Below are 115343 nucleotides of genomic sequence, written 5' to 3'. Positions count from 1 at the left end.
TGACGGCGACGAACGGGCCGTTGCGACGCTTGCCGTAATCGTGCAGCGCGCGCGCCACCAGCTCCTTGCCGGTGCCGGACTCGCCCGAGATCATCACGGTGAGGTCGGTCTGCATCAGCCGCGCCAGCACGCGGTAGATTTCCTGCATCGCTGGCGAGCGGCCGACCAGCGGGATCGAGTCGAATTCGTTCTCGTCGTTCTGGTTGCTGGAGCGCTCCTTCGGCTCGGCCAGCGCGCGACCGACGATCGCGATCAGCTCCTTGAGGTCGAACGGCTTCGGCAGATATTCGTAGGCGCCCTTCTCCGACGCGCGGATCGCGGTCATGAAGGTGTTCTGCGCGCTCATCACGATGACCGGCAGGTTCGGCCGCATCTTCTTGATCCGCGGCAGCAGATCGAAGGCGTTCTCGTCCGGCATCACCACGTCGGTGATCACCAGGTCGCCCTCGCCCTGGCTGACCCAGCGCCACAGCGTCGCGGCATTGCCGGTCAGCCGCACTTCGTATCCGGCGCGCGACAGCGCCTGGTTGAGCACCGTGCGGATGGCGGTGTCGTCATCGGCGACAAGAATACTACCTGCGGGCATTGCTCGTCCTCATCTTGCATTCTGTGAGGCAGGGGATGACGCCGGCACGTCCTCGCCGTTGCTCTGATTGTAGTTCTTCGCCGTGTTGTACATTGGCAGCAGCACGCGAAACGTGGTCTTGCGCGGCTGCGATTCGCATTCGATGATTCCGCCGTGGTCGCCGACGATCTTGGCGACCAGCGCGAGGCCGAGACCCGAGCCGGACGCCTTGGTGGTGACGAACGGATCGAACAGGTTCGGCATCAGGTCCTCCGGCACGCCGGGACCGTTGTCCTTGACGCAGAATTCCAGCGGCAGCGACACCCGGGTCTTCTTGCCGGGCACCGACAGCCGCACGCCGGGACGGAACGCGGTGGTGAGCTGGATCTCGGCGTCGCTGCCGAGATCGACCACGGCTTCGGCGGCGTTCTTCACCAGATTGAGAAACACCTGAATCAGCTGATCCTGATTGGCCAGCACCGGCGGCAGCGACGGGTCGTAGTCCTCGACGAACTTGATGTTGCGCGCGAAGCCCGACTGCGCCAGCCGCTTCACATGATCGAGCACCGAATGGATGTTGACCGGGCCGCGCGCCACCGGGCGATCGTCCCCGAACACTTCCATGCGGTCGACCAGCGTGACGATGCGGTCGGCCTCGTCGCAGATCAGCCGCGTCAGCATCCGGTCTTCGGACGACGCCTGCTGTTCGAGCAGCTGCGCCGCGCCGCGGATGCCGGACAGCGGGTTCTTGATCTCGTGCGCCAGCATCGCCGCCAGCGCGATGACCGAACGCGCGGCGCTGCGGTGGGTGAGCTGGCGGTCCATCTTGTCGGCGATGGTGCGCTCCTGCAGCATCACCACGATGTGGCCGGGACGTTCGTTCAGCGGCGCGACGTGCAGATCGACCTGCCGGTCGGCGCCGATCCGCGGCGTGCCGAGATCGACCTTGTATTCGTTGACCGGCGAATTGCCGCTACGGACCTGTTCGATCAGCGCCAGCAGCGGACTGCCGAACGGCACCAGTTCGGTCAGCGATTGCCGCCGGAGCAACTGCGTCGAAATCTCGAAGAATGATTCCGCCGCCATGTTGGCGTCGATGATCTTGCCGTCCGGGCCGACCAGCAGCACGGGATTCGGCAACGCGTTGAGGATCGCATCGCTTTCGGTCGGCTTGGCGTGGCGCGGTTCGAAGACGGCGTTCATGCGGCGGCTCTCCAGGCGAAATCGTCATAGGCGTCAGTGAGCGCATGATGCACACGGGCCGGGTTTTCTTCGGTGAGGATCGTCGTCCGCCAGTGCTTCAGCGTCGCCGGCGGCGCGCCGCTGGCGGCGGCAGCGACGTCGAGCGACCAGCCGAGATGTTTTCGCGCATGGCGCAGTCCGATGCGCTCGCCATACAGGCCGAGCACGCCGTCATACAGCGCGCGCAGATAATCGAGCTGATCGGCGAGCGACGGCATCGCCTCGGCGATCCCGGTCTGCAGGCGGCGGCCGATCTGGCCGGGCAACCAGGGCTGCCCCTGGGCGCCGCGGCCGATCATCACCGCGTCGGCGCCGGACTGATCGAGCGCTTCGACCGCGTCGCGATACGAAGTGATATCGCCATTGACGACGAGCGGGATGTTGACCGCGTCGCGGACGGCGCGGACCGCGCGCCAGTCGGCCTCGCCCTTGTAGAACTGATTGCGGGTGCGGCCGTGCACGGTCACCAGCTGCACCCCGGCAGCCTCGGCCCGCCGCGCCAGCTCTGCCGCGTTGTGCGAGCGCTCATCCCAGCCCAGCCGCATCTTCAGCGTCACCGGGACACGCACCGCGCTGATCGTCGCTTCGATCAGCGTCAGCGCGTGATCGAGATCACGCATCAACGCCGATCCCGACTGACCACCGGTCACGTGCCGCGCCGGACAGCCCATGTTGATATCGATGACGTCGGCGCCACCGGCTTCGGCGATCCGCGCGCCTTCCGCCATCCAGTGCGGTTCGCAGCCGGCGAGCTGAACCACATGCGGCCCGTCGTCGATCGCGTCGCAACGGCGGACGGACATTGCGCGGCCCTGCACAAGATCTTCGCTCGCGGTCATCTCGGACACGACCAGTCCGGCGCCGAGAGCTGCGACCTGTTGGCGAAAAGGCGCATCGGTGATGCCGGACATCGGCGCCAGCAGCACCCGATTGGCCACCGCAATATTGCCAATTCTCAAAGGCGGCGAACCTGTTACTGTAGATCGGGTCAAAAGCTGCTCATTCTGTCGCCAGCGCGTCATTGCGACCGGTCTAGCTCAATGTTTGAGCATCATAGATCATTGCCTACAGTTTAGCCAGTTATACCAGACATGCAAGTGCGTTGCAGCAATTCTCCCATCTGACAGACCGCGGAAACATGCTGATTCGACGCTCAGGCATGCTAAGGGCTCTCCCCGCCCGCCCCGATTGCCTGTTCCCTCAAGAAACTGACCCCGATAGCGATGCCGAATTTTCCCCGTACCGCCGCCATCATCGTCGCCGCCGGGCGCGGCCTCCGCGCCGGCGCAGGCGGCCCTAAACAATACCGCACGCTGGCCGGACGGCCCGTTATTGCGAGGGCCTTGCAGCCGTTCTGTGCGCACCCGGAGGTATTCGCGGTCCAGCCGGTGACCAATCCGGACGACACGGCGATCTTCAACGAAGCGGTCAGCGGCCTCGACTTTCGACCCGCCGTCGGCGGCGGCGCGACCCGACAGGCTTCGGTCCGCGCCGGGCTGGAGGCGCTGGTGGAGCTCGCGCCCGACATCGTGCTGATCCACGACGCGGCGCGTCCCTTTGTCACGCCCGATCTGATCTCGCGTGCGATCGTCGCGGCCGGCCAGACCGGCGCGGCGCTGCCGGTGATCGCGGTCAACGACACCGTCAAGCAGATCAACGGCGACGGCTGCGTCGTGGCGACGCCGGACCGCGCGCAGCTGCGGATCGCGCAGACCCCGCAGGCGTTCCGCTTCGACGTGATCCTCGACGCGCACCGCCGTGCGGCGCGCGACGGCCGCGACGACTTCACCGACGACGCCGCGATCGCCGAATGGGCGGGATTGACGGTGTCCACTTTCGAGGGCGATGCTGCCAACATGAAACTGACCACGCCGGAAGACTTCTCGCGCGAAGAGAGCCGCCTCACCGCGGCGCTCGGCGACATCCGCACCGGCACCGGCTACGACGTCCATGCCTTCGGCGACGGCGACCACGTCTGGCTGTGCGGGCTCAAGGTGCCGCATAATCGCGGCTTCCTGGCGCATTCCGACGGCGACGTCGGGCTGCACGCGCTGGTCGACGCCATCCTCGGCGCGCTGGCCGACGGCGACATCGGCTCGCACTTCCCGCCGACCGATCCGCAATGGAAGGGCGCAGCCTCCGACAAATTCCTGAAATACGCGGTGGAGCGAGTCGCCGCGCGCGGCGGCCGCATCGCCAATCTCGAAGTGACGATGATCTGCGAGCGGCCGAAGATCGGCCCGCTGCGCGACCCGATGCGTCAACGCATCGCCGAGATCACCGGACTGCCGGTGTCGCGCATCGCGGTGAAGGCGACGACGAGCGAAAGACTCGGCTTCACCGGGCGCGAGGAAGGCATCGCCGCAACCGCGTCCGCCACCATCCGGCTCCCCTGGGGCGCCGACGGCCTGGCCGGCTGAGATGAGCGGCAACGACGCCCGCTCCGGTTCCCGTGCCTTGGCCCGCTCGTTGCTCGATCTCTGCCGCTCGCGCAAGCTCACCATCGCCACCGCCGAATCCTGCACCGGCGGCCTGGTCGCCGGCGCCCTGACCGACATCCCCGGCTCGTCCGACGTGATCGACCGTGGCTTCGTGACCTATTCGAACGCCGCCAAGCACGCGATGCTCGGCGTCGAGACCGCGACGCTCAACACTTTCGGCGCGGTCAGCAAGGAGACCGCGCTGGCGATGGCGGTCGGCGCGCTGGAACACGCCGACGTCGATCTCGCGGTGTCGATCACCGGCATCGCCGGCCCCGGCGGCGCCGTGCCCGGCAAGCCGGTCGGCCTGGTGCATTTTGCCGTCGCCGCGCGCGACGGAAGGATCATGCACCGCGAACAGCGCTTCGGCGCGATCGGCCGCAGCAACGTGCGCCAGCGCTCGGTGGTCGAAGCGCTGCGGATGCTGATCGAGGTCGCGCGCGGACCGAAGCCGGCGGCAAAGGCCAAGCGTGCCCCCGCGACAGACGTCCACAAGCGCGTCGCCCGCACCCCCCGCCGCGCCGCCGCCAGCAAGCGCGTGCCGCCGAAGCGGCCGGTGAAGCCGAAGAAGCCCTGACCGCTCGGTCTTTCGCCGTCATGGCCGGGCTTGTCCCGGCCATCCACGTCTTTGTTCGATTCCACACGCTGTAAACGTGGATGCCCGGCACAAGGCCGGGCATGACGGGTTGATAGGCAATTAGCTACACCACCGTCATTGCGAGGAGCACCCGGATCGGCGCTTTGCGCCGTCCGGGCACAGGCTCCGCGACGAAGCAATCCAGCGCCGAGCACGCGGCTGGATTGTGTCGCCTTCGGCTCGCAATGACGGAGAGGAACTAACTACGCCCGCGACAGCTTCGGGGCGCCGCCATAGACCTGATCTGCGCGGCTTTCGAACGCGGCGGCGAAGCGGTGGAAGGCGGTGTCGAACATCGCGCCCATCAGCGTCGCCAGAATCCGGCTCTTGAATTCGTAGGCGATGAAGAAGCCGACTTCGCAGGCGCGTTCGGTCTTGGCCACGAAGGTCCAGCGGTTTTCCAGATTGCTGAACGGGCCCTGCAGATATTCGACGAGAATCTTGAGATTGGCGCGGTCGAGCGTGACGCGGCTGGTGAAGGTTTCCTGCACCAGTTTGAACGACACCGTCATGTCGGCGATGATCACTTCGGTGCCGTCGTCCTGCGGCATGCGCTGCCGGATCTTCAGCGCCTTGCACAGCGGCACGAATTGCGGATAGCGCTCGACGTCGGCGACCAGATCGAACATCTGCTCGGCACTGTGCGGCACGCGGCGTTTGCTGGAAAATTGCGGCATCGTTGCGAACCCGGCGTCTCGAACTCAGCGCGACAGCGCCGCGCGCGCCGCCCGCAGTTTGGCGAAATCGTCGCCGGCGTGGTGCGACGAACGCGTCATCGGGCTCGCCGACACCATCAGAAAGCCCTTGGCGTAAGCCGTCTTGGCGTAGCCGCCGAACTCGTCCGGCGTGACGTAGCGCATCACCGCGTGGTGCTTGCGGGTCGGCTGCAGATACTGGCCGATGGTGAGGAAATCGACCTCGGCCGAGCGCAGGTCGTCCATCACCTGCAGCACCTCGTGGCGCTCCTCGCCGAGCCCGACCATGATGCCGGACTTGGTGAACAGCGTGGGGTCGAGTTCCTTCACGCGCTGCAGCAGCCGGATCGAATGGAAGTAGCGCGCGCCCGGCCGCACCGACAGATAGCGCGACGGCACGGTTTCGAGATTGTGGTTGAACACGTCCGGCCTGGCGGCGACCACGACTTCCAGCGCGCCGTCCTTGCGCAAAAAGTCCGGCGTGAGAATCTCGATCGTGGTGGTCGGGCACGCCTCGCGCACCGCGCGGATGGTGGCGGCGAAATGCGCGGCGCCGCCGTCGGCGAGATCGTCGCGATCGACCGAGGTGATCACCAGATGTTCGAGCCCGAGCTTGCGGGTGGCTTCAGCCACATAGGCCGGCTCGTTCGGATCGAGCGCGCCGGGCATCCCGGTCTTGACGTTGCAGAACGCGCAGGCCCGGGTGCAGGTGTCCCCCATGATCATGAAGGTGGCGTGCTTCTTGTCCCAGCACTCGCCGATATTCGGGCAGCCGGCCTCCTCGCACACCGTGACGAGGCCGTTTTCCTTGACGATGGAACGGGTCTCGCCATAGCCGCGGGTGGTCGGCGCGCGGACGCGGATCCAGTCCGGCTTCTTCGGCGACAGCGCATCCGGCCGCGCCGCCTTCTCCGGATGCCGGGGGCGGACGGGGGTGGGTGACACCGTATCGACGAGGACGACCATGGGCTGCCTGAAGGTGAGCGAGAACCCTACCTAATCCGACCGCCCCCGTCCCGCAACCCGGGCTGCTTGCGGGCGCTTATCCCTTGGAATAATGCTCGATTTCTCGGCATTCCCGGCGGCGCGTGGCGCTGCCGCCCTCGCGAGATCTCGCCCCCATGGTCCCTTCCCGCATTCCCGCTCCGGCGCCCGGCGCGCTCGGCCCGTTGCTCGGCCGGCGCTTCTTCGCGCGCAGCGTGCATGAGGTGGCGCCGGAGCTGATCGGCGCCACGCTGTTGTTCGACGGCGTCGGCGGCGTGATCGTCGAGGTCGAGGCCTATCACCACACCGACCCCGCGGCGCATTCCTATGGCGGCCAGACTGCACGCAACGCCGTGATGTTCGGCCCGCCGGGCATCGCCTATGTCTATCGCTCCTACGGCATTCATTGGTGCGTCAATGTCGTCTGCGAGGCGGAAGGCTCGGCCAGCGCGGTGCTGATCCGCGCGCTGGCGCCGACGCATGGGGTGGATGCGATGCGCGCCCGTCGCGGCCTCGACGACGAGCGCATGCTCTGCTCGGGCCCCGGCAAGCTGACCCAGGCGTTGGGGATCACCATTGCGCATAACGGATTGCCGCTGGATGCGCCGCCATTTGCGATCCATCGGCGGAGCGCCAACCCCGAAATCGTCGCCGGTCCGCGCATCGGGATCAGCAAAGCGGCGGATTATCCGTGGCGGTTTGGGCTGCAAGGCTCGCGGTTCCTGAGCAAGCCGTTCCCAATCTGACGCATTGCACTGAACTACCCGCCCAGGTCATCGCCCGGCTCGACCGGGCGACCAAGTATCCCAGAGCGCTTCAACTGAACAGCAACGCTCTGCAATACTGGGCCCTCCGCTTTCGCGGAGGGTGACGGCCCTGCAAGCTGCGACGGCGACGGACTCACGCGGCGCGCGGCAATGACGCGCTCAGCTCGCGTTCTTGATCCGCAGCAGCGCTTCGAGGATCTTCATCTTTCGCGCGAGCGCAGCCTCGCGCTTTTCCTTCTCTTCCTCGACGACCTCTTCGGCGGCGTTGGCGACGAATTTCTCGTTGGCCAGCTTGGCTTCGGCGCGCTTGATATCGGCTTCGGCCTTGCCGAGCTCCTTGTCGAGGCGGGCCTGTTCGGCGGCGAAGTCGATCAGCCCCTTCAGCGGCAATGCGGCGACGTCGCCGCGCACCAGCAGTTGCACCGCGCCCTGCGGCGCGGCGTCGGCGAACGAGATTTCACCCCCCCGCGCCAGCCGCTTGATCACGTCGCTCCAGCGCTGGGCGCGGCCGCGCGTGTCGGCGGTGGCGCCGACCAGCACCAGCGGCGTCAGCGTCGCCGGCGTGATGTTCATCTCGGCGCGCACCGAACGCATCGCGGTGACGAGATCGACCACCCAGCCGATCTCGGCCTCGGCGGCATCGTCGGTGAAGTCCGGCACGGCGGTCGGAATGTTGAGCAGTGCGGCTCCGACCATCGGATCGCTCGCCGCAGAGGCGCTCATCACCGCGAGCTGCTCGTCGCTGATCCCGGCCTTGCGCGACCACGGGGCCAGCACCAGCAGGTTGTCGCGCGACGCGGTCACCGCCCACAGCTCCTCGGTGATGAACGGCATGAACGGATGCAGCAGCTTGAGAATCTCGTCGCGCGCCCACGCCACCATTGCGCGGGTTTCGGCCTTGGCCGGACTCTCCTCGCCCATCAGTACGGGCTTGGCGAGCTCGAGATACCAGTCGCAATACACGTTCCAGACGAAGCGATAGGCCGCACCCGCGGCATCATTGAAGCGATAGGATTCGATCGCCTCGGTCACCTCGCGCGTCGCGCGCACCGTCTCGTGCGCGATCCAGCGGTTCAGCGTCTGCTTCGCGGCCCTGTAGTCGAAGCCGGCAGGCGCGGCGCAGCCGTTCATCTCGGCGAAGCGGCAGGCGTTCCACAGCTTGGTCGCGAAGTTGCGATAACCTTCGACGCGGCTCGACGCCAGCTTGATGTCGCGGCCCTGCGCCGCCATCGCCGCCAGCGTGAAACGCAGCGCGTCGGCGCCGTATTGCTCGATCAGGTTCAGGGGATCGATGACGTTGCCCTTCGACTTCGACATTTTGGCGCCCTTCTCGTCGCGGACGAGGGCGTGGATGTAGACCGTCGGGAACGGCACGTCGTTCTTGAAATGCAGGCCCATCATCATCATCCGGGCGACCCAGAAGAAGATGATGTCGAAGCCGGTGACCAGCACGTTGGTCGGGTAGTAGCGATCGAGCTCGGGCGTTTCGTCGGGCCAGCCCAGCGTCGAGAACGGCCACAGCGCCGACGAGAACCAGGTGTCGAGCACGTCTTCGTCGCGGGTGATGAAGCCCTCGCGCTTGAGCGGATCTTCCGCCATGTCGTGCGCCTGTTCCGGCGTCAGCACTTCCTGCTCGACGTAATAGCCGAGCGCGTTGCCGACCGCCTCTTCCTCGGTCTCGGCGACGAACACCTTGCCGTCCGGGCCGTACCAGGCCGGGATCTGATGGCCCCACCACAGCTGGCGCGAGATGCACCAGGGCTGGATGTTCTCCATCCACTCGTAATAGGTCTTCTCCCAGTTCTTCGGCACGAAGGTCGTGGCGCCGGAGCGCACCGCGGCGATCGCCGGCTGCGCCATGGTCTTGGCGTCGACGTACCACTGATCGGTCAGGAACGGCTCGATCACCACGCCCGATCGGTCGCCATGCGGCACCATGTGGACGTTCGGCTCGATCTTCTCCAGGAAGCCGAAATCATCCAGCCGCTGCACGATGATTTTTCGCGCGGCGAAGCGGTCGGTGCCGTCGATTTCCTCGGCGAAGTCGCGCGCGCCTTCCGGCAGGCCCTCGAGATAGGCGCTGTTGTCGGCGACCGAAATCCGGCCCTCGATATCGAGCACGTTGATCTGCGGCAGATGGTGACGGCGGCCGACCTCGAAATCGTTGAAGTCGTGCGCCGGCGTGATCTTCACCGCGCCGGAGCCCTTTTCCGGATCGGAATATTCGTCGGCGACGATCGGAATCCGCCGGCCGACCAGCGGCAGGATGACGTGCTTGCCGATCAGATCGACGTAGCGCTCATCGTCCGGGTTCACCGCAACGGCGGTGTCGCCGAGCATGGTCTCCGGCCGCGTGGTCGCGACGACGATGTAGCTCGATGGATTCTCGGGATCGAAGGGGACGCCTTCGAGCGGATAGCGCAAATGCCAGAGATGGCCCTTGACCTCGATCTGCTGAACTTCGAGATCGGAGATCGCGGTCAGCAGCTTCGGGTCCCAGTTGACCAGCCGCTTGTCCTTGTAGATCAGGCCCTGGCGGTGCAGCTCGACGAACACCTTGACGACCGCGCGCGACAGCCCCTCGTCCATGGTGAAGCGCTCGCGCGACCAGTCGCAGGACGCGCCCAGCCGCTTGAGCTGATTGACGATGACGCCGCCGCTCTCGGCCTTCCACTGCCAGACCCGCTCCAGAAATTTGGCGCGGCCCATCTCGCGGCGGCCCGGCTCCTGCCGCTCCATCAGCTGCCGCTCGACCACCATCTGGGTGGCGATGCCGGCGTGGTCGGTGCCGGGCTGCCATAGCACGTCGCGGCCGCGCATCCGCTCGAACCGGCACAGAATGTCCTGCAGCGTGTTGTTGAGCGCGTGGCCCATATGCAGCGAGCCGGTGACGTTCGGCGGCGGGATCACGATCGAGTAAGGCTCGGCGTCGCGGCGGTCGGCGCGGCCGGCCTTGAACGCCTCGGCGTCTTCCCAGGCGCGCGCGATGCGGCCTTCGATCTCGGCGGGCTGGTAGGTTTTCTCGATCATGGCCATGCAATCAAAAAAGGCGCGTTGCCGGGCGGCGACGCGCGCATCCGTTCGACGGCTAGAAACCTTCCAGCGCGCCGCGAGTCAACGCCGCAAGTGGAGGTCGCAAGTGGAGAATGAGGAGCCGGGCTCCGATCCGGCGTCCGCCGGCCGCGCCCGGGGCCGCGGCCCGACCTAGCGGCCGCGCGACACCCGCTCGATTTCCTGGCGCACGATCCGCTCGACCAGGGTCGGCAGATTGTCGTCGAGCCACGACTTCAGCATCGGCCGGAGCATCTCCTTGACGAGATCCTCGAGGGTGCGCGCGTTGTTGCTCAGCACCGTGTTGGCGAGCGAGTTGAAAGCCGATTCCACTGCCGAGACCGTAGCGCGCGACATGATCGGCGCCTGCGGCGGCTCCTCGGACCAGGATGATGGCGACGGCTGATAGGCGGGCTCCGCCATCGCCGGCTTCGGCTCCGGGGCAGCCGGCCTGGGCGCCGCTGCCTCGGCGAATTCCAGATCGTCTTCGACCGGCTTCCGATACGACGCATGCGGCAGCGGGGTCGGCGTCGGTGGCGGCGCAGGCTCGGTCTCGGGCTCCGGCAGCGCCATTTCGTCGGTCAGTTCGAGCACGTCGCCATCGGGCTGCGGCGGCCGCACCTCTTCCTCGGTGGTCGAGGCATCGAGCCCCGCCAGCAGCGCATCGATGTCGTCCTGGTTGTTGCTGGCCTCGGCCGCTGCGGGCGGCGGTGCCGGCGCCAGCGTCGGCTTGGGCGGCGCAGCGGGTTTGGGGGCTGCGGCCTGCGGGGCCGGGCTCGGGGCTGGCGGAGGTGGGGTCATGGCCGCAGGCTTGCTCGGCATGGGAACCGGTTTCGGCGGCTCCGGCTTCGGGGCGGCGGCGACCGGCGGTTTGGCCACGTTCGCGGGCTTGGCTTCATCATCCGCGATGATACGACGGATCGACGCCAGAATCTCCTCCATGGAAGGCTCTTGGGCCCTTGCAGGCTGCGTCATCTCCGACTCCACATCATCACGCCCTTGTCGGCGTTGTACACCAAAGCTCTGCAGGATGGCCCGGTTCCGGATCGGCGCGCCCGACTTTCATCGACGAACGCCTGACTTGTCCCCAGCTCAAGTGCCGCGCGATCTACCGCGGGCACGTCGCACATCGCGACGCGGAGCACCGCAGCGCGCGCGTCCGTCAGCGAGACGAATCGCACCGATCACACGGACCACGCTACGGCACGCCACGAATTGATTGCAAGCAAACGGAGGCCAAGCGCGCTGATACGGCGCCTGCCGGCGATCGGATCAGCGACCGTCGGGCGTGCGGACGCCGATCCAGGAATCGCGGACCTGTTGATAGTGGACGCTCGGATCATAGACGTCGGTCTTCAGGCCGAGCACCTGCGGCGTCAGGCGACCGATCGCGCTCAGCACCGAGTAGGACGCCACCACACGATCATGCTGCGCCGTCACCAGCGACACCCGCGCATTGACCAGCGCCTGCTGCGCGTTGAGGACGTCGAGCGTGGTGCGCTGCCCGGCCCGCGCCTCTTCGCGCACGCCGTTGAGCGCGATTTCGGACGCCTTGACCTGGGACTGTGCCGAGGCGACCTGGGCCCGGCCCGCCAGCAGCTGGCCCCATGCCTGCACGATGGTGGCACGGGTCTGGTCGCGCACCTGCTCGAGGTTGAGGCGCTGCTGCGCAAGCGATTCCTTCGATTGCCGGATCAACGAATATTCGGCGCCGCCCTGATAGATCGGCACCGAGACCTGGGCCAAAGCCGACGCGGTGAACTGACGCGGCGTCGTGATCGACTGCTCGTAACCCTGCTGGGCGTTGGCCTGCAGGGTCACGGTCGGGAACAGCGCGCCCTCGTTGATCTTGACGTTGAGGAAGCTGACGTCGATGCCGAACATTGCGGCGGTGACGTTCGGATTCTGGGTGAGACCGAGTTCGACCGCCTGCGCCAGCGAGGCCGGCAGGAAGCGATCGACCGGCGAGCCGGGCGCGAGTCCGGACGGCTCGCTACCGATGATGCGACGGTAATTCGCCCGGGTGGTGGTGAGATTGGATTCGGCGGTGAGCAACTGGGTGTTGCCTGCAGCGAGTTGCGCCTGCGACTGCGCCACGTCGGTGCGCGTCACTTCGCCGACATTGAAGCGGTCGTTGGTCTGCTTCAGAGTCTGGTCGAGCACGCGAACGTTGGACTTCTGCACCTCGACGGTCGCCGCGTCGCGCAGGTAGTCCATGTAGATGGTCGCGGCCGACAGCAGCACCGATTGCTCCAGAACGCGCAGGCCCTCGCGCGCCGACGACACCTGGCTCTCGGCGGCCCGGGTCCTGTTGGCGGTCTGGTTGCCGTTGAACAGCGTCTGCGTGACCGTCGCCCCGATCGAGCGCGGATAGTTGCCGCCGCTCAGGTGGAACCTGTTGCCGGCGACGATCGAATTGACGTCGGTGTATTGATAGCCGCCGCTCGCGGTGATCGAGACCTTCGGGCGATAGCCCGACAACGCCTGCGGCACCGATTCGTCAGTCGATCGCACCGAAGCGCGCTGCGCGTTGAGCTGGGGGTTGTTCTGATAGGCGCGTATCAGCGCGGCCTCGATCGTCTCCGCCAGGACGGGAGCCGGCCCCAGACACGCCAGAATGATGCCGACACTCACGAGGCCGGAAAATCGCTTCACCCCAACCATCCCTGGCAATCCAATCTTGCAGTTCATTTCCCGCCCGGCCAGCAACCTGAGCATCACGCACAGCGCAGCGGCCCGCGCAAATTCCACCACACACTAAGGCACCGAACGAAGCGAAGGAACCCCCGCGGCTTGCCGCAGAATGAAACTTCTGAATTGGGGCATCCGGGCCACACTTCTGATTCGCAACGGGAAATCGCCCGATCGCGCTAGAACGTAAAGGCCGGAACCCGACGCAGGCCGGGCAGCACCGGAACCGAGGTGTCGAACAGCACGCGGGAGCCGAAATCGCAATGCGATCGGGTGATAACGGTAGCCCGCTGCGGCCGACTGGTCGCGAACACGCCGACCAGACGGCCGTTCAGCCGGAGCTGGTCGTAGAGTTTGGTCGGCTCGATCTCGGTGGCGCCGTTGAGGATGATGGCGTCGAACGGCGCCTCAGCCGGAGCTCCCTCGCCGCAGGGCGCGACGCGGACCGTCACATTGCCGAGACCGAGTGCGGCGAGCGTCGTCCTCGCCCGCTCCGCCATCGCCTCGTCATCGACCGTGGTGACGACCCGATCGGTCAGCTTGGCGACCAGCGCCGCGACGTAGCCGGTGGCGCCGCCGACGACCAGGACATTGTCGTCATGGCCGATCTCGGCCGACTGCAGCAGCCGCGCCGTCACCGTCGGATTGAGCAGCACATGGCGGAAGTCGCCGCCGGTTCCGTCGAGGTCGATGTCCTGGTCGAGATAGGCCAGACACTTCTGATCTTCCGGGACGAACACCTCACGCGGAACCAACCGCATCGCATCGATGATTCGCCAGTCCGTCACGCTGTGCGGCCGGACCTGACCGTCGATCATGTTCAAGCGCGCGCGTGCGAAATCCGACATCGGTGTTCCCTGCAGAAGTGAAGCCGAGCCATCCATGATGCAACGCGTTCGAAAACGCAACAATCCACAAACGCCGGAAAAAGCTTGGCTGACGCCCCTTTTCATCGCCCCCGCAGACACCAGATCAAGGGTCGAGCCGACCCGATCGGCAGCGGCGTCATTCCGTCGTCACGACATGTGGATTTCCGCTTTCCATTGCCGGACGGCTTTGTTATACGCTGCCCCGCGAAGTTCGCTTCGTCTCGTTCCCTGGTAGCTCAGTGGTAGAGCAACCGGCTGTTAACCGGTTGGTCGCTGGTTCGAATCCGGCCCGGGGAGCCAAACTGTATTCTCAGCAAAATTCCGCCCTTTTGAGCCGCCTTGCGCGGCAACGGCGACGGCTGTTTCCAAAATCAGGTCAAAGGGTTGTCTGAGGGTCGCGTTGAGCTGCCCATCCTTCCAGACCGAGTTCGATATTACGAAATTGAGAAGCCGACGCTTCTCCGGAGCGGTTTGCCTGGCGAACAGCTTCCCGGCGCTTTGGGCGATGGCCAGGAGTTGGACGCCCTCTTGCAGGTATGACTGGTCGGCCGACTGGTGCCAGCCGATTTCCCGGAGGCAGCGGTCCTGTTCCGAGCGCCATTCAGCAGACATGCGCTCGAAGAAGGCGCTGTCGATTTTTCCGTCCAGCTTGTCGACATAGATTCCGTGGATCCGGTGCTGGAGCCGATCGTATTCGGTCTGGAGGCGAGTAATGGCTGCGTCGTGCTCGCGCCGCTCGTCGGCGTGGCTCTCCAGGAGAGCGGAACTCAGCCAGTCGACCACAAGCTGTCCGAAGTCGAGTTGGGTCAGGAGAGCGGAGAACCGCTCTGACAATACCTCCTCCCGCACATAGGGTTCGGGGCATTTCCCCTTCCAGCCACTGCAGTGATAGTAGACGTACCGCCCCTTCTTGATCTCGGCGGTCATAGCGCACCCGCAATGCCCGCAGGTGATCAGGCCCACGAACGCAAATTCGGGCTTACCGCTCTTTGGCTTCTTAGCGTTGCGGCCATCCAGGACGCCCTGGACGCGCTCCCAAAGCTCCCGCGGAACCAGAGGCTGATGCCGCCCTTTGTAAAGGTGGCCCCTCCATTCGAACTCGCCCATGTAAATGCGATTGCGAAGAATGGCATGGATGCTGCTCTGCGGAAGCGCCTTTCCCGCCCGCTCATGACATAGGCCCGCTCTTTGCGCCTGCTTCGCCAATTCCTTTACCGAGAGCGTGCCTGTCGCATACCACCCAAAAAGATGGGTGATCGCACCGGCCCTCTTTGGATCAGGAACGATGATCTTCTTGCCGTCCGGACCAGTCGTGTTGAGATAACCGAGCGGCGCCCTGGTGGGCCAGATGCCCTGCTCTGCCTTTTCCTGTTGCCCCTTGCGCGTTTCCTCGGAGAGATTGTCGATGTAGTTCTTCGCCATCAGCACCTTGATGCCGTGAACGAACTTCTCCGACGACTTGGAATCCCGCGATAGGACGACGCCTTCCTTGACAAGGTGAATCTCGATGTCGAGCTCATCAAGGGTCACCCAGTCTTTCAGATTTCGGTAGAGGCGGTCGGTTTTTTCGACGAGCACGATGCGGATACTCTCGTGCCGCTTCAGGAAGCGCACCATCTCCTCAAAATTCAGGCGGCCCGATTGCTTTGCCGTTTCAACATCGACGAATTCGCGTTCAACGGCGATGCCGTTCTGTACCGCGTAGGCCTGCAAGAGTTTTTGCTGGGCAGGAATGGAGAAGCCTTCTTTCTCCTGTTCCTTTGATGATACGCGCGCGTAGGAGAGCGCTTTCTTCGCGACTGGAAGCACGTTACCGGAGATCGGTTTTCTGCTGGCCATAGTTGTGCTCCCCGTTCAAAAGCCGGGTCGAATCATAGGAAATACGTGCACCGGGGGGAAGCAAATTCAGGGTTGATCGTCACCATCCGAAACGCGGGGAAATCGTGACGCCCGCGTTCTGACCGGAGACGCAGTCCCGTCTTGCGGTAATGCCCTCTCGGCTTTCTCCCACTCGGCCAACACCGCAAAGAAGCCGGAGACATTGTGAATGATCTCGCGCGCGTCTTCCCGACTGAGGGGACGACCGGAATATGGCTGCCAAAACGCGATTGTCTTATCGAGAAACGGTGTCGGGACGGCACTGATACCGGCGTGAACCGGGTAGCGGAGCGCATCAGAGGGTAGCGCGCCTGCTACCTTCCTCCTGCGCCGTTTGCCGCACCTCGAAGCCATGTTATCCCTCGGTTGTCTTGCGAACCAAAACCTGGTCCGGACATCACAACGGATAGGGACGCCCTGCTTCAATCGAATGCTTTGTTGAAAACAACTTTCATCCAGGCGAAGCATGTCCCGACCTCTTTGATTGTCAGACACGCCCTGTAAGATTGGGAGCTGGTTCGGGAGAGCTCGTTTACAGCCGGATCAGATGCGGAATTCGGGTAGATGGCGAAGAGAACCGCTCAGGTAAGTGCAAGCCGGCCGGAGAAGCAGATATCCGGCGACCGATTGTTCACCGAACAAGTCCTGACGCTATACAGTGAGCTTGTCACCAGCCGCGACCGTCTCGCTCCCTTGCCTCCCGCAACAAGTCGCGACCTGACACTCGGTCAGATGGCCCTGCACGAAGTTGTCTGGTTGTTTATGACGCCGCCCAAGGGCGCGGCCACGACGTTACAGCTTCCTGATCGGCTCAAGGATCAGCTCGGGGAGTTGGCCCAGTCGAGATCGCTCGATCTGTACGCGACAGTCATCGCGCTGGTTGCCGTCAAACTCGCTCGCGAGCGTGCCGGATTGAATTGGGCCGACGATCTCGACAACTTCAACGATCTGCTGGACACACTAACCTTCGATCATCGGAGACCCAAGCGCGCCGTGATTGACACCTTGCGCAAGCTGAAGACCGAGATTGATGCGCGTATTGCTTTCGTGGTCGCGGAGCGGGCGAAAGGCTTCACGTTTCCGTCGAGCGTCGAACTCTATTCTGATCGCAAGAATAAAAGAGAGACGCCCGACCAGTTCTTCCGCCGTGTTTACGCGAAACATGTCGCGCAGGGTATGACGCAGGCCGATTTGCGGAAGGCAGATCCGGCCTTCTACAATGTGTTTCACGTCTGGTGTTCCCGGAATCGACGTCGCACCGAGAGTTTTCTGCCAGCGACACGTCCGCGGCGCATTTAACCGGGCAGCTTGCCATCCTTTCGTCGGGTCCTTCGATCCAGGGAGCGGGCAAGCCGCACCGATACCTGTCTCCGCCGCGACCTGGCTTTGCGAGACACCTCCCGGGTCGATTGTCTCCTCTCGCTTCGTTCGTCGCGTGCAATCGCCTTAAGCGCTGCGGAACGCTCCTGCTTCAAGGCTGCGAGGATGTCCGCCAGTTGGTCGCGAGGTGCATTCTCGAACGCCTCGGCAATTCGTGCCGCGAAGCTGGCAACAACGATCGCACAGATTGACCGGTAATGAACGACTGCTTCAGGAGACATTCCCCTTCTGGTCACCATTGGTTCGTCGGAAAGCGACAGATCGACGACTTCCCGGCTCACCGGACGTAATCCGACTTCGCGCGCCGCTCTTGCGTAGGTCATACGAATAGTTTTCCGCTTCCTGTCGCGATGAACTGTCTTCCGGACCTCCGATACGGAGGGCAATTCGCTGAGCTCTACTCCCGCCAAGGACGCCCGAACCGTCCTGGCGTCGGCAACTTCAATTCGCCGTGTTAACGAATGCACCTCTCCGGCCCTATCGATCACGACAAACACGCGGCGATCCCCCCGAGCGAGAATATAACCGGCATCGGCAAGCCTCTTGCGGAATCCCGCGCCATCTGGTGACGCCAGCCAAAGAGCCGAGATTTCTTTGCTGACTTGTTGCGACGGCACCCCCGAGCGCTCCGCCTGTTGCAGCTCATAATCCTTGATGCTCCGACGCCGGCGCGTGTGCTGTGACCGCGATCCTTGCAAATGGCGGTGCCCGAACAACTCCTCCAGCTCGCGCGCCGCCTGCTCATGCCGGCGATAGTTCCAGGCGTCCGAAATCGTACAATGCTTCTCCACATCGACCCGCGACCAGACGACGTGCACGTGGTCGCGCCCGTTTTTCCGATGAAGCACGATCATTCGCGGCTGTTCACGAAACCCCAGCTTGCTCTCCAGAAGGTCGGCGGCAATGCGCACCTGTTCATCCGTCAGCGGCGCGTTTTTCTCCGGACTGATCGAGGCATGATAGAGAGGTCGCCTGCTGGCTACTGCCTTGCCAAGCGCTTCCATCTCGGCAAGTCCCGAGGCGACCTCATCCGAAACCGTTCCACGGCATTCAAACAGTCGCACCGTCTCATTCTGGTCAGTTCGAAGGAGATGTTTAGCCAACTGCTGCGAACGCCCTCTTGCTCGTCCCTTGATGATCATCGGTCGAGCGCTTTCTTGCCTAGCGCCTCAAGCAACAACGTCCGGCACGGTTTGAGATCGTTGATAACGCGAAGCAGATCGCGCTCAAGGAACGGCGTCAGCATACCGCGGCGCTCGGGGTCGCGCGCTGCCCTGGCCACCGCCGTCAGATCGCTGGCAAGCTTGCCGAGCTCGGAGAGGACCCTGGCCAGCAACGTCATCTCCACCGTCGGCCGCTGCATGGCAGGAAGAGGCTGCGAATCCGTGAGGACGCAGCGAACGTAGTCAGACAGGCTGATGGCGGAATTGTTGGCAGCTGCGTCGAGCCTGTTCCGTTCCTCGGTCGAGAGACGGATCGTGATACGAGACCGGCGAGTGAGCCCCTCAACTCGGTTCATAGTCAGCCCTTCATGCCAAAAAGTGCAGCAGGCGGCCTACGGGGGATGCAACGGGGCGGAGCCCCTTGCCAAGCGTGCTGTCATCCGGCGAACGGCTGACGGCGCATGGCTTGCCTGCTCTCAAACTCAACGCAGCTTCATTTTACCGATCTGGCTGCGTGTGTGTGAGCACGTTCGCTTTTTAAAGAGTGAAAGTTGATCAGCGGTCGATCTCAAGTCCTTGCTCGTGATCGCGCTCGCGCTGCTGCTCCATCGTCTCGCGCATGGCACGCCCCATGTCCGACATTCGCGATTCCCAAATCTCAGCCTTCGAGTCCGTAGTTTCACGTCGAGCTTCCTTATTCACACGCTCGACAGCCCTATCCGTCATGTGTTCGCGGACGAGCCTGGCATCCGCTGGATCAGCGTCATCCGTTGTCTGACCATTGCTCATGCGCTCGTAGAGCAGCTCCGCACGTTCGTTTGCCTTATGCACCCATGAGATGGCAGACCACTGCTGAGCGACCATTCCGCCTCGATGCGTCCAGTCGGCATCTTCGGCATTTGCAGGGAGTTCGCGGGCACGGTTGCGAGCGATGCGCTCTTCATTTTCGTCGAACCGGGTCCGCCCTTGATCGATCGCGGGATAATTGATGGTGACGGTCGTCGGCTCCCCGGAAATGATCCGGGTGACTTCCTTCTGGTTGCTCTCAAACTCGTAATTTTTGCGGCCCAGCTCCATCGCCGCGGCGCCGACATGGATTTGAGGTTCGCGGTCGATGCCCTGCTCTTCCAGGCTGCGGCGGTCGACCGAGATGTCCAGTCCGGCGCGCTCAAGGGCAATATTGACCTCTTGCTCCCAGCCCTCCCGGAGGCGCCCCGTGCTGCCCTTCTCCGTCGTGAGCATCACGCGTTTGTCGGTATCAGGGTCTCTATCCCGGAAGATGATGTGAGCGTGAGGATTGTCGGCATCCCCGGGCCCGTCATGAATGGCGGCGACCCAGGAGGCTCGCCCCTCGGTCATCCGGTCGCAGAAATCGTGAAGCAGCTTGGCGTTGTCTTCGTGCGAGAGCTCGATCGGTAGGGCGACGATGACCTTGTCGATGACCCGGGCATTCTTACGATCGCCCTGCTCCTGTTCATCGAGCCAGGCCATCAACTCCTGGCGCTCGGTTGGCATCCGCTCGCCTGTCAGTTGGGTGCAGGCCTCGGGCCGAGAAATGTACCGGGCGTAAAAGCTGGCGGCCCTCGGCGGGTGTTTGCTCCGGCCGATGAAGCTGTGGTTGAGGCTGAAAATCGCCATTGACCCCTGGCCCCTACGCCTGAAAAATCAGCGCCCCTCTTCAAACCCATAAGTGCGCCTAAACGAATTCCGCTCCCGTAATGAGCTTAGCACAGTTTGCTGGATGTGCCGTGCTGCTGATGCCCCTGTTCTGCCCTTGTCGTCCTTTCCCTCCCTTGCCGCCTTCGTTGTTGTTGCCGTTGCGCCTCCCGCCCTTGCGTCCTCGGTTACCTTGCAGATGTCCGACGCGAACAGCCCCCGTCCTTGCGAACGAGGGCTGCTGATCGCCGATGCTTTGCCACTGCGGCACCGTCAGCCGGTATCGGCTGGCTCTTCTGGGCTGGCGCGATCGGTGACGGTGATCGAGCCGGTGACGGCGACGAACAGCGGCTGCACCCAGAGCTTCTGCCCCCGTCCTTTGGTGAGGGCGATACAGGCGGAGGGTTCGCCATTGACCCGGCAGGGGACGAGGGCAAACGGTGCATCGGTGAACGCGGAGCGGATCAGTTCTCCGAACGAGGCGACGATCCAGGGATCGAAAACCTCCTCCTCCTCCGATGCCTCGTCCTCCTCCTCCGGTGGGGCTTCCTGCTCGTCCGGGGCTTCGTGGGTGGCTTCCTCGATATCCTTGCAGAGAGGCTGGTAGCTGCGCTGGACCCTGCGGCGGGTCACGTCCACGGCGTTGGTGCGCATGTCCTCGCGGATGGTGCGGGCGTTTGTCATTGAGGGCCTCCTTTAAGCGACGATGCCTTGATCGCGGGCCGCCCGATCGGCGTAGGCCGAGAGGGTTTTGTCCGCCTTGAAATACAGATCGCGTTCGATGCGAAGGCCGCCGGGTCCGCGAGCGGCTTCCATTTCGGAGAGGCGGACGTTGCCGAGTTCGGCAAAGCCGAGGCCGAGGTCACAAAGGCCGAAGGCAATGTCCGGGTCTTCAGGGTCAAGTTCGGTCAAAAGCCACGTTGCCCCGCCCCACGGGCAGAAGAGTTTGACCACGGGCATGAAGTCCGTTTCGGGTTTGCCTTCGGCGCGCTGGCTTGCGTTGAACTGTCCGTTGTTGCGCAAACGGACCTGCTGTTCTTGGGTCAAGAGTTTCATTTGACAGTCTCCTAATTGGTCAGGGGTTCAGCGCAGCACTTCGCTGCGCCTGAACCCCTGGCGTCGCCGAGACCGGGGGTAGCAAGTGCAAGGAGGCTCCGGACGCGGCCCGCCGAGGCTCCGCACGAGGGGCCCCGCCACCCCTTTTGGGTGGCGGGGATACGTGTGGATGCGGCGGGACGTGTCTGGATGCCTTGCGCGCGCGAGGGGCAGCGCCCCTTAGCACTGACCGCGCGTCTGCGCGGGTATATCCGGGCAAGGGATCGTTACCCGAAGGGCCGAGACGGAGGCGTAGCGTTAGCGAAGCCGGAGACTCGGTGCCGCGTAGCCAAAGGCGTAGCGGCATAGAGCCCGGTCTGGCGCAGCTTTTGCGGAGCCGGATGCCTCCCACCGAATTTGTTTCAGATCCCTGCACGTTTGCTGATCGTCTGGCATACTCCTGCGGCTGGTACGTAGGGGGTGGGGCTATGGGAGTGCATGGGACTGCGCGCTTTGCGTTCCGCCAGGAGCTGGAAGCGGCGGAGCTACTGTCGCCGTGGCAGCCGGGTTCGGTACCCGAGGGCCTGCTGGTCGGCTGGTGGTACGAAAACGAGTATGAATTCGCACCGATTACCTACAAGGGTGACCTGCACCAGCTGATCGTGGGCGGTATCGGTGGCGGTAAGTTCACGACTTGTATCGCGCCGCTGTTGCTGGGCAGCGGGCTTGAGGATCAGGCCGTGGTGGTCGTCGATCCCAAGGGCGAGATTGCCAAACTCGCCGGGCCGTTCTTCCAGCGGCCCTTCGCCGACGGGCCGTCCGTGTATCTGCTCGACCCATGGGATATTTGTGACACCGGGCGCACTGCGGTGCTGACGTTTCTCGATCAGCTGACGGCGGACAATCCGAACTGCACGGACGATGCGCGGGCGATGGCCGATGCGATGATCATTCCATCCGGGGCGGAAGACAGCCACTGGGAGAACACGGCGCGGAACTTCCTGACCGGCCTTTTGCTCTATCTGGCGCTGGACCCGGCGGAGGAAGGCAAGCGGGACCTGGTACGCCTGCGCGAGCTGGTGACGCAGCCGTGGGCGATGCCGAAAGCCTATGTTGGCAAGGCAAAGGAGAACCTCTCCACCCTGCTCTACAGCTATATGGAAAACGACCTGGGCGGCGGCGTGATCCGGCGCAGCTTCACGAGCATGCTGAACCGCGAGGACAAGGAGCGCTCCGGGATCATCAGCATTCTGGAGCGTGAGACGGCGTGGATCGACAGTCCCAGCATGGCCCGCACTTTGCGCGGAACCAGTCTGGATTTGGGGGCGGCGGCGCGGGGCGGCGGCAAATATTTCATTGTGATACCGCCGGACTATGTGATGACGCACCGGGCATGGCTCCGTTTGTGCGTCACGGCCTTTGCGCGTGCTTTCAAGCGGGTAAAGGCATCCGCCGACCGCCCGCTTCACAAGCGCTGGCGGCACATCATCATTGATGAGTTTCCGAGCCTCGGCCAGATGCGCATGTTGCTGACCGAAGTGGCCATCGCGCGCGGTTACGAGGTCAAGTATCATCTGACGGTGCAGGATTTCCCGCAGCTCCGCGCGGTCTATGGCGAGGGCTGGGAAAGCTTCATCAACAATTCATTTCAGCGGGTGTTCGCGGTGAACGACCAGTTCACGGCCGAATACATCTCGAAGATGCTTGGCACCGCTACGGTGGAAAGCCACGGGCGGAGTATTGGAGAGTCGAAAAGTCAGGGCACCAGCCACGGCGTCTCACGCGGCTTCAATGCCAAGAGCATCGGCGGCGACGGCAATCCGTACCCGAGCAACATGACGCAGGGCTACTCCGACAGCCAGTCGGAGACCACGTCGCAGACATGGAGTGAGTCCATCAGCGAGGTGGCGCGGCCCTTGCGGACGCCGGACGAGGTGCGGCGTCTGCCCGCATCCGAGCAATTCATGATCTTTCGGGCGATGCACGGGGTGCAAAGCTGGCGTCCGCCCTATTGGGAGGTGTTTCCGAGCCTGCCGGATTTCAGCTTGAAGGAGGTGCTGGGGACGGTGGGGCGCGCGCCTTCGGACGCCGGTGAGCGACGGCGCTTTGAGCGCTGGCGGCCCGCGCGACTGCTGATGGCGCCCAAATTGTTGCCGCCACCTGCCCCAGAGCCCGCTTTATTGCCGCCGCCCGCGCCCGTGGTGGCGGCGGCAGCACCCGCGCCCGGCATGTCGCAGCGAACGAAGCTGGTGTTGCTCGCGGTGTTTTTGTTGTTTATGGGCTGGTGGCTATGGCCAGGCGGACCGTCGACCGAGCGGCCTTCGCCGCCGCCTGTCACGACAGCGCCGCCACCGGCACCGGTTGTGAAAGATGCGCGCTTCACGGTTCTGGACAGTTTTGTCCGCAAGTTGAAAGTCCAGCGGCGGATCGATCTGCCGGGCTCGGGCGATATGCGGGTGGCGCTGGTTCAATCCGATAATCAGCCGATGGTGGTGCTCTATGCGCCGTCGGCCCCTCGGAAGATTTCGGTGGTGGACAATCGGGATGGCGCGGAGCTTTCGTTCAGCCAGCAATTCAGCTCGGCGCGGGTGAAGTCGTATTTTGGATTCACACCGGAGAAGGACGACCCGCAGGCTTACATCATTGACAGCACCACGTTTGCGCCTTGGGGCTACGCGCCGGACCGATTGCGCGTGTCGTTCGCTTCCGGAGCGCCGTACGAGGTTGATCTTCGCGGCAACCCCGATGTGACCGCGTTGTGGACCTCATCCTATCCGCAACATCGGCCCGGTCAGATTGTGCCTCGCCTAGCAGGCCCATGTGATCCGGTCGCGATGGCCAAAGTGGGCGTGAAATGCGGAAAGAATTAAGCGCGATGTCCTTTTTCGGAAAAGAACGCGCACTTCGTTGCTTCATCCCAGCTTATCTAACGCAGCATCGAGCGTCGACTGGTTCACCTTCAGGATCATGTCTCGGATAGGCCGTTTGTCATCAGCCGTGATCGGCGCAGTCGACCTGTAACCCGAAATCGCGGTAACCGTGTTATCAACAAGCCGCGCTATCACCTCCTTGTTCTTTGATTTGATTTCTTCCTGCGAGACGTACATCACGTTCTCTTTTACAAAATTCGAAAGAGTACGAACTTCATTATCTAACGCTTTCAAAAATACAATTCTACACGCAGCAGGATCACGTGAAGACGGGATCGAAACGTCACTGAGCATCAATCCCCACCGCAGCTGAGAGTATTTCGTGCCGCTTGTAGAAATTAGGCGGAAGTTCATCACCCTGAGTCTCTCAGGCGAAACGCTGCTTGCACCGAAAAACCAAAGGATATTGTCCACTCCGGTGACGAGACCCTCAAATTTCGCAATCGCAGTTCCTTCGCGAAGGTACCAGTGCTCAAATCGAACATCGTTCTTTCTACGAAAGATCCTGATCACCTCCTGCGCAATGGGCTTCGACTCTGATTCCGAAAGACGAATTCGATAAGTTCGGTAAGTGCCGACAAGTCTATCGGCATTAGCTCTTACTAATTCTCGTCCAGCATCGCCAAGATCAATGACAACCCGCCCTTTTGATGATGAGTAGATCTTATCAGGGGAGCTACTTACGGCGCGAGAAACAAGTGCCTCACGGAGAAAGGCCTCGATCTGTCGGAACACCTTCTTTTGGTCGTTCGTGAGCGCGTCATACCCGATCACCTCGTGAAGGTAGCCCTGGATGAAGAGAAATGCGGGATGACGAGTCGGGAGGCTATTCTTCTCGAACCAAAAGCGAATCGTCTGCGGAGAAATTGGAGGCTGTTCAAGCCCAGCCAGGTAAGAAATTAGGGATGCTTGAAAATCTTTCGCCCTCATCTCAAAGGGTTCGGAATATCGGACAAAGCATAGCTTTTTCAATAGGTTCGACTTCCTGATTACCGCCCCATCCATTGAAGTCCACGACCTATTCTCAAGTTCCACGTAAGTTGTTAACTTACGCCTAACTTGCAGTTGATTTTCTGTCAAGAACACCTTTCTATAAGCGTCGTGGAGTGCCTACCAATGAGAACTTCCGGAAGCATTTTGTCATGGGACGACTTCCACGAGATTAGCTCGTCCCAAGGGCTGTCAAAGACAGATTTTGAAGCTCGGCGTACCCAAGACGGACCGGTGCAGCAACCGGCGCGGCCGACCGATAGTAAAGAGCCACGTCGCGACCTTCGCTCTCCAAAGAACGACAAATAAGTCCTGCGTCCGAGGAGCTATCTGGCGTGTTTCGACCTTTGGTTGAATAGCGCAACGCAGCATTTTAATGACAGCTTGCAGCTAGTTTGGGGATTAGCTCCCCTAACCGTCATGGCTGCGGGTATTACCAAATGAGCGAAGTGCAAGCCGGGTCCGACCAACGCAGTGGGCCCAAGAGAAGTCACTGTAGGTTATTACTCCACATCATTTGGTATTTGATTGCAGTAATAACGATTTTCTTGCTTGTGGAGCGCGGCTGGTTTTCGCTTCGAGCGCCTTTGAAGCCCGACGAATGGGGCTCGGCTGCAGTTATTGTCTATTTGATTTCGCTGTACACTCTATTCCTCTCAGAGGGAGTGAACCACAGCGCTACTCAACTTCATAAGACAGACCGCGATGGCATCTATGAGACTATTCGCCGGGACAAGAACTATTCACAGAAACGGACGGAAAGCCTTATCAGATTTTTGACTTTCACTCTGGATCGCTTCGAATCATTTCTCATTGGTCGCCAGATAATAAGCTTAAGCGCTGTCGCGCTTCTTGCAATCGCGATTGAGCGATCACCGAAAGTGCATGACGAACTGATCTATTCTGAAGCGTCTAAGGTCGCTGCATGGGGGTTCACCTTCGCTTCCGACCTACTACCCGCTTCGCTGAAGAGTACCGTTGACTCAGCCCACATCCATACTAGTAGCTTCTTCTCTTCACTATTCGGCGGAGAGTTCTTTTCAACATTTCTACTTTCCGCTCTCTTTCCATGTTGGATTTCCCAAATCTTTCCTGGGCTACTGGCAACTAAAGGAAGCGTTCGGTTTTTCACATTCCCCGGTGCCAAACCGTGCGCAAGCGCCGCCGTTTTGATAGGACAACTAGGGGCCGGACTACCCGGTCAATTCTTTTATAATAACCTCGTACGCCTCAAGCTACTTGGGTTCGACAACGATGAGCACATTGGAATCGGGGACGCCTCGACTTATTCACATCTAAGAACCGCATTAGGTGAATGCATCACTTCTCGTAAGGTCATTCTCAAGATTGCCGATACCGGCGTCACAGTTGCTGACACATTTGTCCTCGAACGTCTGGCTCCGCCAAGCAGTCGAATATGCCCAACCCTTCGTGTTGCGCTTCCACACTGCGCAGCAAATGAAATCAAGGTCCACGATTCCCACCTTGTGCAGCCTGACGGCATCAAAGCAAAGGTCTCGACACGAGCCGCACAAGTCATCGTAGCAGACTATTCCATCACTCCGGTTTCTCCAAAACAAGCTGCTGAACTACTAATTCTTGCCAAATGCACGCTCGAAAATGCAATACCACGTGACTTAACCGACAGTGAAACACTCGAAGTTACGTTTAACTATCACTGTCCTCCTTTTTCCACAGACGACTCCGTCATCGACCTCTTCTGCATCGATGTTACCAAGGCTACACGACTGATAGAAATTATCCTCGAATTTGACGATGGTCTCTTTTGCGAGGAACCCACCGTCGCCATGAGAGGTATCGATGAATTAATGTTACAGCGGCTGAATTCCGACTACGAGACTGAACGAACCGCGATTGAACGCATCGGCGCCAACCAAAGAAGAATAACCATTAAGTATCCGCCCATGGGGACTCGCTATGTCCTATCTATCAATGTGGTCCCATGCGAACGAACAGACCTAACCGCCTCGAATGTGACTTTGTGAATTGAGAGTGGCCACCCGCTCACAATGGATTTACACGACCTAACTTTTGGCCCGCTAACAGCTTAGTGCGGCGCGTGAAAGCCGTATTGGGCGGGGGCACGCCGGAGAATGACGACCCGCAGGCTTACATCATTGACAGCAACACGTTCGCGCCTTGGGGCCGCGCGCCGGACCGAGTGCGCGTGTCGTTCGCTTCCGGAGCGCCGTACGAAGTTGATCCTGGCAGCAACCCCGACGTGCTTGCGCTTTGGACCTCTTCCTTCCCCTTGTACGACCCCGGCGCGATCGTGCCACGCGTACCCGGTCCTTGTGACCCGGCGGTGATGGCCAAGGCAGGTGTGAAATGCCCAAAGCTATAACGTCGCACATGCCCGATCCGAAGGGGGAACTAGCGGGTGCAATACCTTGTCCCTAACGCCGGAAAACGCAGGCCTTGACGCACAGGACGAACCTTCGGATGCTCATAGGTAAAGCGAGTCTTAGGCGCGCAACGGCACCGGTGATCTGACGTCATCCATTTTGAAGTGGTTGCGATTCAGCCACTTCCGTCATCTTCGATTTTTGCAGGTAACGAGTGTCTACCCACGCAATTTCCACCTTCGGCTCAGGACGCCAGCTTTGGACTCTTCCTGCAGATGAGATCGCCCGTCAGGCCGTCGCATCCTTCCGCGGATACGTCTATCAGATTCACCAAACCGCGTCGGCCTGGATTGCCCTTCCCGAAAATCACGAACTCCATATCGAGGTCGCCGAGGATTTTTCAGAAATCCTGAGATCGCCTGAGCGCCACGAAGAGATCCTACAGGCGACCCAAGTTAAGGACACACGCGAATCTGGGGCCGTCACCCTCAATTCATCCGACGTTCTTGATGCGATCAAGCATCTTTTCGCATTGCAGGAAGCCAATCCGGGCCGAACCGTCAGGCTCACATTCTTAACGACGTCTCCCATCGGCAGTGAACGAAAGAACCCTTTGCCGAGCGGACGCGCTGGTATCACCACTTGGCAACAAATCAATTCCAACGACGACATCGACGAATTGCGTGCCGCTTTAGTCAAGCGCATCACCGATGCCCCACTTCTCACGTTCCTAAATACCAGTTCAAGCGATCAGCTTCGCTCCAGGCTTCTTGATCAACTGACTTTTGCATGTGGCGCGGGCGATTGGAAAACGGTCGAAAGCGCGAACCGGGCTGCTCTTGTCGCAATCCGGGATGAAGTGAAGGCAAGCCTCGAACTGGCAGAGCGTGCTTACGACGTTGTATTCGCTGAAGTATGTCGCACTCTCATAGAGAGCCCCACTCGGATGCTCGGTCGGAAGAGCTTCCTGGAATGTTTCGAGAAAGCAACGAGCATTCCTATTCCGTCCCAAACAATGATCAATTTATTGCCTCTGATCCCGTCTCCGCGCAGCGGCGAGGTCGTCGATGAAAACCGTCTTCGGGAATTTGCGAGGGCGCTTCTGGAGGTGAACACTCCGCCATCTATTTCTGCTCTGTTCCTCGACGTGCCAACCGCCTCAAAAACTGCGCTGGCAACTCTCACCAAAACAGATCGGACATTGGCTAAGCCGAAATCGACGGCACCCGGAGGGGCTCCCATGACGATCGCGGCGCTGGCCCCCGGAATGTCGGGCCAACACTTGTTTGTGGGGCCGCCCGGATCGGGAAAGTCGCATTCGCTTTGGCATGCAGCTGCAGAGATGCTCAATACCTCTACGCGCATCCCCCTGCTATTGGCGATTGGAAGTTTCGCCTCCTGGCAGGACGTCGTCGACTCTCTCTCGCAGATTGGGAACGGGATTGATGTAAACCAGGTTCTTCGCCACGAGAAGGTCTGCCTGTTTGTCGACGGTTGGTCCGAGTTTGGAGAGACGCGCCGAGTTGAAGAGCGAGCGGCGGCGGTGCGCACCCTTCGCGGGATTCCCATCCTTGCGACAGGCAGGCAAGTGAATGCTTCTGATACGCTCTTTGAGACCTGGACACTCGATCCGCTCCCTGCAGCGCTTGTCATCCGAACAATCCGGGATGCATTTGCAACGCTTCCGCCGCCTGACCCCGCCTTCATTGACCTTCTGCGCTCTCCGCTAATCCTCTCGCTTTACATCCTTCTCGGCGGGTCTTCGGTCGCAACGCCAGGTGCATTGCTGGAGCAACTGCACCGTCATCTGATGCGCGATGCGGACAAGACCTTCACCGAGATTTTGGCTGGCGCCGTGGCATCGATGACGTTGTCCGGGAGCCGATCTTATGCCCGCCTTCTCCATGAGCTGGGAAGCCGGGCGGGCAAAGCAGGACTCCGCGACCCGACAAGGCATCTAGAACGGCTGGGAACAATCACGGAGCGCGGCGGAAATGTTCTGCCAATTCACGAGCTGTATTGGAGCTGGCTCGCCGGGCTCGGATTTCTTGCTGAAGGCAGGCTCAACGAGACAATACTGCGGCTTGATACCCGTGAGAGCTATGAACTGGCTTTCGCATCTGGTGCCATCCCCTCTGTGGACGCAGCCAACGCCTCAATGGAGACGGACGTCGTGCTTGCTGGCTGCTTTGAATCGCACCAGGGAGTACAGAGCGCGGCCCGTCCGTTTGATCGATACCTGGAAGCTCTATTCAACAACGAACATCTGTCCATACGGTATCGCGCCGCCCTTGCCGGTTTGCAATCTGGCAAGCCGCGTTATCTGGCACGATCTTTGTCGATCTTGAGCGAAGTTTTCGGTTGCGCCTTCTTCGCACCGGAGATGCTCACGGTATTTCATCCTGCCGCGCTATTTGCTCACCGTGCGATCATCTCAGACTGGCTCGGGTCTCCGGGCTCCGAACATTTCATCGACGCCGTCGCAAGGCGCGGCGGGCGGGAGTGGCTACCCTGGCTTCAGCAGGTCATGGTGTCTGGCAAACTCCAGCCACACTCGGCAGTCGCGGCGGCGCTTGCATGCGGTGGCGACATTCCAGATTGGGCTGCTGCTCACCTTGAGGGACTTATCCGCACCGCACCATGGAAGCTTCAGCCAACGGCCGACCGCGGCGTCAATATCTCAGTCGCGACGTGGCTCGCTCAATTTTATGGCGAAATCGTTGACAACTGGCTCACACCGAACCGAAGCGGGTGGATAAACGTAAACCGCGTACTCGTCAGTTGCGGCAACGACGCCGTCTTCGATCATTTGCTCACGCGATTTGGCACCTTCTCACCCAAAGCGCAGGAGCTTCTCGGCTTTGCGGTAGTCAACCGCGGCGAACCGTGGGTCGGGAGGTTTCAGAAGGCGGCATTCCAAGCACCTAAACTAAACCAACATCATGAATTGGCCGAGCAATTCTCGGCTGACATTGACGATGCCACGGCGCGTCACTGGATTCAGCTTGGATACGACGAGCTAGGATGGCGGGTCCTTGTTAAGAGGCACGGCAACGCCATTATTCCTGAACTTCTTCAGGCCCTGCCCCAATCTTTCGAGAACATGCACCATATCCCCGCGTTGGTTGCGATGACATATCTCGACGATCCGCCGGAGTCTCTGGCGAACGAGATCTGGTCTCGCATCCGTGGCGATATGCAACCAAAGGCAATGCAAGACGCGCTGGAATCAATCGCCCGAGTCAATCCAACCGGTGTGCCGTCAATCGTGAAGTTCTTCTTGGATCAGAACGGCGCTTTACCGAGCTATCATGTTTCCCAGATTGTTCGGCTCTACAGCGAATGGCAGAAGCGGACCTTCATTCAACTTAGCGTCCACACTCCGAATGGTGACCTTCCGTTTTCCGATTTTGCGCTGCTGTCAAACCTGGTTGGCCCTCGAGATAAGGACTTCTTGTCTCATGGCTTCCGGTATGCGCCTGACCTCGCAGTTCAACTCGTATCGGCAACTCCGTCAATGGACAATCATACTGCGATCAAACTCTTAGGCGACCTCACGCCTCTTGAACGGTATGAACCTGCTTTGTTCGCACGAATGATCTCTAATGAGCCGCTCGCGAAGATGATTCCGGCTCTGTTTTCTGATGTCTTCGACATGATGCCAGCCGCCGACATGCATAGGCTTGTGACCTCACCTTATCTGGTCCTTGACGAACTCCTCTGGAGGATAAGCAGGGCCAGCAATCCGCTGCATAAGGCAATTCACGTTAGTTTGCTGAACCAGGTCATTAGCGCGCCTCCCAACTTGCATCATTATCGATACATCGGAGAACTTTTGCGCGGCTATTCCCGTGACGAGGTCCGGGACATTTTGCGTCCCATTATTGATGAATTGCAGGACTCGGCACTGTGGTTGATCCGCCAAATCGAGATTGCAAGACAGGAACGCCTAGTCAATGAGACAGGCCAACTCCTTGAGTGGTAGCAAATAAGGGGCCGATGAAATTCATGTCACGCCTCGGAGCGGGGCTCCGAGGGGACACCGGCAGAAGCAATCCGCGGAGTGATTTAAGGTCCTGTGGGGCTCTTACCCCGAGCAGGCCGTTTGCTGCGCCGGGACTTGGCCGGTTGGCCGCTGCCAGCAGACGGCGCATCAGCAAGCGGCGCACCGTCTGTGATCATCTCCAGGACCATTTCCGGGCTGGTCAGCAACAGCTTGCTCTGATCGTTGCCATCGAGGTCACGCCAGCGTAGCCGGGAACAAAAAGGCTTTGACGGACGGAAGCCATCGGCGGGCGTGAACAATTCGACACCAAAGCGGATGGCGGGATTGATTGCGGTCTGATCCTCAGGGAGGAGCAGAAAGCGATTGGCGACGGCGAAGTCGGTGACGCTGTCCTCGATCAGGATGCTGTCGCGATTGAGCAGGACAACGCGGGCCTGAAAGCTGCGGCTGGTCTGGATCGGCGACGGATCGGTGGCAACGTAAGGCTCAACGAAAGCCAGCTGGTTGCGTGGGATCAGTCGTTTTCCGATGGTGAACGTGTCGGTCATGGTCTCTCCTTTGTTGGAAGTGTCCATGCCAGCACAACGCAAGTGCGGCCCCGCGCACAAGACAGGCCGCTTGTTCAAACAAATTATGGCGCTTCTAGATCGTTGCTGACTCAAAAACGTCGCGTTCATGATTGACGTTTCGACCAACGCTCGTACGTGGCGTTGTGAGGCCGGTCATGCGGCGATGGCGGAAAAGGCCCATTCGGTCTGCTGAACTGTTGCTTGAAGTGATGCGCGCAAGCATGCCTTGCGCGGTCTTTATGTATGACGACATTGAAAATGACGGATTTTACGTCGCAGCTGTCGATCTCGATAACGACATCTGCCAGCCGTCCCGGTTCATCAGGGCTGTAAAATCGTGGACCAAGGCCGGGCAATTGCTGGACACAGCCTTTAGCGCATGGCTGGATGAAGACGCAGCGACCTTCTATTTCTTGCCGGTCCGCATCGGCCCCTCCACCAATATGTGGGTCTTGGCCGACGCGCCCTACGCGCTGGGGATAGTTGAGGCCGGGTTCTATAAAGATGAGCCATTCTTCCTCGAGGACGAGGACGCGTGAGTCGCGTCAGCGCGACGTTGTCGATCAAACTGCCGATTCGGCCCGAGGGCATCTTTCGCGGTATTGAGGCTTGATCAGCAGGAGTTTGCCTTTGAGGTCCCGGACGATGTGCGCCGTTATGACGTTGCGCACGAACTGGTCCGGCGTGAGATTGAGCTGCAGATCGCCGGACAGGCCAAGGAAGCTGCGATAGCCGGTTTCGCTGAAGAAGGGCTTATCCCGATCGACGGCACGGGCCGAAAAGCCCGGCCACGAACAAACCGACGCGCAAATCCCGAACAGGCCTTCGAGTTCGATCAGCACGCGCATGTCCAGCACGCAGATTTCAAAGCACCCCGCCTGCCCCCAAAGCGGCACGGTGCCATCGCTCGCCCGCGTTTCCCGGTCGAGCACGCAGCCGGGCGCATCGGGACCTGCCAGAATGCCGGGCTCGAAGCGGTTCAGCTTGGTGGCCAGCAAATCCGCCTCGGCGCGAAGCGCCATGGCGGTGGCCGCATCAGCGGCGAGCATCGCCGCATGATGCTTGGCAATGAGGCCGTGCAGGTACGGCACGGCCTCGTCCATGGTGCTGGGCAGATGCGCGGTTTCACGGTCTTGGCGCTGGAAATCATTTTGGCGCACGGCCTCGGCGAGCAGATCGCCGAAGCCCAGTTGATCGTTGCGGGAGGTCATGCGGCCTCCGCTTGCGCTTGCTGCGGCTGGAGGCCATGCAGGAAATCGGCGGCACGCTGGGCGTGGGCGGCGGCGGTGAAGATGGCTCGCCGGTCGTTCTTCAGGACGGTGAGCCAGTGCGCCAGATAACTGGCGTGGTCCTCGCGAGGCTGGGGCGTAAGTTCAAGACCGGCGCAAAGGAAGGCGGCCCCGAGTTCGGCGACCAGTTCTTCCATGGCGTAGCCTTCATCACCCCAGCGTTTGCGCCCGAATTCGCGGGCGAGGCGTGAGGGGTGTTTGGTCCAGTGCGTGCATTCGTGGGCAAGGGTCGCGTAGTAGGATTCTGCGCTTTCGAATGCGTCGATGCACGGCATGTGGATATGATCGTGCCGTTCGATATAGCAAGCGTTGCTGCCGCCATGGACGATCTCGGCGCGGGTTGCAGCGAAGAATGCATCGGCACGGGCAATGCGCGGCAAGGGCTCCAACCGTAGCGCAGGCCGGTCGTAATAAAGATCGGGCAAGCCGTCGATCTGTTCGACGTTGAAAACGGTGTAGCCCTTGAGGAAGTGGATTTCGGTGGGGGTCTCCTCGCCGCTGGCGGCGTCGGTCTCGGTGCGGGTGATGGTGTCGGCGTAGACGGTCAGGCTTCCTTTCTCACCCTTGCGGACGCAGCCGCCGAGTTCGAGGGCTTGCTTGAAGGTCATCCAGCGCGGCGCGTTGTAGCCTTTGGCGACGCCTTGCATCCACAGCGCGATGATGTTGACGCCGCGATAAGCGGTGCCGTTATGGCGCAACGGAAGCGAGACACGGCCCCCGAGGTGGGCGGCGCTCCATGGCTTCATCCATGGGCGCACGCCCTGCTCCAGTTGCTCGACGATCTGGTCGGTGATGTTCTGATAGAGGTCCTTGCGCATGGGGCCCTCCATCAAGCGACGATTGCGCCTGCCCGATACGCTTCTTCGGCGTATTCGGTCAGGGTCTTGGTGGCGGTGAAATGAATGTCCCGTTCGATGGTGAGGCCGCCGGGGCCGCGCACGCCTTCAATTTCCGAAAGGCGAACATTGCCGAGTTCGGGGCAGCCGAAACCGAGATCACAGAGGCCGAAGGCGAGGTCCGGGTCATCGGGGTCCAGTTCAGTGAGGAGCCATGTGGCTCCGGTCCATGGGCAGAAGATTTTCACGACGGGTATGAAGTCTTCGGTCTTGCCGTCGACGCCGATATGGGCGGCATTGACGCGCCCGTTGTTGAGTAACTGTTCGGTCTGGGTATTGGTTAGAAGTTTCATGTTCATCTCCTTTGGGCTTGGGTGCAGCTGCTGCTGCACCCCTGCCCTTCGGCGAGAACGGGGGTAGCAAGTGCAAGGAGGCTCCGCGCAGGCGACGCCGAGGGTCCGCACGAGGGGCCCCGCACTTCTTCATAAAATCAAAATGTGCGGGGATGCGTGCGGAGGCGGCGGCGCCTGCGTGGATGCCTTGCGCGCGCGAGGGGCGGCGCCCCTTAGCCCTTCAACAAACAAGGTGCATGGCCTAAGCCATGCACAACATCGCGCGAGGGATTGAAGCCCGAAGGGCCGAGACCCCGGCCTCTTTGCCGGGGGCTCGGTTCACGAAAGCCCGGCCCGTTCTTTTGCGGGCGCGCCCGAACTGCAGACAGGCGTGTTGCGAGAACCAGCGCGAGACGAAACCTTTATAGAATCATCTTCGGACACACCGCACGCGGTAGCCGCTGTACTTATTGGTGCCGCCATTGAACCCATCGCTAAACCGCTGGCGCCATGCGTTTGCTGTACTGCTCTCGGACGAGGACCAATACCAGCTCCCGCTGTCGAAGTTCCCGATTGCTGTTTTGGCGTTGGAAAGCACGGTCAATTCATCGCGGGCGGGCAGATACCAGTCAATCCTGCCATTTGAATTAAGCCCCTCACAGGCAACCGCCGCCTCATAGGGGCTCTCGGCGTTGCTCAGGCCCGCGAGATTTGCGCTGTTTGATTTTCCTGTTGCCGGATTTGTATAGCCCGTCACTATCGCCGCAGGGCTCGTGCCGTTGTTCCAGCGGTAAGTGTCCGCAACGCCCGCATTGTCAACGCAGGCGCTGCCGTTCCAGTCGTAGCCGACATCACAGTGCGTGGTGTAGAGCGGCACCGTCCCATCCGGCGAGAAGCCCGCGAACACGGTGCCGTCGGGGCACTCCTGTCCGACCTGAATGCCCGGCTTGCACGTTGTGCAAGTCGAGCAGCTATCCTTAAAAGGGCCCCACGCTGACCCATTGCAGAATTCGTAATAGTTGCTGGCGCTCCACCTGATGCGACCCTTGGTGGTCCCGTCACAGGTGCTGGCATCCGCGCCGAATTTCGCGGGGCCATTCACGTCGAGCTTTGCGCTGGGCGCGGTCGAACCGATGCCGACATTTCCCGAGGAAATGATCCGTGCTGCTTCGTTGCCATTAGTCGTGAAGGCTATGTAGCTCGTTCCGTTATCGCCAGTGATCTTGTTGTTGCCGCCCCACTGCAACCCATGCCCGGCTGAAGGCTGAAACGCGACTGCATAGAAGATATCAGAACTGCGAACGGCACCAGTTACATCTAAGGCGTAAACGGCGTTTGGTGCCGTCGTCCCGATCCCGACATTCCCGCCGTTGTAATAAATCGTGCTGCCCGTGCCATTCAGCCATTGCGAAGACCCGCCAGCCGCGGGCGTTGCCCATGTTCCATCGCCGCGCCAGAAGGTTGAGGTGGAGGCGTTGGTGCCGCTGTCGAGATGCGACACCGCAAGGTTGCCGGTGGCCGTTGAGAGATCGATGATGCCCCTCGAACCGGCAATAATCCACTTTGTGCCGTTGCAGAACTGCACGACTCTCGTCGTTTTGTTGTAGATTATCTGGCCTTCGGGATAGACCGGATCGGTGCAATCGGCGGCGTGTGCATCCGATGCCAGAAGCGCAATTCCTAGCGCTGCCGCCCCCAGGAGCCCTAAGGCGCGCGCAGTCACTCCTTCACTCCATCTGCTTTGTTCGCCTTATAGGGAGGCACGCGAAGGGCCTCTTGCCCATCCGCGTTTCGCACGATCGGCATAACGGCGTCGAGTTGCTTCACGGCGTGCAGAAGACACGCGAGCGCTTGCGTCTGTGCGCTGGCCTCTTTCGAGGCCAACGCCTTTTCAGCTTTCGCGATTGCTTCCTTGGCCGTCGCACCGCACGAACTGGCTGACTCTGCAAAGGCGAATGGACTAATCAGGACAGCTATTGCGAAGGCGCCAATTCCAGCTATCACGTTGAGACTACGCACGGTCACGCCCACCTCCCTTGGTGACTGGGAGTTCGAAAATCGTACACAGACGATTGCAGAGGCCTTTAGCCGTGAGGCTTGGACATACGCCACTGCCTCCCAGCCATAGAGGTCGGAGGCAGCGTTGATATCGGCAACGCAAAGTACCGCTACAGGTTTCGACACCCCAAAGACGACTTATTGCCGCCTTCACCGCAGATATTGATTATTTTCCTATTGCGGGTCAAATGATTTGTGGAAGCGCTTTGCGACACCGGGGGCTCGGTTTAAGAAAGCCCGGCCCGTTCTTTTACGGGCGCGCCCTCGCCCTTCGCATTTGACGGGAGACTTTTCGCTCATCGCGACCCATTGCCGACCACAAACCGCCATCAAGCGGCACAATGCTTTGGGCAGATTGCAATAGTCCGCAGGGGCGGCAAATGAGATTGCGACCAGAACTTGATCCCGACGTGGATGGCGAGGCTCCAACTGACGATCGGGTGACGCCCTACGATCAGCTTCATCTGATCACCTACCTGCGGCTGCTCGATGCCGAGGCCGAAGGTGCTGACTGGCGCGAAGTTGCAAGGATCGTCCTGCATCTTGACCCGGACCGCTATCCCGCCGCCTCACGACGCAGCTTTGAAAGTCACCTGGCCCGCGCACGGTGGATGACGTCGGTCGGCTATCGGCATCTGTTGCGACCGTGACCGTACCGGCATGCAATCGTATGCAGATGCAGTTGATCGTTTCATGATCGATGCATTCATGCAGTTAGCTGAAACAACAACTTATGACGATACAGACCAGAAACGTTTTTTCTAAAAGCGGTTTCACTTGCGTGAGGGCATGTCATTGCGCTGAGGTTGACGAAGATCAAACCCACGACCACGGAAGCCCTCCGGTCCGTTCCGTCGGCAATCACCCCCCTTCAAAACCGCATAAGCAGCGGGGAAAGGCATGTGATGGTCGAGCACGAAACAATCACCGGAAACGCGCCGTCTGGCGCGGCGACCGAGAAATTCCCACCGGCCGGGCGGGCATGTCAATTCGGGCAGCCTGAGCAAGTGCGTCTTGAGGGCGCCGCAGCCACTTGTGCGCGTCAGAGCGCCCGGCCGGACGAAACTCCCCCTGCACCGTCCACCAGACAAGGCGACGGCAGCAGCGAACAGTTCGATCATTCTGCTCCCGATGTCGCTGATCCCGTCGGAAAGCCCCGCGCGCCCGACACGCTCAGCCGAAATGGGGCGATGGCCTTGGCGAAACGATTGGAGAAATTCTGGCACGATAAGGGCTATCCCACGGCGCGCTTCTGGGCGGAGCCGATTGCAGAACGTTTCGAGAAGGTTGGCACTTATGAGATTCACCGCGTCGTCTGCAATCTGGTGAATGGAATGCCGCCACGCTACCGCGATGATCCGCCACGCCGTCGCTAATCAACTTCGGGCCTCTGCTACCACTCCAAACCGACGAAACAGAATTTCTTAATCTGTTCACGGTTTCGACTCTTTACGGAAGATTCCAGAGCCCTGTAGGATTCATTCGGCAGGACGTGCCGCGTCCTACGCAGATTTTTCGAAATACCAATTTGTTTCAGATGGATGGGGGGCGATATGCCGGGCCTCATACGAACAACTGCGCCTGAAAACCGGAGAGCGGCGGCGCTGTTCGCCGCCTCGACGTCGGAATTGGGAGCGGCGTTGCCGCCGCCTCCCCTTGATATCGAAGCGATATTTCCGGCGGAGGTCATGCGGCGGCTGCGGCACCGCTGGAGCGGGGCAAAGGCCACCGACGCGGAATGGAGCCATGCACCACAGCTTTTCACTGAAGACGACCGGTTCAATCTCTCGCCATCATTCCGCTATGCATTGGCAAAGCTGCTCAATGACGGCGAGGACGTGCTGTGCCCGGCGGAGCCGGAGCGGCATCATGACTATGCCTTGTTATTATCGGCGTTCGGCTCATGTCTCGGCCCGGTGATTCACGGCTATGTCGGCGAATTGGCCGAGCCGCCCCACCCGCTTGTGGTGCTGCTGACCCGTGACTGGTGGGTGATGGATCTGGCGCGCAAGGAATATGTGATCGGGCCCCTTCGATCTTACCAAATGCTTGGCCCAAGCGGGGCGGCGCTGTCGCTCATGCGCCCTGTGCGCGCAGCCCCGTCACGTCCGGCAAACCTGCCCGCGCCGGTCGGCCGCTATATCAGCATGCAGGAATTGCACGATCTGGCAGGAGGGCCGCGTCAGCGGCAGGAGCCATGATGTCAGCTCTATCACGACGAACCGTCTTAACCGGCCTTGGCGCGGCCGCGCTGTCCACGGCGCTGCCCGCAACTCCCATGGCATCCTACAGACCATTCCGCCCTTCGATCGAAGGCTTGCTTGGCGCGAAGCGAATGGTCGCGCTGCGTGAGATGTTCAGGGCGCAAGACGACAGGATCATCAACTCGATCAATGAGACCGCATTGCTGGACGACCACAACCGCTTCCGCGTGTCACAGGATTTTCGGGACAAGTGGGTGCAGTTTGTGCTGCATGACACGCCATTCGAGCAGCTTGTGGATTTTGACGACCTGATCGAGGCATCCGACGGCCAACGCTATGTTCAAGCCAAGGTCGAGGAAAGCCTTATCATGGTCTTTCATCGGTTTGAGATGATCGATCCCGAATTTGAAGACAGCGTCCCGGAACCCTACCCATGGCGGATTTGCTGGTGGCGCGGTGACGACTGGAAAAAGGCCGGTTGGCATGATCCATCGGACGACCGGTACTGGCTTCGCTCCCCGACGCTCTACAGCTTCAAACTGGCCTATTGGGGCCAGTATTTGAACGCATGAGCATCTCCCGGCGAAAGGTCCTGGCGGGTCTCGGCGGCATAGCGGCGACCGCCGCCCTGCCCCATGCTCCCGCAATCGCAACCGAACTGGCGATGCCGACGCTGGAAGAGGCCTTCGGCGAGCCGCGCATGGAATGGCTCAACGGGCTGTTTCGGGCGCGCTATCTTCCGCTGATCAGCGACGTGGTCGAGGAGGCGATATTTGATCGACCGGGGCATTTCCGGGCGTCGGCTGAATTCCGGGCTGGCATGACGCGGTTTCTCTGCGACGGCAGGCCCGTTCAGATCTTCATCGAAATCGAGCCTCCAAGTCTTACGCTCCATGCCCTTCCGCGAGCAGCATTGGAGGCGTTGTTCTGATCGGCACAAGAACCGCCGCGCACACGAGCGCCAGAATTGCCAACATGGACCAAGGCCGCCTCACGGCCTTCTCCTGCTGCCGATCGCCCCGCCGATTTCCCTGAATGCTATATTTTCACGCGAGGATTTCAGCCATTCGCAGCCGAAAAGAGCCTCATCGAAGGACTAATTCAAACCTAACCGAAAGATGACGAAAAGGTCGATGGTTGCATCTATCGCTAGTTCAATTAAGTGGGCAGAATGTTTTTAGATTCGTCATGCGCTGCTGGCTGTTATGCAGGACCTTCGGGTGGGGAGACGGGCAAATTGAACGTCGTAACGAAACTCAACTATCCCGAATGGACCGACTACCAGAAGAAGAACGGGCTTGATCCGTTGGGGATGCAGAATAGCAGTGTCAATCTATATCAGACGCTGCTTCCTGGCATAGGCAACGTGACGCTGCGGGTCCGGTACTATGGTCTGTATGCCTGGCTGAGTTGGATTTACGCCAGACGGATCGGCGATACCGATCCGAAGAGCTGGCAGCAATTTATTCGCCGCACCGAAGCGCTTTATGCGCTGATTGCCCAGCGCCGCGGCGAGAATGGCGGCATAGCAGGCACGGACTGGGCCAGAGACACGCTGCGAGACCTCACGGGCAAAACGATTGACTTCTCGGCTGCCGCCGAAATCAAACGGCCAAACTATTTCGCCGTGAAATGGGGAGCCTACGGCCTCGCATACGCGAGCCAACTCTTCCAGATCGGCATCCTTGACGACTCGCCGGAACACCAGATTGCGGTGCCCAGCGCCGCCATGGGTGAAAAGCTGGCCAAAGCTTTTGAGAACGAACTCGGCGAGCTGTCCGGACCATTCCTGGGTGTGATCAAGCGGGCCAAGGTTTCGTTGAACGAGCTTGACCGGTTTGCAAAGCTTGCCCCTTCCGAAATCCGAAAGACCGCCCCCGAACGACGGCTGTATGAAGACATTCTGTTTGCGCGGGCTCGTTCAGAGAATGCTGACGACACCTCACGCCGTTTAAGCCTGCTCCTGATCCTCAAAATTGCCGACCAATTAAAACGAAGCCCTGACGCGGATGATGTCCGATGGATGCTTTACGCGGGCAAGGGTCAGGACGGGTCCGCTTTCGATCCCGGCACAAGCGAATTGGAGGCGCAGGCAAAACGCTGGCGCGTCTATCACGCCAACGATCTCTGTCATGTTGCTCTCGAATGCCTACTCAAATTTCTGCTGGATCAACTCGGCCACGAGCCACGCGGGATCGATCCATCAGCGCTGATTGCTCGCTGCGGGAAGGCGATTGCCGACGCTCAAAAGCGTCTCCCGTCCTCATGGAACGACTTTGTCAGCGGACTGACGTTGGCTGACAATCCGAACGATCCGAGCGTAGAGGAGAGTGAGTTCTCAATAGCACGCAAGATCATGGCCGTGCGGAGCGATAAGGCCTATTGCTCGGCAGAGGTGGCGGGGCAAGCGCTTGTACTTCTGGGCATTCTTCATAAGCGCTTTCGTGAGAGCGAGGAAGACATCACCAATGAGCTGCGCGGTCTCGACCCGTCAGCATTTCATTCGTTGCTTACGGAGGGGCGATGGCTCGACCGGCACGGCGACACGCCATTTGTCGAGGCCATATCGCGTATTCTTGACGAGCGCGTCTTGCACCGGCACCTGTGGGTGGCGCTCCGCAAATTTCAGCGTGGGGACTACACATTCCTGATCGAGACCGACGACGGTTTGATCCGTATGCGGGGCAAGGACGGGCCCGTTTACACGAATCCGCGGCTCGGCCCCGCAATCCGGTTTCTTCACGACATCCATCTTATCAGCGACAATGGGCTCACGGCTCGGGGCGCGGAGGTTCTGAGAAAGTGATGAGGCTGTACGAGCGATTTGGGGAGCGCGGCTACCACACCAGCATTATCACGACGTTCGGGATCGACTTCGACGTTTACGAGAACGTGGTGCTGCATCGCCTCCGGGGCGCTGGCTGCCACAACAACATTCTTCTCTGCGACGGCGCTCTTCTCGCGCAAAGCCTCGCAAGCCTCGTAACATTGCCGCGCTCCGCTGGACGGCTCTACACAGCAAACGGCACCAGGGCTGCGGGGGTTTTCCATCCCAAGCTGGTCATTCAGCTTGGTCGCGACGGCGGACGTATGATTGTCAGTTCTGCCAACATGACTGCCACCGGGCTGGCCGGAAACGTGGAGCTGGCCGGAGAATTCGTGTGCGGAATAGAGGATTCTGGCGAACAGCGTCTGATTGCTCAGGCATGGTCCTATGTGATGCGCCACTGTGACAGGACGGGACAGGCTCTGGACGCTCAGCTTTCATGGGCGGAAGCCCGAACAGCCTGGCTCCGCCGCGCCCAAAAGGCGAGCGGTCCCGTTGCGCTTACGGATGAAACGGCAGCGGCACTTTTCACTACGGGCGAACCGACCGGCATCGCTGAGCGCTTTCTTGCCCAGATAGAGAAGAGACCTGTCAAGCGGCTGGTCGTCGTCAGCCCCTATTGGGATGATCGCCTGAACGCTCTGGACTATCTAGCCAAGTCGCTATCGCCCACAAAGATTGACCTGCTCATCGACTTTGATGCGAAGCTGTTTCCAGTCAAGGCGCTGAAGAAGTTCGCGAACGTCCGGCTGTTCGATAGGAAGGGATTTCGGAAAGGCCGCTTCTTGCATGCCAAGGCCTTCATCGCCCAGACGAAGGATGCAGATCATGTCCTGTATGGCAGCGCGAACTGCACCGTCGCCGCTCTGGGCGTGAACGGCGTCACGGGTAATAATGAAGAGGTAAGCGTGTATCGGCGCTTCCCGGCGGGAACTGCGCTTGAGGCGCTCGAATTGAAGGGCTTGCTCGATCCTGGCTTGGAGGTTGATCCAAAAGACCTGAAGGAGAGCGAGCATAGTGACGACCTCGATCTGGAGGAATGGCACAGCCGTTCTCCCGGGCGCTTCGAGTGCAGCTACGAGTTTCTATTCTGGACGCCTCCGGAAGATATCGATCCCGATTCTGCAATGATTGTTCTGCTTAACGGCCATGGAAACGAGCTCCCATGCTCGCTCACTCCCGCCGGGAACAACAGAAGCGGTCAGCAATATCATGTTAAGGGGCTAGCGGACCGGCCCGCATTTGCAAAGCTAAGGCATGCCGACGGAACGGAATCCGCGCTGGCAATTGTGACATTGATCGACAAGATCCGGGAGGCGGCAAAGGAAGCACGATCCAGACAGGCGGAGAACGCCGCATCACAGCTTTCCGAAGAAACCGAGGTGACGCTTCTTTTGTTGGACGTTCTCGACCAACTGGAGTCCGCAGAGCGGCATCAGAACGGTGATCTCCGTAAGACTTCAATCGCAAAAAGCCGAAAGAACGGCGGTGGAACGGATGACAGCGCGCCAGCGCATTATCCTACGCTTTCCTATGAACAGTTCATTGCCGGGCGGACGCCACGCGCGCAGGACTCAACCATACCAAGAAACAGCCTCGGAGGCAGCGACGTCTCGCTCGTACGCGGCTTCCTCAATCGTATTCTCAGGCTCGGCGATGAGGCGCATGCGACCATTGAAGACGAAAGGACGCTCGATAGGGCTTTCGATCTCGGCGACGAGACGGCAAATGCCGAAGAGGCAATCGGACGCGGCACCAGCTTCGAAACAGCGGACGACGACAGGTCCCCGGAAGAGAAGGTCCGCGAGGAACAGCGCCGCAAGACCGCACAGAGGAAAGCGACACGCGGTCAGATCGCGACTGCCGTTTCAGCGTTCAATGCAAGGATACTGGAGAACAAGTCTGGTAACAAATTATCGACCATCGACATCCTCAGGCTTCGCTCACTATTGACCGTCATTGCTGCCGCCGGGTGGGCCGGTCGCGATGCGGATCAGAACGATCTGATCGGGAGGACGTCACTTCAAGTCCTGCCCGTCGAGGATTGCGGTGATAGCTGGCCTCGCCTCATGGGGCGAGTTCTGTTTGCTTTCTTTGACGGTAACGATCCAGCCATCCGGCATGTAGTGATCGATGCCTTGCATAAGCAGTTCACGGACGACCTGATCGAATGTTGGGCAACCTGCTTTTGGTGTCTTCAGGCCAGTCTTTGCGCACCGTATACCAAGGCTGAACGCGCAGCGCTTCACCCCTATCTTCTCAGATTGGCAGAGCGAGTTTTCCGCCTGACCGGCTTCAAACGCAGCGAGGAACTTCAATCACCGGAAATTGTCGTAGTGATGGAGAAGATGAGCGAACGGTTTGGCGCGCCGCTTGGCGTTAATCCAGGTGTGCTAGCCAAAAGTCATGATGCGCTCATACGTTCGATCTTTGAGCCGCGCGAGAAGCATGCTCCCCAACGGGACGACAACTCTCTGCTGGCGCCCCTTGAATGAGCGAGTTCGGCGTCAAGACCTTCATTTCGGCCTCCGTCGGGCGAAGCCGCTGCGGCTGGAGGCAGTACAGGAAATCGGCAGACGCTGGGCGGTGGCAGTGAATATGGCGCGGCAGTCGTTCTTCAGAACGGTAAGCTCCGCGCCAGTTCCTATTCAGTCTGGTGGCGCTGGTGGCAGGGTGACGATTGCCAAAAGGTCGGCTGGGAGTTCCCTCCAAGGGAGCGCAAAAAGCGATCGCCGGGCTTCCAGGGCCTGAGCTCCAGTGTCGTGAGATCCCGGCACGCGCGGGCCGTCAACCTGAGGGTCACTCCTTCAATGAGAGGCGAACCATGTGGTTGGGCACACAAGTGACCACAACCATCGCCGATCTGCTGCATTTCCAGTCGGTTCCATTCCCTTCGCCGAGCATCAATGGAGGCGATGTCCTGATCGGAACTAGAACCGCTGCGCAGACGAACGTTAGAACTGCCAACATGGACCAAGGCTGTTTCATGGCCGTCTCCTGTTGCCGAATGCCCCGCCAATTCCCTGAATGCTTTTCTATCAGGCGAAGGTTTCAGCCCTTCTTCGCAGCCAAGAGAAATGGCTTCATGGGACAGGACGAATGTTTCGTGTGCGTCGGCAACGAAACATTACTGGCACTCCGCCAAATAACGCGATGAGAGCCTTCGAGCCGAAGCTTGCAATCCTCAAATAATCACGTCGTGCAAGACTCTGCTGTCATTCGGCGCCTCTTCCCGGCGATCAACCATGCCGTAGTCACGCACGACGGCGGCAACTCTCAAACGATAGTCGCTAAAGATGCCATTCCTTCCAGCCTTCTGCGTCGCGCGGTGGCTGGCTTGGCAGCGCCACCCGGCGACCGCGATCTCGTCCCGCCAGAACGAAACCGACAGCAGTTTTTCCGGATTGGTTAGGCTTTGGAACCGCTCGACCGAGATGAAACCGTCCATCTGTTCCAGATCGCTTCTCAAGCGCGCGGCATGCTCCAGATATTCGCCCTTGCGGCCCTCTGCCGGGAGCACTTCAAAGATAACTGCTATCATGCAGACCTCCCTTGCACTTTGCAAATTGGTTGCCAGAGCGCGGTCCGCCAACGTCCCACCACGACGGCCTCGGCAACAACGCTCGTACGGCAATGCTGGAATACGTCGTCGGCAAACGACTTTTGCAGCTTACACGATTTCACCTAGAATGGTCGCATGTGCAATCTCTACAGCCTCACCAAGGGACAGGCCGCGATCATCGCGCTGGCACGCGCGATGCGAGATATCACCGGCAACCTGCCCCAGATGCCGGGTATCTTCCCGGACTACAAAGCACCCGTGGTCCGCAATGCACCGGATGGCGTCCGTGAACTTGCAATTGCTCGCTGGGGCATGCCGTCCTCGCAATTCGCGCTGCTGGAAGCGACCAAGAAGCGCGCCGCCAAGCTGGAAGCCAAGGGAGTGCCGGTCGATTTCACGGAATTGCTGCGGATGGAGCCGGACAGCGGCACCACGAATATCCGCAACACCTCAAGCAAGCATTGGAAGCCCTGGCTTGGTGTAGAAAATCGCTGCGTCGTGCCCTTCACCTCGTTTAGCGAGTTCAACAAGGCCGAAGGCGGCGACGTCTGGTTTGCCCTGGACGAAAGCCGCACTTTGGCGGTCTTCGCCGGTATTTGGACGAACTGGACCTCGGTGCGGAAGGTCAAGGAAGGCGAGACGACGAATGATCTCTTCGGATTTCTGACCACCGACCCAAACAATGTCGTCGGTCCCATTCATCCGAAGGCCATGCCGGTGGTCCTCACCGACCCTGCCGAGATCGAGACTTGGCTGACCGCACCCACAGACGAAGCCCTCAAGCTCCAGCGTCCTTTGGCAGACGGTGTCTTGCGAATTGTCGCTCGCGGCAAGAGAGAAGACGGCGTCGCAGACTAACTGGTTCACTGGCCAGAGGATGATTTCGCCCGGCAAGCACACGCAGCGAATTCAAAGAACTCTTCTGGCTTCGCCTTTCCTTTGGACAACAGGATACCGAAGCGTTCGACGACGTCGAGATATTCCTTGTCGCGCACTGGCGCGGAACGGAAGTCGTGACGCGGAAACTTCGGATGTCTGCGAAGCTTCATGAAGCTCAGTCTCAGGCGAACATTTAGCCCAGGCCGGAACTCATGCAAGATGGTTGATTGCTTGTCGACTGACTTTCCGACCCGGATTTCATGTTCTGAGACAGAACTCTTCTCGGCTCTTCGGCGCGGAATGGTCGTTGGCGCTTGAGCTTGAACCGACGCTTCATCTCCCTGGCAGAAATATACGTTCTCATGGGCGTTCAACCACTGCAATGCGTTGATTCTCGCGATATCATCGGTGGACTCTATTGTCACCGAACGCGCACGCTTATCGCCAACCTTGTACGTCTGGCCATCGTAAAGGAGGCACGCCACCTTTCGGGACAATGGAAGCAGCACTTGCAAACCTGCTTGTCCCCAACCGGTGTGCCCGGAATAGTCGTTGCCCTCAAAGAGCTGGTTGTGCCGCACAACCGGGTTGTCGGACGTAATAAAGCCGTGCGCCGTTTCATTCCAAAGAAGTTTGAGCTTGAGATCATACACAATCGGAACAACCCGACTTGCCGCCTGCACCGCGATTAAGATCGGGTTCTCAAAGCCGATCCGGTAGCCGTCCAGATCCCCAACTTGCTCGCTGTACACGGTCCTGAAAAATTTGTCCGTCGCCTCCGCCTCGGCTTCGGCCTGAAAGGCGGTCCGTGCCGACTGAAGCACCATAAAGTGAGAGAGGATGATGTGCTCGGGAGTCATCGGCGTCAGAGCTGCCTCACGATCATGGATGAGGTCTTTTATGACCAGCGCTGCGCTACCCTCCATCTTCGAAAATGCATGTTCGAGCTTAGGATCCTTTCCGTAGAAATAGTCCCGGTAACATTGATTGCTTAAGTTTCCGCCCGGCACGAGACGCCTGGATGCGACATTGAAGATGCCGATGCTCTTTTGATCTTTGGAAAAATTCCGAAGGTAGAACTTCGGAACGAAGTGATGCTTCTTGTTCTGAGGCATGCTTACCTCCACAATCCGATTGGTATGGCGACAGCCCCAACGCTCTAGGGCTGACGTCGATGCCCTTGGCTACCGCGTACCGAGAGGCCTTCCTAAAAACGTCATTCCAAGACAGCGACTTCCGCCGGCGCATCGACGTCAGGACCGATTACCGTCCCGCAGGGGCGGTGACTCCCGACGTCCCAGCAGATCGGCTCAAAAACGCACACTTTGCAACACATGTAATCCTCGAACGCCTGTAACTTGCACGTCTGAACTCGGCGTCCGTGTATTTGACGATGGGCGCAATGATGGCTCTCGCCTGACACAAAATAGGCGGCGGGATCGAGTGTCGGTGAGAGGACGGGGTTCTCGCCAACTTCTTCGCCGATTTTGCGGCAGGCAGCCCAATCATGCCCTATGCAAGACCCCGCTTGCCCCTCCATCAGATAGTGCGGCACGTCACCGGTAACGAGAATGAATTGCTCTGCATCGTGAGGCCATTCCTTAACGAACCTTCTATCGCCAACACCGATGGCGCCATCAACATGTGTGGACATTCCTCTTGTGGGAGGCGTCGGAAATCCTGGGAACTCGGCTATCGATGATGCTTGCGGCAAAGACGGCAAGAACGTCTTGAGCTTGGCAAGCAAAGCGTCTGACAGACTTCCGACGTCCACCCGATGCTGGGCCACTCTGTCCCCACGGCTCGGCACAGTCTCGCGGCCAACGCTGCGGTCGATGATTGTCACCAGGCCCCGATCAGACCTCTCGATGACAGCAGCTGGATAAACCTGTATCTGAGGATGGATATCGAAGGGTGACCCGGATCGCACTCTGCTAACCCACGCAGCCCGAAACACTCTGCGCACCGAGGCGTCTGACGCATGCGCCAGAATCTGCTCGCAATTGATATAGACCGGCGGATCACGAACAAGCTGGCTTCTTGCCAGCAGATCAAATATCTCTCCTGAAAACTCTACATAGTTTTCGATGTCGAAGATGAGTATCCTTGAGGGTTCAACATCGCTATCTGCGATGAAGGCGTTCGCAGGATCTGTGAACACAACAAGCCACCGGCCTGAGCTGATCGCAACCTTGGGTACAACGTGCCCGCTTTGCACATGCATGCCTCGGACATAATCGACCAGCTTGCCCAACCATTCGTACCATTCCTTCAGCACCGGACGACTTGCCTCGTCGCCTTTCGCTTTGCAATGCGTTATGGCTGCTGCAATGAGTTGTGAGTGGCTCTTGTTCCGGTCGGAAGAGCGTGCCGCCGCCACCAAAGGCTTGCTCCACGCCTTTGCCTCGAAGATGAGAAGTGGCAATCGCTCCTCAGGGTGGGCCCCAACGTAATCCAAGAAAAGCGTAGTCTCACCATGGATGCGCGCTTCTTCCACGACGTCGTAGTCAAGATTGCTTAGGTCCCAGCCAAGCGCTTCGAGGAAACCGTCCAGGAAATGCTTGCGTGTCGTATGTTCGAGCGGCGGTTCGTCTACCGCTCCAATGAACGGCGCCACTGCGTCTGGCGCGATCTTCCTCTTGAAGCTGCGGATCAGCTCTTCGAGCGTACGCTTGAATCTGGCTTTCTCGCGCGTGACCATTACTGGAGCAATTCCGGCAGGCGGTACAGCAACCTACGCGCTGAAGGCCAACCGGCCTCGATGAAGACATCCAGACATTCAATAAGTCGGCCTCGCCGCTGGTCGTCCTCAAATATCTCCTTGTGATCGGCAAGGAACCTAGCAACGACAGCGACAACCCGGTCGGCTCCCAGTGATTCGAATTGGTAGCCGAACATCTTGCCCGCACCCAGAAGTGCGTTTGCGACCAGATCAAATACTGCTGCGGGATCGGCAGGGATCAAGAATTCATAGAGTTCGACGAGGTGGTGCAGAGTCTCTGGCATCGCTACTGCGGCGATCCGTTCAAGAATATGCTTCACCTCGGTGAGGAACCGCAGCTTATCTTCAGCCTTTGCTATCCCCCGGTCTTCGTCGGAATTGTGCGTTCGAAACGCACCTGACGAAAAATAGAACTGATTGCACACATGGTTGAGTATTCTGCCAATTGCAGTCGCCGCCTCTCGATCTTCCTCGGTGGCCGTATCGATGTACTTTTGGAACCGTGAGGCTGTCGCATCCACAATCCACCACGCCATCTCGTGGGCGCGATGGCGAATTTGATTGTCCTTTTCTTTGCCGGTCTCGTATCCAAGGATCACCGCACCGCGCAGCATCGAAGCCGCATGCCTGATCTGCTCGTCATACCGAACCGGATCAGTCAGCCATCTCTTCAACGTCTGCTGTGAACGATCAGCCGCGTAAAGAAGCCACAGGAGCCCCATCAGCCCCCCGATCTGCTCGCTCAACTCACGTCCGGACTCGGCCTGCCGTTTCTCATCACGCTCCGCCAACGCCAACACATGATCTTCAACTCGATTAGGAGCTGCATGTATGAGCCGGAGGAGGACGCTGCTGGCGAAGAAACGAAGCACACTTGTGTTCTGCTCCGTGGAGACAACCCTCTCGATCAATTGCCACATGAGCGGTCGATCGGTATTCCAGAGAGAATTCAAGCGCTGCGCCACCGCCATTCGTACAGCGGGGTGCGGGTCGGCGAGCAACGCAATAAGGGTCGGCTTCAGTCTCTCAAGACTCGCAGGCGAGGTGCTAAGCACCGTCATGAGCGGCTCTACCACGTCAATTCGCGGCGACGGCGATCCCCAAGACGGCGACTCTTCAAATTGGCGCTCCGTGTCATCCAAGACTTGCGGGGCTCGATCTTGCGCCAGCCTTTCGATCAGGCTGCTCATCTTGGCCAGACTCTCTAGGCTGTTGCGTCCGGACCTTTTTTCATCGGCGATCAGCTTCCCGAATGCGTCGGAGACGGCACCTACGGCCTGTGATTTCACTTCCTCATGGACATCCGTTGCTGCGTCAACTTCTGCTATAAACGTCCAGAGACGATCGATTTCAGCTCCGGAGTCTCGGGCACTTCTCTCATCATCGTTCGAATGGAAGTCCTTCTTGAGCTTCGCTGTTTCTTCAATCAGACGTGCATTTTCCGGAGAGGATACGTCGGCGCCCTGCTTCCTGAGCCAATATTCGTCATCTATCTCCGAACTGCTAACTATTGTGTGTGATAACCGCTCGTTGGCCGCCCCTCCCCGCTCACTTTCGCTGAGATTGGCCAGAACTCTTCGGGCCTCGTCGGTTACCAACCGGTCTTTGCCAAGCGCTCCGAATATCCGGCCAAGTATGATCTTTCGGGCGTCTTCCGGATTGCTTGCCCACGAGAAATCGAAATTCAGCGCCTCCGCTTCGAACTTCGATCGCTCCTCCTCTGGCTGAAATGGATACTGTGCGACGACGAGATCAATACTGTCCTTCAAAGTGTCCGAGAGCGTAAGGAACTCCTGCCTTGTCGCGATCGGCCAAAGGGGTTTTCCAAGGACATTCACTCGCCGGACACCGGCTAACAATAGCCGCGCCCACAGCACCGCAACCTCGTTTCGGGCGACAATCTCCTCAAGAACCTCCGAAACGGCATCAGGAGAGGCGGAGGCGAGATAATTCAGCAGCGCCCTGAGAAGCGATTGTCCATTGTCTTCATGCTCGTCTTCTGGATTGGACGCCCAAATGTAGCTCCAATCCTGAACCAACGTAATTTGCCGGTGCGCGATGGAAATTGAATTGCGGCGACTATCTTCTTTGATCGGATGCTCTCGCTCAACATAGCCTCGGATTGAATCAACGAGCGCCCTTGCCGCGAAGCGCGGAGTCAACAAGAAAAACTTTGGTAGATACTGAGCCAGCGTCCAGTGCGCCATTTCAAAGTCTTGGCGTCGGTTACTCGTTAGCGAGAGAATGCGACTGTTTCCCAGAGAGGTCGGACTGTCGTCCGTAACCTTTTTCGAAAAGGCCACTCCAAAGATTTCTGCCGCGAACTCCGGCCGCACACGAGCGATCTGATCGATCTTTCGCGTTAGCCAGGGAATGTCATCATGACCATGCGCCTCGAACCGTGAAGGCTCGAAGAGCTTCCGAAGCAGGGTTTGAGATTCCGCGGGATCGCTCGCAAAGGTGTCGCCCACGAAGCCAATGGCAGCGGTCGTGAGGGCATCGGCGGTTGGATTGGCTAGCCCGTAGGACAGCAAGCACCGCGCGGCTTTTCCGAGGTCAGCGCGTTGGCCGTCGCTCAAGGTCCGCTCGGTGAGGAGAAATAGGAGGGTCCTGAGTGGCCACGCAGTCATCTCGATGAAACGACTGAGCTGTTTGGCGAATTTACTCCACGCGCCGACGCTAATCGGAAGTTGGTCTTCGATGCGAACCGAAAGAGAACCGATCAACTGGGATACAGTCGTTCGCGCGTTATGCGCAATTTCCGGTTTTCCTAGCGCATCAATCAGACCGTCGAAATCCTTATCGCCTTCCGGCAGTTCGCAGGCGGTCCGGGCGGCAACGCTCCTTGCAACTGGATCACAGCCGGCATTTCCCGCGATGTTGCAGATGGCTCGCCAGAAATTATCTCGCCCGTCGCCCGAATGTGACCACGTCTCTTGAAGTGAATATACCAGTGCGGGGCCAAGCATGAGCCCCAAACCACTCTCGCGTTTCAAAAGCTTTGCTATGGAAACCTGATCGTCAGGAACAAGGAAGACGCGACTTGCGGCATAGTCGAAGAGAATGTGATGGCGGAATGCGACGTATTTGTCACCCGCGACGGGGATAAGAACGCTCTCGCCGAGCAACGCTTCCAGCCCGGGGACGGTCGCTCCCGCAACCTTAAGTCGGTCGGCTCGCAGTCCGCGGATTGCAACCATCTCGGAGACGACGCTCTTGAGACACAGCTCGGCATTCAGCCCGTGTTTAAGGACGCGGTTCGACCAATAGAGAGAAAGGAGCTGAACCTGGCTTCCAACCTCTCCGAACCTTTCGGCCGCTACTCCATTCGTAATCAGGTCAGCCAAAAGCCTGGTATTGAACGGCACGAGCGCCAGCTCTCGCAACCGAGGCCCACCTTCCGCGATGGCTGTGGCAATCGGCGGCGACGTTTCGAGAACCTGGGCTAATTCCGCGTCCGTCCACAAAGGAATCTTCAAGTGGCGGACGCTGCTGAACAGTGGATCTGCATATTCAGGGAATGGCGGCGTCCCACGAAACAGCCGCTTAAACTGCTCCCCCATCCGCAGATCAAAACTGCGAATGGAAGCAATAACTCTCCATCGTTTGCCGGGAAGAGAAAGGACTTCTGAGATCAATGCTCGAAAGACAGCTTCGCTCCTTCCACCGCGAGCTGCATCAAGAGCATCAATGAACAGAAACGCTGGTTCGGTGCCACCCGGCCAGTTCGCGAGGACGGAGGCGACCGAATTCTGCAAACCCAGCTCACTTCTTAACCCGTCAAGTGTCGATACGGGCAGGCGATCGACGGCAAGTTCAATGACCGGATACCCAGCGTTGCGCATCTTCGCGGCGCAAGCACTGACGACAGCGCTCTTTCCGGCTCCCGGCTCGCCGACGATGAGGAGCGACGCGTCACCAGCCGCCTTCATCACGGCGTCGGTACACGACCGCTCGATCCGGATTTCGAGATCATCGACCTCCGTCTTTTCATAACCTTCTAGGTGCTGCCGAATACGGTCACTATAGTTCTGAAGAACGAGCACGTCTTGACGATAAGCGGGTAGAGCCTTGAGACGTACACCGGCGGCTTCGAGCTGGGATCGCAGTTCGGAGACATCGGCGCCCCTCCTGGTTGACATGAACCGGAGGAATATCTGGCGAAGACCTTCGAAGGCAGCTTCCGCGGACTCTGGGTTAGCGAGAGCTGAGCGCATTAGTTCGATTGATGCAGTCCGGTCCCCACCTAAGAAGTCGAACGGAACAATGCGCAGCAGGCGCAGGATTTCAGAGATCTCGGTGGCGAACGGTTCGCGCCCCTCTACTTCCTTCCAGACCTCGATGATAAGATTGGAGGCGCTATCGATCGCCGCTTGCTGTGCGCCAGTAATAAGGCTTTCACCTTGGCCATGCAGGCGTTCGAGGCCCTTGGTGATGTCGCCGACGAATCCCAGGTTTGAGCCGGACCCTATGGCGATCAGAATACGATCAGTTGAGGGATCTAATGGGCGATCCCAGGCCTTTCCCGAATTGCCATTCCTGCAAACAAGCCACTGACGAACGGCCTGACTGAGACTCTTGCCAAGCGGACTGTCGCGCTTCGTTGATGGAGCAAGATTTGTCTTGGCCTGGACAAAGATGTAGCCGCCGTCTGAGGTGCCAATCAGGACGTCGTCCACCGGCGCATCGGTTTCGCACCTCACCAGAGTAGGAATAGCTGCGCCCAGACCTAGACGGAGATCGAGCTGCCGCCCCGCCAGCATGTGGGCGCCGAACAGGGAAGCCACACTGGCCTGAAACTCCATTCCCGACGCGGTCGCATTGCCGCCAGTTTTGGCGGCAGATTTGGCGGTATTCTCAGGCATTCACTGCTTCCAACTGAGGGAGATTTGGCACGCCTCATGGCGTTCACGCCCAGAGACTCGCTTTTAGCGTGCCACTAAACCGATTTGCACTCCAGATGGCTGCTAAAAGGATGCGATCGCAGTTTGCGGGGCAGCAGAGGCAAAAAGGCCCGCCAGAGTGAGGCTAATTCATTGATATCGCAGTCTAAATATATCGCGTAAGAGAGACTTGAACCTCTGGCCTTCTGGATTATGAACTACGTTAAATTGCGCTTGCCCTCACCGGCTACCTCGCCTCCCAATGTCCCTTGTTTCTTTTCCCCTCGGCGACATGGCCGACAAGGACGCTGTCTGCGATATCGAACACAGCGCCGATCTGATGGACGCGAAGTCCGAGCATAGTTTTCGATTCGGCGCAGGCGGCAAGGTGCTTCTTGGAAGGCGATAGCATTGCGGCTTCAACCCGGCACTTTCCGTTCTTCAGCTCCGCCGTGACCTTTTCGGCGAGCGTCGGCCACACCTCGTTTTGGTCAGCATTCCGCCTGATGCCGTCAAGCAAATCGACGAGTGTCTGAAGCCGGGCTGGCCCCTCCGTTGTGGCGAATTCGACGCGTATGGTGAGCCCCGTGAGCGCGCAGGACCGAATGTCCTCAGGATGTGACCGCTGCCCGCTCCAGAAGCAGGTTTGCGCTTCGGACGGCAGACAGTAGTTGCCGCCAATGGACTTCAACGCCTCGGATTTAAGGACGAACGCTTGTGAAATACTGCTATTCACCAGCAAGCTGTTCAATGCCCGCTTTCCGGTTGCAGCACAGGTTCCAATGACGCCCGGGAGGACGCGCTTTCCGGTGACCTCGCATGTGACCAGGACGCCGGGCCGAACCTTGAACCCCGTAAGCTCGCACGTCTCCGCCTCGTCGGCGGCGAGCGTCTGCCGTGTTTCGTGGCATGTGATGAATTCGCTCTTGTGGCCGGTCTTTCCCGACACATCGGATCTGGCTTCCTCATCATTCCGGTAGGCCTTTCCGGAAAGCTGGCTTGTCTTCATCTCCGATTTCAGGACTTCGGCATCGGTAAAGCCACATTTTCCGAACTGGTCGGGCTCGGCGCGCTTGCCGCTCATTGCCGAGGTTTTCATGAGCGCAGCCGCGACCTGTTTGCCCGTGACGTCAGAAGTCTCAAGTTCATCCTGCAGCACGCGCTTGCCGCTGTAGGCGCACGTCGCCATGAACTCGGGCAGCGCCTTGCGCCTGCTGACCTCGGACACCTCAAGCAGATGACGCAGGGCCGTCGCTCCCGTCGCTTCACAGCGGTCAAGACAGGATGAGGGAACGGTCAGCCCTGTCTTGGAGCACAGTTCGGACGGTGGGGCCTCCACAACCCTCCGCTCATGCGGGCGCACGACGATTTCGGCCTCGTATGATCCCCCTGCCGGGAATCCAAACTTCGCGAGCATCACAAGGTCGCGGGAGGCCGCTCCCTCCAGGCCGACCAGGGAGATATCGAGGCGCGGCGTGAACTCGTCTTCGAGCTTCTTCTTCTTTCTGGCGTCGTCGCCCGCCGCGCCGACTTCAATCTCCCGTCGTTCCTCATAGAAACGGCAGAACTCTTCGACTGCGTCATCCTTTTCGGCAGCGGCGATCAGTCGGTCCCGGCTCAGCCCGATGGTTGCCGGGTCGCGGACCACCTTGCCGATCGGCTCTAACCCTATTGCCGCGGGATGCTCGGCGTAGTCTTCACCTCCGCAGTCCACATCCACAAGACGCTCGTAGCTGTCATGCGCGACTGTGGCGCGAACGCGAAGCAGGGCTTTCCCTTTGTAGAAGCTGCGGACTGTCGTCGCCTTCGCCGATTGCGGCTCCCCGCCGAATGCCTTGATCCACTCCTCCGTCAGTTCCTTGGCGTCCCTGCCGGCAGCGACGTCGGCATCGGAGACACCGTGCGTGCCCGAGGCGATCACGCGCTTGACCAGGCGACGGAAAGCCGGGGCGTCCTGGTCGTAGAGAATGACGCCGGGGCCCTGCGCCTCCGTGTGATTGTCGAAGCGGAAACGTTCGCGGATGTCCCCGCCCCTTGCGAGGTACTGTCCCGGCTTTTCCTCCTCGACAGAGGCGCCCAGCAACCCGAAAGCCGACAGCGTGAATTCCTTTGCGTCCATCGAACGGACGGGCGGCGGCAGCTTCGGGGTTCGCGGCCCGACGTACCCGGCTTCATCCATGCCGCCGAGCAGACTATTGATGTTCTGCTCCTCGCGCTCCAACTCGCGCTTGGCATCCTCGATGCTTTGCAGGGCGAGCGCCATGTCCCGCTCAACGTCTTTCTTGGCAAGTGCGGCGAGTACAAGCGTCAGGATGTGATCCTCAAAGCTGTCGGCGCTGTCCCCCTCGCCGTCATTGTCGATGTCCGTTCCCTGAAGGAGCGCCTCGATGTCCCCGATTGCGTGAGCCGCCATCTGCAGCTTTTCCATCAAGCGCCCGACGATGTAGTGTTCAAAGGTGCCGCTCAGCATGACATTGAAGATGCTGACTTTCTCGTGTTCGGAAGCCAGGCGCTGAATGCGGCCGATGCGCTGCTCGACGATCATCGGATTCCAGGGCAGATCGAAGTTCACCAGGACATTGGCGACCTGCAGGTTGACGCCTTCCGATCCGGCTTCGGTCGAAACGATGACGCGATAGCCGGGCGGGTTCTGCCGGAAGGCTTTGATGGTTTCCTGGTTCTTCTGGCCTGAATCCCCGTTGATGATGCCGACCTTCAATCCGTGGCCTTCAAGGAAGTTCTGGATCGTCGTCTGTGTCTCTCTTCGCGTCGTAAATACGACCAAACGCCAGCTTTCAGGATTCTGTTGTTTGAGGTTTTCGATGAGCTTGCCAAGGCCGGTCAGCTTGGCGCTTGTCGGCATCGTCGTCACGATAGCCTTGACGGCTTGGGCAAGTTCGGGCGGTGCCGTCCCTCTCCGGGCCATGTTCGTGAGCTGCGCCAGAAGGGCATCGGGACTGCTCACCAGGGCTTGCAGAATACCAATCTGCGTGAGCCGATTCATTTTCTTGATCGGTTCGCGTATGACCTCAATTAGCTCCAGCTCCGCCGGTGTGGGAGGCAGTGGGTGCATCCGCACGACACGGGTCGGGAAAGCGAGGCGTGCATCGCCGCGGCGAACCCGCGACATGTAACCATAGACGATTGATCGAAACTCTTCCCGCGCATCCGCCTTGAGCTGCCGCGCCTGATCCCTTTCATCGGCAATGAAACGCCGGGCGAACATTCCGGCGCTGCCGAACGGGTTCTCGTGGCCGCGCGCAACGGTCAGGAGATCGACCAACGAGTAGAGATCCCAGAGACGGTTCTGGATCGGCGTGGCCGTCAGCATCAGGACGAACTTGAACCGCCGGTCTTGCAGGGCCTTGTGAAATTTCTTGGCCACCTGGGGCGGATTGGGAACGCCATGCAGGTTTCGAAGCTTGTGGGCTTCATCCAGGATCAACATGTCGAAGCGGTCTTCAGGCAGCTGTTCCAGATACAGCCGCGCCGAATTGTAAGTGGTGATCACCGCGCCGAGTTCATCATGGTTGGCCGTGAGCAATTCCCTTCCGGTCGCCACAATCCCCGGAATGCCGAATTTGGTTTCGAGCTCCTCCTTCCACTGCGGGCCGAGCAATTTCGGGCAGACGACCAGCACCTTGCTTACGCGCGCGCGTGCTGCCAGTTCGCTGACAATCAGCCCGGCACTGATCGTCTTGCCGAGACCGACATCATCCGCCAGCAATGTGACCGGTAGCCTGCGGCAGAAGGTCATCAGGTTTGTCACCTGATGATGGTACGGCTGAAGATGCTCTCGCCAACGCGGTGCCGACCGGACATCCTCTTCGCTGTCGATAACGATCGGCTCGGTCAAATCCCATTCGAGGCCCGCGCGGTAAATGCCGTAGTCTTCCGGGCGGCCGACACGGGTCAAAAGGATCGACTGAAATTTCGACGTTGCTGGCACAGACGCCCCGCTTTATCAGCTAACCAATTGCAATACTTTGCCTCTACACACGTCAGCCCGCAAGAACCTATCAATTTGGCTGTTGCTAGGCACTATTATTAGGCTCTACGCTTGGACAAGCTGCTGTCCTCGCGCCTCTCATCGCCCTTGATTATAGAACAGCGAGCCAATGTGTGGACATGACCAAAAGCGACGGCGAAGATGAACTGAAATCTGTTCTGAGAGATGCCAAGGCGATCGCAATACGGTACTACGATCTCACAGAAAAGCCGCTGGGCGTAACTGGAGAGGTGGCCGAGTACGAAGCTGCCGAAAAGCTTGGCCTGACGCTCGCTGCGGCGCGCACACCCTGCTACGATGCATATCGAGATTTGACTTCAGGTCGGGTGACGTTTCAGATCAAGGGACGCGCTGTATCTCGCCACGACCCGTACAAAGGACGCATTTCAAAAATCAACTGCAATGGCGACTTCCATGCCGTGCTGTTGGTGCTACTCGACAAATCATCATACGAAACGATCGAGATATGGGAGGCCGGGAAAGACGCCGTCGTGGAGCGACTGAAACGGCCGGGATCACGCGCGAGAAACGAGCGCTCATCTCTTGCAATTTCGCAGTTCAGATCGATCGCGCAGCGCGTCTGGCCGGCGGGAGATTGAAATTCTATTGCGGGCTAAAAGTCACCGAGCCATCGACATCGCTTTCGAAAGCATTACGCGAAGGTCATCAAGAGCGCCGGCCATCGCTCTACCTTCCTTATCGAATACATCCCGGCTGTGATCGGCGATCAATTCGGCACGCTTCGAAATTTCAATCAGGAGGTCATGGACCAAATCAACTTCATTGCCGCAACCGGCCTCACGAGCGCGAACCTGCCATGCGTCGATAGCATCGCCTGTCATTCCGGCAAGGGGAGCGAGTCTTCCAAATCTTTGGTTGACGTGTGTGAGGAACTCCCGCTCCAGTTCCACGCGATTCTCAAACCGCGTTCTGCGCGTATTGCCGTCCATTTTCCTTCCTTATGAGCAATCCTTCCAGCTCATCTAGCCAAGGATCGAGCCTCCTGTAGACGTCCAGAATGTAGGGAACCGTCGCACTATGCGGGGGCAGACGGCCCCGCTGGCTGGCCATTCGACAGTGCATGGCCGCGTCGAACTCTTCAACTGAAATCGGGCACTTGCGAAGACCTTTGAGGTTGAAGACAGAATAGCGAGAAAAATCAGGCGCTTCACACAATTCCCATGATGCCGCCATCGAGATATTTCGTAGGCAGACGTATACGAGACCAGCTTCGTAGGCGGCATTGACGGCGCTTTGTTGAACCTGCGGGGGTATCCCCCGGAGAATCGCACGAAAGGAGCGAACATCCGCAAGACACTCTCTGTATGGTGTCGGCGTGCCCAGTGTGGGTAGAAATCGACTTGGATCGAACAACGGCACAGTCTCCCGAGAGAGATGCCAAGCAAAGAGCTCGCCATTGTGAAACATCTCTGTGACACGCGCGGCTCCGTACCATGAGATCGAGGGCTTCAAAGAAGCATACTGCAATGGCACCAACTTGAGCACATCAACTTCAGCAACCTTGCCGCGATTGTTTTCGACAACCGCGAGAATATCTAGATCGCTGAGAGGATCGGCCTGCCCCCGCCCTACGGAACCAAAGATGTACGCGGCGATGAGACTTCCGGTACTCATCGGTGCGATATCGATTTGTAGAGTACGGAAATAAACAGACCGATATAGACGTACCGCAAAATGACTGCGGCATAGTCGACCACCACAAAGCCTTGAAACTGCTCGTCAGGCACCATGTCTAGGAAAAGCCGGAGCACGTAGGTGAGTACATTTAAGCCCCCGATAGTGTTGTCCCAGCCTACGCGTGGCATAACACTCCAGAAGTTTACAAAACCCAGCGCCACGAGAGTAACTAGACAACTGCCTAGCAACCGCCACGGCTTCTCACCGTGCCCCCACACAAGACCGTTTAAATTGAGCCAGAGCAACTTCAGGCCGGCATGCGCGCGTGCAGCAAAGGTCGGGTACTTATTCCGGTAGTAGGTATCGAACCCGCTCATAGCGTATGAATAGTGGCGCTTTGTCGCTTCGATCTCCTGCAAGACAAGGAAGCCGACATTCTCATAGTCGCCGACCTCAATGGCGTTCGCTTTCAGGTTACTAAGGCTCTCCCGACGAATGTTCGGCTCGGCGGGAAGTGAAGCGACAAATTCACGCACCTCAAGCAAACACTCATGAAAATGCGCAAACTTGAGGTCACATCTGTAGAAGTTCGCGCTCTTGAAATTGCATTCATGGAATCGCGCCCCGTCAAAGCGGCAGTTCACAAAACGTGCATCGCGGAAATAGGCTCTCTCGAAATTCGAATAGCGGAAGTCGCAATTCTCAAAAACAGTCTTGAGAGCATTAAAATCCACGAAATCTCTGTTACGCCAATCTGCTCCAACAACCTTCTTATGCGACACGACCACGCGCCGAACCAAATCAAGCGAAGGCAGTGTGTCTCCTGCTAAGATTGGGGGTTCTGTCGCGATTACTACTGGCGTGTTCGATTGGTCGTTCATTGTGTGGTATTCCAGTCGGAAAACTATGATCGAATTCTGGCTCGTAGCAAAATACATAATCAAATTGTAACTCAGATTGTGCAGATTATTAAGAGACGTCTACACCAACTCCATCCGGAGCTCTCGTCCGACGATATGCGCCGCGCGCTGGAGGCTTTCGATGGTGGCGTTGCCATTGTTGGGATCAAGCAGCCGGTCGAGCTGGGCGCGGCTGGTCTTCATCAGCTCGGCCATCCGCTTCTTGGTGAGTTTCTGCTTCTTCATTTCGGCAGAAAGTTGCATCGCGATCACGGATTTGATCGCGGAAACGGTTACCTCCTCGCGAAGGCCGGTCTCGTCGAGCCAACTTTCGAAGCTGGATCCGACATGCCTGTTCTTCTTCGTCATGACCGCACCTCTTTCATTCGCTGCTTCGCCAATGCCAGATCATCCGCCGGCGTCTTCTGCGTCTTCTTGATGAACGCATGCAGGGCAATCAGCATCCCCTCATAGAACCCGAACAGGACCCTGGCCTCGCGGCGGCTTTTCAGGGTCGAGCGAACCTCCCACAGCCCGCCGCCCAAGGGCCGGCACACCGGCAACCCGACCGGCCAGCCGAACTGCACCCTGGCGATATCCCGACCAACCACCTTCTGATCCTCGCGGGAAAGCTCGTTCAGCCAGCCGCGCACCGGCTCCTGCCCGGACGATGATCGCCAGAACCGCAAGGGGATCGGTTTCGGATCCTGTTTGTCTGATGAATGTATCATATAAGATACACGGAAGGCAAGGAAAGAAATAGAGAGGATAGGATATTTATCCTGCGCTAACTCGGCAATCTGTATCCGTCCGATTGACAAATTGGCGAGTTCTAAGCTGTCGGACACTTCGACCCCGAATGGGCCAAAAGACCCTGGGATCGGCTTAGGGGCATCCATTGGATGAAGGTATCATATATGATGCACTCACTATCGCGAGCTCCGGGGCGTCCGACAGCGTTTGAACGGACCTGTTTTGCGCCCTTTCGAGTGCATCGCACGGCAGCGCTTCTGGCTGAAAGGAATCAAAAATGGCTCTACGGGCCGGGCCTTGAGGGATTTTCACCTTGCGAAAGAGGTCCGAACATTTCAGTCATGCCCCGAAGTATCTGCAAAGTCTGGCAAACTTCCGATCGCGGCGACATGAGTCGGGTTCTAAGTTCATCCACGAACCTGAGCCAACATCTTTTTCATCGCCGTCGATCTGGTGGCCGTCGGTCGACGATGGCGATCAATGTTGCGCGATATCGCAACCGACTTGCGCCTGGTCGAGCCGCAAATCACTGAACTGCGTCGGGTCACCCATATCCGTCGGATCACTCATCTGCGCCGCGCGTTGCGCCGATAGAGACGCGCGGTTTCGCGCTATCCGCCTCTCGACGACACCTGACCCGCGACCGGCAACGTCCGCGCTCCGCAAGCGTCGCACGACGAGTTGGCTGCGCGGATCCAGCGCGGCGGATCGGCTCACCCTGGCGGCAAGCCCACGGCATGCGTTGCTGATCACCAGCTGACTGCTCACGCCGCAGTGAATCGGCCCTGCTGCATCGCAGGAACCTCTCTCCCTGCATCACGTTGCGTCGCTATCGGGATCGACGTGATCAAGATCATCAACAGGAGACCCTCCATGATTCGATCAATCGCTATTGCCGCTGCTGCAGCCACCGTTGCGCTGGCCATCGCCACCCCCGCCTCGGCGCAGCGCGCCGCGCAGTATCCGGGCGCCTGTTCGCAGATGTATCCGAACGCCGACTGCCGCGGCTACAACATGAACAGCCCCTACAACGGCACTTACCAGGCACGTCGTGACTATCGCGACAGCAATGCGTTCTGGCCCGGCAACGTCGCGGCTGGCGTGGTCGGCGGCGCGATCGGCGCGGCGGGCGCGATCGCCACCGCGCCGTTCCAGACCGGGTACCAGCAGGGTTACGGCTGGAACGGCGGCGTGACCGAGGCTTATGCCCGGCGCAACGGCTTCGTCTGCATGCCGGGCACCACCTTCCGCGGCGAAGACGGCCGGATGCATCTCTGCCAGTAAGCATCGCGCAAGCGCTGCGAGCGAAAGCCGTCCCTCGCGGGGCGGCTTTTTGCTATGCGCGCCGTTTCAACGCCGGCAGAGCCCATCGCGGCAACGAAGTATCAACCATAATCGATTGATTCCGCAGCGCCCGACCGAGCCTCCAGCTCTGATCGAATCAGCGGGATCGATAAAATTCGAACGATCGGTTCAACCTGAACCCAAAACGTGTTCGGCACAGTGCGGCTCGACAGGAGCCGACCATGAGTGAAGCCGAATACGCCCGCCTGCTGGACGACGTCAGCCACGCTTTCGCCGAAGGCGATCAGGATAATGCCCGCGTGGCAGGCCAGGTGACGTCGATGCGCCGCGCCGCCAACGACAATCAGATCGAATGGCCGCTGATCCCGTTCCCGTCCGACTTTCACGCGTCCTGAAAACACGGCGACGCGTCCGATCAGGCGACTGTTGTCGCCTGCCCGCTCCGACCGTTGATCTCGCTGGAATTCGGCTGGGATGGTTGGAGGCCACGTCGGGAATCGAACCCGAGTAAACGGTTTTGCAGACCGGCGCGTAACCACTCCGCCACGTGGCCCCAACGGCCGACTTCTATAGGCCCGGAGCCGCAGAGGCAACAGCCTCGCTCCAGACCGATGCGACGGGGCTGCCGCGCCCGCCTCTCCTGCCGTCATGCCGCGCTGTCGGTCGCGCCGCGCTATTTCAGCACGATCCAGGCCGGCGCATGGTCGCTGGCGTCCGGCATGCCGCGGATCGCGCGGTCCACGCTGCCACGCGCCAGCCGCTGCGCGCTGGCCGGGTCGAGCAGCAGATGATCGATCCGCAGTCCGGCGTCGCGCTCGAACCGGTTTCGCCAGTAGCTCCAGAAGGTGTACGGCGCCTGCTCGGGATGCAGCGCGCGCAGCGCGTCGGTCCAGCCCTGCTTCAGGAGGGCCGCGAACAGCGCCCGTGGCTCCGGCTGCACCAGCGCGTCCTTGTCCCATGACCGGGTCGGGTAGATGTCGGCCGGCGTCGGCGCCACGTTGAAATCGCCGGCGAGAACCACCGGCACGCCGCTTTTCAGCAGCGTGGCCGCATGCCGATTGAGCCGCTTCATCCAGGCGAGCTTGGCGTCGAATTTCGGCCCGGGCTGCGGATTGCCGTTCGGCGCGTACAGGCAGCCGACGATGATTCCGGCGACGGCGGCTTCCAGATAGCGGCTCTGCAGATCCCTGGCGGCGCCCGGCAAGGCCCGGCGGGTGACCACGATCTCGGCGCGCTTGCGGGCGAGAATCGCGACGCCGTTCCAGCTCTTCTGACCGACCCAGGCGGCGGAGTAGCCCGCCTTGCGCAGCGCCGCCTCCGGGAAGTCGTCCTGCGTCGCCTTCAGCTCCTGCAGGCAGACGATGTCGGGCCGCGCCGTCTTCAGCCAGCCGAGCAGCAGCGGCAGCCGCTTGTTGACGTTGTTGACGTTGAAGGTGGCGATCTTCACCGGCATCTCCTCGCAAGCATCCCTGCGCAGGCGGGAACGCCGGCCCCCGGCTGCAGTTGCTTTGCTGTCAACGCAGGAGGCCACAATGTCCAAGGACGACGATCAACCCACCCCGGTCGCGGGCCGCGCGGCCACCGTCACCCCGGCGGCGACCAAGAGCCAGCAGCAGGCGCCCGGCACCGGCGACAATCCGTCGCCCGGGGCCGCCAAAGACGCAGCCGCAGCCAAGCGCGAGGCCGAAGACAAAGGATAGCGCGTCAGCCGCGCTTCTTGCGCCGATAGTCCCGCTTCTTCGGCTTCGGCGCCAGCTCCGGCATCTCGGCCTGAACCTCACGATAGCGCGCCAGCATGCGGTCGAAGGCGGCGAGCAGCACCTTTTCGATCTCCGGCCGATGCTGCAGCCGGCTCAGCAGCAACGCGGCGGCTTCCAGCGTCGACAGGCCGTCGCTGCGCGGCTCCTTGCGTAGCTTGCCGTAGCGCGACGGTGCGGCCGGATCGAGGATCACGCGCTGGCATTTCAGCATCCAGGCATTGCGCCACCACAGCGCCTTGGCCTGGCTCCAGGTGCCGTCGAGCAGGATCACACCCTCGATGTCGTCGAGGATGTCCTCCTGAAACGGCTCGGCCTGGCCCTTGCGGTCGATCGCGATGATCTCGGCGCCGGTGGCGAGCTCCGACGCGCGCGCCGAACCGAGATACAGCACCGCCCAGCGCGACGGGTCGCGCACCGGGCGGCCGAGCGCCTTCGACAGGCTCGGCCACGACAGCCCTATCTTCACCACGGCATTGCTGAAATGCTGCGCGGCCAGCCGCGCGCTGCCGAGCCCACGGTCCTGCTCCTGCGGATGCTGCAGGATCAGAAGCTGAATCTTGCTCGTGAGCGGCTCGACGCTGTCGCAGATGCACAGCGGCTGCGGCTTGCCGCAGCGCGCGCATTCGGGGATCGGCTCGGCGAGCGGAACGGCGCGAGGTGTCGGATCGGTTGCCATGCGTTTGCCGCCTATTCCGCCGGCACGGCGACGGGCGCGGGCTTTCGCCTGCGCCACTGCCGCGCCCGGTCGATCAGCAGATAGATCACCGGCGTAGTGTACAGCGTCAGCACCTGCGACACCAATAATCCGCCGATGATGGTGATGCCGAGCGGCCGGCGCAGCTCGGTGCCTGGCCCGACCGCGACCACCAGCGGGATCGCGGCGAACAACGCCGCCAGCGTGGTCATCAGGATCGGCCGGAAGCGGACGATGCAGGCCTCGAAGATCGCGTCCGCGGACGACATCCCGCGCATGCGTTCGGCCTCCAGCGCAAAATCCACCATCATGATTCCGTTTTTCTTGACGATGCCGATCAGCATGATGATGCCGACGAATGCGATCACCGTCAGTTGCGTGCCGGTGACCAAAAGCGCCAGCAGTGCGCCGAGACCGGCGGAGGGCAGCGTGGAAATGATCGTCAGCGGATGCGCAAGGCTCTCGTAGAGCACGCCGAGCACGATGTACATCGCAATCAAAGCGGCGAGCAGCAGCAGCGGCTGCTTGCTCGAGGCGGCGCCGAAATCGCCGGCCGTGCCGTCGAACGAGCCACGGATGCCTTCCGGCATGTGCAGTTCGTCGACCGCGCGCTGGATATTGGCGGTCGCGTCCTGCAACGGCACATCCGGCAGCAGGTTGAACGACACCGTGGTCGAGGGGATCGACTGCGAGTGAAACACCGCGAGCGGCGACAGCCCGCGTCTGGCTTTCACCACCGCCGACAGCGGCACCTGCGCGCCATCGGCGCCGGCGACGAAGATCCGATCCAGATCGGTCGGGTCGTTCTGGAATTTCGGATCGATCTCCAGCACCACCTGATACTGGTTGCGCTGGGTGTAGATCGTCGCGATCTGACGCTGCGAGAACGCGTTGTTGAGCGCGTTGTCGATGTCCTGGACCGATACGCCGAGCCGCGACGCCATGTTGCGGTCGATCGACAGCGTCAGTTCGAGGCCGCCGTCGTCGCGGTCGCTGGAGACGTCGGTGATACCCTCCACCGTCTGCATCCGCTTGGAGATGATCGGCGCCCATTTCTGCAACAGATCGAGGTCCGGGCTGGCGATGGTGTACTGATAATTGGAGTCGCTCTGCCGCCCGCCGGCGCGCAGGTCCTGTGCGGCGAACATGAACAGCCGGATGCCGGCGACCTGGCCGAGCTGGCGGCGCAGCCGGTCGATCACCTGCTGGGTCGTGACGCCCGCGCGCTCGGCCGACGGCTTCAGATTGATGAACATCGTGCCGCGATTGGAGCCGCCGCCGCCCGGGCCGCCACCGCCGCCCAGCACCGAGCCGACGCCCTGCACCGCCGGATCGGCCATCACGATGTCGGCGAGCTGTTCCTGCAGCTTGCGCATCGCCTGAAACGAGACGTCGGCCGAAGCGCGCGTCGATCCGATCACGAAGCCGGAATCGTCGATCGGGAAGAAGCCCTTCGGCACCTTGACGTAGAGCGTCACGGTCAGCGCGATGGTGGCGAAAAACACCAGCATGGTGAGACCGGGAAAGCCGAGCACCGCGCGCAGCGTCCAGGCATAGAACCCGACGATGCGGTTCAGCGTGCCGTCGAAGGCGCGGTCGTACCAGTTGGGCTTGCGCGGCGTCGTCTCGGCGCGGATGAAATGCGCGCAGATCATCGGCGTCACCGTCAGCGACACCACGGTCGACACCACGATCGCATAGGTCAGCGTCAGGGAGAATTCGCGCAAGAGCCGGCCGACCAGCCCGTCCATGAAGATCAGCGGCGCGAACGCCGCGACCAGCGACAGGCTGATCGACAGAACAGTGAAGCCGATCTGCCTGGCGCCTTCCGTCGCTGCGCGCATCGGCTCCATGCCGCGCTCGAGATTGCGATACATGTTCTCGATCATCACGATGGCGTCGTCGACGACGAAGCCGACCGCGATCGCCATCGCCATCAGCGACAGATTGTTGATCGAAAAGCCGGTCAGCCACATCCCGGCGCAGGTGCCGGCGAGCGCCAGCGGCACCGAGACGCCGGCGGCGATCGTCGGCGTCAGCCGGCGCAGGAAGGTCAGCACCACCACCATCACCAGCACGGCGGTCGCCAGCAGCGTCCACAGCATGTCGTCGACGCTGGCGCGGATCGTGCCGGTGCGGTCGGTGACGACCGAGATATCGACCGACGCCGGCATCCAGCGCTTCAGCTCGGGCAACAGCGCCTTCACGCGGTCGACCGTCTCGATCACGTTGGCGTCGCCCTGCTTGGTGATCTGGATCAGCACCGCGGGCTGCTTGTTGTACCAGGCGATCTGCCGACGGTTGCGGGTGGCATCGGACACCGTGGCGACGTCCGACAGCCGCAGCGTGTTGCCGCCGGTGCTCTTGACCACAATGTCACGGAATTGCGCCGCGGTCCGCATCTGCGGATTGGTCGCGATCGTCTCGCTCTGGCGGTCGCCGTCGAAAGTGCCGACCGGACCGACCGGATTGGCGTTGACGATCGCGGTGCGGACGTCCTCGGTGGCGATGCCCGCATTCGACAGCGCCACCGGGTTGAGCGCGATCCGCACCGCCGGCTGGTCGGCGCCCGAGACGGTGACGTCGCCGACGCCGGGCACCTGCGAGATCCGCTGCGCCAGCACGGTGTCGGCGACGTCGTAGATCGCGCTCACCGGCATCGTCTTCGAAGTCAGCGCCAGGATGAACACCGGCGCCGCCGCCGAGTTGAACTTGCGGAATTTCGGCAGCGTCGGCAGATCGGTCGGCAGGTCGCTGATCGAGGCGTTGATCGCCGCCTGGACGTCGCGCGCCGCCTTGTCGATGTTGCGGCCGATCGAGAACTGCAACTGGATCCGCGTCGTCCCGAGCGAACTGGTCGAGGTGATCTTGTCGAGGCCCGCGATCTCGCCGAGCCGCCGCTCCAGCGGTGCGGCGACGGTCGCGGCCATCACCGAGGGCGCTGCGCCCGGCCGCGACGCCGTCACCATCACCATCGGGAAATCGACATTGGGAATCGCCGCCACCGGCAGGAAGGCGTAGGATACCAGGCCGAGCAGAAACAGGCCGATCGCCAGCAGCGTGGTGCCGACAGGTCGGGCGATGAACGGCCCGGACATCGAGGCCATCAGCGCGTCTCCTCCGCCGGGCCGGCCAGCGGCGGCGACGGCGTCGCCGGCGGCAGTGCGCGCTCGAACCGGCGGTTGATCCGGTCGAGCGCGAGATAGATCACCGGCGTGGTGTAGAGCGTCAGCAACTGGCTGAGCAGCAGGCCGCCTATGATCGAGATGCCGAGCGGAAACCGCAACTCGGAGCCGGTGCCGCTTTCGACCGCGAGCGGCAGCGCGCCGAACAGCGCCGCCAGCGTCGTCATCATGATCGGGCGGAAGCGCAGCAGGCAGGCCTGCACGATCGCGTCGTAGGACGACATCCCCTTGTGCCGCTCCGCCTCCAGCGCGAAGTCGATCATCATGATGGCGTTCTTCTTGACGATGCCCATCAGCAGAATGATGCCGATCAGTCCGATCACCGAGAGGTCCTGCCCGAACAGCATCAGCGCCAGGATGGCGCCGACGCCGGCCGAGGGCAGCGTCGACAGGATGGTGATCGGATGGATGAAGCTCTCGTACAGAACGCCGAGCACGATGTAGATCGTCACCAATGCTGCGAGAATCAGCCAGGGCTGGCCGGACAGCGATTTGGAAAACTCCGCGGCGTCGCCAAAAAATTCGCCGACGATGCTTCCGGGCATTCCGATCCGGGTCTCGATCACCCTGATCTCTTCGACCGCCTCGCCGAGCGACGCGCCGGGCGCGAGATTGAAGCTGAGCGCGACCGAGGGGAATTGCGCCTGATGCGAGATCGACAGCGGCGCCGTGGTTCGCTTCAGCTCCGCGACCGCCGACAGCGGCACCTGCGCGCCGTCGGTGCCGGGCACATACAGCTTCGACAGGATCGAGGGATCCTTCTGGTAGACCGGCATCGCCTCCAGCACCACACGATACTGGTTGGCCTGGCCGTAGATCGTCGAGATCTGCCGCTGCGCGAAGGCGTCGTTCAGCGTGTCGTTGATCGCCTGGATGCTGACGCCGAGCTGTCCGGCGCGCTGCCGGTCGATGTCGAGCATGGCGCGCAGGCCCCGCTCCTGCGCTTCCGACGAGACGTCGCGGAACAGCGGATCGTCGCGCAACTCGGCGACCAGCTTCGCGGCCCATTCCGACACCACGGCCGCATCGGTCGCGGTGAGCGTATACTGGTACTGCGAGCGGCTGGCCTGGGTCGATATCTGCACGTCCTGCACGGCCTGGAAGTACACCGTCATGCCGGGGATCGACGCCACCCGCTGCTTCAGCCGCTCGATCACCTCGCCGACGCCGGCCTTGCGCTCGCCGCGCGGCTTCAGCGTCATCACCAGCCGGCCGACATTGGTGGTCGGATTGACCGGGCCGGCGCCGATCACCGAGACCACGCCGATCACGTCGGGATCGGCCTTGATCGCGTCGGCGGCCTCGGTCTGGCGCGCCTGCATCTCGGCGAAGGAGACGTCCTGCCCGGCCTCGGTCACGGCGGTGATCGATGCGGTGTCCTGCAGCGGCAGGAAACCCTTCGGTGCGATCACGTAGAGCACAAGCGTCGCCACGATGGTGAGGAACGTCACCACCAGCGTCGCGCGCTGATGCTTCAGCACCCAGAGCAGGCTGCGGTGATAGGCCTCTGCGCCGCGGTCGATCCACCCGGTGATGGCGGCAAGGCCGGGCACCTGCCGCTCCTCGCGCGCGTGCTTGAGCAGCCGCGAGCACATCATCGGCGTCAACGTCAGCGACACGATCGCCGAGGTCACCACCGCGATCGTCAGCGTCAGCGCGAACTCGCGGAACATCCGGCCGACCAGGCCGGACATGAACAGCAGCGGGATGAACACCGCGATCAGCGACATCGTCAGCGAGATCACGGTGAAGCCGATTTCGGAGGCGCCGGACAGTGCCGCCTGCATCGGGTTCTCGCCCTCTTCCATGTGGCGGACGATGTTCTCGATCATCACGATGGCATCGTCGACGACGAAGCCGGTGCCGATCGTCAGCGCCATCAGCGACAGATTGTCGAGGCTGAAGCCGGCGAAATACATCACGCCGAACGAGGTGATCAGCGACAGCGGCAGTGCCACCCCGGCGATGATCGTCGCCCGCATCGAGCGCAGGAACAGCAGCACCACCAGCGTCACCAGTCCGACGCTGAGCAGCAGCGTGAACTGCACGTCGTTGACCGACGCGCGGATCGTCTCGGTGCGGTCGCTGACCACAGTGAGCTTGACGCCGGCCGGAATGATCCGCTGCAGCTTGGGGATCTCGGCGCGGATGCCCCGGACCACGTCGATGACGTTGGCGCCCGGCTGACGCTGGATGTCGAGGATCACCGACGGCGTGCCTTGGTACCAGGCGCCGGTACGGTTGTTCTCCAGCCCGTCCAGGATGTTGGCGACGTCGCCGATCGTCACCGGCGAGCCGTTGCGATAGGCGACGATGATCGGCTTGTAAGCCTCCGCGGTGGCGATCTGGTCGTTGGCGGCGATGGTGTAGGCCTGCTGCGCGCCGTCGAGCGAGCCCTTCGGGCCCGAGACATTGGCGCCGGCGATCGCGGTGCGCAGGTCTTCCATCGAGATGCCGTAGGCGGCGAGCCGGGCGAGATCGGCCTGCACCCGCACGGCCGGCTTCAATCCGCCGAGCACCGCGACCCTGCCGACGCCGCTGATCTGCGCCAGCCGCTGCGCCAGCATGGTGTCGGCGATGTCGCTCATCGCCCGCAGCGATGCGGTCGTCGAGGTCAGCGCCAGCGTCATCACCGGGGCGTCGGCCGGGTTCACCTTGGCGTAGGTCGGGGGATACGGCAGGTTCTTCGGCAGGATGCCGGCGGCGGCGTTGATCGCCGCCTGGACGTCCTGGGTCGCGCCGTCGATGTCGCGGTTGAGGTCGAACTGCAGCGACACCTGGCTGACGCCGAACGACGAGGTCGAAGTCATCGCCGTCAGCGACGGGATCTGCCCGAGCTGCCGCTCCAGTGGCGCGGTGATCAGCGACGCCACCACGTCGGGGCTCGCGCCAGGCAGCCGGGTCGAGACCTGCACGGTCGGGAAATCGACCTGCGGCAGCGCCGACACCGGCAGCGAGAAATAGCCGAGCAAGCCGCCGAGCAGCAGCGCCACGCCGAGCAGCGAGGTCGCGATCGGGCGCCGGATGAACGGCTCGGAGACGCTCATGCTCTTATCCTCAGCGCGACGGCTTCGTGTATTCACATCGGCTATTCACATCGGCTGCGGCAAAGGCTCACTGCGCCCTCGCCGCCCCCGACGATTGGGCGGCCGCGGCCGGAGCCGCCTGCCCGCTCTGTCCCTGTGTGCCTGCGCCGCCCTCGCCACCGCGCCGCTTGCTTTTCTCGGCGGCGCTGCCTTCGCCTTGCTTGGCCGGCTCGCCGGGCGGGCCGCTGCGGCGATTGCGCGGCGCGAGATCGACGGTCGGCGTCTGGCTGCCGTCGCCGATCCTGACCTTGGCGCCCTCGGACAGATTGGCGAAGCCGGTGGTGACGACACGATCCGCGGGCGTCAGCCCGCTGGCGATGACCGCTTCGGTCTCGTTCTGCTGCGTCACCTTGATGGGCCGCGCATGGGCCACATTGTCCTGATCGATGACGTAGCTGAACGTCCCCGCCGGCCCGCGCTGAACCGCCGAGGTCGGCACCACCACGACCTGGTTCAGCGTCTCGACCTTGAGCCGGACGTTGACGAATTGCCCTGGCCAGAGCTGAAATCTGGCGTTCGGAAATTCCGCCTTCAGCTTCACCGTGCCGGTGGTCTGATCGACCTGATTGTCGATCCCCCTGAGAATGCCGGTGTCGATGACGGTGACGCCGTCATTGCCGAACACGTCGACCGGCAGCGTGCCGCTGGCCGAGGCGGCGTTGACGCGCACGATCTGCTGCTGCGGCAGGCTGAACTGCACCGCGATCGGCTGCAATTGCGTGATCACGACGATGCCGGTGGCGTCGGCGGACTTGACGATGTTGCCCTTGTCGACCTGGCGCAGGCCGGCGCGGCCAGAGATCGGCGCCACCACCTTGGTGTAGCCCAGCGTCGCAGCCGCATTGTCGATCGCCGCCTGGTCGGAGCGCACCAGCGCCTCGAGCTGCGCCACGGTCGCCTTCTGGGTGTCGGCCTGCTGCTTGGAGCCGGCGTTCGAGGCCGCGAGCTGCTGATAGCGGGCGAGATCGATCCTGGCGTTGGCGAGCTGCGCCTCGTCCTGCGCCTTCTTCGCCACCGCCTGATCGTATTGCGCCTGATAGATCGCCGGATCGATTTCGGCGAGCACATCCCCGGCCTTGACGTCCTGGCCCTCAGTGAAATTCACCGCGACCAGCTTGCCGTCGACCTGGGCGCGGACGGTGACGTTGGCGAGCGCCTTCACCGAGCCGACGCCGTCGAGATACACCGGCACGTCCTTCACCGCCGGGGTCGCCGCCAGCACCGGCACCGCCATATCGAGCCGCGGTCCGCCACGACCGACCACAACCGGCTTGGTCTGGAACGCGGTCCAGGCGATATAGCCGAGCCCGGCGAGGATGATCGCCGTCACCAGCAGCGACACCGTCCGCCGCCGCCCGCGCGACGCAAGACTCTTCGCGCCGGCACTCTTCGCGCCGGCCCCGGTGCCGGACGCGTCGTCGGTCTCCGGCTTAAAGAGCATTGAGCGGTCTTTCCATCCTCGGCTCCCAGCCGCCCCCGAGCGCCTGAAACAGGCTGACGATCGCCAGATAGCGCGCCAATTGCGTCTGGATCAGCGCATCCTCAGCCGTAAATAGTGTCAGTTGCGTGTTGAGAACAGTCACGATGTCGGCGGTACCGGCACGTAGTTGCTGTTCGGCGAGACCGAAGGCGCGCCGCGACGAAGCCACCACCTGCCGCTGCAGCCGCAGCCGCTCGGTGTTCTGCTTGATCGATTCGAGCGCGTTGTCTACGTCGGCGAAGGCCGACACCACGGTCTTGCGATAGGTCTGCAGTAATTCGTCCTGCTGCGCCCGGGTCAGATCGAAATTGCCCTGGATACGGCCGCCGTCGAAGATCGGCTGCGTCAGCCCGGCGGCGAGGCTGGAGAACGTCGCCTGCGGCGTGAACAGCGACGCCAGCACCGTGCTCTGATAGCCGCCCTGCCCGGTCAGCTGGATGCTCGGGAAGAACTGCGCCCGCGCGCTGCCGACATTGGCGGTGGCGGCGGCGAGCTGCGCCTCCTGGCGGCGGATATCGGGCCGCTGCGTCAGCAGCTCGGACGGCATCCCCGGCGTCACCCGTGGCGACGAGATCCTGTTCAGCGAGCCGCCTATGATCTTCACGCTTTCCGGCGGCCGCGACACCAGCGTCGCCAGCGTGTGGATGTTCTGCGCCAGCGTGAGCTGCAACGGCGGCACCGCGGCGCGCTGATTCGCCAGCACGCTCTCCTGCTGGGCGACGTCGAGATCGCTGCCGGTGCCGGCGGCGAGCCGCTGCTTGATGGCGTCGAGAATGCGCTGCGCGCTGGCGATGTTTTCGCGCGAGGTGCGGATCCGGTCCTGCGACGCCAGCACCTGGAAATAGGCGTTGGCGACGCTCGCCATCGTCGTCAGCGCGACGACGTCGCGGTCGAAACGGGTCGCCGTGGCGGTCTCTTCCGCCGCCAGCGCGGCGTCGTGATTCTTGCCCCAGAAGTCGATTTCGTAGCTCGCACTCAGCGACGCCGAATAGGTCGCATAGCGGCGGCCGGCGATCGTGGTGTTGGTGATGTTGCTGCCGGACGTCTTGTTCTGCGAACCGCTGCCGTTGCCGGTCAGCGACGGCAACAGCGCAGCCCCGGTGATCCGCGCCTGGGCATCCGCCTGCAGGATCCGCGCGGTCGCGGCGGCGATATCCAGATTGACGCTCTGCGCCTCTTCCATCAGTTGGGTCAGTTCGGGCGAACGAAAGCCGCGCCACCAGTCGAGCGCCGGCGGCGCATCGACCGTTTTCAGCGACGCCGTCTTGTAGCGTGGCGGCAGATCCAGCGCCGGGTCCGGCAGATCCTTGGTCAGGATGCAGCCACCCGCGCTGAGGACGAGCGCCGAGGCGGCGACCATCCTCACGGACCGACCAAGGTAACGCAATGTGGTGCTCATACCGGCCGCGGTCCATCCACCGGCGCGGCGTTTCGCCACGCACCCCGCCCCGGAATGGAGCCCGGTGCTCGACGCCACTTGCCAGCTATTTGCAAAACGATCACCGGAGAATGCTTTCTCGAAGCCCAGGCTCATTCTAGCTGCAGGAATTGACGCCGCACAGGGCCGTCCGCTCTGGACCTGGTGACAGGATGGCGGCCCCAAGGCGACAATGTCGACTGCCGATAGCGAAGATCGCCTTATTCCATGGGGCTCTACCCAACTTGACGGGTTTGGCGAATACGGCAAAGCTTACAAAGATTTCATCTGATTGTTGCCCGCCTGTGGATCCGACACTGCCCGCTCGCCCCGTCCAGGCACTTTCGAACGTGCTGAAACTCCTGCGGCGCCCCGTCGTAGCTCGGGAACCAGCGGGCTAAGGGGGCTTAGAGAATGCGCGTCGCAGTTGTTGGAACGGGAATCGCAGGCAATGCCGCCGCTTGGGCACTGTCGTCGCGATATCCCGTGACGGTCTATGAGCGCGAGTTGCGCGCGGGGGGCCACAGCCACACCATCACCATCGACTACGGCGGCACCCAGGTCCCGGTCGACATCGGCTTCATCGTCTATAATCAGCTCAACTATCCCGACCTCACCGCGCTGTTCGCGCATCTCGGCATCGAGACGGTCGAGAGCTGCATGAGTTTTGCGGTCTCGGCCGATTCCGGCCGATTCGAATGGAAAGGCGGCGGCGACAACTGGCTCGACACTGCGCGCGGTCTGTTCGCGCAACCGAGCAATCTGCTGTCGCCGTCTTATCTCAAGATGCTCCGCCATATCCTGGTGTTCAACGAGCAGAGCGTCGCCGACTTCAAGTCCGGGGCGCTGGCGGGGCTGTCGCTCGGCGAATATTTCACCAGCCGCAAATTCGCGCCGCGGCTTCTCACCGACTATCTCGCGCCGATGGGCGCTGCGATCTGGTCGGCGCCCGCGGCGGAGATCCTCGACTTTCCCGCCGAGAATTTCGTCGCCTTCTTCAATAATCATCGGCTGCTGCATTACGAGCGTCCGATCTGGCGCACCGTCAAGGGCGGCAGCGCGCGCTATGTCGAGAAGCTGACCGCGGGCTTCGAGCATCTCCGGCTCGGTGCGGCGGTGACGGCGATCGAACGCTCGCCGAAGGGCGTGATCGTGCGCGACAGCCTCGGCCACGCCGACGTCTACGATCACGTCGTGATCGGCGCCCACAGCGACCAGGCGCTGGCGATGCTGGCCGATCCCAGCGACGAGGAGCGCGATATCCTCGGCGCGATCGGCTATGCGCCGAATCTGGTCTATCTGCACCGCGATCCGCGGCTGATGCCGAAGCGCAAGCGCGCCTGGGCGTCGTGGAACTTCCTGCGCTGGCAGCGCGAAGGCTCGCCGGTCAACGACGTCGCGGTGACCTATTGGATGAACCGGCTGCAGGGCATCGACGATTCCAAGCCGCTGTTCGTCAGCCTCAATCCGCCTTTCGCGCCCGATCCGGCCTTGACCTTCGGCCGCTATGACTGCGACCATCCGCAATACACCGCCGCGGCCTTCGCCGCGCAGCGCCGGATCGGCGAAATTCAGGGCCAGCGCCGGACCTGGTTCTGCGGCGCATGGACCGGCTACGGCTTCCACGAGGACGGGCTGCGTTCCGGCCTCGCCGTCGCCGAAAATCTGGGGGCGCCGGTGCCGTGGCGAGCGCCGCGCCCCGAAATCCGGGAAGCCGCGGAATAGTCATGCCCCATCCCGCCGACACAGCGCCAGCGACCACCGGCGGCCCGCCCGCCGCCGCGACGCTGTATTTCGGCGATGTGATGCATGCCCGGCTGAAGCCGATGGGCCATCGCTTCAACTACCGGGTGATGTCGCTGCTGATCGACCTCGACCGGTTGTCCGAGGCGGACCGGATGACGCCGCTGTTCGGCGTCAACCGCCGCGCGCTGTACAGCTTCTACGAGAAGGATCACGGCGACCGCGACGGCGGAACGCTGCGCGGCTATGTCGAGCGCTGCGCGGTGGCGCAGGGCGTCGATCTCACCGGCGGCCGGGTGCTGCTGCTGACCTATCCGCGCCTGTTCGGCTACACCTTCAATCCGCTGTCGGTGTATTTCTGCTATGGCGCCGACGGCGCTCTGGCGATGGTGGTCTACGAAGTCCGCAACACCTTCGGCGACATCCATTCCTATACACTGCCGGTGAGGCCCGGCGAGATCACCGCAGCCGGGCTGCGCCAGGCGCAGGACAAGCTGTTCTACGTCTCGCCCTTCATCGAGATGGCGATGCGCTACCATTTCCGCGTGTCGCCGCCCGGCGACGCGGTGAAGATTCGCATCCTGGAGACCGACGCCACCGGTCCGCTGCTCTCCGCCACCTTCAACGGCCGTCGCCGGCCGCTGTCGACCGTATCGCTGCTGCGCGCCTTCGTCGCGTTGCCGCTGATGACGATGAAGGTGATGGCGGCGATTCACTGGGAAGCGCTGCGGCTGTGGATCAAAGGTGCGCGATTGGTGCCGCGTCCACCTGCTCCGCCGCCATCGAGCGGCTTTGCAGCGCGGCCTCATGATGCTTATAGTAATCACACGTGAGCCCAGCGTTTCCATCTGTCCGACCTGGGCGAGATCGATGGAATTGAAATGTCCGAGCTGGTGTTGCTGACCCCTGAGAATGTCGATGCGAAGCTCGCCGGGCTGCCGCGTGTGGTGCGGATGGCGCTGGCGTTCGGGGCGCGGCTGCGACGCGGCACGCTGGACGTCACCCTGCCCGACGGCAGGCGGTTCCGCATGGGCGGCGCCGAGCCCGGCCCCGCCGCGGAAATGCGGCTGCACAATTACGCTTTCGCCTCCCGCTTGATCAACGGCGGCGACATCGGCATCGCCGAGGCCTATCTGGCCGGCGATTGGGACACACCGGACCTCACCCAGTTCCTGTATCTGTTCTGTGTCAATCACGAACTGATCCAGGCGATGCTCGGCGAGAATCCGATGATGCGCTTCGTCCAGGTGGTCCGGCACTGGTTCAACCGCAACACCAAGCGGCAGGCGCGGCGCAACATCTACGCGCATTACGACATCGGCAACGCGTTCTATTCGGCCTGGCTCGATCCGAGCATGACCTATTCCTCGGCGCTGTTCGAGGACCACACCCACGACCTCACCGCGGCGCAGATCAACAAATATCAGCGGCTCGCCGAGGCAATCGATCTGCGGCCGGGCCAGAGGGTGCTCGAGATCGGCTGCGGCTGGGGCGGTTTCGCCGAATATGCCGCGAAGAATTTCGACGCCCGCGTCGTCGGCCTCACCATCAGCAAGGAACAGCGCGACTTCGCCCAGGAGCGGATGCAGCGCGCCGGCCTCGCCGACAAGGTCGAGATCCGGCTGCAGGACTACCGCGACGAGCGCGGCCAATACGACCGCATCGCCTCGATCGAGATGATCGAGGCGGTCGGCGAGCAGTTCTGGCCGCGCTATTTCTCACAATTGCGCGACCGGCTGCTGCCCGGCGGCCTGGTCGGGATCCAGGCGATCACGATTCAGGACCGCTTCTTCCAGGCCTATCGCCGCGAGGTCGATTTCATCCAGCGCTACGTGTTCCCCGGCGGGATGCTGCCGTCGCCGGAGATCCTGAAATCGCTCGGCGACAGGTTCGGCGTGCCCGTCATCCGCGAGCGCATCTTCGGAGAAGATTATGCCAAGACGCTCGCGACCTGGAGAGACAATTTTCGCGCGGCGTGGCCGACCCTGACGCCGCTCGGCTTCGACGACCGCTTCCGCCGGCTGTGGGAGTACTACCTCGCTTATTGCGAGGCCGGATTCCTCTCCGGCAATATCGACGTTCGCCAGGTGGTGTTCGCCAAGACGGGCTGAGACGCGGGGCGATCACCGACCCGAAGATGCCTGCTGCTGCGCACTGATGCGGCAGGGTCGCCTTGTATCGGGCGGCCGCGTCACCTAGGTTGTGATCCCGCAACCGAACGTCAGCTTCCGGACATGATGATCATCAAGAACGACGTCGTCGACGCCATCGGCAACACGCCCCTGATCAAGTTGAAGCGCGCTTCGGAGGCGACCGGCTGCACGATCCTCGGCAAGGCCGAGTTCATGAATCCGGGCCAGTCGGTGAAGGACCGCGCGGCGCTGTTCATCATCAAGGATGCGATCGCGCGCGGCGCGCTGCGTCCCGGCGGCGTCGTGGTCGAAGGCACCGCGGGCAACACCGGGATCGGGCTGGCGCTGGTCGCCAACGCGCTCGGCTTCCGCACCGTGATCGTGATCCCGAACACGCAGAGCCAGGAAAAGAAGGACATGCTGCGGCTGTGCGGCGCCGAACTGATCGAGGTCCCGGCGGTGCCCTACGCCAATCCGAACAACTACGTGAAACTGTCCGGCCGGCTCGCCGAACAATTGGCGAAGACCGAACCGAACGGCGCGATCTGGGCCAATCAGTTCGACAACGTCGCCAACCGGCAGGCGCATATCGACACCACGGCGCCGGAGATCTGGAATCAAACCGACGGCAAGATCGACGGCTTCGTCGCCGCTGTCGGCTCCGGCGGCACGCTAGCCGGCGTCTCGATCGGGCTGAAGCAGAAAGACCCGAAGATCCGCGCCGTGCTCGCCGACCCGATGGGCTCGGCGCTGTACAATTACTACAAGAACGGCGCGCTGAAATCCGAAGGCTCATCGATCACCGAAGGCATCGGCCAGGGCCGCATCACCGCCAATCTCGACGGCGCGGTGATCGACGACGCCTATCAGATCCCCGACGAGGAAGCGGTCGCGATCGTCTACGATCTGCTCGAGCACGAGGGCCTCTGCCTCGGCGGCAGCAGCGGCATCAACGTCGCCGGCGCGATCCGCCTCGCCAGGGATCTCGGCCCCGGCGCCACCATCGTCACCATTCTGTGCGACTATGGCAGCCGCTATCAGTCGAAACTGTTCAACCCGGACTTCATGCGCAGCAAGAATCTGCCGGTGCCGGAATGGATGGAGACGAAGAGCACGATCGCGGTGCCGTTCGCGGCGGTGTGAGCGCGCAGCAGGAGTGCGACAACTCGCTCTCCAAAGCGACTGCTGATCCTCAAAAACCTCTCGGCCGTCATTCCGGGGCGCGAGCGCAGCTCGCGAACCCGGAATCCCGAGGTTATTGCGCGAAGACAGGATGAACAGCTCGAGATTCCGGGCTCGCCGCTCCGCGGCGCCCCGGAATGACGAGCGAGAGGGTCCCCATCCGTCATGCGCGGGCTTGACCCGCCTGCGGGGCCGAAGCCCCTTCGGCGCGGCGAAGGCCCGCGCATCCATCGCGCGCGATCGCTCTTGACAAAATTCCTATTATGATTATAGTCCGCGTTGTCCTGTCCGTGAGGGGCGCTTCGCGAGGCGTCGTACAAGCGGGACAGATCGGACGGGCCGGATAACCGGCCCCGATGATAGTTCGATCAAGCCGGCATGCGCCGGTGGAGTCGAACGGACGCGGCGTCCTGCGCGTTGCGGCTCGCACCCGCACGTCCGGGAGGCAGAGGTCACCGTCCGCCGCTACTACGAGCGGCTGCCGCTTTCGTGGCTGGACGGGCGCAGCAAGGCCGGGGAGATCCCGCACCGCTGTGCTCCCGGAAGAACGGTCCCGATGCCCAAAATCGCCGCGGTGGGCGCGCCGGAGCGGCGTTGCGCGATGGTCCGCAAACCATCGCGACACTCACCACAACCCGCGCCGACCGGCGCGCCCCCGCCCCTCGCTGTGACAGCGACGGGTGCAAACCTCGGGCTCAGCGGAGCCGCGAGAGTAATTCGTCATGGCTGTTTGAGCGCGATTGGCGCGTGGATCACCACAACCGGCGCTTTGTCGCGATCCGGTTAACCGGGCGGCAACCGCGCCTGCAACGCCGGCGGCGCCATCAACCCGGCCTTCACGCCTGACGGCGCTTCCTGCGACCAACAAGGAGCACGTCATGCCTGTCTTCAAATACTTCGTCACCGTCGGCCCGGCCCTGCTGGCACTGCTGGTGATCGCCGATGCGGTGTTCGGCGATGGCCCGCCGCGGTTCAATGACGCCATCTTCAACAGCGCCTTGTACGCGCCCCGCGTGGCGACCGTCGGCGCACCACGCGAGCGCAGCTTTGCCGACGACGTCACGCCGGCCGCCCGCGTCAAGGAGATCTTCGGACAGTTCTCCGCGAGCGACACCAAGCGCCTGAAGCGCTACTCATCGGCGTCCCGCGCGATCTGACAGTTCGGCAGGTCGGCGGGTCGGGCCGCTCGCAGCGTCGTCCCGCCTCACCGCAAGATCTGACTCAGGAACAGTTTCGTCCGCGCGTGCTGAGGATGCGCGAAGAATTCTTCCGGCGCGTTGGCTTCGACGATCTGCCCCGCGTCCATGAACACCACACGATTGGCGACCTCGCGGGCGAAGCCCATTTCGTGGGTCACGACCAGCATGGTCATGCCCTCGTCGGCAAGGTCGACCATGGTGTCGAGCACTTCCTTGACCATCTCCGGGTCGAGCGCCGAGGTCGGCTCGTCGAACAGCATCACCTTCGGATTCATCGACAGCGCGCGGGCGATCGCCACGCGCTGCTGCTGGCCGCCGGAGATCTGTCCCGGATAATTGCCGGCCTTTTCGGGAATCCGCACCCGCTCGAGATATTTCATCGCTGTCGCTTCGGCGTCCTTCTTCGGGATGTTGCGGACCCAGATCGGCGCCAGCGTGCAGTTCTCGAGCACGGTGAGATGCGGGAACAGATTGAAACTCTGGAACACCATGCCGACGTCGCGGCGGATCTCGTCGACATGCTTCAGGCTGGGCCCGAGATCGATGCCGTCGACAACGATCTCGCCTTCCTGGAATTCCTCGAGCGCGTTGATGCAGCGGATCAGCGTCGACTTGCCGGAGCCCGACGGCCCGCAGATCACGATGCGTTCGCCGCGGCCGACGTCGAGGCCGATGTCGCGCAGCACGTGGAAATCGCCGTACCACTTGTTCAGCCCTGCGATCGAGACGATCGGTTTTTCCGCCATCAACGAGAGTCCTCTGTCAGGTGCGCCGATGGGCATTGAGCCGGTGCTCGACGAACAGCGAATAGCGCGACATGCCGAAGCAGAACACGAAGTAGATCAGCCCGGTGAAGGCGAAGCCGGTGAACAGCGTGGTCGGCGTCGACCAGTTCGGGTCGGCGAAGGCGGCGCGGAGCTGGCCGAGCAGATCGAACAACGCCACGATCGACACCAGCGAGGTGTCCTTGAACAGCGCGATGAAGCTGTTGACGAGGCCCGGGATGACGTGGCGCAGCGCCTGCGGCAGCACGATCAGCCCGGTCGTCTTCGCGTAGGACAGCCCGAGCGCATTGGCGGCTTCGGCCTGCCCGCGCGGAATCGCATTCAGCCCACCGCGCACCACTTCGGCGTTGTAGGCGCCGGCGAACAGCGCGACGCCGATCAGCACCCGCATCAGCCCGTCGATGGTGAAGTTGCCGGGCAGGAACAGCGGCAGCATGTAGGTGGCGAAGAACAGCACGGTGATCAGCGGCACGCCGCGCCAGAACTCGATGAAACCGATCGAGAACACGCGGATCAGCGGGATCGTCGAGCGCCGGCCGAGCGCCAGCGCGATGCCGATCGGCATCGAGGCGACGATGCCGGTGACCGAGACGACCAGCGTGACAAGCAGACCGCCCCATTGCCGCGTGCCGACGATCGGCAGCCCGCCACGATCGAGCCGCAACGCCGCAATCACCACGGCGATGCCGATGAAGATCGCCAGCGTCATCAGCAGCGGCCGTCCGCCGTTGCGAAGCCCGGTCAGGAGCGCGACCAGCGCGGTGACGATCAGCGCCGTCAGACCGAGGTCGATCCACACCGGCTGGCCCGAAGCCTCGATCCAGTCGCGCAGCCAGACCAGCGGCGCGATCAGCCAGGACAGCGCCGCGGCGATCCACAGCAGCGGCTTGCCGATGCCGGCTCCGATCACGCCGCCGCCGGCGAGCTTGGTCCCCGCTTCGGCGAGGCTGTCGACGAGGCCCGACAACAGCTCGGCAGCCCAGCTCACCGCGAAGCCTTCCAGCCCGCCGCCATGCAGCAGGAAGAACGCCAGCACCGGGAAAGCGACGAAGAACAGTCCGGCATTCAGCGTCTTCGCCGGCGCGCGCGGGATCAGCAGCGGCAGCAGCAGCAGGGCCGCGAGCGCGAAGGTCAGGTCGACGCGCCAGCGTTCCGGCTGCGGATAGAAGCCGTAGACGAATTGCGAGGCCTTCGCCTGCACGAACGGCCAGCACGCGCCGACGTCGCGATGCAGCGTTTCGGACAGGCAATCGGTGCGGTTGCTGCCGGTCCAGACCGCGTCGACCAGCAGGAATTTCACCGCCGGGACGACGGTGAAGTACAACAGCAGCGCGCCGACGATGGTCAGCAGGATGTTGGTCGGCGAGTTGAACAGCCGCGCCCGCATCAGCCCGACGAAGCCGGTGGTCTTCACCGGAGCGGGACGCGGCGCGACCTCCTCGGAGCGGACGAAAGCCGGCGTGATCGAACCCAGCTCGCTCATGCGCCCATGCTCCGGTTGATCCGCCAGCTGTACAGACTCATCAGCGCGCTGGTGATCAGCGAGATCAGCAGATACACGCCCATGGTGATCGCGATCACTTCGATCGCCTGCCCGGTCTGGCTGAGCGTGGTGCCGGCGAACACCGAGAACAGATCCGGATAGCCGATCGCGACCGCGAGCGAGGAATTCTTGGTGAGGTTGAGATACTGGTTGGTCAAGGGCGGCAGGATCACCCGCATCGCCTGCGGAATCACCACGAGCCGCAAGGTCGCGCCGCGCGACAGGCCGAGCGACGCGCCGGCTTCCATCTGGCCCTTGTGCACCGACAGAATGCCGGCGCGAACGATCTCGGCGATGAACGCCGCCGTGTAGGTCGCCAACGCCAGCGTCAGCGCCACGAATTCCGGCGCAATCCGCGCGCCCCCGGCGAAATTGAACCCCTTAAGCGCCGGGATTTCAAAGCCGAACGGCCGGCCGAAGATCAGCACGGCGATCAGCGGCAGGCCGATCAGCAGGCCGAGACTCCACGGCCAGACCTTCATCGGCTTGCCGGTGTCGAACAATCGCCGCCGCGCATAGATCGGCAGCACGATCGCTGCAATCACCGCGATCAGAACGGCCACCAGAAAGCCGTCAAGCCCGGCCTCGCCGACCGGACGCGGCACGACGATGCCACGGTTGGACAGGAAGAAGCTGTCGAACACCGATACGCTCTGACGCGGGCCCGGCAGCGCGCCGAGCACGGCGAGATACCAGAACAGGATCTGGAACAGCAGCGGCAGGTTGCGGATCAGCTCGACATAGCCGCCGGCGATCCGCGCGATCAGCCAGTTCGGCGACAGCCGGCCGAGCGCGACGAGGAAGCCGAGCAAGGTGGCGAAGAAGATGCCGATCGCCGACACCACCAGCGTGTTGACCAGGCCGACCAGAAACACCCGCGTGTAGCTGTCCGATTCCGAATACGGGATCAGCGTCTGGCTGACGCCGAACCCGGCGGTCTGCGACATGAAGCCGAAGCCCGAGGCGATCCGCTGGTTGGCGAGATTGTCGCGCGCATTGTCGACGATCTCGTAGCCGACCCAGAACAGCACCGCGACAAACAGCAACTGCGCGATCAGCCCTTTCCAGCCGGAGCGACCGCCGAGCGCGCGGCGCAGCTTCGCGCCGAACTGCGACGGCGGTGGTCTGGCCTCGATCGCCACGGCGGATCTGCGCGTCAGCGGATCGGCGGCGCGTACATGATGCCGCCCTTGTTCCACAGCTTGTTCAGGCCGCGGGCGATCTCGAGCTTGGAGCCGGCGCCGACGTTTCGCTCGAACGACTCGCCGTAATTGCCGGTCGCCTTGATGATGCGCGCGACCCAATCCTTGCTCAGGCCGAGCTGTTCGCCGAGATTGCCGTCGGTGCCGAACACGCGCTTCAGCTCCGGCTTGTCCGATTTGGCCATCTCGGCGACGTTGCTGCGGGTGACGCCGAGCTCCTCGGCGTTGATCATCGCGAACAGCGTCCACTTGACCACGTCGAACCACTGGTCGTCGCCGTGGCGGACCAACGGTCCGAGCGGCTCCTTCGAGATCACTTCCGGCAGCACGACGTGGTCGGCCGGCGTGGTCAGCTTCAGCCGCTGGGCGTAGAGCTGCGAGACGTCCGAGGTGAACACGTCGCAGCGGCCGGATTCATAGGCCTTGATCGCCTCGTCGGCATTGGCGAAGGCGATCACCTCGTACTTCATGTTGTTGCCCTTGAAGTAGTCGGCGACGTTCTGCTCATTGGTGGTGCCGGTCTGCACGCAGATCGAGGCGCTGTTGAGCTCGAGCGCGGAATTGACCTTGAGAGCTTTCTTGATCAGGAATCCCTGCCCGTCGTAATAGCTGACGCCGGCGAAGTTGACGCCGAGCGAGGTGTCGCGCGACAGCGTCCAGGTGGTGTTGCGCGACAGCACGTCGATCTCGCCGGACTGCAGCGCGGTGAAGCGGTCCTTGGCCGACAGCGGCACGAATTTCACCTTGCTCGGATCATCGAAGATCGCCGCCGCGATGCCGCGGCAGACATCGACGTCGAGACCGGTCCAGTTGCCCTTGTCGTCGGGCGCAGAAAATCCCGGTAGCCCCTGGCTGACGCCACAGGACAGGATCCCGCGGTCCTTGACGGTCTTGAGAGTCTGCGCGCCCGCGCTCTGCGACGCGAAGCAGGCGGCGACGGCGACGGCGGCAACGAGGGATACGCGCTTCATCATGAAACCTTTCAAGGAATGTGCTGCCGCGTCGATCGGCGTTGGAAGTGACGGTGCGTTGTTGTGGCGCTTGCGGCAGGAGCAGCCGGTCGATCCGCGCATCGTGCCCGCATCGCCATCGCTGCGGCTCCGTGTGGGATGGCCCCGGGTCGGCATCTACGCGAGTCCCTCCGCACGTCGTCCAGACAGCTCGTCGCATCACAGAACGAGTTGGACGCCGGGTCAAGGGGTTGACGGCCGTCTTCCCAAGCCTGCTATTAGGTAAATCGTTCGGCAGCCGCCGCGCCGCTCAGTGCGCGATCACGATGGCGGTCAATACATCAGCGAGCTAATATGGACTTTTCCGATCACGGCGGAACATCATCGCCGCTCAGCCCGCAGACCCTTCTGGTCACTTCGGGCCGCGACACCAAGGCGCAGAAGGGCTTCGTCAATCCGCCGGTGGTGCGCGGCTCGACGGTGCTGTATCCGACCGCCGAAGACCTGCACGCCCATCGCGGCGAGTATTCGTATGGGCGTCACGGCACGCCGACCACCAGGGCGCTACAGCAGGCGCTGATGGCGCTGGAAGGTCCGCAATGCGCCGGCGTCGGCCTGGCGCCATCCGGCGTCTCGGCGATCTCGACCGCCCTTCTCGCGGTGCTGAAAGCCGGCGATCACGTCCTGGTGTGTGACAACGCCTATCGCCCGACCCGGCTGTTCTGCGACCAGATGCTGAAGCGCTACGGCATCGAGACCAGCTATTTCGATCCCTTGATCGGGGCCGGCGTCGCGGCGCACCTCAAGCCCAACACCACGGTGGTGATGGTCGAGGCGCCCGGCTCGCAGTCGTTCGAGATGCCGGACATCCCGGCGATCGCCGAGGTCGCGCATGCGCATGGCGCGCTGGTGATCGACGACAACACCTGGGCGACGCCGCTGTATCACCGCTCGCTGGAACAGGGCGTCGACATCTCGATCCAGGCCGGCACCAAATATATCGGCGGCCATTCCGACATCATGTTCGGCACCATCGCCGCCAACAAGAGGGCGTGGCCGCAGGTGGCAGAGGGGATTCGCCAGCTCGGTGTCTGCGCCGGGCCGGACGACGTGTTCCTGGCGCTGCGCGGCCTGCGCACGCTGGCGGTGCGGCTGGCGCAGCATCAGCAATCCGGGCTGGAGATGGCGCGCTGGCTGGCAGAGCGGCCCGAGGTGCAGCGCGTGCTGCACCCGGCGCTGGAAAGCGATCCCGGACACGCGATCTGGAAACGCGATTTCACCGGCGCGTCCGGGCTGTTCTCGATCGTGCTGCAGCCCGCACCGCAAAAGGCGATCGACGCGCTGCTCGACAACGTCAAGCTGTTCGGCATGGGCTATTCATGGGGCGGCTTCGAGAGCCTGGCGATCCCGTTCGACTGCGCGTCGTATCGCACCGCGACAGCGTGGAATCCCGGCGGACCGGCGCTGCGGCTGCATATCGGGCTGGAAAGCACCGACGATCTCAAGGCCGATCTGGAACGCGGCTTCGCCGCGTTCAACGCAGCGCGGTAGGCGCGCAATCCAGTTCGCTACCCGGTGAGCGTCATCCTGAGGCGCCGATCGGACCGCGCCTCAGCGCGGTGCAATCGGCCTCGAAGGATGGGCCACAGGCACGTGACGCGGTCATCCTTCGAGGCTCGCTGCGCTCGCACCTCAGGATGACGGTCCGTGCAGACGATCAGGATGACGGCCCTACTAATCCGCGCGCTCAGTTCGGCAGGCTCTCCGAGCCTTTCGAATGGTTCTTGATGATCAGCATGATGTTGCGGATGTAGATCACCGTCGCCATCGACTGGCCGAGAATGATCACCGGCTCGCGCTTGGCGATGCCGTAGACCAGCGTCATCAGCCCGCCGCCCATCGAGAAGAACCAGAACGCCATCGGCACCACGCTCTTGCCGGCGCGCTCGCTGGAAATCCACTGCACCACGAAGCGCGCGGTGAACAGCAATTGCGCGACCAGCCCGAAGGCGAGCCAGAAATCGAACTTGGCGACGAACACGTCGTAAAGATAATCGCCCAGAGCCTGCCCGTATTGAATCAGCATTCGTTCACCTCGGTCGCGGCGGGCACGGCCTTCTTGCGGCGGATCAGCCACCAGACCCCGGCGAGATCCATCAGCCCGACCCAGAGCCGGTCGAAGAAGCCGTAATTGGAAACGCCGGACAGCCGCGGCCGGTCGGCGACGTCGACATAAACAATATTGTAGCCTTCCCGGCGCACCAGCGCCGGCAGGAAACGATGCAGGCCATCGAAATACGGCAGCGCCAGGAACACCTCGCGGCGAAACGCCTTCAGGCCGCAGCCGGAATCGCGGGTGCCGTCTTTCAGGATGGCGCCGCGCACCTTGTTGGCGACGCGGGACTGCAGCTTCTTGAAGCCGGTGTCCTTGCGGCCGACGCGCTGGCCGGCGGCCAGGCCGGAGCGCTCGCCGCCGTGTTCCAGCGCCTTGATCAGGTCCGGTATGAACGCCGGATTGTTCTGGCCGTCGCCGTCGAGCGTCGCCACGATCGCGCCGCGCGCGGCACGGACGCCGGTGCGCACCGCCGCCGACTGACCGCAGGATCTGGCGTGCCGGATCTGGCGCAGATTGGCGCGCTCGCGCCGCAGCGCCGCCAGCCGTTGCGGCGTGGCGTCGGTCGAGCCGTCGTCGACATAGACGATCTCATAGACCCAGCGCCCGTCCAGCGCCGCGGCGATCTCGGCGATCAGCGGGGCGACATTGTCGGCCTCGTTGCGCACCGGCACCACAATGGACACCGCGGGCGGCGTACTGGAGTCTGGCATGGTTTCAGGCATTGTTCGGAACAATCCGGGGGCCGTCGGGAACTTGCGGCCGGGGCGCACTCTGGCGCGACCGCTTCTGATAGGGCCAAGGCTTATGGGGTCAAGGCTTATGAGGCCAAGGCTTATGAGGCCAAGGCTTATGAGGCCAGGGCGTCGCGGGCAACCCCTTTGACGCGGTCCCAGGACGGCCCGGGCAGCGGGTCGATGGTGCCGTCGGGGCGGATCGTGAAGGCCAGCCGCCGGGCCGCGAACCAATAGCGCACGGCTAAGGCACCGAGCAATCCGATCAGCGCCCCGGCGACGACGTCGCTGGGATGGTGCGCCAGCAGCACCAGGCGGGTGACCGCGATCGTCACCGCATACGCGATCATCACACCGGTCAGGCGCGGCCACAGCGCCGAGACCGCGAAAGCCAGCGCCGCGGCGGTGATGGTGTGCCCCGAGGGGATGCTCGCATAGGCTTCGCTCCAGGCGAACCAGGTGAAATTGAACGGATCGGCGGAGCCGCCGACGAACGGTCGGCCGCGGCCGACGATGCCTTTGAGCACCTCGCCGGCGAGCACCGGCACCAGAACCGCAAGGAAGACGTACTGAACGCGGGTGCCGATCCCGACCAGAACCGCGCGGGAAGCACCCTGCAGCCGTGGCAGGAGCAGCCACAAAGCTACCAGCAAAGCCGCCAGCGTCCACAGCACGTAGCGCGACTTGGCGAAGTCGGTCAGGATCCTCACCGGCCACAGCGAGGCCGTGCCACGCGTCGGCATCAGACCGATCCAGACGGCATCGACGGCGAACATCAGCAACACGGTCGCGACGGATGCGAGCGCCGTCAGCGCCAAGATCGACCGCGCGCCGCGGCGGGCGGCGTCGGCGCGGCGCGAATGCGACGGCGTGCGCATCAGCCGCGCCAGTGCCCGCCGCAGCGCGGCGCCCAGCTCGGCCGGATAGCCGGTCGCCATGTTACTGCGTGCCTTCGGATCGGAAGATCGCGATCGAGACCGGTTTGCCCTGGGAGAAGTTGTAGCCGTCGATCCGCGTCGCCACGTTGTAGCGCAGCCCGATCGCCTCGGCCCGCTGCGCGAAGGCGCGCTCGCTGCGGGCTTCCACCAGCGCGAAACGGCAACTGCCGCCGAGCAGGAAGTCGGCGGCGCCGGAGCCGTCGGTCAGCAGCGTGTCGGTCCCGGTCATGAACACCAGGCTCGGCTCGTGATAGCCGACGGCGGCGGCCTTCGGCCCGACGCACACCACCTTGCGCAGCGCCTGCGCGATCTCGACGCTCGGGAACACCGGCCGCAGCGTCGGCACCACGACGCCGAGCGTCGCGGTGATCAGAAACAGCGACGCCAGCGACGCATTGAGCAGAGAAGCCTCGGCGCGATTTTCGTCGAACAGCCGCCACGCGAACAACCCGAAGATCAGCGATGCGGCGACGAACGGCCAGGCGAAGAACACCGGCTGCCGCGTCAGAACGATGGCGCCGATGATCGCGATCGACAGCACCACCGCCGGAATCGCGAACCACCATGCCGCACCGCGGGTCAGCCACGAGCGCGACAGCACGCTGCGCTCGATCGCGCCCGCGGTCATGATCGCGATCGCCGGATACAGCGGCAGCACGTAGTGCGGCAGCTTGGTGATCACCAGTTCGAACACGACCCAGGACGGAATCAGCCACGCCAGCAAAAATTGCGCGCCGGGTTCGCGCCGCGCCCGCCAGATCGCCGGAGCCGCCATCGCGGCGAGCGGCGCGCCGGGCCAGAACGTCACCCAGAACAGCAGGAAATACAGGCCCGGCGGCGCGCCATGCGACTCCTTCGCGCTGGCGATCTTGCTCAGCATGTCGCCGCCGACCGAGTCGGCGAAGAACGTCTCGCCGGCACGCAGGAAGATCGCGATGAACCACGGCAGCACCAGCAGCAGCATCCATGGCACGCCGGCGAGCGGCTTCAGCCGCCACAGCCAACCCACCGAGCGATCGAGGATCGCGAGCGGAATCACCGTCAGCGCGATGAACATCAGGATCAGCGGGCCCTTGAGCAGGATGCCCGCGGCGAGCGCGGTCCAGAACACCGCAGCCGCCGCCCATGAATTGGTGCGGTCGTCGCCGCGCTGCCAGGCCAGATAGATATGCGCCATCGCGCCCAATGCGGCGGTGACGGTAAACAGCAGGAACGCATCCGTCTTGGCCAGCCGCGCCTCGACGCCGAGCAGGATCGAACTGCACAACAGCAGACCCGCGACGACGGCGCCTCGCCGCCCGATGAAAGCCAGCGCCGCCCAATAGGTCATCAGCACCGCGCCGATCGCGCCGGCCATCGACGGCACGCGATATAGCCAGATCCGGACCTGGGCGCGCGGAAGGCCGAGTTTCGACGCCGTCTCGACCACCGCGGCCTGCAGCCAGTAGATCCCGACCGGCTTCTTGTAGCGCACTTCGTCCTGGAACCGGATGTCGACGAAATCGCCGGTCTCGACCATCTGCTTGGTGGCCTGCGCGAAGCGGGCCTCGTCGCGGTCGATCGGCGGGATGTTGAAGAAGCCTGGTAGGAAGAACACCAGCCCGACCAGCGCCAGAAACGCCACCGCCCGCAGGTGGCTGACGGACACGAAATCCAGCACCGCCACCAGCCCACGGCCGGGGTCGATGGCATTTCTGGGCTCGCGGGGGGCGCCAAAGCGGCGCGTTGCAGAGGTCTCGATCATCGGTTTCGCATACGCTGAAACCGATAGCCGGACAACCACTTGGCCTGCCTGCTACTGGATTCTCACAACGACTGTTGCCGCAGCGCCGACCGCGTCCATGACGGTGAGCCGGACGAAGCCGGGACCGGGCGGCGCGATCAGCCGCTGACGCCGGCCGTCGATCAAGCCGGCCGACAGGCCGTTGACCATCACCGTCATCGGCAGCACGCCGCCCGAGACCTTGACCGGCAGCGCGCCGGTCGCGGCCTGGCTGAGCGCATCGATCCGTGAGCCGTTCAGCGGAAACTGGATCTTGAGCGCCTGCTCGTTGCCGGCGCGGACCAGGTCGCCCGCCGGGCGGAACCGGCGCAGCGGCAGAGGTAGCTGGGCGTTGCTTGCGGTGAGCGTGCCGCGTGGCGGCTTCGGCAGCGGAGACCGCAGATGCCCGGTGCGCGCGAATGCGTCGAACAGCACCGGCGCGGCGGCGACCCGGCCGATCAGTCCGGGCACCGGCGCGCCGTCGGGACGACCGACCCAGACGCCGATCGTCATCCTGCCGTCGAAGCCGACCGACCAGGCGTCGCGATAGCCATAAGAAGTGCCGGTCTTGAAGGCGATCTGGTTGCGAGCGGCGTTTTCCGGCGGCGGCGTGCCGATCAGGACATTGCCGACCTGCCAGGCCGCCACTTTATCCAGCAGGCGCAGAGTCTCGCGCTCGCCATTGTTTTCATTAGCGATTTCTCGTAGCGGCACGACGCTGCCGAGGCGCGCGACGCCGCTGAAGAGCTGGACCAGATCAGTCAGCCGGACGCCGACGCCGCCCAGTCCCATCGCCAGGCCGGGCGCTTCGTCCTTCGGCAGCACCAGGCCGACCCCGGCCTGCCTCAGCCGCGACGCCAGCCGGCTGGCGCCGACCCGGTCGAGCAATTCGATCGCCGGCACGTTCAGCGACAGTTGCAGCGCCTTGCGCACCGACACCGTGCCCTGGAACGTCATGTCGAAATTCTCCGGCGCGTAGGCGCCGTAGCGGACCGGCCGGTCGTCGATCAGGCTCTCCGGGTGGACGAAGCCGTCCTCGAAGGCGAGCCCGTAGATGAACGGCTTCAGCGTCGATCCGGGCGAGCGCACCGCGCGGGTCATGTCGACCTGTCCGGCGCGGCGCTCGTCGAAATAGTCGGCCGAGCCGACATGGGCGAGCACGTCGCCCGTTTCGTTATCCACGGCGACGATTCCGATCGAGATGTCGGGCCCGAGCGCGATGGCGCGGTCGCGCGCCAGCGCTTCGAGCGACCGCTGAATGCCGCCGTCGAGCGTCAGCCCGATCACCGCGGCATTCCTGACGATCGCGGTGGCCTGATCGGCGGAATGCGGTGCCAGCATCGGCATCGGCTTGCGCTGCCGGACCACCGGCACAGCCCTCGCCTGAGCGGCATCCTCGGCGCTGACCACGCCGTCCACGACCAGCCGCGTCAGCACGCGATCGCGCGCCGCCTGCGCCGTCGCCGGATGGCGGTCGAGCCGCCGCCGCTCGGGCGATTGCGGAATCGCCACCAGCAAAGCGGATTCGGCCAATGTCAGCCGCTTGGGCTCCTTGCCGAAATACGCGATCGACGCGGCGCGAATGCCTTCGAGATTGCCGCCATACGGCGCCAGCGCCAGATACAGATCGAGGATCTGCGGCTTGCTCAGTGTGCGTTCGAGCTCGATGGCGCGGACCATCTGGCGCAGCTTGGCCGAGAGCGAGCGTTCCCGCCGTGGCTCCATCAGCCGGGCGAGCTGCATGGTGATGGTCGATCCGCCGGACACGATCTGGCCATGGGTCGCGAGCTGCAGCGCGGCGCGGCCGATCGCCCAGGGATCGACGCCGCGATGCGACCAGAACCGCTTGTCCTCATAGGCGATCAGTTGCGTGAGATAGCGCGGATCGACCTGCGTCTGCGCATCGACCAGCAGCCGCCAGCGGCCGTCGGCCATCGCATAAGCGCGCAACAGCTTGCCCTGGCGATCCACCACGCTGACCGAAGTCCGGCGCGCCTCGTCGAGCGGCAGCGGCCCGAGCGAGGCGACGTAGGCCGCGATGGCGCCGATCGCAGCGATGACGAGGACGGCCGAAATGATTGCTGTCGTCTTGATCCACCACCACCCTTTCCACCCGTCTTTGCGAGCGGAGCGAAGCAATCCAGGGGCCACGGTTGCCACCTCTGGATTGCTTCGTCGCTCCGCTCCTCGCAATGACGAGAGCAAGCGTGTGAGGCGGTCCCCGCTCATTTCGCCTTGGTCACCTCGACGCTGCCGGTGCCGGTGCGGCCGTAACGCGAGGGGTTGTACATGTCCTCGACGATGGCCTGCGGGAGCACGTATTTGCCGGGCGACACCGCGCGGACGATATAGGCCACCGTGAACACCGCCTTGTCCTCGGTGCCACGGTCGATCGCGGCGGTGAAGCGGTCGTCGCGGAACTCGGTGTTGACCGGCTCCTCGCCGTTCTCGATCCAGTCGAGCGTGCCGCTGTCGCCGGACGACACCAGATGCGGATTGTCGATCTCGAGGCCGGCCGGCAGATAGTCCGCCACCATGATGTGACCGTACTCCGGCTTGGCTTCGGTGACCGTCAGCACCACCGCGAAGCGATCGTTCTGCTTCGCCTTGGTGATGTCGGCCGGCTCGCCACTGAGCGTGAAGTAGTTGCGCTCGATCTTGAAGCCGTTGCTGGCGGCCGGCTCCGGCGTCACCGGCGAACCGCTGACGGTGACCACCGCCTGCACCGGCGCGTCGCCGGTGTTGGCGATGCGGATCGGCTGGCCGCGCAGCTCGTCGGCCTTGTAGCTGCGATACACCGCGGACTTCGCCGCGCTGCCGTTGATGTCGAGGCTCATCGTCTCCTTGGCGAGCGCGCGCGCCGCCAGTACCAGCCAGGCATTTTCCTGCGTCGAGGTGTAGGGCGTCAGGCCCCTCGCCGCTTCGACGCGCTGCACCGCCGTGGTCAGCGTCGCTTTAGGCGCGTTGCCCTCGCTGGCGAGCGACACCAATGCCGCGGCGTCGCGCAGTGCCGAGCCGTAGTCGACCCGGCCGAACTGGATCACCGGCTTCGGCGCGAGATCGCCGGCCGCCGCCGCATAGACCCGCTCGGCGCGGGTACGGTCGCCGACCAGCGCCAGCGCGGCGGCGAGCTGCGACTTGGCGATCGGCGTCGCCAGTCTGTCGAGCTTGGTGTCGGCGAGATAGCGCAGATCGCCGATCGGCGCGGCGCCGTTGCGGGCGAGCACATAGAGCCCGTAAGCGAGATTTCGGCCGCCGTCCTTTTCCGGCTCCTCGGCGTTGACCACCGCATTGCGGATGCGGTCGAGCGCGCTGCGGAACGCGACGTCGGGGACGACGAAGTTCTTCTCGCGCGCCCGCGTCAGGAAGTCGGTGACATAGGCGTCGAGCCAGGGATCGTCGCCGCCCGACGACCACATCCCGAACGAGCCGTTCGAACCCTGCCGCGCCAGCAGCCGGTCGATCGAGGTCCTGACCCGCTCGTCGACGCTGGTATCCATGGCGAGATGCGCGCCGGCGGCGAGCTCGTTGACATAGAGCAGCGGCAGCGCGCGGCTGGCGATCTGCTCGGAGCAGCCGAACGGATAGCGGTCGAGCGCCTTGAGGATCGTCGCGGCATCGAGCGCGGTCGACTGGCTGACCGACAGCGACACGCCGCCGGTGCCGGGCACCAGATCAGCGAACATGTCTGCCGTCAGCGTCAGGCTCTCCTGCTTGGCGAGCGTACGGATCGCGCGCCGCGCCAGGGTCTGGTTCGCCGGCCGGACGTCGAGCACATAGTGCCGCGCCAGCGCCAGACCGTTCGGGCCGGTGATGGCGACGTCAAGTGCCGCGGTGCCGGCGCCGCCGGCCTCGACCGACAACTGAGCCGAGCCGCGCTGCTTGGCGGCGAGCTTCAGCGTGGTCGACGCCGGCCCGTTGAACTTCACCGGGCCGGTCGCGGTGACCTTGATGATGAAGTCGCCGGGCGCGCCTTCGACATTGTCGAGATCGAACGCCATGGTGCCGCGATCGCCGTTGCGCAGGAAGCGCGGCAGCGTCGTGGTCAGCACCACCGGGTCGCGCACCGTGACGTCGACATTGGCGCGGCCGACCTTGGTGGCAGTCCACGCCACCGCCATCACCCGCGCGGTGCCGGCGAATTCCGGAATCTCGAAGCTGATCTCGGCGGCGCCATCGGCGCCGACGGTGACGATGCCGGAATACAACGCCAGCGGCTTCTGGGTCGGCGGGCTGCCCTGCAGCTCGGCGCCGGCGCCGTCGCCGCCGGAGCGGATCTGGCCGCGGGTGCCCTGCATGCCGTCGATCAGTTGCCCGTAGAGATCGCGGACCTCCGAGGTCATGCGGCGCTGGCCGAGATAATAGTCGTCCGGCGCCGGCGGCTTGTAGTTGGTGAGGTTGAGAATACCGACGTCGACCGCTGCGACCACGATCTTGGCGTCCTCGCCGGGGGCGAGGCCGCCGAGCCTGACCGGCAGTTTCAGCGTGGTCGACGGCCGCACCAGCGCCGGCGGCGACAGCGTCACGGCAAGCGTCCGCGCCTTCCTGTCGATCGAAATCCACTGCACGCCGATGGCACGGCCGGGCATCCGCTGGGCGGCGGCGTCGAGCGGCCGGCGCAGCGTCGTCACCACATAGGCGCCGGTGCCCCAATCCTTGCCGACCGGAATCTTGACCTGCGTCGAGCCCTGCTTCACCGCCAGCGACTGCGTCGTCAGCAGCCGGTCGCCGAGCACGTTGACGGTCAGGAGGCCGGCGGTGCGCGCATTGACCGTCACCGTCATGCTCTCGCCGGAGGCGTATTCGGGCTTGTCGACGGAGGTCTCCAGCAGATCGGGCGTGTCGGCCGAGCCATCCGAATACCAACCGACGTCGAACTGCACCGAGGTGATCGGGCCGTCGGCATCGGCGGTCTTGACGTCGAGCCGGTAGCGGCCGGTCTCGGGCTGGAACGACAATTGTCCGGGCTTGCCGGGCACCACCGCAAGGTCGCCATCGGCGACCCGCTTGGTTGACTTCACCGGCTCGAAATCCCATGAGGAATTCTGCCGGTACCATTGATATTGCGATTCTATTTTCAGCAGCTCGTAGCGCAGGCCGGAGCGCGCCAGCGCGGTGCCGTCCGGGTCGACGAAGGCGACCTCGAACTTGGCGGCGTCGCCGTCGGCGACGTTCTTGTCGGCGAACAGCGGCTTGACGCCGATCATCGGATTCTGCGGCGCGATCGGCAGCACCAGCTTGCGCTCGACGGCGCGGCCGCCGGCCTCGCGCATCCGGATGAAGATCTGCGCCTCCTGCGGCCGGCTCGACGACGGCGGCTTCGCGAGGCTCAGCGGGAAAGTCGCGCTGCCATTGGCGTCGGCTTCGGGCAGGTTCTCCAGCGGGGCGCGCTCGTTGCTGGTGGTCTCCGCGTCGGCGACGCCGAACTGATAGCCGGGATAGCCCGGACGGCCATCGGCCGGCGCGACCAGCAGGTCGCCCTCCAACGCCAGCCCCGACGCCGGCGCGCCATACAGGAAGCGGCCGTCGACCTTCAGTTCCACAGGAGCATCAGCTTTGATCTGCTTGTCCTTGGTGGAAATATCGAATTCGATCCGGTCGGGGACGTAGTCCTCGACCATGAAGGTGGTTTCGCCGACGCTGGCGCCCTTCGGATCGGTAAACGCGCGCACCCGCCAGGTACCGGTCGGCACCGCGGAGTTGAGCGGCACCGACAGGCTGCGGCCGCCGGCGCCCTGATCGGACAGCACGGCGCGGCGGAATTCGACGCCGTCCGGCCGCTCGATCACCAGCGTCATCGGGCCGCCGACGAGCGCGTTGCCCTGCCCGTCGCGCAGCAGCGCGGTGAGATGGACGGTCTCGCCCGAGCGATAGACGCCGCGTTCGGCATAGACGAAAGCATCGGCGCCGGCCGGCACCGCGCGGCCGGTGACGCCGCGGTCGGACAGGTCGAAGGCGTTGGATTTGAGGCTGAGGAAGGCGTAGTCGGCCTTCTCGCCGGTCACCGTCAGCAGCGCCGGCGACATCCCGCCCTCGCCGCGCGACAACCCGGCCTCGAACAGCACGTGGCCGCTGTCGTCGGTCTTGCGGCTCGCGAGGATCTCGTTGTTGCGCGCGATCAGCCGCACCTCGGCCTTCCCCACCGGATCGGTCGAGGCCAGCGAATTGACGAGGACGTGGATACCGTCATTGCCGGAGAACGCGGTCACGCCGAGATCGGAGACGATGAACCATTGCGTCGCGAGCTGGCCGTCGTCGTCCGCATTGGCGACCGGCCCTTTCGGCGAAGCCGTCATCACATAGACGCCGGGCTGCAGATCGCCGAGCACCTGGTCGACCGCAAACGCCGTGGTGACGTCGGCGTTCAGCGCCGCCGGCGCGGTGTCGAGTTCGCCGGACCAGACCTTGCTGCCGCGCTGGCTGCCGAGATCGTCAAGCTGGTAGCGGCTCAGCGTGCGCTGGAAGTCGCTGTCGACCACGGTGTTGATCAGGTTGCGGTCGCCGATCCGGAACACCTGCGCCGACACCGTCGGCGTGTTGACGCTGACCAGCGGGATGCCGCGCTGGCCGGTGCGCGGCAGCACATAGGCGCGGCCGGTGAAGCGCACCAGCGGCTTGCGATCGCGGACATAGATGTTGAACTCGGCCGATTTCGGCAGCGTCTCCTTGACGGTCGACGGCAGGCCGGCGCGCAGATTGATGTTGTAGCGCTCGCCGTGCTTGAGCCCCTCGACGCAGAGCTGCTTGTCCTCGGAGGTCAGCGCCGGCTTGTCGGTGCCGGCCAGCGCCAGATACGGCGCGAAATCGGTGCGCTTGGCGAGGTCCTCGGAGAACTGGAAGCACGCCCGCGGCGACGCCGAGTCCGAGTCCACGGTATAATCGAGCAGGCGGAAGCCATGATCGTCGCGCAGCTTCTCGTAGCGGCCGCGGACGTCGGCGACCTCGCGCAGGTCGAGCGACAGCCGCAGCGCGTCGAGCGCCGGCCGCCACAGCCGGCGGTCGGCCAGGGCGCGACCGAGCACCGCCAGCGCCTCGGCCTCCTCGCCGGCATTGCCGGCGCGCTGATAGGCGATGTAGGCGGCAGTCGAGGCGCGCTCCAGCAGAAAGGTCTGTTCCGAGCTGGTCGGCGCCTTGATCTGGAACACGGTCCTGGCGAGCCGCAGCCAGTTGCTGCCGTCGGCCGGATCGACGGTGGCGATCTGGCCCATGATCTGCAGCCCGCTGCGGTAATCCCCGCGCCTGACGGCGGCGTCGGCATCGGTGCGCAGGCTCGCCGCCGGCTTGGCGATGGCGCCGGCCTCGCTCTTGATCTGGGCCTCGAGCTTGATCGCCGAATCCGCCAGATCGTCGCGTTTGAACGCCTTGTCGGCGGCCTGCGCAGTGGCCAGCCCGAGCGCCAGCGTGGCGCAAAGCGTGATGGCGCGAACCAAACCGATCATGTCGAACTCCCCTGCCGCGGACGTGCGCCGCGTTCCGAGACGAAAGCAAATGCCTGAAAAATGACGCGCCGATGGCCCCGCGCCCGCACCGCCGGGCGCCGCAGCCTAGCCGGACGACCGTGACGGTCCAATGTCTGCCGTCCGGTGTCTTGTATCGGGTCCATCAGATTCGCATCTTCGCGCGCCGGCGCGCCGAACACAACGCGCCGCCCCCCTTGGACGGCCGATCTCCGCAATTGGTTCGAGGCGGTTGTCTCGGAAGCGGATTTTTTGTATCGGCGGTGCTAGAAAGCCCCCGACGGTCCCATAGCTCAACTGGATAGAGTAGCGGATTTCTACTCCGCGGGTTGCAGGTTCGAGTCCTGCTGGGATCGCCAATACCGATACGGAGTCAGATTTTTCATTTGCAATAGGCTCTAACCTCAAGAGATCGCTTTAATGAAAGTGCCGAGGTTTTCGTATACTGTTATCGTATTCTTAGTTCTAAGTTGTGGAGCCGGACATGCCGAGAGCTTTCTATGTCTGGCAGACCTTTCAACCGGTTTCACATGGAATGGACAAGCTTGGGAGATAGCCCGGTTCCGAACGGGGGATGATCGCTACCTGATCGAGCAGAGTCCAGACTCCGAGAGCGGCGAATTCATCTATCAAGTTAAGAAGATCGGGTCGTCAAAAGTCCTGCATCGATGCAAGCGCGATCGATTGTTTGACGGCACGATTTCTTCGCGCATAATCTGTGGAGGATTGGGGATCGGCTTTCTCCTGGACACAAAGACATTGCGCTATCAAGAGCTTTACGGAATTGGATACCTCGACGGCGGCGATTCTAAATCTAACACCCCCGCTTTTACGATTGGTAAGTGCTCCCGACTGAATTGAGCAGCTGAATTATCACCGCACCCTGGGACGAAGCAAGATCAGCTCGTATTCCGGACTACTATGCGGTGCCGCAATATCCTTCTCGTCGCGCTGCTATTGACGTGTGAGTCAGTCGCTTATCTTGTACTATTCATACACCGAGTTTGAGGCCAAAACCGCAGTCGATAGGAGGCGATGCTCTGGGGCCGCCGACGTGACGCCCTTTACGCTTTCGAGGAAGATCACCCATTTCGGCCTTCAGCCCGATGACGTTTAGACGTAGCAAACTAGCTCGTCGGCACCCTCGACTTCCGCTTCCTCACCACCGGCGCAGGTGCAACCGGCGCAGGCACAGGCTGCAGCGTCACCACCACCGGATTCGGCTTGTGATCCATCGCAGCACCCGTTGCGGCGTCGACGCCCATGCCGACGACGCCACCGAGCAGGATGTTGCCGGCGAAGCCTGCGCCGCCGCCGCCGGAGATTTCGCGGGTCAGCGGGATGATCTGCGGCTCGTAGCCTTCTTTGCTGAGGCTGACGGTGATGTCGGCGTTGCGGTTGACCTCGACGACGCAGGGCGTGACGCAGGAGAACGGGGCATCGGTGCCTGCGACATTGGCCAGCGCGCCGGACGGCGTGCTGGCGATCGAGATGGTTTCGGTGGTGCCGCGCGTCACCGACGCGCAGCCCGACAGCAGCAATGCGGCCGAAACCGCGCCAATCCACAAGCGCATCCTAATCCCCCTGTTACCGGCGGACCAAAGCGCAACCTTTCAGAGGGAATTCAAGCCCGCGCCGGCGGCGGAGGCCGCAGATGAGACGCAGGGTCAAAGGTCTTTGCATTGTCCACACGGCCGACGTGACCGTCGATGCGTCAACGTCGGGCGTGGCCGCCCTCGCCTCGCCCGCAACGGCGTGCCTCAGTCCAGCAGCCAGCGCAGCGAATGGCGCAGGCGCTTTGTGCCGTCGGTTTCGAACCAGCTTCCGTGGGCGAAGATCACGCGCTCCGGTGCCCACCCCAGCAGATGGCGCGCGGCGTCTTTGGTGGCGTCGCGCTGCCGGTTCATGGCAAAGCGATAATGCGCAGGCGCCATGCCGTCGGGCGCCGTCGCGCCGGCCAGCCACGCCAGCGGACGCGCCACCGGGCCGAGCTTCGCGGGCTCGAGGTTCTCGACGAAATCGGTCAGGATCAGCGTCTTCGTCGCGCGATGAAAGAACGCGACTTCGTTGACGCCGAAGCCGCCGGTGATCAGCAACTGATCGAGATCGGCGGCCCATGCGCCGGGCGGCGATTGGCCGAGGTCCTGGTCCAGCACCACGCCCGACTTGATGACAGGCGCGCGCGTCCGCAGGCCCGGGACGGCCCAGGTCTTCGCATCCGGACAGCGGTCTTTCCAGTCCTTCACGAACTGCCAGTGCGCGATGTTCGGCGCGACGAGATGCGCGATCGGCCCGAGACGCTCGATCGCGGCTTTCAGATCATCGGAATAAGTGGTCGGCGAATGCAGCCAGACCTCGCCCGAGCCCAGCCGGACCACGGTCATCCGCACCGGGACCTCAAGCCCCATCGCGCTGAGCGGGCCGCTGTCGACGATCCAGAGGTCGTCCGCGACGGGCTTCAATGTGTCGGTCGGCAAATACGCGACGGAGTTCGCTTCGGACATCGAATGCTCATTCTGCAGTGACGGGGTGCGGCGGGATCGCAGCGCGCTGGCTCAAAGCCCCGGTGGACGCATTCGTTCCTGAATAGACCGCAGCGGCGCCGGAACAGCGTCGGCCGGTGCGGGTTCCTCTCCGGCAACAGAGGAGACCACCATGTCCATCGACGATTTCAAGGGCACCACGCCCGCGTTTCTGCCCGAGGAATTCTTCAACGGCCGGCTGGAAGGCTGGGGCGTGCTGGAGAGCCTGATCGGCGGGCTGCAGAAGCGCGCCACGATCACGGCCGAAGGCAAATGGGACGCCTCAACCCAGGCGGTCCACTTCACCGAGACCTACCGGTTCGACGATGGGCATGTCGACACGCTGAAGTGGACCATCCGCAAGCTCGCGCCGGGCAACTACAGCGGCGAAGAGCCGCGGCTCGACGGCGAGGCCAAGGGCGAGCAGGCCGGCTGCGCCTTCCATTGGCAGTACACCCGCGACACCCCGCAGAAGGACGGCTCGACCACCAAGCTCAATTTCGACGACTGGTTCTACCGGATCGACGACAATGCCTGCATGGTGCGCGGCAGCGCCGGCCGCGCCGGGATTCCATTCGCGACTGCGCATGTCACTTATCGCAAGCTGAGCTAACCCGGGCCTGAACCGAACGATACGACGTGGCGCACTCGGTGCGGCACGTCGTCTGTCGCGCGGGAATACTTGCCTTCGACCGGAACGCTTCTTGCGCGCGGATGTTCTTCGGCCTTGTCCCAACCGGAGAACTCAATGCGCATCGTCAATATCGTCACGCTCCTGCTCATCATCGTCGGCGGCCTCAATTGGGGTCTGGTCGGCTTGTTCGACTTCGACCTGGTGTCGGCCATCCTCGGCAACGGCTCCGCCGAAACAGCGACCTCGTCGCTCGCCGCCCGGATCGTCTACATCCTGGTTGCAGTCTCCGCGATCGTCCAGGTGGCTTCGCTGTCGCGACAGCTCTCGGCTCCGTCGCTGAGCCATGAAGCGCGGACTTACTAAGCCCATCCGGATGAGCGCGGATCGTTCGACCGCATGCGGTCGACGCCGCCGCGCTCATCCGCCGCGACGATGACGACACCGCTATTGGTGCCGATCGCCTCCGCTCAGTGATGATGATCGTCGCCGTCTGGGTGATCGTGGTGGCCACCCTGGTGCTCGTGCAGCATGGCGAAATACTCGTCGTCGCGATCGTTGCGAAACGCATCGGCGTAGGCCGGCTCGGTCATGCCGCGGCGCCAGTATCCGATCGCCAGCACCTGCCGGGCGCCGAATCCACGCTGCTTGCGGGCATGGGCGCGCAGCCGGCGCACCGTCGCGGATTCGCAGCCGATCCAGACGAAACAGTCGGCCGGCGCCGGCCAGTCCATGCCCATCACCGCATCCTGGATCAGCGTCGATTGGCCCGGGTCGACGCCATTGCGGTGCAGCCAGGTCAGTTCGATGTCGGCGCGGCAATCGATCGGCAGTTCGTCGGAGGCGTCGGGCACTTCGATGAAGGCGCGGCCGCGCGCGGTCGGCGGCAGGGTCTCCATGATACGGGCGATCGCCGGCAGCGCGGTGTGATCGCCGGCGAGCAAGTACCATTTCGCGTCCGCGACGGTGAGCCCGGCCGGAACGCCGACGCCGAGCAGATCGCCCGCTCTTGCGCCCGCGGCCCAGCGCGATGCGACGCCGTGTTCGTGCATCACGAAGTCGATGTCGATCTGCCGGCTCACCGGGTCATAGCGGCGCAGGCTGTAGGTGCGCAGCGAGGGACATTTGTCTGGCGACGGCCAGATCGGCTTGCCGCCCTCGCCCGCCATCGGCCACTCCGGCTCGGTCACGCCGGGCGGCGGCACAAGGATCTTGATGTTGGGGCCATCGCTGTAGCCCGCGAGTTCGTCGCCGCCGAGCGTGATGCGCCGCATCCGCGGCGTGAGCAGCTGATTGCGGACGACGTGGAGCACCCGGACGTCGCGGAAGCGCCGGGGCGCCGTCATCGTCGCGGCCTCAGTCGACATCATCATACATTCCTCTTGAGCGATCGATTGATATGGTCCGGCTGCGGCAGCACATCCTCGATGATGATGTGAGGCCGATCCCGGTCGCCGGGCTCGATCCGCGCGACCACGCCGTAAACCTCGGCGATGATGCCCGCGGTCAACGCCTCCGCCGGCGCCCCGGCCGCGGCGCAGGCGCCGTGGTCGAACACCACGACGTAGTCGGCCCAGCGCGCCGCCAGATTGAGATCGTGCAGCACCACGACGACGATATGGCCTTCGGCCGCGAGCCGCCGCAGCGTGTCCATCACCACGATCTGGTGGCGCAGATCGAGCGCGCTGGTCGGTTCGTCGAGCAGCAGGATCGTCGGATCGCGGACCAGCGCCTGCGCCAGACTCACCAGCTGGCGCTGGCCGCCGGAGAGCTGATCGAGCGGCTCCAGCGCGAGCTCGGCAATGCCGAGACGATCCAGCGCCGCGGCGGCACGCTGCGCGGTCGACGCGCCCGGCAGCGACGGCTCCGCCGTCGCCGAGGCCCGCAGCGCCACGATCACGGATTCGATCACGGTCAGCGCCACGCCCTGCGGCAGCGATTGCGGCGTGAATGCCATCACCTTGGCGCGGTCGCGCGCCGACAGTTCGGAAAGATTGTGATCGCCGAGCGCGATCGTCCCGGTCGACGGCAACAGCCCGGCCAAGGCCATCAGCAGCGTCGACTTGCCGGCGGCATTCGGGCCGACGAAGGCGATCAGCTTGCCGGCCGGCAATGGCGGCAGCGTCAGGTCGCGGATCACCGGCCGGCGCGGATAGCCGGTCGACAGATGCGCGATCAGCAGGTCCGGGCCGGTCATCAGCGACCTCGCCGCAGCAGGATCAGCGCCAGGAAGAACGGCACGCCGATCAGCGAGGTGACGAGGCCGATCGGCAGCACGATGCCGGGGATCACCAGCTTGCTGGCGCACGACGCCAGCGACAGCACCGCGGCGCCGGCGCAGGCGCTGGCCGGCAGGAAAAACCGATGGTCCTCACCGACCAGCAGCCGGGCGATATGCGGCCCGACCAGGCCGATGAAGGCGATGGTGCCGACGAACGCGACCGCCGTGCCGGTCAGAATGCTGATCCGCAGCAGCGCGAACAGTTTCAGGCTGCGGACATTGACGCCGAAGCTGGCGGCCCTCTCCTCGCCCAGCCGCAGCGCGGTGAGCTGCCACGACGACGCCATCGCCAGCGGAAACGTCACCGCGACCACCACAGCCAGCACCGCGACGCTCTGCATGCTCGCCCGGGTGACGCTGCCCATCGTCCAGAACACGAGCTGCTGCAGCGCCTGCTCGGTGGCGATGAACTGCATGATCGCGACCAGCGCATTGAAGGTGAAGAACAGCGCGATGCCGAACAGCACCTGGGTCTGCCCGTCGGTACCGCGCAGCCGGCCGAGCAACTGGATCAGAAGCGCCGAGCCGAACGCGAAGACGAACGCATTGGTCGAGATAATGCCGATCCGCGGCACCCCCGGAATGCCGATGCCGAGCACGATCGCCAACGCCGCGCCGAAGGTCGCGGCCGACGACATGCCCAGCGTGAACGGGCTCGCCAGCGGGTTGGCGAGCACGGTCTGCAACTCGGCGCCCGCAACCGCCAGCGCCGCGCCGACCAGCAACGCCATCAGCGCCTGCGGCAGGCGGATCTCCCAGACGATCACTGCCGACGAGCGGCCGAGGCTCGCCGGATCGAACACGCCGCGCAGCAGGTCCATGGTCGACAGCGACGACGGTCCGGTGCCGAGATCGAGCAGCGTCGCAACGGCCACGGCGATCAGCAGCAGAGCAACGATGATCGCGCGGCGCTGGGTCCGCCGCAGATGCCCGGTGACGGCCGATTGCGCCGATACAGTCAGTTCGCTCATTTGCCACGCCCCGCAGCATCGGCCCCGAGACTGACCCAGAACGTCCCCTCCAACGGCACCGGCAGGAAACGCCGGTTCAGTTCGCGCAGGCTTTCGTCGGGATCGATGTCCTTGAACAGCTCGGGATGAAACCACTTCGCCATCGCCTCGACGGCCAGAAAGTTGAACGGCACGTTGTTGAACAGATGCCAGATGCCGTGCGCGCGCCCGGTCCGCACCCCGCTCAGGCCGTCGAGGCCCGGCTTGCTCACCACCGCGGCGAGGCCTTCGCGCGCGGTGGCGGCATCGACACCAGGGCCCAGCACGAGCCCGCCGAGCGCCTGCAGATGCAGCCCGCCGGTGCCGACATAGACGTCGGGATCGCGCGCCATGACATATTCGAGGCTGAGCTGACCGCGGGCCATCGTCTCATCGAGGCTGGGCCGGCCGGCCGGCTGCTTCAGCACGTCGACCGCGATGTTGTGGCCGCCGGCGATGTCGATGAACGCACCGATGGTCACGCGGCCCGGCGAATTGCAGCAATCCATATGGCCGGCATGGGCGTGCATCAGCACATTCGGCAGAGCCGGCTTCGCTTCCGCGAGGCGCGAGGTGATGCGGTCCATGTGCGACTGATAGAATGCGATGAACTCTTCGGCGCGCGCCTCCTGGCCGAGCAGACGGCCGAGGATCCGCATACTCGGCACCGTATTGGTCAGCGGGTCCTCGACGAAATCGATGAACACCACGGGAATGCCGGCCGCTTCCAGCTTGCGGACGACGTCGTCCGATCGCCGCGACGGACCGTAACCGCCGCTCAGGATCGCCACGTCCGGCGCGGCCGCCAGCGCCTGTTCGACCGAAAACGTATCCGGGCTGCCGCGGCTGACGAACGGCACGCGATCGAGCAACGGAAATTTCGCGCGATACAGATCGTACAGCCGCTGGTCCTGCCGCCGCATGTCGGCCGACCAGGCCACCAGCAGCGACGCCGGATGCGGATGCAGCAGCGCCAGCGCGACAAGCTGCCGGCCTTCGCCGAGCAGGATGCGCTTGACCGGTGCCTCCAGCGTCACGTCCCGCCCGGCGATGTCGTGCACGGTGATCGTCGCCGCGGCGGCCGGTGCTGCGGCTGCGACGAACAGCCAGGCGATCAGCGCGCCGATCCGGCAGCGATGCTTCATGATCATCTTTCGTGTCATCGCGCCGGCCGGCCGAGCGCGAAGCCGACGGCGCGGCCGAGCGCGGCGGGAACCACCGAGCCGTGGTCCTCGCCTTCGAACATCACAAATTTCGTGAGCGGCCCGCGCCCCTCGAGCGCTGTCAGCCAGGCCGCCAGTTCGCGGGCATTGTCGACCATCCGGTTGTGCTGCTTCCATTGCGCGCGGCTTGCCGCGTTCGCCGCGTCCGCCTCGATCATCGTCATCTGCTGCTCCAGTTCGCCGATCGTGATCAGGACGCTGGCGTTGACGCCGATGCTCCTGACCCGTCGCGCGAACGCCGCGGTGTAGTCCTGCGCCAGATAGCGATGCCACCAGATCGACGGGCTCGCCGCGATGTAGTGGGTGAAAGCATCCGGCCGGGTGAACAGGGCGTGCAGCGCGAACAAGCCTCCGAATGAATGCCCGAACAGCGCCTGCCGCTGCGGATCGACCGGAATTTTCCGGGCGATCAAGGGGCGCACAGTGTCGAGCAAGAAGTCGAGAAAGGCGTCGGCGCCGCCCACCGCTCCCCACTGCGAGCCGTCGGGCCGTTCGGGAAGATCGTCGACCGCCACCGGCGGGGTGTAGTCGCAGGCGCGGCGATCCAGATCGAGCGGCAGATCGGTCGGATAGCCGATCGCCACGATCACCGCCGGACTGATGCCGGTGGCATCGGGCCTACGCGCACGCAAGCCGACGATCTCGGCGGCGGTGCCGAACACCGCGTTGCCGTCGAGCAGATACAGCACCGGATAGCCCGCCGCTCCGGCCGGTGGGCCGACCGGAGCTGCGATCATCACGTCATAGGCCAGTCCCGACGCAGACTGAACACGGATCCGCTCACTTCCCGGAACCGCATAGGCAGGGCCGCTCGGAAGACGATCCCGTTCCCACGCCTCGCCCGATCGCCCTTCCGTCTCCGGCTGCTCGACCAACGCGTTCATCCCCGGCCCTTACCAACGATACCGCAGCGTCGCCAGCACGGTACGGCGCAGGCCGTAATAGCAACCCGCATCGAAGCTGGTGCCGACGCCGCAGGAGGCGACATAGACCTTGTCGAACAGGTTGCTGGCATTGATCGAGAACCGCGTCCCCTTCAGCGAAGGCGACAGATATTCGAGATCGTAGTGCAGCGCCGCGTCGGTCACCGTGTAGCTCGGCACCACCAGCGTGTTGATCGAGTCGCCGAAGCTCTCGCCGACATAGCGGACGCCGGCGCCGAGGCTCAGGCCGCCGAGCGGTCCCGAACTGACGTGCTTGAAGTGATACAGCCCCCACAGCGCCGCAAGGTGTTCGGGAACCTGCACCGGCCGTTTTCCGAGTTCGGTCGCGGTGTTGGTTTCGGTGATCTTCATGTCCTGGTAGGTGTATGAACCGATCAGGTCGAGCCCGAAATCGAGACTGGCCTTGACCTCGACCTCGACGCCGCGGGTCTGGACCGCGCCGGTCTGAATGCTGCAGCGAGCGGTGGCGACGCCGCTGCAACCGACGTGGGTCGGATTCGGATCGGCCGTCTGAACATTCCTTTGGGTCAGTTCGTAGCCGGCAATCGTCGCCAGCAGCCTCTGGCCCGGCATCTCGTATTTCAGGCCGCCTTCGATCTGTTCGCCGGTCGTCGGCTTGAACGCCGTCCTGTCGAAGCTCAGCACCGTGCCGGTGACCGGCTCGAACGACGTGGAGTAGCTGACATAGGGCGCAAAGCCGCTGTCGAAGTGATAGAGCGCGCCGACCCGGTAGGTCCAGGCGTCGTCGGACTGCGACGCCAGCGTCCTGGCGTTGGTCGAAAGCGTCGTCTGACGATAGTCGAAGCCGGCGCGGTCGTGCCGCCCGCTCAGCATCAGCACCAGCCTGTCGAACTTGATCTGATCCTGCAGATAGACGCCGAACTGATTATTGACCTGCGTCGCATCGGTCTGAAAGGCCGGCGTTGCGGAAATCGTGCCGTACACGGGGTTGAGGAAGTCGATCGACGGGACGGCAGCCGAGGAACCCAGTTTACGCGAGGCGTCGGCATATTGATAATCGAGACCGAACAGCACGGTGTGGCTGAACGGCCCCGTCGACAGCTTGGCTTCGACCTGATTGTCGAGTGCAAGCGTATCGACCTGTTCCAGCACCTTGGACTTCGAGCGGTTCAAGGTATGCAGATTGGCGCCGAAGCCGCTGAACGACACGCCCTGGAAGTCGGTGGCGAGGTTCATGTAGCGCAGGTTCTGCCGGACCGCGAGCGCATTGTTGAAGCGATGCTCGAACTGGTAGCCGACCGATGCCTGCTTGCGCGAGAACACCTCGTAGTTCGGATCGCCGACGTTGAAGCTGGTCGGGATCTGGCCGAAGGGATTGGCCGTGACGGTGCCGCGCGCCGGCAAGAACACGCTGTACCAGCTGTTCGGATCGTAAGTGTAGTTCGCCAGCACCGTCAGCGTGGTGTCGAGGCTCGGCCGATAGGTCAGCGCCGGCGCGATCATGTAGCGCTGATCCTCGGTGCCCGACACCTGCGTGCCGGAATCCCGCGCCAGGCCGGTCATCCGGTAGAGCCACTTGCCTTCGGTGTCGGCCGGACCGCCGAGATCGAACGCGGCCTGCTTGCGATCCCAGGTGCCGCCACTGAGTTCGATTTCGCCGAACGCCTTCTCGGTGGGCTTCTTGCTGACCAGATTGACCAGCCCGCCGAGGCTCGACTGACCATACAGGATCGACGCCGGGCCGCGCAGCACCTCGACGCGCTCCAGCCCGTAGGAATCCACCGTCGGCACCGCGAACGAGATGCCGCGTTGCAGCTTCAGCCCGTCCTGGAAGCCGACGAAGCCCTGCAGCGGGCCGTTGTTATTGCCGAAGCCGCGCACCGGGACGATGTCGTAGCGGCTCGAAGGTCGGAGATCGACGAAGGTGCCGGCGGTGTAGCGCAGCGCTTGCGACACGCTCTGGGCGCCCTGGTCACTGATCTGGTCGCGCGTCACCACCGACACCGACGCCGGGGTTTCGATCAGCGCCGTATCGGTCTTGCTGCCGCTGGCGCTGCGTCCGGCGACGTAACCGGCGACCGGGCCCGTCGCCGTCTCGGCCGCGCTGGTGGCGGCTGCCGCCGCGGGCGGAGCCGAGGTGGAACTACGTCCGCGTTGTGACCTCGCGACCGATGCCGGGGCGTTCCGCGTCCGCTGCGCGCGAGCCGCCGGACGGGCGCGACTGGGCTCATCGACGACAACCGGTGGTAGCGACGAGCCGGATGCCGACTGCGTGGCGGTCTGCGCGCCACCCTCTGTCGGCAGCGCCAAAGTCACCGCCAATCCACCGATGGCGGCCAGCCATCCTCGCGCCGCCATGCCCCGCTCTTGCATCACTGATCCCCGTTACTGATGAAGCTGACTAGCAGGATCAGTTACGGCAGATGCTGCGGTGCGGCCATAGGGGGAGTTTTGCGCGGACGTGAATCATCTCTGCTGGATCTTACAATCGTTCCAGACCACCGCCGGTGCGGCCGCCGCGCTATCCAGTCTAGAGACCTTATAGTCTTGCCGATGCGCAATCGCGAAGCGAGGCGTGTATGGTCGCGCTTTGCAAATCCTGAAGCAAAAGGGTGATCAGATGCTTTCGGATCAACCGGAGAAGATCGTCCGCGCGGACGATCTCAGGCGCCTCGCTGGTGCTAACGACAGTGCATTCCGGCTGGTCACACCCGGGCTGGCAGGTAGCTCGCCGATCCTGGTCGGAGAATTTCGAAGGGTCCACCTGCGGTCGGGATTGACGCTGCACACCACCGATACACGCGAAATCCACGACCTCCACACCGAGGCGACGCAGCCTGCGGGACTCACCATCGCCTTGTTTCTTCGGGGCCGGGTCCGGGTCTGGCTGGGCGGCCGCCTGGAGGAACTCGGCACGACCGGAGACGCGACCAACGTCGAGGCGATCGCGATCGCCCGGTCGTCGTCCGACAGCTTCGTCCGGCAATCGGTCCGTGGCGCCCACATCCGCAAGGTCAGCGTCACGGTGAGTCCGGCGTGGCTCGACCAGGAGGCGCTGGGCGACTCCGCCGAATGCGTCGAGGCGCTACGCTTTCTCCGCACCCATCTCGACACTCGCCGCTGGAGGGCGACGCCACGCCTGACCGCGATCGCCGAGCAGATCCTCAACCCGCCGCCGCTCGCGGAGCCGCTCGAGCGGCTGTACCTCGAGTCCCGCTCGATCGAGATGGTGGCGGAAGCGCTGCACGCCATCACCGACACGTCCGACTACGCCGATGTCGCCTCAGTGAATCCGGCGCATCGCCGCTGCATGCAGCGCGCCTGTGAATTCATCGACGCCCATCTCGACCAGGACCTGACCCTGCAATCGATTTCCACTGCTGCCGGACTGAATCCCGGCGGGCTGCAGCGGGCTTTCCGCCTTCTCCACGGCATGACGCTGTTCGAATATGTCCGCGGCCGCAAGCTCGACTTCGCCCGCGATGCGCTCGAACGCGGCAACATCTCGGTCGGCGATGCCGCGCGTATGGTCGGCTACAGCACGCTCGGCAATTTCTCGACGGCGTTTCGCCGACGCTTCGGCGTCACCCCCCGGCAGATCCGTTCACCATAGCGGGACGATCTTGCGCCGATGGCCGCGCTCACCGGCTGCACCTTGCGCTGCAAGCGGACTCGGCGCCTCGCCGCGCCGCCTCGAGATGCGGCGCCAGGATCTCCTTCACGACGCGGCGCTTGTCGCGCATCACGTCGGGTTCGCCCATCTGGCCGACTTCGTGCAGCCATGAACCGCACCATTGCAGCGGCCCGTCATAGGTGCCGATGCCGTCGCGATACGGCACGAAGCGCGACGGTGATTGCACCAGCTTGTCGAGATCGTAGCGGCTGTACAGCGGCCCCCAATTGGCACCGCCGGTGTCGAGACCGATGAACCAGTCCTGGCCGAAATCGAGATCGAGATCGCGCACCACAGCGAACCGCATCATGCTGAAGCCGGCCCACAGAAACCATCGGCTGTTATCCGGCTCGGCGAAGCGGACGTAGCCATAGATCTCCTGGGTGGCGAGCGGCGCGAACGGATCCTCCGGCGCGGTCGGAAACAGGTCGTGGTCGAGCAGCCCGAACGCCTCCGGCGCGCCGGGCCGCAGCACATTGTGCCAGATCCAGTTCAGCGCAATGCCATGCGAGCGGCTGCTCTTCTTCCACGGATTTTCAGGCACGCGCAGATAGCTTACGCCGTGCGCTTGCGCGACGCGCTCGATCCGCTCCGCGACGTCGTCGTCCGGCGAATTGTCGACCACGACATACAGCGCGTCGGGCAGGAAATGCCGCAGCAGCGTCGCCTGCAGTTCGATCGCTTCCGGGTCCATATAGGCGACGGTCACCAGCACCTTGCGGCCAGCGATGCCGCGGGCGACCGCGGCGGGATCGCCGACCCGTGCGGGCGCGCGCCGATACTGTCTGTCGATCCATCGATAGCGCGCGGTCTTGATGCCGTGCGATAGCGGGCGCAACCGCTGCCAGTCTGCCCGGGTGTACTCGCTCAACGGCTTCGGCATGCTGTCGTCCGTAATCGTCTCGGTGTGAGGTGCCGGCCTGCGCGGTTGCGGTGGATGCCGCGCGCCATTATCAGCCGCCGGTCAGAAGCTGCGGGTTCTCGATGATGTCGGCGGCCCTGTCGAGGCCGCGATACAGATCCTCGGCGAGGCCGTAGGCGACGCCGTTCGCGCTCCAGTGATCGCGCTGTGACGCCGAGGCCGCCGCCGCCAAAGCCGCCGTCAGCGCCTCCTGGGTGAACGGAATCGAAATCACCTGCCCCGCCTTCGCCTTGACGACATGGGGCGCGTAGCCGCATTCGGCCGTGGTGATCACCGGCAGCCCGTTGATCAGGCTTTCGAGGATCACGGTCCCGGTGGTGTCGTAGCGCGCCGGGTGAACCAGCAGGTCGGCGGCTGCCATCAGTTCGGGAATGTCGGGGCGGAAGCCGAGTAACTGAACACGATCCGCGACGCTGACGCCGCGGGCCCAGCTCAGCACCTGCCCGGCCTGCTTGCCGCCCTGCTTGATTCCGGCGATCGCCAGTCGTGCCGAACCGAACTGCTTCAGCGCCGTCAGCGTGCGATCGAGTCCTTTCACGCTCGGCTGGTTCGCGATCGCGAGCCAGAGTTGATCCGATGCGGCGACACCGAGGCCCTCGCGCAGCCGCTCGCGGGTGCCGTCGGTGCGATACTCGGGATGCCGGCGGCCGGGATCGATCGTCGGCGGCAGAATGGCGATGCGGTCCGGCTCGGTCGACCAGACGCTGCGGAAGTCCCGCGCCTGATTCTCGCTCAACAGCATGCAGGCCGTCTTCTGCCCCTGCCTGAAGCTGTCGGCTTCCAGCAGCAACTGAATCCGCCGACGCGCGCTCCATCTCGCCAGCCAGCCGACGCGGCGGGCGGCGAGGCACGGATCGGCGCAATACAGCACGTCGAGGCCGAGCAGCTTGCCGAACCCGACCACCCGATCGAACCGCCCCTCGCAGCGCTCGACCACGGCCTCCGCGAACTTCAGGTCGCGGCGATGATTGCTGATCGCGCGATTGCGCAACAATTCGACATGCAGCCCAGCCGGAAGCTCGCCCTTCTTGCGCTCGGCGAAAATCGTCACTTCGTGGCCGCGCGCCACGAGCCGAGACGCGATCGCCATGCAGTCCCGCTGCAGCCCGCCGGCGGAAAACAACGTGACGATGGCGAACGCGATTTTCATCGATCGACTCTCGAAGCGGCGGTGACGCGGGCTGTGGCAGCGTTGCTCAGAACTGCCGGCTCCGCAACAGATAGGCCGGGATCGCCAACCCCGCGCCGATCGCGCCGACGATCGAAATCACGCGAATGAAAGCCTGCGCCGAGGCGACGAGCTGGCCGACGGACTGGCCCGACGTGTCGGCAGCGACCGACATGTAACCGAGCAGTGCCTGGCCGAAAAAGGCGCCCGGCACCATCGGGATGCAGCCGGCGAGCGCAATCGCGTGGCAGGCGACGCCGAGCCAGCGCCGCCCCAGAATCGCAATGCAGGAGGTGCCGATCGCGGCGAGGAAGGTCGCGGCCTCGAGGCTCGCGCCGTGCTTCTGGCTGAAGGTGCGGATGCCGAGCGCCAGCGCGCCGGCGACCGCGCACCACGCCAGGGAGCGCCAGCCGAAATTGAACAGCACCCCGAAGCCTGCCGCGGCGATCGCGCCGAACGCGGCTTGGTGCGCGAGATGAGGTAGCATCGCGATCAGATCGTCGGTCACACGTGGATCCTCAGCACGAATTCGGCGACCCACAGCCCGGTGACCGCGAACACCATGATCATGATCACCCAGACCGCGCGGGCGCTGCCCATCGTCGGGTAGCCGTCCAGCACGTCGGTCTGCGCGTTGGTCGACGGCACGCCCGGCACCAGCAGCAGGATCGAGGCCATCATCGCCAGCTCGATTGTGCCGCTGCCGGCCAGCCGCGCGCCGAGACCGCCGAGCGTCGCGGCGATGCAGCCGATGATCGCGGCGACCACGAACACGTTGACCCGACGCCCGAGCAGCCAGTGCCGGATCCGCTGCCCGATTCCCGCCGCTGCCAGCATCGGCACGAACGACAGCCAGTCGGCGCCGAGCAGCCGGCCGAACGCGGCGCAGGCGGCGCCGGTCGCGATCGCCACCAGCCATGGCGGATGCCTCGGCGTATCGCGCTGCAGCCGGTCGAGCTCGCTCTCGATCTCCTCCGGGGTCATTCCGCCGCGCGAGGCACGCAGCACCAGGTCGCGCACCGCGAAGTCGAGCCGGTGGTTCACGCCGTGGGGGCCGATCTGCATCATGCGCGTGATGGTGTGGCGGCCGCGCTCCAGCGTGATCTCGAACGAGGCGTAGCCGGAACGCATCCCCAGCACCTCGACGCCGAGCCCGCCGGCAATCATAAGCGCGCCCTCGTGGACGACGCGAACCGAAGCGCCGCTCTGCGCCAGGATCGCGCCGGCGCGCAGCGTCACATGCGCGATGCGGTCGAGCGCGTGGTGATGGGCTTGATCGGTCTCAGTGGTATCTGGATGGGTATCCATCTTGCGTTTTCAGTTGTCAGACCATTGAACGGAACATTCGAACCACTGCCATTCGCCAACTCCATGACGATCCCAAGCCTGGCGACCCCAAGCCTGGCGACCGAAATTCGGACGATAGTACCATCTGTTAGTTCGTCGGATGAGATGTCGAGTCATTGATTGCGATCACTTCCAATTCGGAAGCACAGGACTATGCTGACCCGGTTCCCGGCGTGATGCCATTTCGAGGAATGAGGTTGGACATGAAAATTCCGGTGTTGGCCGTGGCGCTCGTCGCCGCTGCAGTGATTGTATTCGCCGCGATGAACTCCCAACGCGAAAATGTCGCGTCGAACGAAGCGACCACCGAGGCGCCCGCGATCGCGCTCGCCCCGATCAACCCGGTCAAGACCCTGACCTCGTCCAGCTGTGCCTCGGATGGTTGCCCGGTGGCGTGCGAGTCGGGCGAGACCCTGCTGTCGGCGATCTGCGTCAGCGGCAGCAAGGCGCGATTTGCCGACTCCCTGCGGGTCGAGAAAGGCGCCCTCACCGCGACCTGCAGCACCAAAGCGGGCAGCATCCTGGTCTATTGCGGTCGCCCGTAAGCCGGTCGCCGGCGTGCAGCCGCCTGCGATGGCGAGCGGCTGCACGATCCGTTGGAACGCTCAGCCCTTAACGCCGAGCAGTTCCACTTCGAAGATGAGCGTCGCATTCGGCGGAATCACGCCGCCGGCGCCGCGTGCGCCATAGCCGAGTTCCGGCGGAATGATCAGCGTGCGCTTGCCGCCGACCTTCATGCTTGCGACGCCCTCGTCCCAGCCCTTGATCACGCGGCCCATCCCGATCGGGAATTCGAACGGCTCATTGCGATCGACCGACGAGTCGAACTTCCTGCCCTTGACGCCATTCTCGTACAGCCAGCCGGTATAGTGCATCACGCAGATCTGGCCGCGCGCAGGCGATGCGCCGGCGCCGATCTGGGCATCCTCGATCTTGAGGCCGGAGGGCGTGGTGACGGTCTTGGCGGTGTCGGACATTGCGGGGGTACTCGTTGTCAGGGTCGCGGTGGCGGACAGCGCCGCGACGAAAGCGATGGCCAGCATGGCGCGGGCGCGGTGGACGAAAGGCATCGGGATTGTCCTCGGACAGCTCGGGTCGATCACGATCGAGGCCCCGTTCTAGACACAACGGGACCACATCACAACCGCCGCACGGAACTCATTCGCCCGGGAACACGAGGCCCAGGCCCGTTCGAGCATTTCGCGCATTGCGCGAACCGCCCGCAGCGGTAAGCTGCAGCGGGACATTGGCGCGCCGATGCGAAACGGGCTGTATTCGATCCACATCCGGATGCTCGACGGAGTCCGTGGCTGGTCCAACGGAATCATCATCCTGCGCGACGGCAAGCTGCTCGGCGGCGATCCGTATTTCTGGACGGTGGGGGACTACACGGTCGGCGACGGGCATTGGAAGGGCGAACTGCTGACGCGGCAGCACACACCTTATGCAGAGACCCCGGCCCGGCCGGTGTTCGCCGGTCGCGAGGTCACGACCGGCTTCACCGGCACATTCGCCGACGATAGTTCCGAAGTCTTCGGCACGTCGCTGGTCGGCAGCCGCAGTGTCAGCTTCCGCGCCACGCTGCTCTGGCTCGCCGACACCGGCTGACACGATCAAGCCGGCAAGCCGGCCCGACCGTGTCGGAGCGAGCCCGCGCCGAGACGGCGCTTACTTCTTCATGCCGTCCTTCGACATGCTGTCCTTGTGCATGCCGTCCTTCTTCATGCCGTCTTTCGACATCGAATCCTTCGACATCGTGTCTTTCGCCATGGTGTCCTTCTTCATGCCGTCCTTGGACATCGTGTCCTTCTTCATGTTGTCCATGGCGAACGCCGCCGGCGCGGCGGCGAGGCTGAGCGCGACAACGGCGGCGGAGAGGCCGACGGCGATACGGGTGCTGATGGTCATGTTGCTGTCATCCTGTTGCAAGCGATCGGGACGCGGCGAAAGCCGCTAACAGACCAGACGGACGCAGCGATGCGTTTGTTACGCGCGGACAGGGAATATTGCCGAACGCCTCGCGGTCCTTCGGTTGCGCTGCAGCATAGCACGCGCGGCATCGACGCCTCCGCGCGGGCTTCGCTTCGCTCTGCCCCCTACCGGCTACAGGCTACAGGCTACAGGCTCGCTTGCTAACTCGCCCGCTTGTTCTTCGCATTCAGCGCATTGA

94 protein-coding genes, 3 tRNA genes and 1 pseudogene (2 of these 98 only partly in view) are annotated in these 115343 nt (G+C 63.0%); 34 read left to right on the top strand and 64 right to left on the bottom strand.

Features of this window, described 5'->3' with window-relative positions:
- The 3 genes in view from ntrC to dusB are tightly spaced (at most 9 nt apart) and all read right to left on the bottom strand, a layout consistent with a single transcriptional unit that may run on beyond the window.
- A protein-coding gene (gene ntrC / locus ACTZWT_RS15760) for a nitrogen regulation protein NR(I) (RefSeq protein WP_322516984.1) crosses the window boundary here: on the bottom strand, window positions 1-586 show its 5' end (the start). 857 nt of this gene lie to the left of the window's left edge; the window shows 586 of its 1443 coding nt (coding positions 1-586); its start codon is at window positions 584-586; its stop codon lies beyond the left edge, outside the window.
- A gap of 9 nt (window positions 587-595) precedes the next feature.
- Window positions 596-1768, bottom strand: a complete 1173-nt coding sequence (locus ACTZWT_RS15755; RefSeq protein WP_444770613.1) for a two-component system sensor histidine kinase NtrB — start codon at window positions 1766-1768, stop codon at window positions 596-598.
- Entirely contained in the window at window positions 1765-2829 is a 1065-nt protein-coding gene (gene dusB, locus ACTZWT_RS15750; protein ID WP_444770612.1) for a tRNA dihydrouridine synthase DusB, read from the bottom strand. The genes ACTZWT_RS15755 and dusB overlap by 4 nt, the downstream gene beginning before the upstream one ends.
- Before the next feature lie 201 nt (window positions 2830-3030).
- Here dusB and ACTZWT_RS15745 point away from each other — a divergent pair, with 201 nt between their 5' ends.
- Together ACTZWT_RS15745 and ACTZWT_RS15740 are read left to right on the top strand one after the other, a co-directional pair.
- Window positions 3031-4227, top strand: a complete 1197-nt coding sequence (locus tag ACTZWT_RS15745; protein ID WP_444770611.1) for a bifunctional 2-C-methyl-D-erythritol 4-phosphate cytidylyltransferase/2-C-methyl-D-erythritol 2,4-cyclodiphosphate synthase — start codon at window positions 3031-3033, stop codon at window positions 4225-4227.
- 1 nt (window position 4228) lies between these two features.
- Window positions 4229-4864 (top strand): CinA family protein, encoded by a 636-nt coding sequence (locus ACTZWT_RS15740; protein ID WP_444770610.1) that lies wholly within the window; start codon window positions 4229-4231, stop codon window positions 4862-4864.
- Window positions 4865-5127: 263 nt separating this feature from the next.
- Here ACTZWT_RS15740 and ACTZWT_RS15735 read toward each other — a convergent pair whose 3' ends face one another.
- Together ACTZWT_RS15735 and lipA are read right to left on the bottom strand one after the other, a co-directional pair.
- Complete coding sequence (locus tag ACTZWT_RS15735) at window positions 5128-5601, bottom strand: type II toxin-antitoxin system RatA family toxin (protein WP_444770609.1); 474 nt, start codon at window positions 5599-5601, stop codon at window positions 5128-5130.
- Window positions 5602-5625: 24 nt separating this feature from the next.
- The gene (gene lipA, locus ACTZWT_RS15730) at window positions 5626-6585 is read right to left on the bottom strand and encodes a lipoyl synthase (protein ID WP_444770608.1); all 960 of its coding nucleotides are present in this window, start codon (window positions 6583-6585) and stop codon (window positions 5626-5628) included.
- A gap of 155 nt (window positions 6586-6740) precedes the next feature.
- On the opposite strand from lipA, the gene ACTZWT_RS15725 reads away from it, so the two are divergent.
- Window positions 6741-7349 carry a DNA-3-methyladenine glycosylase gene (locus ACTZWT_RS15725; protein ID WP_444770607.1) on the top strand — a complete coding sequence of 203 codons (609 nt, stop codon included), beginning with the start codon at window positions 6741-6743 and terminating at the stop codon, window positions 7347-7349.
- A gap of 180 nt (window positions 7350-7529) precedes the next feature.
- On the opposite strand, the gene ACTZWT_RS15720 is transcribed toward ACTZWT_RS15725, so the two are convergent.
- The 4 genes from ACTZWT_RS15720 to ACTZWT_RS15705 form a co-directional block, all read right to left on the bottom strand.
- Window positions 7530-10400: a valine--tRNA ligase gene (locus ACTZWT_RS15720; RefSeq protein WP_444770606.1), complete on the bottom strand. Its 2871-nt coding sequence runs from the start codon at window positions 10398-10400 to the stop codon at window positions 7530-7532.
- 174 nt (window positions 10401-10574) lie between these two features.
- A complete protein-coding gene (locus ACTZWT_RS15715) occupies window positions 10575-11396 on the bottom strand; it encodes a PopZ family protein (protein ID WP_444770605.1) in 822 nt (273 codons plus the stop codon).
- A 297-nt stretch (window positions 11397-11693) separates the two neighbouring features.
- Window positions 11694-13085 (bottom strand): TolC family outer membrane protein, encoded by a 1392-nt coding sequence (locus ACTZWT_RS15710; RefSeq protein WP_444770604.1) that lies wholly within the window; start codon window positions 13083-13085, stop codon window positions 11694-11696.
- A gap of 206 nt (window positions 13086-13291) precedes the next feature.
- Window positions 13292-13960, bottom strand: coding sequence for a protein-L-isoaspartate O-methyltransferase family protein (locus ACTZWT_RS15705; protein WP_444770603.1), 669 nt, complete (start codon window positions 13958-13960; stop codon window positions 13292-13294).
- Between the two features lie 246 nt (window positions 13961-14206).
- Here ACTZWT_RS15705 and ACTZWT_RS15700 point away from each other — a divergent pair.
- Window positions 14207-14281: transfer RNA gene (locus ACTZWT_RS15700), tRNA-Asn, on the top strand.
- 255 nt (window positions 14282-14536) lie between these two features.
- A complete protein-coding gene (locus tag ACTZWT_RS15695) occupies window positions 14537-14812 on the top strand; it encodes a hypothetical protein (protein ID WP_444770602.1) in 276 nt (91 codons plus the stop codon).
- Window positions 14813-14854: 42 nt separating this feature from the next.
- On the opposite strand, the pseudogene ACTZWT_RS15690 reads toward ACTZWT_RS15695, so the two are convergent.
- Window positions 14855-15820: pseudogene (locus ACTZWT_RS15690) on the bottom strand (recombinase family protein); the annotation flags it as partial.
- Between the two features lie 603 nt (window positions 15821-16423).
- Here ACTZWT_RS15690 and ACTZWT_RS15685 point away from each other — a divergent pair.
- Window positions 16424-17158 carry a hypothetical protein gene (locus ACTZWT_RS15685; RefSeq protein WP_444770601.1) on the top strand — a complete coding sequence of 245 codons (735 nt, stop codon included), beginning with the start codon at window positions 16424-16426 and terminating at the stop codon, window positions 17156-17158.
- Here the strand turns inward: ACTZWT_RS15685 and ACTZWT_RS15680 are convergent.
- The 5 genes from ACTZWT_RS15680 to ACTZWT_RS15660 form a co-directional block, all read right to left on the bottom strand.
- Window positions 17155-18381, bottom strand: coding sequence for a relaxase/mobilization nuclease domain-containing protein (locus ACTZWT_RS15680; protein WP_444770600.1), 1227 nt, complete (start codon window positions 18379-18381; stop codon window positions 17155-17157). The two genes, ACTZWT_RS15685 and ACTZWT_RS15680, sit on opposite strands and share 4 nt — an antisense overlap.
- Window positions 18378-18758, bottom strand: coding sequence for a plasmid mobilization protein (locus tag ACTZWT_RS15675; RefSeq protein ID WP_444770599.1), 381 nt, complete (start codon window positions 18756-18758; stop codon window positions 18378-18380). Before ACTZWT_RS15675 ends, ACTZWT_RS15680 begins: the two co-directional genes overlap by 4 nt.
- A 199-nt stretch (window positions 18759-18957) precedes the next feature.
- Entirely contained in the window at window positions 18958-20040 is a 1083-nt protein-coding gene (locus ACTZWT_RS15670; RefSeq protein WP_444770598.1) for a MobA/MobL family protein, read from the bottom strand.
- A 291-nt stretch (window positions 20041-20331) separates the two neighbouring features.
- Window positions 20332-20742, bottom strand: coding sequence for a hypothetical protein (locus ACTZWT_RS15665; RefSeq protein WP_444770597.1), 411 nt, complete (start codon window positions 20740-20742; stop codon window positions 20332-20334).
- 12 nt (window positions 20743-20754) lie between these two features.
- The gene (locus ACTZWT_RS15660; RefSeq protein ID WP_444770596.1) at window positions 20755-21114 is read right to left on the bottom strand and encodes a DUF2958 domain-containing protein; all 360 of its coding nucleotides are present in this window, start codon (window positions 21112-21114) and stop codon (window positions 20755-20757) included.
- Between the two features lie 380 nt (window positions 21115-21494).
- Here ACTZWT_RS15660 and ACTZWT_RS15655 point away from each other — a divergent pair, with 380 nt between their 5' ends.
- Window positions 21495-23963, top strand: a complete 2469-nt coding sequence (locus ACTZWT_RS15655) for a type IV secretory system conjugative DNA transfer family protein (RefSeq protein WP_444770595.1) — start codon at window positions 21495-21497, stop codon at window positions 23961-23963.
- 42 nt (window positions 23964-24005) lie between these two features.
- On the opposite strand, the gene ACTZWT_RS15650 is transcribed toward ACTZWT_RS15655, so the two are convergent.
- Window positions 24006-24953, bottom strand: a complete 948-nt coding sequence (locus ACTZWT_RS15650) for a hypothetical protein (protein WP_444770594.1) — start codon at window positions 24951-24953, stop codon at window positions 24006-24008.
- 500 nt (window positions 24954-25453) lie between these two features.
- Between ACTZWT_RS15650 and ACTZWT_RS15645 the strand changes: the two genes are divergently transcribed.
- Both ACTZWT_RS15645 and ACTZWT_RS15640 read left to right on the top strand, forming a co-directional pair.
- The gene (locus ACTZWT_RS15645) at window positions 25454-27019 is read left to right on the top strand and encodes a hypothetical protein (protein ID WP_444770593.1); all 1566 of its coding nucleotides are present in this window, start codon (window positions 25454-25456) and stop codon (window positions 27017-27019) included.
- Window positions 27020-27593: 574 nt separating this feature from the next.
- The gene (locus ACTZWT_RS15640) at window positions 27594-31364 is read left to right on the top strand and encodes a hypothetical protein (RefSeq protein WP_444770592.1); all 3771 of its coding nucleotides are present in this window, start codon (window positions 27594-27596) and stop codon (window positions 31362-31364) included.
- 83 nt (window positions 31365-31447) lie between these two features.
- Here the strand turns inward: ACTZWT_RS15640 and ACTZWT_RS15635 are convergent, their stop codons facing one another.
- Entirely contained in the window at window positions 31448-31933 is a 486-nt protein-coding gene (locus ACTZWT_RS15635) for a hypothetical protein (protein WP_444770591.1), read from the bottom strand.
- A gap of 260 nt (window positions 31934-32193) precedes the next feature.
- Between ACTZWT_RS15635 and ACTZWT_RS15630 the strand changes: the two genes are divergently transcribed.
- Window positions 32194-32493 carry a hypothetical protein gene (locus tag ACTZWT_RS15630; protein ID WP_444770590.1) on the top strand — a complete coding sequence of 100 codons (300 nt, stop codon included), beginning with the start codon at window positions 32194-32196 and terminating at the stop codon, window positions 32491-32493.
- A 24-nt stretch (window positions 32494-32517) separates the two neighbouring features.
- Here ACTZWT_RS15630 and ACTZWT_RS15625 read toward each other — a convergent pair whose 3' ends face one another.
- The 5 genes from ACTZWT_RS15625 to ACTZWT_RS15605 all read right to left on the bottom strand — a co-directional run bounded on the left by ACTZWT_RS15625 (window position 32518) and on the right by ACTZWT_RS15605 (window position 36436).
- Window positions 32518-33165, bottom strand: coding sequence for a hypothetical protein (locus ACTZWT_RS15625; RefSeq protein WP_444770589.1), 648 nt, complete (start codon window positions 33163-33165; stop codon window positions 32518-32520).
- Window positions 33162-34061 (bottom strand): ArdC family protein, encoded by a 900-nt coding sequence (locus tag ACTZWT_RS15620; protein ID WP_444770588.1) that lies wholly within the window; start codon window positions 34059-34061, stop codon window positions 33162-33164. The genes ACTZWT_RS15625 and ACTZWT_RS15620 overlap by 4 nt, the downstream gene beginning before the upstream one ends.
- A gap of 11 nt (window positions 34062-34072) precedes the next feature.
- Window positions 34073-34432 (bottom strand): DUF2958 domain-containing protein, encoded by a 360-nt coding sequence (locus ACTZWT_RS15615; RefSeq protein ID WP_444770587.1) that lies wholly within the window; start codon window positions 34430-34432, stop codon window positions 34073-34075.
- Window positions 34433-34841: 409 nt separating this feature from the next.
- A complete protein-coding gene (locus tag ACTZWT_RS15610) occupies window positions 34842-36134 on the bottom strand; it encodes an Lcl domain-containing protein (RefSeq protein ID WP_444770586.1) in 1293 nt (430 codons plus the stop codon).
- The gene (locus ACTZWT_RS15605; RefSeq protein WP_444770585.1) at window positions 36131-36436 is read right to left on the bottom strand and encodes a hypothetical protein; all 306 of its coding nucleotides are present in this window, start codon (window positions 36434-36436) and stop codon (window positions 36131-36133) included. Before ACTZWT_RS15605 ends, ACTZWT_RS15610 begins: the two co-directional genes overlap by 4 nt.
- 413 nt (window positions 36437-36849) lie before the next feature.
- Here ACTZWT_RS15605 and ACTZWT_RS15600 point away from each other — a divergent pair, with 413 nt between their 5' ends.
- The 7 genes from ACTZWT_RS15600 to ACTZWT_RS15570 all read left to right on the top strand — a co-directional run bounded on the left by ACTZWT_RS15600 (window position 36850) and on the right by ACTZWT_RS15570 (window position 43995).
- Window positions 36850-37119, top strand: coding sequence for a DNA -binding domain-containing protein (locus tag ACTZWT_RS15600; protein ID WP_444770584.1), 270 nt, complete (start codon window positions 36850-36852; stop codon window positions 37117-37119).
- Window positions 37120-37374: 255 nt separating this feature from the next.
- Complete coding sequence (locus tag ACTZWT_RS15595) at window positions 37375-37845, top strand: hypothetical protein (RefSeq protein ID WP_444770583.1); 471 nt, start codon at window positions 37375-37377, stop codon at window positions 37843-37845.
- Between the two features lie 177 nt (window positions 37846-38022).
- Entirely contained in the window at window positions 38023-38670 is a 648-nt protein-coding gene (locus tag ACTZWT_RS15590; RefSeq protein WP_444770582.1) for a hypothetical protein, read from the top strand.
- A complete protein-coding gene (locus ACTZWT_RS15585; RefSeq protein WP_444770581.1) occupies window positions 38670-39245 on the top strand; it encodes a hypothetical protein in 576 nt (191 codons plus the stop codon). Before ACTZWT_RS15590 ends, ACTZWT_RS15585 begins: the two co-directional genes overlap by 1 nt.
- Entirely contained in the window at window positions 39242-39604 is a 363-nt protein-coding gene (locus ACTZWT_RS15580) for a hypothetical protein (protein ID WP_444770580.1), read from the top strand. The genes ACTZWT_RS15585 and ACTZWT_RS15580 overlap by 4 nt, the downstream gene beginning before the upstream one ends.
- Before the next feature lie 306 nt (window positions 39605-39910).
- Entirely contained in the window at window positions 39911-41479 is a 1569-nt protein-coding gene (locus ACTZWT_RS15575) for a hypothetical protein (protein ID WP_444770579.1), read from the top strand.
- The gene (locus ACTZWT_RS15570) at window positions 41479-43995 is read left to right on the top strand and encodes a hypothetical protein (protein WP_444770578.1); all 2517 of its coding nucleotides are present in this window, start codon (window positions 41479-41481) and stop codon (window positions 43993-43995) included. Before ACTZWT_RS15575 ends, ACTZWT_RS15570 begins: the two co-directional genes overlap by 1 nt.
- Window positions 43996-44684: 689 nt before the next feature.
- Here ACTZWT_RS15570 and ACTZWT_RS15565 read toward each other — a convergent pair.
- Complete coding sequence (locus ACTZWT_RS15565) at window positions 44685-45041, bottom strand: antibiotic biosynthesis monooxygenase family protein (RefSeq protein WP_444770577.1); 357 nt, start codon at window positions 45039-45041, stop codon at window positions 44685-44687.
- Between the two features lie 156 nt (window positions 45042-45197).
- Here ACTZWT_RS15565 and ACTZWT_RS15560 point away from each other — a divergent pair, with 156 nt between their 5' ends.
- Window positions 45198-45920, top strand: coding sequence for an SOS response-associated peptidase (locus ACTZWT_RS15560; RefSeq protein WP_444770576.1), 723 nt, complete (start codon window positions 45198-45200; stop codon window positions 45918-45920).
- Window positions 45921-45925: 5 nt separating this feature from the next.
- Here the strand turns inward: ACTZWT_RS15560 and ACTZWT_RS15555 are convergent, their stop codons facing one another.
- The 4 genes from ACTZWT_RS15555 to ACTZWT_RS15540 all read right to left on the bottom strand — a co-directional run bounded on the left by ACTZWT_RS15555 (window position 45926) and on the right by ACTZWT_RS15540 (window position 57495).
- Window positions 45926-47056: a DUF4238 domain-containing protein gene (locus ACTZWT_RS15555; protein WP_444770575.1), complete on the bottom strand. Its 1131-nt coding sequence runs from the start codon at window positions 47054-47056 to the stop codon at window positions 45926-45928.
- Window positions 47057-47157: 101 nt separating this feature from the next.
- Window positions 47158-48642 carry a hypothetical protein gene (locus tag ACTZWT_RS15550; protein ID WP_444770574.1) on the bottom strand — a complete coding sequence of 495 codons (1485 nt, stop codon included), beginning with the start codon at window positions 48640-48642 and terminating at the stop codon, window positions 47158-47160.
- Window positions 48642-53528, bottom strand: a complete 4887-nt coding sequence (locus ACTZWT_RS15545; protein WP_444770573.1) for an ATP-binding protein — start codon at window positions 53526-53528, stop codon at window positions 48642-48644. Before ACTZWT_RS15545 ends, ACTZWT_RS15550 begins: the two co-directional genes overlap by 1 nt.
- A gap of 265 nt (window positions 53529-53793) precedes the next feature.
- Window positions 53794-57495 carry an SNF2-related protein gene (locus ACTZWT_RS15540; RefSeq protein WP_444770572.1) on the bottom strand — a complete coding sequence of 1234 codons (3702 nt, stop codon included), beginning with the start codon at window positions 57493-57495 and terminating at the stop codon, window positions 53794-53796.
- A gap of 179 nt (window positions 57496-57674) precedes the next feature.
- Here ACTZWT_RS15540 and ACTZWT_RS15535 point away from each other — a divergent pair, with 179 nt between their 5' ends.
- A complete protein-coding gene (locus ACTZWT_RS15535; RefSeq protein ID WP_444770571.1) occupies window positions 57675-58154 on the top strand; it encodes a hypothetical protein in 480 nt (159 codons plus the stop codon).
- A gap of 21 nt (window positions 58155-58175) precedes the next feature.
- Here the strand turns inward: ACTZWT_RS15535 and ACTZWT_RS15530 are convergent, their stop codons facing one another.
- From ACTZWT_RS15530 to ACTZWT_RS15510, 5 genes are all read right to left on the bottom strand, one after another.
- Window positions 58176-58505 carry a hypothetical protein gene (locus tag ACTZWT_RS15530; protein WP_444770570.1) on the bottom strand — a complete coding sequence of 110 codons (330 nt, stop codon included), beginning with the start codon at window positions 58503-58505 and terminating at the stop codon, window positions 58176-58178.
- Window positions 58474-59190, bottom strand: a complete 717-nt coding sequence (locus ACTZWT_RS15525; RefSeq protein ID WP_444770569.1) for a nucleotidyltransferase domain-containing protein — start codon at window positions 59188-59190, stop codon at window positions 58474-58476. The genes ACTZWT_RS15530 and ACTZWT_RS15525 overlap by 32 nt, the downstream gene beginning before the upstream one ends.
- Window positions 59187-60074: a pentapeptide repeat-containing protein gene (locus ACTZWT_RS15520; protein WP_444770568.1), complete on the bottom strand. Its 888-nt coding sequence runs from the start codon at window positions 60072-60074 to the stop codon at window positions 59187-59189. Before ACTZWT_RS15520 ends, ACTZWT_RS15525 begins: the two co-directional genes overlap by 4 nt.
- A gap of 99 nt (window positions 60075-60173) precedes the next feature.
- The gene (locus tag ACTZWT_RS15515; RefSeq protein ID WP_444770567.1) at window positions 60174-60461 is read right to left on the bottom strand and encodes a Fis family transcriptional regulator; all 288 of its coding nucleotides are present in this window, start codon (window positions 60459-60461) and stop codon (window positions 60174-60176) included.
- Window positions 60458-60940, bottom strand: a complete 483-nt coding sequence (locus ACTZWT_RS15510; RefSeq protein WP_444770566.1) for a type II toxin-antitoxin system RelE/ParE family toxin — start codon at window positions 60938-60940, stop codon at window positions 60458-60460. Before ACTZWT_RS15510 ends, ACTZWT_RS15515 begins: the two co-directional genes overlap by 4 nt.
- Window positions 60941-61718: 778 nt before the next feature.
- On the opposite strand from ACTZWT_RS15510, the gene ACTZWT_RS15505 reads away from it, so the two are divergent.
- Both ACTZWT_RS15505 and ACTZWT_RS15500 read left to right on the top strand, forming a co-directional pair.
- Entirely contained in the window at window positions 61719-62129 is a 411-nt protein-coding gene (locus ACTZWT_RS15505; protein WP_444770565.1) for a hypothetical protein, read from the top strand.
- Window positions 62130-62371: 242 nt separating this feature from the next.
- Window positions 62372-62545, top strand: coding sequence for a hypothetical protein (locus ACTZWT_RS15500; protein WP_444770564.1), 174 nt, complete (start codon window positions 62372-62374; stop codon window positions 62543-62545).
- A gap of 84 nt (window positions 62546-62629) precedes the next feature.
- Here ACTZWT_RS15500 and ACTZWT_RS15495 read toward each other — a convergent pair.
- Window positions 62630-62703: transfer RNA gene (locus ACTZWT_RS15495), tRNA-Cys, on the bottom strand.
- Between the two features lie 120 nt (window positions 62704-62823).
- Entirely contained in the window at window positions 62824-63597 is a 774-nt protein-coding gene (locus ACTZWT_RS15490) for an exodeoxyribonuclease III (protein ID WP_444770563.1), read from the bottom strand.
- A gap of 85 nt (window positions 63598-63682) precedes the next feature.
- On the opposite strand from ACTZWT_RS15490, the gene ACTZWT_RS15485 reads away from it, so the two are divergent.
- Window positions 63683-63850, top strand: a complete 168-nt coding sequence (locus tag ACTZWT_RS15485) for a hypothetical protein (RefSeq protein ID WP_444770562.1) — start codon at window positions 63683-63685, stop codon at window positions 63848-63850.
- Window positions 63851-63854: 4 nt separating this feature from the next.
- Here the strand turns inward: ACTZWT_RS15485 and ACTZWT_RS15480 are convergent, their stop codons facing one another.
- The 5 genes from ACTZWT_RS15480 to ACTZWT_RS15460 all read right to left on the bottom strand — a co-directional run bounded on the left by ACTZWT_RS15480 (window position 63855) and on the right by ACTZWT_RS15460 (window position 73754).
- On the bottom strand, window positions 63855-64586 hold the full coding sequence (locus tag ACTZWT_RS15480; RefSeq protein WP_444770561.1) for a tRNA-uridine aminocarboxypropyltransferase: 732 nt from the start codon (window positions 64584-64586) through the stop codon (window positions 63855-63857).
- 11 nt (window positions 64587-64597) lie between these two features.
- Window positions 64598-67711, bottom strand: coding sequence for an efflux RND transporter permease subunit (locus ACTZWT_RS15475; RefSeq protein WP_444770560.1), 3114 nt, complete (start codon window positions 67709-67711; stop codon window positions 64598-64600).
- Window positions 67711-70836, bottom strand: coding sequence for a multidrug efflux RND transporter permease subunit (locus ACTZWT_RS15470; protein ID WP_444770559.1), 3126 nt, complete (start codon window positions 70834-70836; stop codon window positions 67711-67713). The genes ACTZWT_RS15475 and ACTZWT_RS15470 overlap by 1 nt, the downstream gene beginning before the upstream one ends.
- Before the next feature lie 67 nt (window positions 70837-70903).
- The gene (locus ACTZWT_RS15465; protein ID WP_444770558.1) at window positions 70904-72316 is read right to left on the bottom strand and encodes an efflux RND transporter periplasmic adaptor subunit; all 1413 of its coding nucleotides are present in this window, start codon (window positions 72314-72316) and stop codon (window positions 70904-70906) included.
- Window positions 72306-73754 carry an efflux transporter outer membrane subunit gene (locus tag ACTZWT_RS15460; protein WP_444770557.1) on the bottom strand — a complete coding sequence of 483 codons (1449 nt, stop codon included), beginning with the start codon at window positions 73752-73754 and terminating at the stop codon, window positions 72306-72308. Before ACTZWT_RS15460 ends, ACTZWT_RS15465 begins: the two co-directional genes overlap by 11 nt.
- A 432-nt stretch (window positions 73755-74186) precedes the next feature.
- On the opposite strand from ACTZWT_RS15460, the gene ACTZWT_RS15455 reads away from it, so the two are divergent.
- The 5 genes from ACTZWT_RS15455 to ACTZWT_RS15435 all read left to right on the top strand — a co-directional run bounded on the left by ACTZWT_RS15455 (window position 74187) and on the right by ACTZWT_RS15435 (window position 79986).
- Window positions 74187-75497, top strand: a complete 1311-nt coding sequence (locus tag ACTZWT_RS15455) for an NAD(P)/FAD-dependent oxidoreductase (RefSeq protein ID WP_444770556.1) — start codon at window positions 74187-74189, stop codon at window positions 75495-75497.
- 2 nt (window positions 75498-75499) lie between these two features.
- Complete coding sequence (locus ACTZWT_RS15450; RefSeq protein WP_444770555.1) at window positions 75500-76348, top strand: DUF1365 domain-containing protein; 849 nt, start codon at window positions 75500-75502, stop codon at window positions 76346-76348.
- A 48-nt stretch (window positions 76349-76396) separates the two neighbouring features.
- On the top strand, window positions 76397-77626 hold the full coding sequence (locus ACTZWT_RS15445; protein WP_444770554.1) for a class I SAM-dependent methyltransferase: 1230 nt from the start codon (window positions 76397-76399) through the stop codon (window positions 77624-77626).
- A 126-nt stretch (window positions 77627-77752) separates the two neighbouring features.
- Window positions 77753-78790 carry a cysteine synthase A gene (locus tag ACTZWT_RS15440; protein WP_444770638.1) on the top strand — a complete coding sequence of 346 codons (1038 nt, stop codon included), beginning with the start codon at window positions 77753-77755 and terminating at the stop codon, window positions 78788-78790.
- A 917-nt stretch (window positions 78791-79707) separates the two neighbouring features.
- Window positions 79708-79986: a hypothetical protein gene (locus tag ACTZWT_RS15435; RefSeq protein WP_444770553.1), complete on the top strand. Its 279-nt coding sequence runs from the start codon at window positions 79708-79710 to the stop codon at window positions 79984-79986.
- 47 nt (window positions 79987-80033) lie between these two features.
- On the opposite strand, the gene ACTZWT_RS15430 is transcribed toward ACTZWT_RS15435, so the two are convergent.
- From ACTZWT_RS15430 to ACTZWT_RS15415, 4 genes are read right to left on the bottom strand one after another with little or no spacing between them, the layout of a single operon-like run.
- Entirely contained in the window at window positions 80034-80774 is a 741-nt protein-coding gene (locus ACTZWT_RS15430; protein ID WP_444770552.1) for an amino acid ABC transporter ATP-binding protein, read from the bottom strand.
- Window positions 80775-80790: 16 nt separating this feature from the next.
- Entirely contained in the window at window positions 80791-82296 is a 1506-nt protein-coding gene (locus ACTZWT_RS15425) for an amino acid ABC transporter permease (protein WP_444770551.1), read from the bottom strand.
- On the bottom strand, window positions 82293-83498 hold the full coding sequence (locus ACTZWT_RS15420; protein WP_444770550.1) for an amino acid ABC transporter permease: 1206 nt from the start codon (window positions 83496-83498) through the stop codon (window positions 82293-82295). The genes ACTZWT_RS15425 and ACTZWT_RS15420 overlap by 4 nt, the downstream gene beginning before the upstream one ends.
- Before the next feature lie 14 nt (window positions 83499-83512).
- Window positions 83513-84529 (bottom strand): amino acid ABC transporter substrate-binding protein, encoded by a 1017-nt coding sequence (locus tag ACTZWT_RS15415; protein ID WP_444770549.1) that lies wholly within the window; start codon window positions 84527-84529, stop codon window positions 83513-83515.
- 333 nt (window positions 84530-84862) lie between these two features.
- Between ACTZWT_RS15415 and metC the strand changes: the two genes are divergently transcribed.
- A complete protein-coding gene (metC, locus tag ACTZWT_RS15410) occupies window positions 84863-86059 on the top strand; it encodes a cystathionine beta-lyase (protein ID WP_444770548.1) in 1197 nt (398 codons plus the stop codon).
- Window positions 86060-86255: 196 nt separating this feature from the next.
- Here metC and ACTZWT_RS15405 read toward each other — a convergent pair whose 3' ends face one another.
- The 6 genes from ACTZWT_RS15405 to ACTZWT_RS15380 form a co-directional block, all read right to left on the bottom strand.
- Window positions 86256-86594, bottom strand: coding sequence for a lipid-A-disaccharide synthase N-terminal domain-containing protein (locus ACTZWT_RS15405; RefSeq protein WP_011441800.1), 339 nt, complete (start codon window positions 86592-86594; stop codon window positions 86256-86258).
- Window positions 86588-87346 carry a glycosyltransferase family 2 protein gene (locus ACTZWT_RS15400; RefSeq protein ID WP_444770547.1) on the bottom strand — a complete coding sequence of 253 codons (759 nt, stop codon included), beginning with the start codon at window positions 87344-87346 and terminating at the stop codon, window positions 86588-86590. Before ACTZWT_RS15400 ends, ACTZWT_RS15405 begins: the two co-directional genes overlap by 7 nt.
- A 125-nt stretch (window positions 87347-87471) precedes the next feature.
- Window positions 87472-88293 carry a phosphatase PAP2 family protein gene (locus ACTZWT_RS15395; protein WP_444770546.1) on the bottom strand — a complete coding sequence of 274 codons (822 nt, stop codon included), beginning with the start codon at window positions 88291-88293 and terminating at the stop codon, window positions 87472-87474.
- A gap of 1 nt (window position 88294) precedes the next feature.
- Entirely contained in the window at window positions 88295-90037 is a 1743-nt protein-coding gene (locus ACTZWT_RS15390; protein ID WP_444770545.1) for an ArnT family glycosyltransferase, read from the bottom strand.
- 51 nt (window positions 90038-90088) lie between these two features.
- Window positions 90089-92284: a penicillin-binding protein 1C gene (gene pbpC / locus ACTZWT_RS15385; RefSeq protein WP_444770544.1), complete on the bottom strand. Its 2196-nt coding sequence runs from the start codon at window positions 92282-92284 to the stop codon at window positions 90089-90091.
- The gene (locus tag ACTZWT_RS15380) at window positions 92281-97494 is read right to left on the bottom strand and encodes an alpha-2-macroglobulin family protein (RefSeq protein WP_444770543.1); all 5214 of its coding nucleotides are present in this window, start codon (window positions 97492-97494) and stop codon (window positions 92281-92283) included. Before ACTZWT_RS15380 ends, pbpC begins: the two co-directional genes overlap by 4 nt.
- Before the next feature lie 300 nt (window positions 97495-97794).
- Here ACTZWT_RS15380 and ACTZWT_RS15375 point away from each other — a divergent pair.
- A tRNA-Arg gene (locus ACTZWT_RS15375) sits at window positions 97795-97871 on the top strand.
- Between the two features lie 768 nt (window positions 97872-98639).
- Here the strand turns inward: ACTZWT_RS15375 and ACTZWT_RS15370 are convergent.
- Window positions 98640-99086 carry a translation initiation factor 2 gene (locus ACTZWT_RS15370; protein ID WP_444770542.1) on the bottom strand — a complete coding sequence of 149 codons (447 nt, stop codon included), beginning with the start codon at window positions 99084-99086 and terminating at the stop codon, window positions 98640-98642.
- Window positions 99087-99272: 186 nt separating this feature from the next.
- Window positions 99273-100016, bottom strand: coding sequence for a DUF4336 domain-containing protein (locus tag ACTZWT_RS15365; protein WP_444770541.1), 744 nt, complete (start codon window positions 100014-100016; stop codon window positions 99273-99275).
- Between the two features lie 151 nt (window positions 100017-100167).
- On the opposite strand from ACTZWT_RS15365, the gene ACTZWT_RS15360 reads away from it, so the two are divergent.
- On the top strand, window positions 100168-100647 hold the full coding sequence (locus ACTZWT_RS15360; protein ID WP_444770540.1) for a DUF3833 family protein: 480 nt from the start codon (window positions 100168-100170) through the stop codon (window positions 100645-100647).
- Between the two features lie 135 nt (window positions 100648-100782).
- Window positions 100783-101031 (top strand): DUF378 domain-containing protein, encoded by a 249-nt coding sequence (locus tag ACTZWT_RS15355; protein WP_444770539.1) that lies wholly within the window; start codon window positions 100783-100785, stop codon window positions 101029-101031.
- Between the two features lie 104 nt (window positions 101032-101135).
- Here the strand turns inward: ACTZWT_RS15355 and ACTZWT_RS15350 are convergent, their stop codons facing one another.
- The 6 genes from ACTZWT_RS15350 to ACTZWT_RS15325 all read right to left on the bottom strand — a co-directional run bounded on the left by ACTZWT_RS15350 (window position 101136) and on the right by ACTZWT_RS15325 (window position 108421).
- Entirely contained in the window at window positions 101136-102035 is a 900-nt protein-coding gene (locus ACTZWT_RS15350) for a siderophore-interacting protein (RefSeq protein WP_444770538.1), read from the bottom strand.
- Window positions 102035-102862 (bottom strand): ABC transporter ATP-binding protein, encoded by an 828-nt coding sequence (locus tag ACTZWT_RS15345; RefSeq protein ID WP_444770537.1) that lies wholly within the window; start codon window positions 102860-102862, stop codon window positions 102035-102037. Before ACTZWT_RS15345 ends, ACTZWT_RS15350 begins: the two co-directional genes overlap by 1 nt.
- Window positions 102862-103917 (bottom strand): FecCD family ABC transporter permease, encoded by a 1056-nt coding sequence (locus tag ACTZWT_RS15340; RefSeq protein ID WP_444770536.1) that lies wholly within the window; start codon window positions 103915-103917, stop codon window positions 102862-102864. The genes ACTZWT_RS15345 and ACTZWT_RS15340 overlap by 1 nt, the downstream gene beginning before the upstream one ends.
- Window positions 103914-105080 (bottom strand): ABC transporter substrate-binding protein, encoded by a 1167-nt coding sequence (locus tag ACTZWT_RS15335; protein ID WP_444770535.1) that lies wholly within the window; start codon window positions 105078-105080, stop codon window positions 103914-103916. Before ACTZWT_RS15335 ends, ACTZWT_RS15340 begins: the two co-directional genes overlap by 4 nt.
- Window positions 105081-105094: 14 nt before the next feature.
- On the bottom strand, window positions 105095-105895 hold the full coding sequence (locus tag ACTZWT_RS15330; protein ID WP_444770637.1) for an alpha/beta hydrolase: 801 nt from the start codon (window positions 105893-105895) through the stop codon (window positions 105095-105097).
- 156 nt (window positions 105896-106051) lie between these two features.
- Window positions 106052-108421: a TonB-dependent siderophore receptor gene (locus ACTZWT_RS15325; RefSeq protein ID WP_444770534.1), complete on the bottom strand. Its 2370-nt coding sequence runs from the start codon at window positions 108419-108421 to the stop codon at window positions 106052-106054.
- Between the two features lie 262 nt (window positions 108422-108683).
- Between ACTZWT_RS15325 and ACTZWT_RS15320 the strand changes: the two genes are divergently transcribed.
- On the top strand, window positions 108684-109676 hold the full coding sequence (locus ACTZWT_RS15320; RefSeq protein WP_444770533.1) for a helix-turn-helix transcriptional regulator: 993 nt from the start codon (window positions 108684-108686) through the stop codon (window positions 109674-109676).
- A 28-nt stretch (window positions 109677-109704) separates the two neighbouring features.
- On the opposite strand, the gene ACTZWT_RS15315 is transcribed toward ACTZWT_RS15320, so the two are convergent.
- The 4 genes from ACTZWT_RS15315 to ACTZWT_RS15300 form a co-directional block, all read right to left on the bottom strand.
- Window positions 109705-110619, bottom strand: a complete 915-nt coding sequence (locus ACTZWT_RS15315; RefSeq protein ID WP_444770532.1) for a hypothetical protein — start codon at window positions 110617-110619, stop codon at window positions 109705-109707.
- Between the two features lie 70 nt (window positions 110620-110689).
- Complete coding sequence (locus tag ACTZWT_RS15310; RefSeq protein WP_444770531.1) at window positions 110690-111808, bottom strand: glycosyltransferase family 4 protein; 1119 nt, start codon at window positions 111806-111808, stop codon at window positions 110690-110692.
- 46 nt (window positions 111809-111854) lie between these two features.
- Entirely contained in the window at window positions 111855-112334 is a 480-nt protein-coding gene (locus tag ACTZWT_RS15305; protein WP_444770530.1) for a threonine/serine exporter family protein, read from the bottom strand.
- Complete coding sequence (locus tag ACTZWT_RS15300; protein ID WP_444770529.1) at window positions 112331-113134, bottom strand: threonine/serine exporter family protein; 804 nt, start codon at window positions 113132-113134, stop codon at window positions 112331-112333. Before ACTZWT_RS15300 ends, ACTZWT_RS15305 begins: the two co-directional genes overlap by 4 nt.
- 155 nt (window positions 113135-113289) lie before the next feature.
- Here ACTZWT_RS15300 and ACTZWT_RS15295 point away from each other — a divergent pair, with 155 nt between their 5' ends.
- Window positions 113290-113718, top strand: coding sequence for a hypothetical protein (locus ACTZWT_RS15295; protein WP_444770528.1), 429 nt, complete (start codon window positions 113290-113292; stop codon window positions 113716-113718).
- A 60-nt stretch (window positions 113719-113778) separates the two neighbouring features.
- On the opposite strand, the gene ACTZWT_RS15290 is transcribed toward ACTZWT_RS15295, so the two are convergent.
- Window positions 113779-114243: an FKBP-type peptidyl-prolyl cis-trans isomerase gene (locus ACTZWT_RS15290; protein ID WP_444770527.1), complete on the bottom strand. Its 465-nt coding sequence runs from the start codon at window positions 114241-114243 to the stop codon at window positions 113779-113781.
- 187 nt (window positions 114244-114430) lie between these two features.
- Here ACTZWT_RS15290 and ACTZWT_RS15285 point away from each other — a divergent pair, with 187 nt between their 5' ends.
- Window positions 114431-114781, top strand: coding sequence for a GrlR family regulatory protein (locus tag ACTZWT_RS15285; RefSeq protein WP_444770526.1), 351 nt, complete (start codon window positions 114431-114433; stop codon window positions 114779-114781).
- A gap of 60 nt (window positions 114782-114841) precedes the next feature.
- Here the strand turns inward: ACTZWT_RS15285 and ACTZWT_RS15280 are convergent, their stop codons facing one another.
- Together ACTZWT_RS15280 and ACTZWT_RS15275 are read right to left on the bottom strand one after the other, a co-directional pair.
- Window positions 114842-115081: a pentapeptide MXKDX repeat protein gene (locus ACTZWT_RS15280; RefSeq protein ID WP_444770525.1), complete on the bottom strand. Its 240-nt coding sequence runs from the start codon at window positions 115079-115081 to the stop codon at window positions 114842-114844.
- 224 nt (window positions 115082-115305) lie between these two features.
- Window positions 115306-115343, bottom strand: the 3' end of a protein-coding gene (locus tag ACTZWT_RS15275) for a hydroxymethylglutaryl-CoA lyase (protein ID WP_444770524.1). Its footprint extends 868 nt past the window's final position; only the last 38 of its 906 coding nucleotides appear in the window; the start codon falls outside the window, past its right edge — the gene reads right to left on this strand; it ends in the stop codon at window positions 115306-115308.

The sequence above is a fragment of the Rhodopseudomonas sp. NSM genome (assembly GCF_052445935.1).
Classification (GTDB): Bacteria; Pseudomonadota; Alphaproteobacteria; order Rhizobiales; family Xanthobacteraceae; genus Rhodopseudomonas.
Note: the sequence above shows the minus strand (reverse complement) of the source record. Positions and strands in the feature narration are given on the sequence as shown.

What these genes read in the sequence shown, in the direction of transcription:
- ACTZWT_RS15755 (WP_444770613.1), bottom strand. Translation starts at nt 1,768, where the DNA reads ATGAACGCCGTCTTCGAACCGCGCCACGCCAAGCCGACCGAAAGCGAT.
- dusB (WP_444770612.1), bottom strand. Translation starts at nt 2,829, where the DNA reads ATGACGCGCTGGCGACAGAATGAGCAGCTTTTGACCCGATCTACAGTA.
- ACTZWT_RS15745 (WP_444770611.1), top strand. Translation starts at nt 3,031, where the DNA reads ATGCCGAATTTTCCCCGTACCGCCGCCATCATCGTCGCCGCCGGGCGC.
- ACTZWT_RS15740 (WP_444770610.1), top strand. Translation starts at nt 4,229, where the DNA reads ATGAGCGGCAACGACGCCCGCTCCGGTTCCCGTGCCTTGGCCCGCTCG.
- ACTZWT_RS15735 (WP_444770609.1), bottom strand. Translation starts at nt 5,601, where the DNA reads ATGCCGCAATTTTCCAGCAAACGCCGCGTGCCGCACAGTGCCGAGCAG.
- lipA (WP_444770608.1), bottom strand. Translation starts at nt 6,585, where the DNA reads ATGGTCGTCCTCGTCGATACGGTGTCACCCACCCCCGTCCGCCCCCGG.
- ACTZWT_RS15725 (WP_444770607.1), top strand. Translation starts at nt 6,741, where the DNA reads ATGGTCCCTTCCCGCATTCCCGCTCCGGCGCCCGGCGCGCTCGGCCCG.
- ACTZWT_RS15720 (WP_444770606.1), bottom strand. Translation starts at nt 10,400, where the DNA reads ATGATCGAGAAAACCTACCAGCCCGCCGAGATCGAAGGCCGCATCGCG.
- ACTZWT_RS15715 (WP_444770605.1), bottom strand. Translation starts at nt 11,396, where the DNA reads ATGACGCAGCCTGCAAGGGCCCAAGAGCCTTCCATGGAGGAGATTCTG.
- ACTZWT_RS15710 (WP_444770604.1), bottom strand. Translation starts at nt 13,085, where the DNA reads ATGGTTGGGGTGAAGCGATTTTCCGGCCTCGTGAGTGTCGGCATCATT.
- ACTZWT_RS15705 (WP_444770603.1), bottom strand. Translation starts at nt 13,960, where the DNA reads ATGTCGGATTTCGCACGCGCGCGCTTGAACATGATCGACGGTCAGGTC.
- ACTZWT_RS15685 (WP_444770601.1), top strand. Translation starts at nt 16,424, where the DNA reads ATGGCGAAGAGAACCGCTCAGGTAAGTGCAAGCCGGCCGGAGAAGCAG.
- ACTZWT_RS15680 (WP_444770600.1), bottom strand. Translation starts at nt 18,381, where the DNA reads ATGATCATCAAGGGACGAGCAAGAGGGCGTTCGCAGCAGTTGGCTAAA.
- ACTZWT_RS15675 (WP_444770599.1), bottom strand. Translation starts at nt 18,758, where the DNA reads ATGAACCGAGTTGAGGGGCTCACTCGCCGGTCTCGTATCACGATCCGT.
- ACTZWT_RS15670 (WP_444770598.1), bottom strand. Translation starts at nt 20,040, where the DNA reads ATGGCGATTTTCAGCCTCAACCACAGCTTCATCGGCCGGAGCAAACAC.
- ACTZWT_RS15665 (WP_444770597.1), bottom strand. Translation starts at nt 20,742, where the DNA reads ATGACAAACGCCCGCACCATCCGCGAGGACATGCGCACCAACGCCGTG.
- ACTZWT_RS15660 (WP_444770596.1), bottom strand. Translation starts at nt 21,114, where the DNA reads ATGAAACTCTTGACCCAAGAACAGCAGGTCCGTTTGCGCAACAACGGA.
- ACTZWT_RS15655 (WP_444770595.1), top strand. Translation starts at nt 21,495, where the DNA reads ATGCCTCCCACCGAATTTGTTTCAGATCCCTGCACGTTTGCTGATCGT.
- ACTZWT_RS15650 (WP_444770594.1), bottom strand. Translation starts at nt 24,953, where the DNA reads ATGAGGGCGAAAGATTTTCAAGCATCCCTAATTTCTTACCTGGCTGGG.
- ACTZWT_RS15645 (WP_444770593.1), top strand. Translation starts at nt 25,454, where the DNA reads ATGAGCGAAGTGCAAGCCGGGTCCGACCAACGCAGTGGGCCCAAGAGA.
- ACTZWT_RS15635 (WP_444770591.1), bottom strand. Translation starts at nt 31,933, where the DNA reads ATGACCGACACGTTCACCATCGGAAAACGACTGATCCCACGCAACCAG.
- ACTZWT_RS15630 (WP_444770590.1), top strand. Translation starts at nt 32,194, where the DNA reads ATGTATGACGACATTGAAAATGACGGATTTTACGTCGCAGCTGTCGAT.
- ACTZWT_RS15625 (WP_444770589.1), bottom strand. Translation starts at nt 33,165, where the DNA reads ATGACCTCCCGCAACGATCAACTGGGCTTCGGCGATCTGCTCGCCGAG.
- ACTZWT_RS15620 (WP_444770588.1), bottom strand. Translation starts at nt 34,061, where the DNA reads ATGCGCAAGGACCTCTATCAGAACATCACCGACCAGATCGTCGAGCAA.
- ACTZWT_RS15615 (WP_444770587.1), bottom strand. Translation starts at nt 34,432, where the DNA reads ATGAAACTTCTAACCAATACCCAGACCGAACAGTTACTCAACAACGGG.
- ACTZWT_RS15600 (WP_444770584.1), top strand. Translation starts at nt 36,850, where the DNA reads ATGAGATTGCGACCAGAACTTGATCCCGACGTGGATGGCGAGGCTCCA.
- ACTZWT_RS15595 (WP_444770583.1), top strand. Translation starts at nt 37,375, where the DNA reads ATGGTCGAGCACGAAACAATCACCGGAAACGCGCCGTCTGGCGCGGCG.
- ACTZWT_RS15590 (WP_444770582.1), top strand. Translation starts at nt 38,023, where the DNA reads ATGCCGGGCCTCATACGAACAACTGCGCCTGAAAACCGGAGAGCGGCG.
- ACTZWT_RS15585 (WP_444770581.1), top strand. Translation starts at nt 38,670, where the DNA reads ATGTCAGCTCTATCACGACGAACCGTCTTAACCGGCCTTGGCGCGGCC.
- ACTZWT_RS15580 (WP_444770580.1), top strand. Translation starts at nt 39,242, where the DNA reads ATGAGCATCTCCCGGCGAAAGGTCCTGGCGGGTCTCGGCGGCATAGCG.
- ACTZWT_RS15570 (WP_444770578.1), top strand. Translation starts at nt 41,479, where the DNA reads ATGAGGCTGTACGAGCGATTTGGGGAGCGCGGCTACCACACCAGCATT.
- ACTZWT_RS15565 (WP_444770577.1), bottom strand. Translation starts at nt 45,041, where the DNA reads ATGATAGCAGTTATCTTTGAAGTGCTCCCGGCAGAGGGCCGCAAGGGC.
- ACTZWT_RS15560 (WP_444770576.1), top strand. Translation starts at nt 45,198, where the DNA reads ATGTGCAATCTCTACAGCCTCACCAAGGGACAGGCCGCGATCATCGCG.
- ACTZWT_RS15555 (WP_444770575.1), bottom strand. Translation starts at nt 47,056, where the DNA reads ATGCCTCAGAACAAGAAGCATCACTTCGTTCCGAAGTTCTACCTTCGG.
- ACTZWT_RS15550 (WP_444770574.1), bottom strand. Translation starts at nt 48,642, where the DNA reads ATGGTCACGCGCGAGAAAGCCAGATTCAAGCGTACGCTCGAAGAGCTG.
- ACTZWT_RS15545 (WP_444770573.1), bottom strand. Translation starts at nt 53,528, where the DNA reads ATGCCTGAGAATACCGCCAAATCTGCCGCCAAAACTGGCGGCAATGCG.
- ACTZWT_RS15535 (WP_444770571.1), top strand. Translation starts at nt 57,675, where the DNA reads ATGACCAAAAGCGACGGCGAAGATGAACTGAAATCTGTTCTGAGAGAT.
- ACTZWT_RS15530 (WP_444770570.1), bottom strand. Translation starts at nt 58,505, where the DNA reads ATGGACGGCAATACGCGCAGAACGCGGTTTGAGAATCGCGTGGAACTG.
- ACTZWT_RS15525 (WP_444770569.1), bottom strand. Translation starts at nt 59,190, where the DNA reads ATGAGTACCGGAAGTCTCATCGCCGCGTACATCTTTGGTTCCGTAGGG.
- ACTZWT_RS15520 (WP_444770568.1), bottom strand. Translation starts at nt 60,074, where the DNA reads ATGAACGACCAATCGAACACGCCAGTAGTAATCGCGACAGAACCCCCA.
- ACTZWT_RS15515 (WP_444770567.1), bottom strand. Translation starts at nt 60,461, where the DNA reads ATGACGAAGAAGAACAGGCATGTCGGATCCAGCTTCGAAAGTTGGCTC.
- ACTZWT_RS15505 (WP_444770565.1), top strand. Translation starts at nt 61,719, where the DNA reads ATGATTCGATCAATCGCTATTGCCGCTGCTGCAGCCACCGTTGCGCTG.
- ACTZWT_RS15500 (WP_444770564.1), top strand. Translation starts at nt 62,372, where the DNA reads ATGAGTGAAGCCGAATACGCCCGCCTGCTGGACGACGTCAGCCACGCT.
- ACTZWT_RS15485 (WP_444770562.1), top strand. Translation starts at nt 63,683, where the DNA reads ATGTCCAAGGACGACGATCAACCCACCCCGGTCGCGGGCCGCGCGGCC.
- ACTZWT_RS15480 (WP_444770561.1), bottom strand. Translation starts at nt 64,586, where the DNA reads ATGGCAACCGATCCGACACCTCGCGCCGTTCCGCTCGCCGAGCCGATC.
- ACTZWT_RS15475 (WP_444770560.1), bottom strand. Translation starts at nt 67,711, where the DNA reads ATGGCCTCGATGTCCGGGCCGTTCATCGCCCGACCTGTCGGCACCACG.
- ACTZWT_RS15470 (WP_444770559.1), bottom strand. Translation starts at nt 70,836, where the DNA reads ATGAGCGTCTCCGAGCCGTTCATCCGGCGCCCGATCGCGACCTCGCTG.
- ACTZWT_RS15465 (WP_444770558.1), bottom strand. Translation starts at nt 72,316, where the DNA reads ATGCTCTTTAAGCCGGAGACCGACGACGCGTCCGGCACCGGGGCCGGC.
- ACTZWT_RS15460 (WP_444770557.1), bottom strand. Translation starts at nt 73,754, where the DNA reads ATGAGCACCACATTGCGTTACCTTGGTCGGTCCGTGAGGATGGTCGCC.
- ACTZWT_RS15455 (WP_444770556.1), top strand. Translation starts at nt 74,187, where the DNA reads ATGCGCGTCGCAGTTGTTGGAACGGGAATCGCAGGCAATGCCGCCGCT.
- ACTZWT_RS15450 (WP_444770555.1), top strand. Translation starts at nt 75,500, where the DNA reads ATGCCCCATCCCGCCGACACAGCGCCAGCGACCACCGGCGGCCCGCCC.
- ACTZWT_RS15445 (WP_444770554.1), top strand. Translation starts at nt 76,397, where the DNA reads ATGTCCGAGCTGGTGTTGCTGACCCCTGAGAATGTCGATGCGAAGCTC.
- ACTZWT_RS15440 (WP_444770638.1), top strand. Translation starts at nt 77,753, where the DNA reads ATGATCATCAAGAACGACGTCGTCGACGCCATCGGCAACACGCCCCTG.
- ACTZWT_RS15435 (WP_444770553.1), top strand. Translation starts at nt 79,708, where the DNA reads ATGCCTGTCTTCAAATACTTCGTCACCGTCGGCCCGGCCCTGCTGGCA.
- ACTZWT_RS15430 (WP_444770552.1), bottom strand. Translation starts at nt 80,774, where the DNA reads ATGGCGGAAAAACCGATCGTCTCGATCGCAGGGCTGAACAAGTGGTAC.
- ACTZWT_RS15425 (WP_444770551.1), bottom strand. Translation starts at nt 82,296, where the DNA reads ATGAGCGAGCTGGGTTCGATCACGCCGGCTTTCGTCCGCTCCGAGGAG.
- ACTZWT_RS15415 (WP_444770549.1), bottom strand. Translation starts at nt 84,529, where the DNA reads ATGAAGCGCGTATCCCTCGTTGCCGCCGTCGCCGTCGCCGCCTGCTTC.
- metC (WP_444770548.1), top strand. Translation starts at nt 84,863, where the DNA reads ATGGACTTTTCCGATCACGGCGGAACATCATCGCCGCTCAGCCCGCAG.
- ACTZWT_RS15405 (WP_011441800.1), bottom strand. Translation starts at nt 86,594, where the DNA reads ATGCTGATTCAATACGGGCAGGCTCTGGGCGATTATCTTTACGACGTG.
- ACTZWT_RS15400 (WP_444770547.1), bottom strand. Translation starts at nt 87,346, where the DNA reads ATGCCTGAAACCATGCCAGACTCCAGTACGCCGCCCGCGGTGTCCATT.
- ACTZWT_RS15395 (WP_444770546.1), bottom strand. Translation starts at nt 88,293, where the DNA reads ATGGCGACCGGCTATCCGGCCGAGCTGGGCGCCGCGCTGCGGCGGGCA.
- ACTZWT_RS15390 (WP_444770545.1), bottom strand. Translation starts at nt 90,037, where the DNA reads ATGATCGAGACCTCTGCAACGCGCCGCTTTGGCGCCCCCCGCGAGCCC.
- pbpC (WP_444770544.1), bottom strand. Translation starts at nt 92,284, where the DNA reads ATGAGCGGGGACCGCCTCACACGCTTGCTCTCGTCATTGCGAGGAGCG.
- ACTZWT_RS15380 (WP_444770543.1), bottom strand. Translation starts at nt 97,494, where the DNA reads ATGATCGGTTTGGTTCGCGCCATCACGCTTTGCGCCACGCTGGCGCTC.
- ACTZWT_RS15370 (WP_444770542.1), bottom strand. Translation starts at nt 99,086, where the DNA reads ATGCGCTTGTGGATTGGCGCGGTTTCGGCCGCATTGCTGCTGTCGGGC.
- ACTZWT_RS15365 (WP_444770541.1), bottom strand. Translation starts at nt 100,016, where the DNA reads ATGTCCGAAGCGAACTCCGTCGCGTATTTGCCGACCGACACATTGAAG.
- ACTZWT_RS15360 (WP_444770540.1), top strand. Translation starts at nt 100,168, where the DNA reads ATGTCCATCGACGATTTCAAGGGCACCACGCCCGCGTTTCTGCCCGAG.
- ACTZWT_RS15355 (WP_444770539.1), top strand. Translation starts at nt 100,783, where the DNA reads ATGCGCATCGTCAATATCGTCACGCTCCTGCTCATCATCGTCGGCGGC.
- ACTZWT_RS15350 (WP_444770538.1), bottom strand. Translation starts at nt 102,035, where the DNA reads ATGATGTCGACTGAGGCCGCGACGATGACGGCGCCCCGGCGCTTCCGC.
- ACTZWT_RS15345 (WP_444770537.1), bottom strand. Translation starts at nt 102,862, where the DNA reads ATGACCGGCCCGGACCTGCTGATCGCGCATCTGTCGACCGGCTATCCG.
- ACTZWT_RS15340 (WP_444770536.1), bottom strand. Translation starts at nt 103,917, where the DNA reads ATGAGCGAACTGACTGTATCGGCGCAATCGGCCGTCACCGGGCATCTG.
- ACTZWT_RS15335 (WP_444770535.1), bottom strand. Translation starts at nt 105,080, where the DNA reads ATGAAGCATCGCTGCCGGATCGGCGCGCTGATCGCCTGGCTGTTCGTC.
- ACTZWT_RS15330 (WP_444770637.1), bottom strand. Translation starts at nt 105,895, where the DNA reads ATGATCGCAGCTCCGGTCGGCCCACCGGCCGGAGCGGCGGGCTATCCG.
- ACTZWT_RS15325 (WP_444770534.1), bottom strand. Translation starts at nt 108,421, where the DNA reads ATGGCGGCGCGAGGATGGCTGGCCGCCATCGGTGGATTGGCGGTGACT.
- ACTZWT_RS15320 (WP_444770533.1), top strand. Translation starts at nt 108,684, where the DNA reads ATGCTTTCGGATCAACCGGAGAAGATCGTCCGCGCGGACGATCTCAGG.
- ACTZWT_RS15315 (WP_444770532.1), bottom strand. Translation starts at nt 110,619, where the DNA reads ATGCCGAAGCCGTTGAGCGAGTACACCCGGGCAGACTGGCAGCGGTTG.
- ACTZWT_RS15310 (WP_444770531.1), bottom strand. Translation starts at nt 111,808, where the DNA reads ATGAAAATCGCGTTCGCCATCGTCACGTTGTTTTCCGCCGGCGGGCTG.
- ACTZWT_RS15300 (WP_444770529.1), bottom strand. Translation starts at nt 113,134, where the DNA reads ATGGATACCCATCCAGATACCACTGAGACCGATCAAGCCCATCACCAC.
- ACTZWT_RS15290 (WP_444770527.1), bottom strand. Translation starts at nt 114,243, where the DNA reads ATGCCTTTCGTCCACCGCGCCCGCGCCATGCTGGCCATCGCTTTCGTC.
- ACTZWT_RS15285 (WP_444770526.1), top strand. Translation starts at nt 114,431, where the DNA reads ATGCGAAACGGGCTGTATTCGATCCACATCCGGATGCTCGACGGAGTC.
- ACTZWT_RS15280 (WP_444770525.1), bottom strand. Translation starts at nt 115,081, where the DNA reads ATGACCATCAGCACCCGTATCGCCGTCGGCCTCTCCGCCGCCGTTGTC.